90 protein-coding genes, 1 tRNA gene and 1 pseudogene (2 of these 92 running past the window's edge) are annotated in these 115,343 nt (G+C 45.5%); 55 read left to right on the top strand and 37 right to left on the bottom strand.

All coding sequences use genetic code 11. The annotated features are described in order from the left end of the window. Positions 1-594, top strand: the 3' portion of a protein-coding gene (gene tdh, locus ACXAD4_RS10630) for an L-threonine 3-dehydrogenase (protein ID WP_475241219.1). It extends 438 nt beyond the left edge of the window; only the last 594 of its 1,032 coding nucleotides appear in the window; its start codon lies off the left edge, out of view; its stop codon occupies positions 592-594. Positions 595-897: 303 nt separating this feature from the next. Here the strand turns inward: tdh and ACXAD4_RS10625 are convergent, their stop codons facing one another. From ACXAD4_RS10625 to dcuC, 3 genes are all read right to left on the bottom strand, one after another. Next, positions 898-1,323, bottom strand: a complete 426-nt coding sequence (locus ACXAD4_RS10625) for a universal stress protein (protein ID WP_475241217.1) — start codon at positions 1,321-1,323, stop codon at positions 898-900. A 432-nt stretch (positions 1,324-1,755) separates the two neighbouring features. After that, on the bottom strand, positions 1,756-2,751 hold the full coding sequence (locus tag ACXAD4_RS10620) for a phospholipase A (protein WP_475241215.1): 996 nt from the start codon (positions 2,749-2,751) through the stop codon (positions 1,756-1,758). A gap of 132 nt (positions 2,752-2,883) precedes the next feature. After that, the gene (gene dcuC, locus ACXAD4_RS10615; RefSeq protein ID WP_317522246.1) at positions 2,884-4,245 is read right to left on the bottom strand and encodes a C4-dicarboxylate transporter DcuC; all 1,362 of its coding nucleotides are present in this window, start codon (positions 4,243-4,245) and stop codon (positions 2,884-2,886) included. 767 nt (positions 4,246-5,012) lie between these two features. On the opposite strand from dcuC, the gene ACXAD4_RS10610 reads away from it, so the two are divergent. Continuing rightward, positions 5,013-6,608, top strand: coding sequence for an ABC-F family ATPase (locus ACXAD4_RS10610; RefSeq protein WP_317522245.1), 1,596 nt, complete (start codon positions 5,013-5,015; stop codon positions 6,606-6,608). 107 nt (positions 6,609-6,715) lie between these two features. Next, positions 6,716-7,168, top strand: coding sequence for a YaiI/YqxD family protein (locus ACXAD4_RS10605; RefSeq protein ID WP_107298316.1), 453 nt, complete (start codon positions 6,716-6,718; stop codon positions 7,166-7,168). A gap of 29 nt (positions 7,169-7,197) precedes the next feature. On the opposite strand, the gene ACXAD4_RS10600 is transcribed toward ACXAD4_RS10605, so the two are convergent. The 3 genes from ACXAD4_RS10600 to ACXAD4_RS10590 all read right to left on the bottom strand — a co-directional run bounded on the left by ACXAD4_RS10600 (position 7,198) and on the right by ACXAD4_RS10590 (position 9,669). Further along, positions 7,198-8,340 carry a ParB/Srx family N-terminal domain-containing protein gene (locus tag ACXAD4_RS10600; protein WP_475241213.1) on the bottom strand — a complete coding sequence of 381 codons (1,143 nt, stop codon included), beginning with the start codon at positions 8,338-8,340 and terminating at the stop codon, positions 7,198-7,200. Between the two features lie 132 nt (positions 8,341-8,472). Next, positions 8,473-9,150 carry a DUF3334 family protein gene (locus ACXAD4_RS10595; RefSeq protein WP_475241211.1) on the bottom strand — a complete coding sequence of 226 codons (678 nt, stop codon included), beginning with the start codon at positions 9,148-9,150 and terminating at the stop codon, positions 8,473-8,475. Between the two features lie 159 nt (positions 9,151-9,309). After that, a complete protein-coding gene (locus ACXAD4_RS10590; RefSeq protein WP_475241210.1) occupies positions 9,310-9,669 on the bottom strand; it encodes a glutathione S-transferase N-terminal domain-containing protein in 360 nt (119 codons plus the stop codon). A 264-nt stretch (positions 9,670-9,933) separates the two neighbouring features. Between ACXAD4_RS10590 and ACXAD4_RS10585 the strand changes: the two genes are divergently transcribed. The 8 genes from ACXAD4_RS10585 (at position 9,934) to ACXAD4_RS10550 (ending at position 19,571) form a co-directional block, all read left to right on the top strand. Beyond that, positions 9,934-10,935, top strand: coding sequence for a response regulator (locus ACXAD4_RS10585; RefSeq protein ID WP_475241209.1), 1,002 nt, complete (start codon positions 9,934-9,936; stop codon positions 10,933-10,935). After that, positions 10,932-11,924 (top strand): sensor domain-containing diguanylate cyclase, encoded by a 993-nt coding sequence (locus ACXAD4_RS10580; RefSeq protein ID WP_475241207.1) that lies wholly within the window; start codon positions 10,932-10,934, stop codon positions 11,922-11,924. Before ACXAD4_RS10585 ends, ACXAD4_RS10580 begins: the two co-directional genes overlap by 4 nt. A 146-nt stretch (positions 11,925-12,070) precedes the next feature. Beyond that, complete coding sequence (locus ACXAD4_RS10575) at positions 12,071-12,418, top strand: DUF3802 family protein (protein ID WP_187461210.1); 348 nt, start codon at positions 12,071-12,073, stop codon at positions 12,416-12,418. A gap of 283 nt (positions 12,419-12,701) precedes the next feature. Beyond that, positions 12,702-14,741, top strand: coding sequence for a methyl-accepting chemotaxis protein (locus tag ACXAD4_RS10570; protein ID WP_475241205.1), 2,040 nt, complete (start codon positions 12,702-12,704; stop codon positions 14,739-14,741). Positions 14,742-14,814: 73 nt separating this feature from the next. Continuing rightward, a complete protein-coding gene (locus ACXAD4_RS10565; protein ID WP_475241203.1) occupies positions 14,815-15,537 on the top strand; it encodes a tRNA-uridine aminocarboxypropyltransferase in 723 nt (240 codons plus the stop codon). 187 nt (positions 15,538-15,724) lie between these two features. Continuing rightward, positions 15,725-16,633 carry an N-acetylglucosamine kinase gene (nagK, locus tag ACXAD4_RS10560; protein ID WP_475241201.1) on the top strand — a complete coding sequence of 303 codons (909 nt, stop codon included), beginning with the start codon at positions 15,725-15,727 and terminating at the stop codon, positions 16,631-16,633. 125 nt (positions 16,634-16,758) lie between these two features. After that, positions 16,759-18,009, top strand: coding sequence for a DEAD/DEAH box helicase (locus ACXAD4_RS10555; RefSeq protein WP_475241200.1), 1,251 nt, complete (start codon positions 16,759-16,761; stop codon positions 18,007-18,009). A gap of 263 nt (positions 18,010-18,272) precedes the next feature. After that, positions 18,273-19,571 carry a GGDEF domain-containing protein gene (locus tag ACXAD4_RS10550; protein WP_475241198.1) on the top strand — a complete coding sequence of 433 codons (1,299 nt, stop codon included), beginning with the start codon at positions 18,273-18,275 and terminating at the stop codon, positions 19,569-19,571. A gap of 81 nt (positions 19,572-19,652) precedes the next feature. Here the strand turns inward: ACXAD4_RS10550 and ACXAD4_RS10545 are convergent, their stop codons facing one another. After that, positions 19,653-20,723: a beta-ketoacyl-ACP synthase 3 gene (locus tag ACXAD4_RS10545; protein ID WP_475241196.1), complete on the bottom strand. Its 1,071-nt coding sequence runs from the start codon at positions 20,721-20,723 to the stop codon at positions 19,653-19,655. A gap of 153 nt (positions 20,724-20,876) precedes the next feature. Here ACXAD4_RS10545 and ACXAD4_RS10540 point away from each other — a divergent pair, with 153 nt between their 5' ends. Then, complete coding sequence (locus tag ACXAD4_RS10540; protein WP_475241195.1) at positions 20,877-21,857, top strand: Gfo/Idh/MocA family protein; 981 nt, start codon at positions 20,877-20,879, stop codon at positions 21,855-21,857. A 71-nt stretch (positions 21,858-21,928) separates the two neighbouring features. Here ACXAD4_RS10540 and ACXAD4_RS10535 read toward each other — a convergent pair whose 3' ends face one another. The 3 genes from ACXAD4_RS10535 to ACXAD4_RS10525 form a co-directional block, all read right to left on the bottom strand. Beyond that, positions 21,929-23,299, bottom strand: a complete 1,371-nt coding sequence (locus ACXAD4_RS10535; RefSeq protein WP_475241194.1) for an SLC13 family permease — start codon at positions 23,297-23,299, stop codon at positions 21,929-21,931. Positions 23,300-23,881: 582 nt separating this feature from the next. Beyond that, positions 23,882-24,559: a SanA/YdcF family protein gene (locus tag ACXAD4_RS10530; RefSeq protein WP_475241192.1), complete on the bottom strand. Its 678-nt coding sequence runs from the start codon at positions 24,557-24,559 to the stop codon at positions 23,882-23,884. Between the two features lie 265 nt (positions 24,560-24,824). Beyond that, positions 24,825-24,901, bottom strand: a tRNA-Pro gene (locus ACXAD4_RS10525). Between the two features lie 761 nt (positions 24,902-25,662). Here ACXAD4_RS10525 and ACXAD4_RS10520 point away from each other — a divergent pair. The 3 genes from ACXAD4_RS10520 (at position 25,663) to ACXAD4_RS10510 (ending at position 28,021) form a co-directional block, all read left to right on the top strand. Beyond that, positions 25,663-25,989 carry a hypothetical protein gene (locus ACXAD4_RS10520; RefSeq protein ID WP_475241190.1) on the top strand — a complete coding sequence of 109 codons (327 nt, stop codon included), beginning with the start codon at positions 25,663-25,665 and terminating at the stop codon, positions 25,987-25,989. 335 nt (positions 25,990-26,324) lie between these two features. After that, positions 26,325-27,179: an ABC transporter ATP-binding protein gene (locus tag ACXAD4_RS10515; RefSeq protein WP_475241188.1), complete on the top strand. Its 855-nt coding sequence runs from the start codon at positions 26,325-26,327 to the stop codon at positions 27,177-27,179. Next, a complete protein-coding gene (locus tag ACXAD4_RS10510) occupies positions 27,176-28,021 on the top strand; it encodes an ABC transporter (RefSeq protein ID WP_475241187.1) in 846 nt (281 codons plus the stop codon). The genes ACXAD4_RS10515 and ACXAD4_RS10510 overlap by 4 nt, the downstream gene beginning before the upstream one ends. Before the next feature lie 79 nt (positions 28,022-28,100). Here the strand turns inward: ACXAD4_RS10510 and ACXAD4_RS10505 are convergent, their stop codons facing one another. The 4 genes from ACXAD4_RS10505 to ACXAD4_RS10490 all read right to left on the bottom strand — a co-directional run bounded on the left by ACXAD4_RS10505 (position 28,101) and on the right by ACXAD4_RS10490 (position 33,925). Beyond that, entirely contained in the window at positions 28,101-28,304 is a 204-nt protein-coding gene (locus ACXAD4_RS10505; protein ID WP_107298297.1) for a helix-turn-helix domain-containing protein, read from the bottom strand. A 109-nt stretch (positions 28,305-28,413) separates the two neighbouring features. Further along, a complete protein-coding gene (locus ACXAD4_RS10500) occupies positions 28,414-31,248 on the bottom strand; it encodes an Hsp70 family protein (protein WP_475241186.1) in 2,835 nt (944 codons plus the stop codon). 182 nt (positions 31,249-31,430) lie between these two features. Next, positions 31,431-33,266, bottom strand: a complete 1,836-nt coding sequence (locus ACXAD4_RS10495; protein WP_475241184.1) for an Hsp70 family protein — start codon at positions 33,264-33,266, stop codon at positions 31,431-31,433. Next, positions 33,266-33,925 (bottom strand): DUF2760 domain-containing protein, encoded by a 660-nt coding sequence (locus ACXAD4_RS10490; protein ID WP_475241182.1) that lies wholly within the window; start codon positions 33,923-33,925, stop codon positions 33,266-33,268. Before ACXAD4_RS10490 ends, ACXAD4_RS10495 begins: the two co-directional genes overlap by 1 nt. A gap of 346 nt (positions 33,926-34,271) precedes the next feature. On the opposite strand from ACXAD4_RS10490, the gene ACXAD4_RS10485 reads away from it, so the two are divergent. Then, the gene (locus tag ACXAD4_RS10485) at positions 34,272-34,625 is read left to right on the top strand and encodes a YajD family HNH nuclease (protein ID WP_475241181.1); all 354 of its coding nucleotides are present in this window, start codon (positions 34,272-34,274) and stop codon (positions 34,623-34,625) included. 21 nt (positions 34,626-34,646) lie between these two features. Here ACXAD4_RS10485 and ACXAD4_RS10480 read toward each other — a convergent pair whose 3' ends face one another. Next, positions 34,647-34,940 (bottom strand): winged helix-turn-helix domain-containing protein, encoded by a 294-nt coding sequence (locus ACXAD4_RS10480; protein ID WP_475241180.1) that lies wholly within the window; start codon positions 34,938-34,940, stop codon positions 34,647-34,649. Between the two features lie 185 nt (positions 34,941-35,125). Between ACXAD4_RS10480 and ACXAD4_RS10475 the strand changes: the two genes are divergently transcribed. From ACXAD4_RS10475 to ACXAD4_RS10445, 7 genes are all read left to right on the top strand, one after another. Next, the gene (locus ACXAD4_RS10475) at positions 35,126-35,263 is read left to right on the top strand and encodes a periplasmic nitrate reductase, NapE protein (RefSeq protein ID WP_107298293.1); all 138 of its coding nucleotides are present in this window, start codon (positions 35,126-35,128) and stop codon (positions 35,261-35,263) included. 66 nt (positions 35,264-35,329) lie between these two features. After that, positions 35,330-37,822: a nitrate reductase catalytic subunit NapA gene (napA, locus tag ACXAD4_RS10470; protein ID WP_475241178.1), complete on the top strand. Its 2,493-nt coding sequence runs from the start codon at positions 35,330-35,332 to the stop codon at positions 37,820-37,822. A 10-nt stretch (positions 37,823-37,832) separates the two neighbouring features. Further along, positions 37,833-38,291, top strand: coding sequence for a nitrate reductase cytochrome c-type subunit (locus ACXAD4_RS10465; protein ID WP_475241177.1), 459 nt, complete (start codon positions 37,833-37,835; stop codon positions 38,289-38,291). 12 nt (positions 38,292-38,303) lie between these two features. Further along, a complete protein-coding gene (locus ACXAD4_RS10460; RefSeq protein ID WP_475241175.1) occupies positions 38,304-38,885 on the top strand; it encodes a NapC/NirT family cytochrome c in 582 nt (193 codons plus the stop codon). Between the two features lie 308 nt (positions 38,886-39,193). Then, positions 39,194-40,156 (top strand): LpxL/LpxP family Kdo(2)-lipid IV(A) lauroyl/palmitoleoyl acyltransferase, encoded by a 963-nt coding sequence (gene lpxL, locus ACXAD4_RS10455; RefSeq protein WP_475241173.1) that lies wholly within the window; start codon positions 39,194-39,196, stop codon positions 40,154-40,156. A gap of 342 nt (positions 40,157-40,498) precedes the next feature. Then, complete coding sequence (locus ACXAD4_RS10450) at positions 40,499-41,428, top strand: Kdo(2)-lipid IV(A) acyltransferase (protein WP_475241171.1); 930 nt, start codon at positions 40,499-40,501, stop codon at positions 41,426-41,428. A gap of 198 nt (positions 41,429-41,626) precedes the next feature. After that, positions 41,627-43,009: an alanine/glycine:cation symporter family protein gene (locus ACXAD4_RS10445; RefSeq protein WP_475241169.1), complete on the top strand. Its 1,383-nt coding sequence runs from the start codon at positions 41,627-41,629 to the stop codon at positions 43,007-43,009. A 59-nt stretch (positions 43,010-43,068) separates the two neighbouring features. Here ACXAD4_RS10445 and ACXAD4_RS10440 read toward each other — a convergent pair. Further along, positions 43,069-43,907 (bottom strand): annotated as a pseudogene (locus ACXAD4_RS10440) (pirin family protein). A gap of 307 nt (positions 43,908-44,214) precedes the next feature. After that, on the bottom strand, positions 44,215-45,507 hold the full coding sequence (locus ACXAD4_RS10435) for a serine/threonine transporter (protein ID WP_475241167.1): 1,293 nt from the start codon (positions 45,505-45,507) through the stop codon (positions 44,215-44,217). 731 nt (positions 45,508-46,238) lie between these two features. On the opposite strand from ACXAD4_RS10435, the gene ACXAD4_RS10430 reads away from it, so the two are divergent. After that, positions 46,239-46,733 (top strand): type II secretion system protein, encoded by a 495-nt coding sequence (locus ACXAD4_RS10430; protein ID WP_475241165.1) that lies wholly within the window; start codon positions 46,239-46,241, stop codon positions 46,731-46,733. Between the two features lie 48 nt (positions 46,734-46,781). Here the strand turns inward: ACXAD4_RS10430 and ACXAD4_RS10425 are convergent, their stop codons facing one another. Next, entirely contained in the window at positions 46,782-47,264 is a 483-nt protein-coding gene (locus tag ACXAD4_RS10425; protein ID WP_317525325.1) for a YajQ family cyclic di-GMP-binding protein, read from the bottom strand. Positions 47,265-47,336: 72 nt separating this feature from the next. Next, a complete protein-coding gene (locus ACXAD4_RS10420; RefSeq protein WP_475241162.1) occupies positions 47,337-48,392 on the bottom strand; it encodes a 3-deoxy-7-phosphoheptulonate synthase in 1,056 nt (351 codons plus the stop codon). A gap of 449 nt (positions 48,393-48,841) precedes the next feature. Between ACXAD4_RS10420 and ACXAD4_RS10415 the strand changes: the two genes are divergently transcribed. Then, entirely contained in the window at positions 48,842-49,723 is an 882-nt protein-coding gene (locus tag ACXAD4_RS10415; RefSeq protein ID WP_475241161.1) for a putative PEP-binding protein, read from the top strand. 63 nt (positions 49,724-49,786) lie between these two features. Here ACXAD4_RS10415 and ACXAD4_RS10410 read toward each other — a convergent pair whose 3' ends face one another. Further along, complete coding sequence (locus ACXAD4_RS10410; RefSeq protein WP_475241160.1) at positions 49,787-50,809, bottom strand: acyltransferase family protein; 1,023 nt, start codon at positions 50,807-50,809, stop codon at positions 49,787-49,789. Positions 50,810-51,172: 363 nt separating this feature from the next. On the opposite strand from ACXAD4_RS10410, the gene ACXAD4_RS10405 reads away from it, so the two are divergent. The 10 genes from ACXAD4_RS10405 to ACXAD4_RS10360 all read left to right on the top strand — a co-directional run bounded on the left by ACXAD4_RS10405 (position 51,173) and on the right by ACXAD4_RS10360 (position 74,007). Continuing rightward, complete coding sequence (locus ACXAD4_RS10405) at positions 51,173-55,228, top strand: TOMM system kinase/cyclase fusion protein (RefSeq protein WP_475241158.1); 4,056 nt, start codon at positions 51,173-51,175, stop codon at positions 55,226-55,228. A 14-nt stretch (positions 55,229-55,242) separates the two neighbouring features. Next, complete coding sequence (locus ACXAD4_RS10400; RefSeq protein WP_475241157.1) at positions 55,243-56,037, top strand: BMA_0021/BMA_0022 family TOMM bacteriocin; 795 nt, start codon at positions 55,243-55,245, stop codon at positions 56,035-56,037. 29 nt (positions 56,038-56,066) lie between these two features. Next, complete coding sequence (locus tag ACXAD4_RS10395) at positions 56,067-57,221, top strand: amidohydrolase family protein (protein ID WP_475241156.1); 1,155 nt, start codon at positions 56,067-56,069, stop codon at positions 57,219-57,221. Between the two features lie 51 nt (positions 57,222-57,272). Continuing rightward, positions 57,273-59,477 carry a YcaO-like family protein gene (locus ACXAD4_RS10390; protein WP_475241154.1) on the top strand — a complete coding sequence of 735 codons (2,205 nt, stop codon included), beginning with the start codon at positions 57,273-57,275 and terminating at the stop codon, positions 59,475-59,477. A gap of 129 nt (positions 59,478-59,606) precedes the next feature. Next, positions 59,607-60,590: an FHA domain-containing protein gene (locus tag ACXAD4_RS10385; RefSeq protein WP_475241153.1), complete on the top strand. Its 984-nt coding sequence runs from the start codon at positions 59,607-59,609 to the stop codon at positions 60,588-60,590. A gap of 359 nt (positions 60,591-60,949) precedes the next feature. Further along, positions 60,950-61,561: an aspartyl/asparaginyl beta-hydroxylase domain-containing protein gene (locus ACXAD4_RS10380; protein ID WP_475241152.1), complete on the top strand. Its 612-nt coding sequence runs from the start codon at positions 60,950-60,952 to the stop codon at positions 61,559-61,561. Then, the gene (locus ACXAD4_RS10375) at positions 61,558-62,799 is read left to right on the top strand and encodes an SAM-dependent methyltransferase (RefSeq protein WP_475241150.1); all 1,242 of its coding nucleotides are present in this window, start codon (positions 61,558-61,560) and stop codon (positions 62,797-62,799) included. The genes ACXAD4_RS10380 and ACXAD4_RS10375 overlap by 4 nt, the downstream gene beginning before the upstream one ends. 20 nt (positions 62,800-62,819) lie before the next feature. Next, complete coding sequence (locus ACXAD4_RS10370) at positions 62,820-63,758, top strand: methionyl-tRNA formyltransferase (protein ID WP_475241149.1); 939 nt, start codon at positions 62,820-62,822, stop codon at positions 63,756-63,758. 81 nt (positions 63,759-63,839) lie between these two features. Next, positions 63,840-64,451, top strand: coding sequence for a phage tail protein (locus ACXAD4_RS10365; protein WP_475241147.1), 612 nt, complete (start codon positions 63,840-63,842; stop codon positions 64,449-64,451). A gap of 193 nt (positions 64,452-64,644) precedes the next feature. Beyond that, entirely contained in the window at positions 64,645-74,007 is a 9,363-nt protein-coding gene (locus ACXAD4_RS10360) for an Ig-like domain-containing protein (protein ID WP_475241145.1), read from the top strand. Between the two features lie 16 nt (positions 74,008-74,023). On the opposite strand, the gene ACXAD4_RS10355 is transcribed toward ACXAD4_RS10360, so the two are convergent. Continuing rightward, positions 74,024-75,502, bottom strand: coding sequence for a protein adenylyltransferase SelO (locus ACXAD4_RS10355; RefSeq protein WP_475241144.1), 1,479 nt, complete (start codon positions 75,500-75,502; stop codon positions 74,024-74,026). Between the two features lie 73 nt (positions 75,503-75,575). Then, positions 75,576-76,934, bottom strand: coding sequence for a hypothetical protein (locus ACXAD4_RS10350; RefSeq protein WP_475241142.1), 1,359 nt, complete (start codon positions 76,932-76,934; stop codon positions 75,576-75,578). A gap of 300 nt (positions 76,935-77,234) precedes the next feature. Here ACXAD4_RS10350 and ACXAD4_RS10345 point away from each other — a divergent pair, with 300 nt between their 5' ends. Together ACXAD4_RS10345 and ACXAD4_RS10340 are read left to right on the top strand one after the other, a co-directional pair. Further along, entirely contained in the window at positions 77,235-78,074 is an 840-nt protein-coding gene (locus ACXAD4_RS10345) for a CvfB family protein (RefSeq protein WP_475241140.1), read from the top strand. A 152-nt stretch (positions 78,075-78,226) separates the two neighbouring features. Beyond that, complete coding sequence (locus ACXAD4_RS10340) at positions 78,227-79,843, top strand: peptide ABC transporter substrate-binding protein (RefSeq protein ID WP_475241139.1); 1,617 nt, start codon at positions 78,227-78,229, stop codon at positions 79,841-79,843. 81 nt (positions 79,844-79,924) lie between these two features. On the opposite strand, the gene ACXAD4_RS10335 is transcribed toward ACXAD4_RS10340, so the two are convergent. After that, positions 79,925-81,115, bottom strand: a complete 1,191-nt coding sequence (locus ACXAD4_RS10335) for an MFS transporter (RefSeq protein WP_475241137.1) — start codon at positions 81,113-81,115, stop codon at positions 79,925-79,927. A gap of 105 nt (positions 81,116-81,220) precedes the next feature. On the opposite strand from ACXAD4_RS10335, the gene ACXAD4_RS10330 reads away from it, so the two are divergent. Next, the gene (locus tag ACXAD4_RS10330) at positions 81,221-81,988 is read left to right on the top strand and encodes an AraC family transcriptional regulator (RefSeq protein WP_475241136.1); all 768 of its coding nucleotides are present in this window, start codon (positions 81,221-81,223) and stop codon (positions 81,986-81,988) included. 68 nt (positions 81,989-82,056) lie between these two features. Here ACXAD4_RS10330 and ACXAD4_RS10325 read toward each other — a convergent pair whose 3' ends face one another. From ACXAD4_RS10325 to ACXAD4_RS10305, 5 genes are all read right to left on the bottom strand, one after another. Next, a complete protein-coding gene (locus tag ACXAD4_RS10325; protein WP_475241135.1) occupies positions 82,057-82,713 on the bottom strand; it encodes a MarC family protein in 657 nt (218 codons plus the stop codon). 145 nt (positions 82,714-82,858) lie between these two features. Further along, a complete protein-coding gene (locus tag ACXAD4_RS10320; protein WP_475241134.1) occupies positions 82,859-84,055 on the bottom strand; it encodes an exo-beta-N-acetylmuramidase NamZ family protein in 1,197 nt (398 codons plus the stop codon). 82 nt (positions 84,056-84,137) lie between these two features. Then, positions 84,138-86,159 (bottom strand): glycoside hydrolase family 3 protein, encoded by a 2,022-nt coding sequence (locus tag ACXAD4_RS10315; RefSeq protein WP_475241132.1) that lies wholly within the window; start codon positions 86,157-86,159, stop codon positions 84,138-84,140. Positions 86,160-86,694: 535 nt separating this feature from the next. After that, positions 86,695-87,465 carry an SGNH/GDSL hydrolase family protein gene (locus tag ACXAD4_RS10310; protein WP_475241131.1) on the bottom strand — a complete coding sequence of 257 codons (771 nt, stop codon included), beginning with the start codon at positions 87,463-87,465 and terminating at the stop codon, positions 86,695-86,697. 410 nt (positions 87,466-87,875) lie between these two features. After that, the gene (locus ACXAD4_RS10305; RefSeq protein WP_475241130.1) at positions 87,876-88,334 is read right to left on the bottom strand and encodes a CC0125/CC1285 family lipoprotein; all 459 of its coding nucleotides are present in this window, start codon (positions 88,332-88,334) and stop codon (positions 87,876-87,878) included. Between the two features lie 213 nt (positions 88,335-88,547). Here ACXAD4_RS10305 and ACXAD4_RS10300 point away from each other — a divergent pair, with 213 nt between their 5' ends. Then, the gene (locus tag ACXAD4_RS10300) at positions 88,548-88,898 is read left to right on the top strand and encodes a Crp/Fnr family transcriptional regulator (RefSeq protein ID WP_475241128.1); all 351 of its coding nucleotides are present in this window, start codon (positions 88,548-88,550) and stop codon (positions 88,896-88,898) included. Positions 88,899-89,159: 261 nt separating this feature from the next. Next, positions 89,160-89,774: an NAD(P)H-dependent oxidoreductase gene (locus ACXAD4_RS10295; RefSeq protein ID WP_475241127.1), complete on the top strand. Its 615-nt coding sequence runs from the start codon at positions 89,160-89,162 to the stop codon at positions 89,772-89,774. Positions 89,775-89,834: 60 nt separating this feature from the next. On the opposite strand, the gene moeB is transcribed toward ACXAD4_RS10295, so the two are convergent. Further along, complete coding sequence (gene moeB / locus ACXAD4_RS10290; protein WP_475241126.1) at positions 89,835-90,584, bottom strand: molybdopterin-synthase adenylyltransferase MoeB; 750 nt, start codon at positions 90,582-90,584, stop codon at positions 89,835-89,837. 70 nt (positions 90,585-90,654) lie between these two features. After that, complete coding sequence (moeA, locus tag ACXAD4_RS10285; RefSeq protein ID WP_475241124.1) at positions 90,655-91,887, bottom strand: molybdopterin molybdotransferase MoeA; 1,233 nt, start codon at positions 91,885-91,887, stop codon at positions 90,655-90,657. A 223-nt stretch (positions 91,888-92,110) separates the two neighbouring features. Between moeA and folE the strand changes: the two genes are divergently transcribed. Both folE and ACXAD4_RS10275 read left to right on the top strand, forming a co-directional pair. After that, entirely contained in the window at positions 92,111-92,764 is a 654-nt protein-coding gene (gene folE, locus ACXAD4_RS10280) for a GTP cyclohydrolase I FolE (protein ID WP_187460343.1), read from the top strand. A 94-nt stretch (positions 92,765-92,858) separates the two neighbouring features. Next, positions 92,859-93,806, top strand: a complete 948-nt coding sequence (locus ACXAD4_RS10275) for a LysR family transcriptional regulator (protein WP_475241123.1) — start codon at positions 92,859-92,861, stop codon at positions 93,804-93,806. A gap of 2 nt (positions 93,807-93,808) precedes the next feature. On the opposite strand, the gene ACXAD4_RS10270 is transcribed toward ACXAD4_RS10275, so the two are convergent. Together ACXAD4_RS10270 and ACXAD4_RS10265 are read right to left on the bottom strand one after the other, a co-directional pair. Next, positions 93,809-94,678, bottom strand: a complete 870-nt coding sequence (locus ACXAD4_RS10270; RefSeq protein WP_475241121.1) for a YjjW family glycine radical enzyme activase — start codon at positions 94,676-94,678, stop codon at positions 93,809-93,811. Continuing rightward, complete coding sequence (locus ACXAD4_RS10265) at positions 94,644-96,191, bottom strand: YjjI family glycine radical enzyme (RefSeq protein WP_475242755.1); 1,548 nt, start codon at positions 96,189-96,191, stop codon at positions 94,644-94,646. Before ACXAD4_RS10265 ends, ACXAD4_RS10270 begins: the two co-directional genes overlap by 35 nt. A 322-nt stretch (positions 96,192-96,513) precedes the next feature. Between ACXAD4_RS10265 and ACXAD4_RS10260 the strand changes: the two genes are divergently transcribed. The 7 genes from ACXAD4_RS10260 to ACXAD4_RS10230 all read left to right on the top strand — a co-directional run bounded on the left by ACXAD4_RS10260 (position 96,514) and on the right by ACXAD4_RS10230 (position 104,483). Continuing rightward, positions 96,514-98,199: a L,D-transpeptidase family protein gene (locus tag ACXAD4_RS10260; protein ID WP_475241120.1), complete on the top strand. Its 1,686-nt coding sequence runs from the start codon at positions 96,514-96,516 to the stop codon at positions 98,197-98,199. A gap of 43 nt (positions 98,200-98,242) precedes the next feature. Then, positions 98,243-98,506, top strand: coding sequence for a hypothetical protein (locus ACXAD4_RS10255; RefSeq protein ID WP_475241119.1), 264 nt, complete (start codon positions 98,243-98,245; stop codon positions 98,504-98,506). A 151-nt stretch (positions 98,507-98,657) separates the two neighbouring features. After that, positions 98,658-100,190: a phospholipase D family protein gene (locus ACXAD4_RS10250; RefSeq protein ID WP_475241117.1), complete on the top strand. Its 1,533-nt coding sequence runs from the start codon at positions 98,658-98,660 to the stop codon at positions 100,188-100,190. An 80-nt stretch (positions 100,191-100,270) separates the two neighbouring features. Then, complete coding sequence (locus tag ACXAD4_RS10245) at positions 100,271-100,702, top strand: ecotin family protein (RefSeq protein WP_475241116.1); 432 nt, start codon at positions 100,271-100,273, stop codon at positions 100,700-100,702. A gap of 168 nt (positions 100,703-100,870) precedes the next feature. Further along, on the top strand, positions 100,871-101,521 hold the full coding sequence (locus ACXAD4_RS10240; protein ID WP_475241114.1) for a hypothetical protein: 651 nt from the start codon (positions 100,871-100,873) through the stop codon (positions 101,519-101,521). A gap of 148 nt (positions 101,522-101,669) precedes the next feature. Beyond that, positions 101,670-103,151: a pyridoxal phosphate-dependent decarboxylase family protein gene (locus ACXAD4_RS10235; RefSeq protein WP_475241113.1), complete on the top strand. Its 1,482-nt coding sequence runs from the start codon at positions 101,670-101,672 to the stop codon at positions 103,149-103,151. 48 nt (positions 103,152-103,199) lie between these two features. Further along, the gene (locus tag ACXAD4_RS10230) at positions 103,200-104,483 is read left to right on the top strand and encodes a metal-dependent hydrolase family protein (protein ID WP_475241112.1); all 1,284 of its coding nucleotides are present in this window, start codon (positions 103,200-103,202) and stop codon (positions 104,481-104,483) included. A 77-nt stretch (positions 104,484-104,560) separates the two neighbouring features. Here ACXAD4_RS10230 and ACXAD4_RS10225 read toward each other — a convergent pair whose 3' ends face one another. Continuing rightward, on the bottom strand, positions 104,561-105,508 hold the full coding sequence (locus ACXAD4_RS10225; protein ID WP_475241111.1) for a TerC family protein: 948 nt from the start codon (positions 105,506-105,508) through the stop codon (positions 104,561-104,563). Between the two features lie 534 nt (positions 105,509-106,042). Here ACXAD4_RS10225 and ACXAD4_RS10220 point away from each other — a divergent pair. The 4 genes from ACXAD4_RS10220 (at position 106,043) to ACXAD4_RS10205 (ending at position 109,244) form a co-directional block, all read left to right on the top strand. After that, on the top strand, positions 106,043-107,455 hold the full coding sequence (locus ACXAD4_RS10220) for an FAD-dependent oxidoreductase (RefSeq protein ID WP_475241109.1): 1,413 nt from the start codon (positions 106,043-106,045) through the stop codon (positions 107,453-107,455). Positions 107,456-107,632: 177 nt separating this feature from the next. Next, on the top strand, positions 107,633-108,139 hold the full coding sequence (locus ACXAD4_RS10215) for a hypothetical protein (protein ID WP_475241108.1): 507 nt from the start codon (positions 107,633-107,635) through the stop codon (positions 108,137-108,139). A 118-nt stretch (positions 108,140-108,257) separates the two neighbouring features. Next, positions 108,258-108,500 (top strand): hypothetical protein, encoded by a 243-nt coding sequence (locus tag ACXAD4_RS10210; protein WP_317521655.1) that lies wholly within the window; start codon positions 108,258-108,260, stop codon positions 108,498-108,500. Positions 108,501-108,581: 81 nt separating this feature from the next. After that, on the top strand, positions 108,582-109,244 hold the full coding sequence (locus ACXAD4_RS10205) for a DedA family protein (RefSeq protein ID WP_475241106.1): 663 nt from the start codon (positions 108,582-108,584) through the stop codon (positions 109,242-109,244). 116 nt (positions 109,245-109,360) lie between these two features. On the opposite strand, the gene phnR is transcribed toward ACXAD4_RS10205, so the two are convergent. From phnR to ACXAD4_RS10190, 3 genes are all read right to left on the bottom strand, one after another. After that, entirely contained in the window at positions 109,361-110,065 is a 705-nt protein-coding gene (gene phnR, locus ACXAD4_RS10200; protein ID WP_475241105.1) for a phosphonate utilization transcriptional regulator PhnR, read from the bottom strand. Between the two features lie 208 nt (positions 110,066-110,273). Then, positions 110,274-112,013, bottom strand: a complete 1,740-nt coding sequence (locus ACXAD4_RS10195) for a putative 2-aminoethylphosphonate ABC transporter permease subunit (RefSeq protein ID WP_475242754.1) — start codon at positions 112,011-112,013, stop codon at positions 110,274-110,276. Positions 112,014-112,051: 38 nt separating this feature from the next. Continuing rightward, positions 112,052-113,125: a putative 2-aminoethylphosphonate ABC transporter ATP-binding protein gene (locus ACXAD4_RS10190; RefSeq protein WP_475241104.1), complete on the bottom strand. Its 1,074-nt coding sequence runs from the start codon at positions 113,123-113,125 to the stop codon at positions 112,052-112,054. A gap of 280 nt (positions 113,126-113,405) precedes the next feature. On the opposite strand from ACXAD4_RS10190, the gene ACXAD4_RS10185 reads away from it, so the two are divergent. Then, the gene (locus tag ACXAD4_RS10185; protein ID WP_475241103.1) at positions 113,406-113,564 is read left to right on the top strand and encodes a hypothetical protein; all 159 of its coding nucleotides are present in this window, start codon (positions 113,406-113,408) and stop codon (positions 113,562-113,564) included. 121 nt (positions 113,565-113,685) lie between these two features. Here ACXAD4_RS10185 and ACXAD4_RS10180 read toward each other — a convergent pair whose 3' ends face one another. After that, positions 113,686-114,699 carry a putative 2-aminoethylphosphonate ABC transporter substrate-binding protein gene (locus ACXAD4_RS10180; protein WP_475241101.1) on the bottom strand — a complete coding sequence of 338 codons (1,014 nt, stop codon included), beginning with the start codon at positions 114,697-114,699 and terminating at the stop codon, positions 113,686-113,688. A gap of 320 nt (positions 114,700-115,019) precedes the next feature. Between ACXAD4_RS10180 and phnW the strand changes: the two genes are divergently transcribed. Next, positions 115,020-115,343: the start of a 2-aminoethylphosphonate--pyruvate transaminase gene (phnW, locus tag ACXAD4_RS10175; RefSeq protein ID WP_475242753.1), read on the top strand. The gene runs 774 nt beyond the window's last position; the window shows 324 of its 1,098 coding nt (coding positions 1-324); its start codon is at positions 115,020-115,022; its stop codon lies beyond the right edge, outside the window.

Below are 115,343 nucleotides of genomic sequence, written 5' to 3'. Positions count from 1 at the left end.
TCTATCTTTGACCCGTTTGGTAACGCTGTTCACACTGCATTGTCTTTTGATCTTGTGGGTGAAGACGTACTGATCACAGGTGCTGGCCCAATCGGCATCATGGCAGCAGCGGTTGCTAAGCACGTCGGTGCGCGCCACGTGGTGATCACTGATGTTAACGAATACCGTTTGGATCTTGCTCGTCAGATGGGCGTGACCCGTGCTGTAAACGTAGCTGAAGAGAAGCTAGAAGATGTTATGGCAGAGCTTGGCATGACTGAAGGCTTCGATGTTGGCCTTGAGATGTCAGGTGTACCATCTGCATTCAACAGCATGCTTACCAGCATGAACCACGGCGGTAAGATTGCCCTGCTAGGTATTCCACCATCAGACATGGGCATCGACTGGAACCAGGTGATCTTCAAAGGTTTGATCATCAAGGGTATCTACGGTCGTGAAATGTTCGAAACTTGGTATAAGATGGCTAGCTTGATTCAGTCAGGTCTGGATCTATCACCAATCATCACTCACCACTACAAGATTGATGATTTCCAGGAAGGCTTCGACATTATGCGTTCTGGAATGTCAGGCAAGGTTATCCTAGATTGGGAATAATTCCCAAAGCTTGATATTACATAAACTGCCAGAGGGCCTGACGAAAGTCAGGCCCTTTTTTATGGCTTGGTAGCCTAGGGATTTGTTTTAGAGACACTTTGGATGAGTTCTTCTATCAGAGGAAGAATTGCGAAACAGTCGAATAGCGTGCAGGTTTAGCGTACGTTTAGAGATAGGGAGTGACCCTACTAACTTTGGTTCTGGCGATAAGATGTAGAAGAGAATCTTAGAGCATTCGGGCAGTGATCGAATAATCAGAATTATCAAAGGGCAGCTCCCAATAGCATTGGGAGCTGTGATGCTTTAAATTTTTAACAGCATTAAGTCACATGGCATATTGCGTACCAGCGCTGCAGCTTCAGAGAAGAATTGAGTGAGGGCGTTAGTTTTGTGGTGGCCCATGATCAGTAGATCAACATTATGCTCTTTGATACTGTAGCGAATTTCGTTTTCAACGACACCACAGCAAACCAAATATTTATCTACTGCGACTTCCATATTTTGGATATGTTTCTTCATCTCATCGACGGAGGCATGTACTTCGTTTTTTTCGTAATCATCGAGGTTAATATCCAAGACACCAAAGTCGTAGTCTTCAAAATCTAAGTTGACATGAATAATATTTAGTTTGGCATCTGGAAAAGCGGCAGCGACTTCATCCGCTTTTTTTATTACCGCTTCGGTTTTATCGTCAAAATCCAATGCCAACATAATATTTTTATAACTCATAATTCACTCCTTATTTCTGAACGCAGCCCTAGCGAAAGCGAAAAATCAATAGGATATAGCTAGGCGCTTTTCTTCAATTAAACTTCACACCATCAAGGCCAAGACACCTAAAAAAACGGTTAGTAATCCAGTCAACTCTGATGACCATAGATCTTTTAGGTGCTTGAACATATTCATTTCCATCGAAACCTCAAAAAAAGAAAAGCAGTAAAAAGGCAAAAGTTAGGAGGGGAGGAATAAACCGATGAGACGAGCGTGACTGCTCACTTAATCCCAAGCTATCGAGTTCGGATTGAGAAAGATTAAATTCAATTTTTTCGCAGTATTCATCTAGTTCGTACATAACCACCTCCGTTTCTGTAATGAAAGTCTACTGCTGGAGGTGGTTAAATTAAACTCAATTAAAATTAATGGGGGTTCAGATGGCCTTAACTATATCCAATCATAAATTAACAGCCCTAAACTGATCCTGTTGGTGTAATGATCGTAGTCGATAAGGCTTTCGCCGTAGCCGTTGTAATATTGCAGGTATAGCTTAACGGTATCATAAACAGGAAAGGCCCAACTCAACTCGACAGCACCTTTGTTATCGCTAGTGCGGAAGTTATTGCGCAGCAAAACGCTCATTAGATGCCCATTGTTCTTGTAGCTTAAACGGTAGTTACCGTACCCAAGATATTTATCAATATCAGGGTTGTCATCGTCGTCAGCATCTTCTGGCAAGCGGTACCAAGGTTGAATAGATAGTAGGAAATCCCCTTTAGCTAACTCAAAGTTGGCGTAGATACGGTTCCAGCTACGCGATAGCGGTTCAGAGCGCCCATTCGATTGGTGGATCAAGCCAAAGTCCGTAGCAATGAGTTGAAATCCGAACAAGTCATAATCGGAATAATAGCTAACAAACACTTCTGGGCTGTAGTTGGTTTCACGAAAAGGGGCTGACTCGTCTGAGTTATAGAGTTGCCACCATGCTGTCTGTGTGTAGCCGAACCACACATCCAAGTTGTCTTTATAAAGATTATCCCAGAGCTTTATTTTGCCGCTTATCTGAAATTTGACCTCAAGGTTGTCCATTTCTGAGCCGGGTCTAAGTTGTTGCCAGATTTCTTCGTTGGGCTTGTCGTTATAAGACGCTGGCAAAATATAACTGGGCTCATGAGGGGTTAAACGAAACAGCTCTCTTTGGTTGAAGTAGTGGCTAATTCCGCTAATCGACATTTCATCTAGATTGAAATCATCTTTTTGTACATCAGGAGATTGATTTTCATTAGATGGAGGGTCGCTCTCAACAGAACTAGATTGTGCATCGTAGCAAGCCAAGCGATCAGTGTCGTCAGTAATATTTTGGCAATGCTGATTGGCATAGCCGGATATAGGCAGAAAGGTAGCGACCGACAAAAGAGTAAATAGGGGGGATAACTTTAACATCGCTCATCCTTTAGCAAACGTCTTTATCAAACTTAGTTCGAAAAGGAAGGCAATACAAAGCAAAGTAACTGATAAAAATAAAACGGGCTAAAAAGCCCGCTTTATTCGTTAGTAAAGGTGATTTAGGCTGTTTTAGCCAATCATTGCACTCATGGCAACCAGGGTGACCAAGCCACCCATCATTGGAATAGCAGTACGCTTCACCAGCTCAATAGGCGAGATACCTGCAACACCAGCACAGGCGATAACAACACCGGCAACAGGTGAGAATGAGCGGAAAATACCCGAAGACAGCTGCATAGGAAGTGCAAAGGCTGCAGTTGACACACCCAGTGTTGATGCAATTTGCGGTGCTAGGTCAGAGAAGCTGAAGAATGGCGCGTTACCCGAACCTGATAGTAGCGCTGTTGCACCGATGATGGTGACCATAACAATGATCATCGGAAGGTAACCAAGACCGGCAGTCGATGTTGCACCTAGCAACATGCCGATAAAACCAATGGTGCTCAAACCGACAACAAAGGTTTGTGCAGCGATGATAAGTGATACCACGCTGGCAAACGCCTTACCCATGCCATCTAGGAAGATCTTCAGTGAAGCAGCAACTTTCTTGCCGTCACGGTTAACGATGAAATCACACACCATGGCAATGAACAAGCTGGTGAACATCGCAGTAACTACATCAACTTTGATCCAAGAAATCGCAAAGTTACTAAATGTCAGTAGCATCAGTAGCGGTAGGATAGGAAGAATCGCGAACCACTTTGGTGCTTCAACAGTATCTTGCTCAACTTCTTTCAGCTCATAGGTCACGCCGTTTTCAGCGTCTTTCTTATCGAACCAACGTTGGCAGAAGAAGTGAAGCACAGCAATCACAGCCATGATAACAGGGGCTACAACGATCTGATGATTAACAAAGTAAGTAGCGGCATCGATACCGATTACTTCCGCTGCTTTTAGCGAGTTACCAGAGGCTGGGCCAAGATCCAAACAAGCAGTTGTCGCCAATACTGCCGCTGTAGAGGCTGGCGTACAGCCGATGCGGACCAGTACAGGGTACATAGCAACAAGTAGAAGCATTGCTAGACCAACAGCTGATGGGATAAAGATGTTGATGATCTGGCCAAGTACGTAGGTTAGGGCAAGAACGACATATGGGCTTTTTATCAGCGAAAGCGGTTTAGTCGAAACCTGTACCATAGCATTGGCAGCACCAATGTGGTTCATGTAGCTTGAGAAGCCCGCTACACTCATGATAATCAAACCAAGGTTGGCTACCGTGGATGAAGAAAGTGCTTTAATAACAAGGAAAAAGTCAAAAACAATGGCACCGGATGAATTAGTACCAGAAGGCAGGAAGTCGGTATTACCGGAAGCAACGCCAATAAGGATCATTAAAAGACCGGCAGCAAATAGCGCGGCTTGCGTGTTGTATTTCTTAACAATCAGATAACCCGCACCAAATATGATGGGTAGCGATAGCAATGGGATGATCATGTTTATTCTCGCAAAAAATAATAGGTACAGAATGTTGATGGTTGATAATCAAAAATATGTATATGAGCGTTATTAAATAAAAATCACCAACAACCTTGAATCTATTTAACATCCCTGTATCAAGTGTTGCTCCTGCAACTTATAGATCCATGATTTCCTTACGGCATCTGACATCTGGCTTAACTGCAAAAAAGACGATGTGATTGACGCTAGCGTAGCGGAAATAAGCAAACTGATTCCAAAATTAAACTTCAAGATTCGAAATCGATTTAACGAATGCCTGACATAATCTTACTGAAAAGAGGTATTGAAAGAATGAATAGGTCATGGTTGTTGCGACCTAGGTCATATTGATGTCTGTAACAAAACATGTCGTCGAATTAATATAGAAACATCAGTAAATGGAATTGATTAAATTAAAATAGTTTAAAAACAAAAAAATAACTATTAATGATTTTTGCATGTATTTTGTTTTTAAGTTGTTATTTGTCTTTTGCGTGATATGCGGTTTAATTACAAATTGAATTGTGCCAATTATAACCCAAACTAGACGCTGGGATATTCAATTAATTTCTATGCACTGATGTCTGTTTGAAGTATGCCTTTGATTTTGAAGTGACGGGGTAACTGTTATCCTTTTAGCTATTGAAATCAACCCGTGATGAAGTTCACAAAAGCTGTTATACTCCGCGTACATGGTGAGGAAGTCGTCTTTAATGGCGGCTTTTTTATTGCTTGATAGACATCATTATTGGAACAGTACATTGATTTCAACAGCTAATATCACAATGCAGTTTGGCGATAAGCCACTGTTTGAGAATATCTCAGTTAAATTTGGTGGTGGTAACCGCTATGGCCTAATCGGAGCGAACGGCTGTGGTAAGTCTACCTTCATGAAAATCCTTGGCGGCGAACTAGAGCAGTCAGGCGGTACTGTTTCACTCGACCCTAACGAACGTATGGCTAAATTGGGCCAGGATCAGTTCGCTTACGAAGAATACTCTGTTGTTGACACCGTAATCATGGGTCACAAAGAGCTTTGGAAAGTTAAAGAAGAGCGTGACCGCATCTACGCACTACCAGAAATGTCTGACGAAGACGGTATGCGTGTTGGTGACCTTGAAACTGAGTTCGCAGAAATGGATGGTTACTCAGCTGAAGCTCGTGCTGGTGAGCTGCTACTAGGCCTTGGTATTCCAGAAGAACAGCATTTTGGCCTAATGAGCGCCGTTGCCCCTGGCCTTAAAGTACGAGTTCTTCTTGCTCAGGTACTTTTTGCTGACCCAGATATCATGCTTCTTGATGAGCCAACGAACAACTTGGACATCCATACAATTAGCTGGTTGGAAGAAGTTCTTTTGGCGCGTAACTGCACCATGATCATCATCTCGCACGACCGTCACTTCCTAAACAGTGTTTGTACCCACATGGCTGACCTGGATTACGGTGAGCTTCGCTTGTTTGCGGGTAACTACGATGAGTACATGATCGCTGCTGAACAAGCGCGTGAGCGTCTACATGCTGATAATGCAAAGAAAAAAGCACAGATCGCCGAACTACAAACGTTCGTGAGCCGTTTCTCTGCTAACGCATCTAAAGCGAAGCAAGCGACATCACGTCAAAAGCAGCTTGATAAAATTCAGCTAGATGAAGTGAAAGCGTCGAGCCGTCAGTCTCCGTTTATTCGCTTCGATCAAGAAAAAGAGCTGTTCCGTAATGCATTAGAAGTTGAAGGCCTGAAGCAGGGCTACGGTGATAACATCCTGATCAACGGTGTGAAGATGCTTGTTGAGGTTGGTGAGCGTATCGCTATTATCGGTGAGAATGGTATCGGTAAATCGACACTGCTAAATACTCTTGCTGGTGCGATGGAGCCGATGGATGGCATGATCAAGTGGTCAGAAAACAACAATATTGGTTTCTATGCCCAGGATCACAGTGCCGACTTCGAAGAAGATATGACGCTGCTTGAGTGGATGGGCCAGTGGAAGAAAGAAGGCGACGACGAGCAAACTGTTCGTGGCATTCTAGGCCGTATGCTGTTCTCACAAAATGACATCAAGAAGTCTGTGAAAGTTATTTCTGGTGGTGAGCAAGGTCGTATGCTGTTTGGTAAGCTGATTATGCAAAAGCCAAACATCCTGTTAATGGATGAACCGACTAACCACATGGATATGGAATCAATCGAGTCATTGAACTTGGCACTTGAAAACTTCAAGGGCACCTTGATGTTTGTATCTCATGACCGCCAGTTCGTATCTTCTATTGCCACCCGTATCCTTGAAATTACCAAAGACGGTGTAGAAGACTTCCACGGTACTTACGATGAGTACTTGGCGAAGAAAGGCCTAAATGGCTAAAACCTAGTAAAGGTTATCTATTGTGTATAAAAGCCGCCGAATAAAGGCGGCTTTTTGTTATATTGTGATGATGCGCAAGCGGCGCTTCAAATACATAAGGAAAAAGAATGAAGATTTGGGTTGATGCAGATGCTTGTCCGAATGTCGTGAAGGAGATTTTATTCCGCGCAGCGAATCGGGTAGGGGTTGCTGTAACCTTGGTTGCTAACCAGTTTATTCGTGTACCACCATCACCGCATATTAAGTCTATCCAGGTGGAGTCCGGGTTTGATGTGGCTGATAATTATATTGTTCAGCAAGCTGAGCCGGGCGATCTGATCATCACAGCCGATATTCCGTTGGCTGATGAAGTGATCACCAAAGGTGCCCATGCACTGAACCCGCGCGGTGAAATGTACACCAAAGATACCATCAAGCAGCGACTACAAATGCGCGACTTTATGGAAACGATGCGCAGCTCTGGTGTTCAAACTGGCGGCCCTGCGCCATTAAGCCAGGCTGACAGGCAGAATTTTGCCAACAAGCTTGATGCATTTTTGGCGAAGAATCACCGTAAGTAACGGGTTACAAGCATGATTGGGCGGCGTGGTTACTCGCTAGCTTCACCGTCCTTGTCTGATTTTTCTTTGTCGCTCTCGGCTTGTTTGTCTTCAGCTTCTGTATCGCCATCAGCCTTTTCTCCGTTAGCTTTTTTTTCCTGCTCTTGTTTTTCTTGCTCTTCCTTCTCTTTCTGGGCTTCTTGTTCTTCGAGCACGGCTTTAGGTGTCGATTTCTCTTTCTTTTCCACGCGGTAGGCAAGGGCTAACCCGAAGGAAGTGTCCGCGTTGGTAACCAGCTCTTCTAACGCTTTGCTATCGACCTGATCGAACTGGCCCATTTCACTTGCACTACGTTTAGATTTCCCGATCACTTCATCATCGGGAAGATCAACCATAATGGTTGCCGCTTCAGTTAGCGCGGTCGCATACTCTTCCGGATCATTAAGATCGTAATCGGAAATCTTCATATGCTGACGAAGTTCGAGAGCCCAATTCAAAGCGAAGAAAGGGATAGAGGCTGTTTTGTTGTCTTTGCCATCAGGCTTGGGGGCGCTGTAACTGATGCCATTTAGGAAATTCACCAGAGAGAGATATTTGTCATGCTTGAGCTGCTTCATACCTATGTATTCAGGCAGGTCATCGGGCTTTATCTTCTTCCCTTTCTCGTTGACTAACCAAACCTCGTAATCATTGTTCATTTCGGCCCAGAAATCATCACCGGAACCCAATAGGTTGTGGTTGACCTTAACGGTAATAGGGACGCTGGTTCCACCATTGGGCATATCCCAGAACGTTGATAGCAGTGTTAGCCCTTCTGTCAGGTACAAGACCCCCTCTTCTGGGCCAATTACAACGGTGCTAAGCACATCTGTATCTTGTCCAACTTTACCAGTGCATTGATAGGTTTCAGGATCGGTCGGTATTGAATTGTCATCCCATTTCTTTACGCCCTTGGCACCGTTAAACCGGCACAGATCGCTATACATATTTTTTAGATCGTCTTTATAGCGCTGGAGATTGGCAAAGATTTGGTCGTAATCGAGAACAGCCTGGGTTGGCAAGAGCTGATCCAAGGGGATGGTAATCGTATCACCGTTTTCCAGCTCGCTATAGTTGATCTTCTCTGCGTAAGTGAGAAAAGGGGCGCAAAGGGTTGCACCAAGAATAAGAGAGCACCAACGCTGACGATCCATAAACACAGCCTCAAACCATTTTTTAACACAGTCTAGCAAAGCTGAGCGGAAGCAGATGTTTCAACAGTGAGTGGCGTTGCCCCAAGAGAGAAAATGACCTGTTGGGGCAAAGAAAAGTGAATCTGAGGTGAGTTAGATGCCGAGCTCGTCGAGAAGATCCAAGTCAACTTCTGCAGTTGTTGCTGATTTATGTTCAGGCTTACTATGGCTCTGAGCGGCCTCGATAATGCTATCGGGATCGCAATCTTCAGTTTGGTCAAACTCTTCCAGCTGGATGAACTCCGTTTTGTCCATAGCCAGTTCAAGATAGAAGATATTGTTTTTTTCGGTTGTGAAACTGACACGACGCGCCTGTGGTCTGTCAAGGTTGGTATCAACTGAGAGTAATACCTGCTTGTTCAGCGCCAGCATCTTCGGTTGGTTCTGAGTAATTGAAACCTGTAACTCACGGCGAATTTTACTGGTGAAATCACCCACTACCTGATTCATCAGTTCACCAAGAACATCGGCGACTTCGTCTGATGAATGATGGATAGCCAGTTCATCGGCGGACATGCCCATTTTGAGCATGTATTCCTGGTAGAGCTCTAGCGCCGCTTGGTGAGAAAAGTTGGTCACGACCAATCCGGTAAAGCCACCATCAAACAGAACGAAACATCCGATATCGGGTTTTAGGCTGGTTTTGTTTATTTTTTGCACCATTGCAGAGTAACTGACAGGGCTATCCGTCGCCGCTGAAAGCACGCTCGAAAAAGATTGGCAAAGCTTGAGCAAGATATCGTCAGTAGTGATGACTTTGGTTTTTTTCATTAGGTTTGAGTGCTGCTGAGTGAAGGAAGAAAGTGTGACATTAATAGCGTTGAAATGCACAGCCTATGGCTTAGGGGCTTGAGCTGGTTCACTCTTTTCAACCCGTAAGCCAAGGTGTTATACCTCTAGCGTAACTTTTTCTAGAGGCACTTTACTCGGTTATGCAAAACGCTGCTCGAGGTATTGGATGATATCGTTGGATTCATACATCCATGACACATCGCCAGCTTCATCTTCGATACGCAGGCAAGGGACTTTGCGCTTACCGCCACCACTGATGAGTGCCTGCTCATGATCCGGCTGTTTGGCATCGACAGTTTCCAGCGGTAAATTCATCTTTTTTGCCGCTCGACGAACCTTTACACAGAACGGGCAGGATTCAAATTGGTATAGCGACAATGATTCAAGCTCTTTGTTGATACGTTGCTGCTCATCATCACTGCGCTGTTGAGGCTTGGGAGAAAAAACGGCATTGAGCAATAAAATGAGCTTGCCAAGGATAAGACGAATAACTTTCATTGTAATAAAGTCCTTTAGATTTATAGTTTTTTCATCATACCTGTTTATCAAATGTCAAAAAACCATGTTGATAATAAGGCTAATAAGTAAAGTATGTTGAAACTCTAAGTATCTGATTTAATTGTCTGTGAAATAACCACTTTAAGACGGACTCAAAAGGCGATCCATGTCACTCTGTCGATAATTTAATACAGCTAAAAATATAAAATTCGAATAAAGCCGTTATCATAATCAAAGTTAGTAAGCAATCTAGGTCATATCTTGGTGTCATATAACAAAACAGTTTTAATTTGTGATGACTCACGGCTAGTGCATAGGGCTATGCAAAAATTTTTTGGTGATTATGAAGGCGTAACGCTATTCTTCGCCGAAAATGGGCAGCAGGCTTTGGATGTCCTCGCACAGAATAATATTGATGTAATGTTTCTTGATTTGACCATGCCTGTAATAGATGGATTTGGCGTGTTACATCGTTTGCCTGTCAATAATCACCCAACCAAGATCATTGTACTGTCAGCAGACGTGCAGCAACAGGCTATTGAGCGTTGTGTTGATGCCGGTGCTAATTATTTTTTGGCTAAACCTTTTTCCCGGCCGCAAATAGAGGCCACGCTGAAAAAGATAGGGATATCTTTAATCCCCAAAAACAATACACCCGTAGAAGAAAATAAGCCGAAAAGGAATGTTGTTGCACGAGAGAATGATTATTTATATCAATTTAAAGAAGTGGCCAATATTGCTTTAGGAAGAGGAGCGGCAATTATATCTGATCATTGTGGAGAGTTTATTACTATGCCACTGCCAAATGTTGCCATGCTGGGCTGTGGTGAGCTTGAAATGATGATCAGTAATCAGATCCAACGTGCGGACTCTACTGCTATTGCGCAGCGATTTGTTGGTGGTGGGATCCACGGTGAAGCCCTTGTCTGCCTATACGGTCAAGACATTAGTACGTTTGGCAAGCGCTTGGGATTCAGCACCTTTGATGATAAGCAGAGCGAAGTCATTATCGATATCGCCAATTTAATGGTCTCATCGTTTTTGGTATCTCTTACAGAACAGATGAACATCCCTTTCTCTATACGACAGCCAATTTGCTTGGAAGAGTACATGGTAAGGGGGATAACAGAAATTGCCAATGGTGAGCTTTTTACCATCGAGTACAGCTACCAGTCTGAAAAAATGGATATGGCCTGTGATGTTTTACTGATGATGGATCATAACTCTACGCAAGTAATTAGACGATTTATGGAGACATTGCAGTGAATTATCCAGAAAGCTTATCTGATTTTCACCTCACAGCGCAGGTTATCGATAATATAGATGTCGGTGTCGTGATGCTTGATAGAGAATACAGGGTGATGACCTGGAATACCTTCATGCAAGCATACAGCGGTATAAGTGCTGATCAAATTATGGGGCAGAACCTGTTTACGGCAGTTCCTGATTTACCTGAAGCTTGGCTGAAAAGTAAAATCCAATCGGCATTTAAGCTGGGCACCCGCTCATTCAGTTGCTGGGAAGACAGGCCTTTTATTTTTAACTTTACCAATTTCAGCCCTGTGACGGGGGGATTGGCGATCATGTTTCAAAATATGACGTTAACCCCGCTTAAGGCACTGGACGGGGAATATCGCCATATCTGTTTGACGGTGACGGATGTCTCGGATATCGCAAACAGCAAAACCCATTTGCGGGAAAGTAATGCTCAGCTTACCCATTTGAGCATTACAGATAAACTTACCCAACTTTATAATCGCGGCCATTGGGAATCTTGCTTATCGGAGGAGTTTGACCAGTGTCGCCACTTTCAAACCGCTTCAAGTTTGGTCATGTTTGATATAGACCATTTCAAGAAGGTTAATGATACCTTCGGCCATATTGCGGGTGATGCGGTGATTAAATCCATTTCCAGCCTGCTGAAGAAAGCAAAGCGCCAGTCTGATCTCGCAGGAAGATATGGCGGGGAGGAGTTTGGTGTCATCCTGCCAGGCACCAGCTCCGAGTTAGCACAGTATTTTACCGAGCGATTGCGCAAGCGTGTTGAAGAGTCACAAGTGAAAATGGATATTCGCAATATCCATGTGACGATTAGCTTAGGTGTTTGTGAGTGGGCCCCTTGGATGAAGTCTTATGAGCAGTGGTTGGAGTGTGCAGACAGTGCGTTATACGACTCAAAAAGACGTGGCCGTAATCAGTGTACGGTATATCAGGCTACCCCGGAACAATCTGCTGTTATGCCTGATGTGTCATAATGCTCTGAGCTGAAAATATTAATTTTGCCTATTTTATTGGTCTGATTTGTCATAAAATGTCTCCCTATTATGCTTAGGCTAACTAGTTGATTGTAAAGTTCATTGGTTTAGCATGAGTTAGGTTCATTGGAAGAGTAGATTAGATTATGGTTGTTGAATCTGAAGGTTATCATGCGCTCATAGAGTACTTTACTGAGCATCTTTCTCTGTTTGAAAATGCAGAAACAGAAGGCTGTAACGAAACAGTTGAAGACGTGGTGACAGATATGATCGCGACCAATTTGATGACTGTTTTTTCGCAAAATCCCGACCTCGAAGCTGATTTCCGTTTCAAGTTAATGCAAGAAGCCGATGCGGTTATGGAAGACTTGAACGAAGTATTGGCTGGCGCATGGAATCGCTGCCCAACCAATGAACAAGTGCGTTTCCTCGAGGATTATGTCGGCTTGGTTAAAAACCTGTTTGATAGCGCAATAAGTCAAAACGCAAGATAAATGAAAAGCAGCTTAGTGCTGCTTTTTTCCTTTTATAGCCCTTAACTTCTATCCTGCTTGGGTATCCTTTAGCCTATTGTGCAATATAATAGGCCATACCCATTGATATTATTGATGAATTTGATGATTGAAATCTAATTGTCATATTTATTGAGTAAGTTTGCCATCAAGATGTCCAGCCCATAACGCTATGATCTAGCGACATGAAAATAATATGTTTCTGTTTTGTGGGTGACATATAACTCCAAGATACTGGCTGAACTTAATCAGGGATATGATCAGCATGAAAAACCAACCTCGGGGCAAAACACGTCTCTCCATTGTTGCCTCAATTCAAATCGTCTTTGCGTTACTGGTTGCGACCGGTGGTTTACTGTCGTTCTTTGGCAATAATGGGTTAAAAAGTGTTGCACAGGAATTTGAAGTGCTGAGCAATCAGGCGCTTCCTGTGACGATGAACTCAAGTGTTATTGTGAGGGCATCATTGCAATCCGCTCAGAACCTCAGTGAAATGATCAACAGTTCTTCGATTGAAGAGCTGGATGTTGCATATCAGGCTTTTGACAATGAACAGAAAGCAATGGCTGTAGCCCTTAGTGAGATGCAGCGGCTTGCTCAACAGAATCAACTAGGTTGGTTGATGAGCGATATTCGTACATTGAGCGCGCAGGCTGATCAGGTTGCAACGACTGCGGCAACGTTATATCAATCGCAACAAGATATTCTGGTTAATCGAAACAAGATTGAATCTGATAAAGCAATGATGAACTATGCGGTTTCTTCTGTTCGTGCAGAAATGAGTCGGGTAGGTACAGAAGTGTTTGCTACTGATTTGGAAGGTATCAACCATGTGACTAATTTCGTGAATCACTCTCTGGAAATGGCAAGCCATCTGATGGCCTTAATGCTAGAGCGTGACTTAGCGAAAGCCGAAGGATTTGTACGAAGTTTGCAAAGTACAAATTTATCGGGAATGAATTACGCTTGGCGAGAAATGAATCGTCTCGAGCCAAGTATTGCTGATTACACCAGTGTTGTCGTTCCTTTTACTATGGTTAAGGAGTTATACGATGAAAATGGTATTGTTGATTTGCAATTACAAACACTTGCGCTGCAGGAGCAACAAGCGGGTAAAGTGCAGGATGCGCAACAGCAAATTGCTTCAATGGCTTCACAAATAAATACGCTTACCGATGGCGCCAATCGTTTGGTTGAGCAAGGTGAAGCTGGCGTAATGGAAGCAAGTGAAAATGCCATGGCTTTGTTTCTTACCTTTAGTATTGCTGGGTTGGTGGTCGCCATTATTGCCAGCAGCTGGATTAGCCAAACGGTAAAACGTTCACTTCAGAAAATTGATCGAGTTGTGAAGGCGACGAGCCATGGTGATCTAACGGTTAAGGCCACTCAAGATGCACCCAAGGAGTTTGCAGTTTTAGGCGGCTTGTTGAATCAGTCGAACCTAAATAATAGCCAGACACTTAGTAAGCTTGTCGAAAACAGCCACCAATTAAGCACGGCAGCAGAAACCAGCCAAAAAGCGGCTTCACAATCACGTATTGCCATTAAAGATCAAAGTGATGAACTCACAGCCATTGCAACTGCGATTACCCAGCTGGAAGTGTCAATTAAAGAAATTGTTGCCAGCACCTACGAATCTGAGCAAGAAGCAAAACAAGCTAATGATATGGCCCAGCAAGGCGTTGATATTATAGACGAGAGTACATCTCGATTGCGTCAGTTGGATGAGCGCTTTGCGGTAAATGAAACCCGTATGAAAGAACTTGATAACCACGTCGATAAGATCACCGAAGTGGTCGAATTGATCAGTGCGATTGCAGACAACACGAATTTGCTTGCACTGAATGCAGCGATTGAAGCTGCTCGTGCTGGGGAGCAGGGTAGAGGGTTTGCGGTTGTTGCTGATGAAGTTCGTAAGCTGGCCAGTGAAACCAATATGCAGACAGCATCAATACGGACGACTATCAACGAGCTGCATCAGGCCGCCCAGGATGCCAATGAGGCGATGGTGGTGAGCCGCAAGGAAATGACCTCTTCGATTGAACTGAGTAGTGAAGTGCAGGCCTCGATCCACCAGATCAAATCGATGATTGCCAGCATCAATGACAAGGTAATCGCTATTGCTGCTGCTACTCAGCAACAGGAAAATGCCTCCATCGAGGTTGGGCACAGTGTCGAGCAAGTCTCGCTTAAAGCACAAACCAACAGCCGAGAGCTCAAGACGCTGGTGGAGCAAGCCGGTATGGTATCGGATATCGCTCATCAGCAGCAGGACTTGCTGTCAAAGTACCGATTACAGTCATAACAACGAATATTCATTGTAATCACCACAAACGCCAGTAAAATGCTGGCGTTTTTTGTTTTTAGGTAAAGCTGTTATGCGTATCCATGCTGTTCATAAGTTATATGATGAGCGTCTTGCTCGTTCTACTCGTCCATTCCTTGCCCGAGGCGGTAAAGTCGAGCGCTGCTTATTTTGCATGCTACGCAAACATTTGTGTATCTGTTCCAACAAGCCTGAAATTACGTCTAATGCAGCCTTTCTGTTGGTGATGTACGATGATGAAGTTCTCAAGCCAAGCAATACTGGCCGTCTGATCGCTGACTTATTCGAAGATACCTACGCTTATATCTGGTCACGTACCGAACCTAACCCAGAAATGCTGGCGTTGCTTGAAGACCCGCAATGGCAGCCTTATGTGGTTTTCCCGGCTGAGTATGCGGCACCCGAGCGTGTTGCAGAGCAAGTAGAGATGGAATCTGGCAAGCGTCCGCTCTTTATCATGCTTGATGGCAGTTGGGCGGAAGCAAAGAAGATGTTCCGTAAGAGCCCTTACTTGAATCATTTCCCTGTCTTATCTATTAATCCAGAAAAGCCTTCGCGCTACAAAGTACGTGAGGCGTCTAAAGAAAACCAGTTAGGGACCGCTGAGGTGGCTGCTCGCATTATTGATTTATTTGGTGAGCAAAAGAATGCAGATGTTCTGGATCTATGGTTTGATGTTTTCCGCGAAAACTATATGACTGGCAAGTTGAACAGGGTGTTGCCAGATGACAATGCAATCATCCAGTTACGTGAATACATGGTCAGCTACGCTTAAGCCGTTGAGTGGTGCAAGTGATTGTTGCAGCGGTTTAAATTATGCAACATTTTGATGTTTCTTTCAGCAAACGCGATAGATAGCACCACTCAGCCCCGCTAAATCTGCACCTCGTCACAGTCTGTAGGTGTAGATATGTGGATAATTTTTTCAGTTTTGTTTTTTTCTTATTTTTTTGGAGTGCAGGATGTACTACGGCTTTGATGTGGGTGGAACCAAAATTGAGTTTGGTGCGTTTAACGAGAAACTTGAGCGCGTAGCCACTGAACGTGTGCCGACGCCAACCGATAACTACGACCTACTGGTTGAAACTATCGCGGGCTTGGTAAGCAAATACGATGCTGAGTTAGGTTGTGAAGGCACGATCGGCCTTGGACTTCCTGGCATGGAAGATGCTGACGACGGTACGGTATTAACAGTAAACGTGCCTGCCGCTAAAGGTAAGCCTCTTCGCAAAGATCTTGAATCCAAAATTGGTCGCTCAGTAAAAATCGAGAACGACGCTAACTGTTTCGCACTTTCTGAAGCTTGGGATGAAGAGCTACAAGATGAGCCATCAGTGCTTGGTTTGATCCTTGGCACGGGCTTCGGTGGCGGCTTTATCTATGAAGGTAAAGTTTTCTCTGGTCGTAACCACGTTGCTGGTGAAGTAGGCCATACGCGCCTTCCAATCGATGCGTGGTTCCATCTTGGCGATAATGCACCTCTGCTAGGTTGTGGCTGTGAGAAGAAAGGCTGCTTGGATAGCTACCTGTCTGGCCGTGGCTTCGAGCTTATTTACACTCATTACTACGGTGAAGAGAAGAAAGCGATCGAGATCATCAAGGCGCATGCTGAAGGTGAGGCGAAAGCTGTTGAGCACGTAGAGCGTTTCATGGAGCTTCTGGCTATCTGCTTTGCCAACCTGTTCACAGCAACCGATCCGCATGTTGTGGCACTGGGCGGTGGTCTGTCTAACTTCGATCTGATTTACGAAGAAATGCCAAAGCGCATTCCTAAGTACCTGCTATCTGTTGCTAAGTGTCCGAAAATCATCAAGGCAAAACATGGCGATTCTGGCGGTGTGCGCGGCGCTGCATTCTTGAATATTAAGTAATTTCGTATTCTGCTAAACACTATTCGCTAATGTAAAAGCACCGCCATGCGGTGCTTTTTTTATCTCACACTTATCCTGCTTTTTTGTTAGAATCCCGCCTCTTTTGAATATTGTCGGTATTGTGCATGTCTTTCCAATCCCTGGGGCTAAATAGCCAACTCGTTGAAAATGTCTCTTCACTCGGTTTCGAAGTACCCACACCGGTGCAGTCTCAGGCTATCCCAGAAATACTGGTAGGTCATGACGTGTTGGCTGGTGCCCAAACCGGTACCGGAAAAACCGCTGCATTCGGGCTTCCGCTGCTACACCGTCTATTGGAAGAGCAATCGGACGTTGCTGAGGCCAAACAGGTTAAAGCATTGATCCTGACCCCAACCCGAGAGCTTGCCCAGCAAGTGTTCGATAGCTTGAGCCTTTACGCCAAAGAGACTGGGTTGAAAGTTGCTGTTGCCTATGGTGGCACCAGTATGAAGGTACAGGTTAAGGCGCTGGAGTCTGGCGTTGATATTTTGGTTGCGACACCTGGTCGACTGCTTGACCATGCCCATGTCCGTACCGTTGATCTCCGTGAAGTGAAATACCTAGTACTCGATGAAGCAGACCGTATGTTGGATATGGGCTTTATTGATGATATCAAGCGTATTCTCAAGCGAATGCATACCGAGAGACAAACCTCTTTTTTCTCGGCGACATTTGGTAAGCAGGTCAAAAAACTGGCATTTGATATTCTCGATGATCCCAAGCTGATTGAAGTGACACCGAGCAACAGCACGGCAGTTACTGTCGAGCAGATGGTGTATCCGGTCGATAAACACCGTAAAAGTGAATTGCTGGCTTACTTGATTGGCTCTAGAAATTGGCAACAAGTGCTGGTATTTACCAAAACCAAGCAGGGATCGGATGAACTGGCCAAAGAGCTCGGCAAAGACGGCATCAAAGCGGTATCAATCAATGGTGATAAAAGCCAAGGTGCTCGTCAGCGTGCTCTGGACGATTTTAAGTCGGGTAAGGCGAGGGTGTTGGTTGCTACCGATGTCGCAGCTCGTGGTCTAGATATTGAGCAGCTGGAATACGTAGTTAACTATGAGATGCCTTTCAAGGCTGAAGATTATGTTCACCGCATCGGTCGCACTGGTCGCGCAGGTCAAACCGGCCACGCCATTTCCTTGATGAGCCTAGACGAAGAATGGGCGTTGCGTGCCGTTGAGGAATTGTTAGATACACGCCTGCCACAGCAGTGGTTGGAAGGCTATGAGCCGGATCCAACAATTGAGCCACCAGAAAACCGCCGACGTGGACGTTCCAGTGATAAAAGGCGTGCTAAGGCGAAATCGCAAATTCACAAGAACAGAGGTCGTCATCGCCAGCGTAAATAGCCTGTTCGGTGTGATACAAATAATTTTCTCTTGAAATAAAGCATCACTTTGAGTGGTGCTTTTTTGTGTCAATAAAAGGAAAAGACATATTTTAATAGCGAAAAGTTGTGATGATTCATGTAAAATACAGTTCTTATTTTTCTGCGTAAAGTTATAGGCTTGGTGATAAATTCACCATCTGATAATCTTAATTATCTTATTGTTATTAAAATTAAAAATACGCAATATTCAGTTTTACTTCTTGGTTTTATCATAGGTATTCAGTGGATAATTTAAGACGACGTATACGACTAGCGGCTTATTTTCTGCTGACGTTTTCTTCTTTAACTTCGTTGTTTCATATCTTAGGGGGCTTTGAGAAGGAGTTAAAGATTGATACTGGGAATGCAACATATTCCAATATCGATGATAGTTCCCAGGGGGGAGATACCCAGTCAGTTATTGATTTCAATGGAAAATCGGTTGAACTGAATTGTGATATTGGTGAACAGGGCAAATGGCCTTTTTGCGAGATATCTGTTGATCTTAATGAAAACAATGGTGGACTCAATCTTTCTTCTTTTCATTCTATAGGTATAGATGTCGATTATTTCAGCCTTATCGATGGTGAAAGGTTAAGGGTATACCTTCGAAATTTTGACCCCGCATATTCAGTCGAAGGTGATCCGGTCTCTTATAAATTCAATGCTATTGAATATGCACCAGGTATCGGCAACGGAATTAAAGTGATCCCTTTGAAGTCATTTCAGGTGTTGTCATGGTGGATTGCTGATTATGAAGTGCCGATAGAGAATTCTGGCCCTCAATTCGATAACATTGTGCAAATTGAAATTGCGACGGGTAGTCATATCAAGCCGGCGCAATATTCTATCAAACTGAACCGCTTGGTTTTTTATGGCCATTGGTTATCTGAGTCGGCACTGCTTCGGATTAATATTTTATTGTGGATCATGACGGCTATTTATTTCCTGGTCGCCGAGCGTCGGCGGTTGGCTGAACAGGTCAACGAGATGGGAGCCAAAGCCGACTATTTGAAGCAAGTTAACCAGCAGCTCTATCAACAGTCACTGGCTTTTGAACAGATGGCATTTACCGATAATCTGACGGGGACTCAAAACCGTCATGCTGTCGATCGCTGGCTACGAGATATTGTTGATTTTTCCCAGCGAAATTGTCATGCATTGTCTTTGGTGTATATCGATATTGATTATTTTAAGCGTATCAATGACACCCTAGGTCATCACGGTGGTGATGAAGTGCTAAAAGAATTTGGCCGAGTACTTAACTTACGTGCTCGAAAGACTGATGTGGTTGTTCGATGGGGGGGCGAAGAGTTCATTATCTTCTGTCCAGCGACAAACCTTCGGGGTGCCAGAGAGTTTGCAGAGATGGTCCGTGAAATTGTCGAGAGCTATCAGTGGGCCAATGGGCTTCATATAACCTGTAGTATTGGCGTAGCTGAATATCTATCTGGTGAAGAAATAGAGACATTTATTCAACGGGCTGACAGTGCTTTATATAAAGCGAAATCGCAGGGAAGAAACCGTGTAGAAGAAGCGTAGTCTTAAGCAATTTTTCAACCGAGGGTTGAGAATGGTATAAAAATACCAGCGATTAGTCGCTGGTATTTTATTAGGTATAACCTATTTGGTGCAGTGCTTAATGGCATTCTCTAGCAGCTCAGTCGCTGTCTGGTGGCACTCTGGTAGTGAGATATCGGTTTCATGTACAGGGGTGATACGTTGGCCCCACTTAATAACCGAAGCCCCCCAGGTCAGTCCTGCGCCAAAGGCTGCTGATAAGATGGTATCACCAGGTTTAATGCGGCCTTGTTCAACCGCTTCACATAGCGCAATAGGAACGGTAGCTGCAGATGTATTGCCGTATTGGTGGATATTGATGAAGGCCTTTTCTAAGGGAATACCAGCGTGATCGCACAAGGCTTCAATAATGCGTTGGTTTGCCTGGTGGGGGATGACGACATCGATATCTTCTTGGCTTAAATTGGCTCGCTGCAATACCGTATTGGCTGCTGTTCCCATTCCTCGAACGGCACGGCGGAAGATCTCTCGGCCAACGAAATTAAAGGCAAAATGGCCGGCGTCAGGGTTGAAACGATCCATTGCGGTACCAAATTCTGGAATAGCAAGAACATCACGGCCTTCAGGATCACAACCTAGCTGAGCATCTAGCAGCCCCGACATCTGCGTAGAACGGCTTAGCACTGCAGCTCCAGCACCATCACCGAAAAGAACGGCAGTATCGCGCTGGCTCCAGTCTAGGTACCATGAAAGGCGCTCGGCACCAATAACCAGAACATGTTGGTAGTTTCCTGCCTGAATCATCTTGGTGGCTGTTTCCAAGCCATAAAGAAAACCTGTACAAGCCGCGTTCATATCAAAAGCAGCAGCTTTAGTTGCGCCGAGATCTAGCTGAACTTTTGAAGCTATATTAGGAACTAGGGTATCAGGGGAGCAAGTAGCGATAATGATAAGGTCGAGCTCGGAGGCATCGACACCAGCTGCGGCGAGAGCTCTTGCGCCAGCAACTCGAGCCAGTTCAGATGTGTTCACATGGCTAATGCGTCTAGATTCAATTCCAGTACGAGTTCGAATCCATTCATCAGAAGTATCAACAAATTGACTGAGCTCGTCATTGCTTAGCTCAGTAGGTGGGAGGCATTTTCCCCACCCGGTAATTTCCGCGTAGTACATAGCTTCACTCGTATTAATATTCGACCTAATCAAAATAACCATAACTGACTGTTAAAACAAGGTATTGCTTTGCTTACATGTAGATATTGTAGTTATGTCTGATATTAGTATTTGTTACACTGATGGTAGCTAATAACTACAAGGAAATAACCAATGATTCGTTTGGGTGTAATCGGTACAAACTGGATCACGGATCGCTTTATCAGTGCGGCACTATCAACTGGCCAGTATCAATTGACAGCGGTTTACTCAAGAAAGCTGGATAAAGCGACGGAGTTTGCCAGTAAGTATGGTCAAGTTGAATGTTATGACTCGTTGGACGATCTTGCAAACAGTGATGTTATTGATGCTGTGTATATTGCCAGCCCTAATTCACTGCATGCCCCTCAGGCTAAAGTGTTTATCAACGCAGGCAAGCATGTAATTGGTGAAAAACCGCTAGCTTCAAATATTACTGAAGTGCAGGAGTTAATTGAGCTTGCGGTTGAAAAGCAGGTACTTCTGTTTGAAGCGATGGTAGCAACTTATGTTCCTAATTTTGAAGTCATTAAAAAAACGCTACCAAAGCTAGGAAGATTGCGAAAAGTACACTTAACGTATTGCCAGTATTCTTCACGTTACCAGAAATATTTAAACGGAGAGAACCCTAATACGTTTAACCCTGAATTTTCTAACGGCTCACTGATGGATATTGGGGTGTATCCGCTGAGCAGTGCTATTGCTTTGTTTGGCGAACCGAGCAGTATGACTGCACAGGGTACTTTGCTTGATTCTGGTGTTGATGCCCACGGAACTCTAGTTCTGCATTATAAAGACTTTGACGTCACCGTGACCCACTCAAAAGTCAGCGATGGTTTTGTTCCGAGCGAAATACAAGGAGAGCAGGGGACTTTACTTATCGATTTTATCTCTCAGTGTCGTGGGGTAAAACTATGCCGTCGGGATGAACCAGTAGTGGAGTTAACGGTCGAGCAGGATGAAAACGCGATGCGCTATGAGGCGGAAGAGTTTGCCCGTTTGTACCATGCTGGTGCGGTTAACCATGAAGGCCTGCTTAGAACTCAGATAGTCAGTGCTATCACGACTCAAGCCCGCAGCATTATTGGTGTTCGTTATCCTGCAGATGAAATCTAAATTAGTTTCATCAAATTCAAAAGGGTGGTCAATGACCACCCTTTTTTATTGGTTACTAAAGTGACCTTCTATTACCAGAACAGGTATGCTAGTGCCGATAGGGCCGCGATACAAAGGATGTTCAAGTAAATACCGACTTTCATCATGTCAGACTGTTTGATGTGACCAGAGCCAAACACGATTGCATTCGGTGGTGTCGCAACTGGCAGCATGAATGCACAAGAAGCAGCAACGGCAATCAGCGCTGACAGAATAACTGGCGATACACCAAGTGCTTCAGCAACAGTCGCGAATACAGGAACCAATAGTGCTGCACTTGCCGTATTACTCGCAAACTCAGTCAGGAATACTACGAAACCGGCGATAACCAAGATAGTGAAGAACAGGCCTGCTTGCTCAAGGAAACCACTTAAGCTGTGAGCCAGGAACACGCTGGTACCCGTCGCTTTAAGAACGTTGCTCAGGCAGATACCACCACCGAACAGTAGTAAAACACCCCAGTCTGTTGATTTCTCAATATCTTTCCACTGAACTACGCGAGAAGCGCCGAGCATAACGATTGCAGATAGGGCGACTAATGTATCAAAGTTCTTGAACCCACCCAACATGCCATTGATTGGCTTGCTGAAAATCCACAGCATCACGGTAAGAGCGAAGATGACCAATGTGGCTAATTTACTGTTGTTCCACTCTACAGGTTTATGGTCTAGCTCGAAGGTATGATTAAGGTTTGGCTTTAAGATAAAGTAAAGTAGGGCAACGGTAATTGGAAGCAATACAATGGATACAGGTAAACCAAATGCCATCCACTCAGTGAAGCTCAAGCCAACTTCTGCCGCTGCAATTGCGTTAGGTGGGCTACCTACCACTGTAGCAATACCACCAATACTGGCACAGTATGCAATACCTAGAAGAACGAAGACATAAGTACTGCGTTCACTTTTGGCGTTGACTTTATTTAGAACACCAAGCACAAGCGGTAGCATCATTGCCGTGGTCGCTGTATTACTGATCCACATTGATAGTGCCGCTGAAACACCAAAGAGCATAAACACGGCAACTGACATACGGCCCTGCGCAATAAGCAATACTTTATCAGCGATTGCTTTATCCAGCTCTTGTTTGTGCAGTGCTGCTGCTAGCGCAAAGCCACCTAAGAAGAGGAAGATAATAGGGTTGGCAAAATTGCTTAGCGCCGCAGGAGTCGGGAATATATCGAAGCCGACGGCAAGGATGGGTACCAAAATCGCAGTAATACTGACATGCAGTGCTTCTGTTAACCAAAGTACTGCAACGAAAGTAAGAATACTTAGACCAACAACCACTTCTTTTTCAAAAGGTAATGTATTTAAAAGTAGGGTAAAGAGGGCGATGTCTGCCAGCAGAATAATACTGTTCCGGTCAAACAGCCACTTGCGTAGTGTCATAGTCAAGGCTGTCATAGTTGTTTCCTTTCATCTGATTATAGTTATCACATGCAATCTTTTGCACTAAGGTGACTCGAGATGAATGTTACCAACTGTTTTAGGTTTGTTAATGCTTGTGTGTCGAATTGTTGGTCATTTGACGATTTGATTGAATGAAGTGTGAGGTTATAAAGTGGGAATGTGTAGAAAAGTACCCATTTCCGTGGATGATTAGTATACGAATAAGTTTATCTTAACGGCTTACATTTAAGTACGACACACTGTGATATTGATCTCATAGATTGCGCGTTTTCGTTCACGCCTGTTGCCTGCTTTTATGCTAAAGGTATCATAATCGGCAGTGATATAATTTGATAGATTAATCGTTGGCGGATAGCATGAAACAGCAAGGAACGAGAAAGCGGATACGGCAGGATGCACAAGTGCATGTTCGTAATGTGAGAACAAAATTTATTAAGTCGTTTAATAGTTTATCTAAAGGGGAGCAGGCAATCTCAACAGGTAACAAATAGCTGCCGTTAAGCGATAGTTTCAAACACGAAATGAAAGATATACCCAGCATCGCTGGGTATATCTTTTAGAGAAGTCAAAGAAGGCCTAAGTAGGAAGGTTAGGGCCTTCTAGCTCAATCGGTTCTTGTTCAATAGGCTCTTTCGGTCCGGCAAACTTAGGCTTCATATCCAATATATATACATCAATGAGCGCTTTTATTCTGGCGAGTACTTCTCGGGTGCGTATCTTTAATCCAGCCAACCCTTTAGGTTCAGGGACGGCAAGACAAATGGCATCAATTTTATTTCGATCTGCAATGAACAGCGCACGTTCACAGTGAAAACGTTGGGTAATGATGACAAAGTGATTAGCGTCGAACACACTCTTAGCTCTTACGACTGAGTCTAGGGTTCGGAAGCCCGCATAGTCCAATACAATATCTTGCTCAGGTATACCGGATCTGAGCAAGTCACGCTTCATTGTCCAAGGTTCATTGTAGGAGCGATGGGCATTGTCCCCACTAAGCAGCAAGATATTCACTTTACCCTCTTGATACAGCCGTAGGGCGGCATCCATTCTGTACTGATAATAGGGATTCAGTGATTTGGCGATATACTTGCTGGTTCCTAGCACTAAACCAACCGAGCGGGCAGGCGTTGATTCGGTGTTATCAAAAATACGTGAGGCGGCTTGATCGGAGAACCATCTGTCGACCAATAGAATGCATGAGATGAGCAGAATACAGCCAATTGCACTTAAACGTATGATATTCAAAAGCTTCATAACGTTTCATTAAGTGATTTGGCGGCTAATGTGACCAGGGAAAGACTTCTTCCCCAGCTAACAAAAAAGTACATGTGTTTCTTAATTCCCTTATGTCGCTTGTAGCGAAATTACAATGCAATGATGTGTTTCAGTAGTTTAACCTAATCGATTGAGGCCGTTGTGTAAAATCAGCGTCAAATACGCCTTCAGATTCGAATACGTCATTATCATATACGTCAAAGAATTGTGCAGTGGGTCTGTTGGCAGGAAAACAAAAGCCTTTTGGTCGGACATACTGGATTCGAACCAGCGACCCCTACTCCCCCAGAGTAGTGCGCTACCAAACTGCGCTAATGTCCGCCAAAAGGCTTTATATTCATTGCTTTAGCTGAGAATTGATTAAATTTTACAATACAAAGGAAAGAATGCAATAGGCTGGGAATCTAAAATAAAACCTGTCTCTCATTATTCGTGATAAATCTATCTGCCTGATTTAAAAGTAATCAATTCTTTATGATTGCCTTTGATGGCAGTGACCGGCAAATGAACCTGTGGTAAGACCTGATGACACCTTCGCGAAAGGCGAGTTGTCTATGCTTCTATCCTGCGTTGTTATTGTTTCTTGATTTAGAGCCACTAGATCTTCAAAACAATGCCTTGTCTATAAGCTTTTAAATTCTCGCTTAACCTGCATCTTGTAGTAGCTTGGGTATAAAGGGTTTGTTTATAAATCTACGCAAACATGATTACAAAAGGGCGCTGAAATCGTTATAAGGAACTCATTTGCTAAAGTGTTCACTCTAGTCCACAATGACAATATGCAATCAAACCCTTCTGATTGCTGAATATTTGATAATTTCCTTAAATTTATGTTCACAAGGATTCTAACAAGAGGTATTATCAGCGCATCTACCCTTAGTAGTTCCTTAACTATTGCCACTCTTTGCTTCTGACAACTTCTGTGCTGCATTGGATGTGGTTCAATATGACAAGAATTCTCTTGCCTTGATGCAAGGTAAAATATTTAGAATGTTATTTGCATATCATCATGACATCACTCAAAGGCCCAAATAAAAGCTTGTGATCACAATGCATGGTATTCAGTTTAAGAGGTAATATAGATGGATAACTTTGCAGCTGCTGAAAAAGCATTATCAGCAATGCTTAATAGTGTTGAAGCGAAAACCGTTAAAGTTGATACAAAAACGGGTGTTGTAAAAGAAGAGCGTGTTGATTACCGCCAAGTACTTATTGATTTTGCTGATGAAGTACCTGGTCGCCAAAAGGCTGTGATCAAGCGCATGCCACTACACAAAATTAACAACCTTATTGCTGTTCTTCATGAGTTTAAAGAAGAAGCCCGTCAGGTAAGAATGATGGAAATCTTGGCTCTTATGGAAAAAGATGGTGTCGTACCAGAAGACTTGGTTGAACAAGTCGAAGAATAACAATCTCGCTTTAAACTGTTAATAGTAGATATTAGCCAGCATTCGGTAGAGTGTAGTTGAGCTAATTGATGACTCTCTGAACATATCTGAGCTTCAGAATTAATACTCTATTTGACTTAGAGTAAAGCCTTATATACCTCTTAAATGTGTCAATCCAACGATTGGCACATTCCTTTCTATATATCATATGCAAGCTGTTACTTTGTAGTGTGTAATGTCGCACTATGTAATGTCACCAAATACATATACTCGTATCCATATTAACGGTATTAGGGCGAATGTGTTCCTGATAGTATGCTTATGTGAGAAATAACATTAACTGAAAAGGTTAAATAGTGGATACGTTGGTAGAAGCGCAACAGCTTGGCAAAAGTTACGGTAAGTTTCGAGCGTTGATGGGCATTGATCTTACCATTCAACCGGGGCAGGTTTTAGGGATTCTTGGCCATAATGGTGCCGGTAAATCATCGCTAATCAAGTGTTTACTGGGTGCTCATGACTATGATGGAGCATTGAGTGTTTTTGGGCTGGAGCCAAGAAAAGAGCGGGTCAAGATAGTCCGTGACTTGGCTTATCTTTCTGATGTTGCTGTACTCCCGGAATGGATGACAGTAAAGCAGATAGTAAAATATAGTGCAGGTGTTCACCCTAACTTCAATCTTGAGCTAGCGAAAAAGTATTTATCCCAAACCGATATTCATCTATCTACAAAGATAGGGCGACTTTCAAAAGGAATGAAAGTACAGCTCCATTTAGCTTTAGTTATGTCGGCGGATGTTCGTTTATTGATATTGGATGAGCCTACGCTGGGTTTGGATTTAATGTTCAGGGAGCGCTTTTATAACCAGTTGATGGATTGGTTGAAGCAAGGTGAGCGCTCAATGATTATCGCCAGCCACGAAGTCGATGAAGTCGCCCATCTACTTACAGATTTGTTGATTTTGAAGAAAGGGAAAGCGGTAGCGGCAGGTGCTGTTGATGAGATAAAGGGCCGATTTCAGAAAATTTGTGTCAGCGAAGAGAACAAGCGACAAGCTGAAACGGCAAGGCCCCTATATGTTCAACAGGGTGTAAAAGAATCTATGTATATTTATAGCGATGGCAACATTGAGAAGCTATCTAATTTAGGGGAGGTGAGCGAACCTTCTTTGTCTGAAGTGTTTATTGCCCTGCAGCAGGAGGAAGCATGAGAGCTTGGATTACCCTGCTGGAAAAAGAGTTGATTGAGCACCGTATTGTTATTCGCCTTCCTCTTTTATTGCTGGCTTTTGCCATCATTAATTTTGTTTTTGTTATGCAAGGAGACAATGTCTCATTCTCTGTTCAGTCGAGTGGACAAGGGGTTATTGACTGGGGTATTGCTCAGGGCACATTTGCGGGCCTTATCGGCAAGCTCAATGAAGTGGTAGCAGGTATCGTCTACCTAGTCCTGTTTTTTATATACGTACCCAAAACGTTACGCAAAGAGAAGCAAGAGGGTAGTTTGTTGTTTTGGCGCTCCATGCCGGTATCGGATTATCAGGCAATAGCGGTGAAATTGGTGTTTGCTTTGGTGGTTATTCCATTGATTGCTTCTATCTTGATGCTGGCTGCTGATTTTATCGTCTGGCTGCTAGCAACCATTTGGTTACCTCAAGACATGATGGCGAGCTGGGGAATTTCTTTTGCTAATTTAGCCTCCCATTGGTTTGAGTTCCTTGGGCGGTTGGCCTTGATGAGTGTTGCACTTTTTCCTCTTGGTGCTGGTCTTATGGCGCTGTCACAACTGACACGATACCCTCTGCTTGCAGCTATCTTGGTTGTGATCTTGTTTAAAATCGCGATGTTCCAAGCAACTGGTTCAAGTGATGCTGGAAATGTGCTTTCTGAGGTGTATGGTCTGCCGTTCTCTATTTTGACAGGCTCTTCAGCTTTGACGGTGTTTGCAGGTTTCGGTGCCTTTGCTCACTTGGTGATGCTTTGTGTTGGCGCGGGGTTGTATCTGATGAGCTGCTGGTTGAGAGGGCGGGATGATATGTTGCGAATGATGTAGTACTACTTGTACTGATAAGAAATATAAAAAAACGGAGAATGAAATCATTCTCCGTTTTTTATAGGTTCAAGCGGGTTAACTATGCCGCAACGACAGTGTTCAGGTATTCTACTTCACGCTTGTACTTACGTACGTTACGTGAAAGTGTACCTTTAGGCACATCGAAACGCTTCTCAGCTTCATAGCTAGATAGGCCTTCGAAAATTACAGCTTCAACAGCAATACGCTGGTTTTCAGACTTGAAGATGCGCTGTGCAATAATTTTATATTGTGAACGGTTCATGTGTTGTGTACTCGCTAGGCAAAAAACATTCCCAGAGGAAATCTCTAAGGAAGAAAAGTTAGTTCTCATTTATGATTGATGAGATTACCAGCTGAACCCTAACAGAACCTTAATCGATTAAGCGTAATCCTGTTGGTAGTGCGTCACCGAATACGCGCTTAGTTTCACTTTCTGTCAACACCTTGACGGTTGATACCATTTCTATCCAACTTTCTGGCGCTTTGCTCGATTTTAGCTTCGTAATTACGTCATTTCGATTCTTTTCGTTAATGTCCAAAGTACGGTCTCCGGTCATCCGGCACATCATTACCGCGGCGAAAGCGATGTTTGGATCCTTGCGCCAGTCGAAGTCCATAAGCTCCGGTAAGCAGTAGGAGACATGCTGTGGAGTGAGCAAATTATGCGCACTACCATAAAATGGACTACGGGTTGCAATACGGCCAATTGCCCACCAGTGAGCTTGAGAATATTGCGGCTTTTGCAGTCGACCGAAGATCCATTCGATTAGCTGAAGCTTTTTATCAAATGGCAGATTCTCTAGACTTGCTGCTAGGCGAACCATATCTTCATAGCTTCTTTCCTGAAGCTCTTTGGCCAACTTGCTGTTACGGCTAGCGGCTGGGTTGATGTACTTAGCAATATCCTTATAGATAACCAGCTGTTGTTCTTGGCTTAACCCACCTGCAATACGTCGCCAGAATGTCCACCAATCACTCCAGGTTTGTGCACTGGTATTAGACTGAACGCCGTGTTGGTAAAGCTGCCAGACTTGCTCCATACGCCATTCATCCGACGGGTAGCCAAAGCCTGGACGCATGGTAAAGCCAGTCAGTTTCAACCAGTTTCTTTCATGAAGATCGGAGCGGCGTCTTCTTTTCTTACTCTCTAGCAACGCATTGGCTAACTCACGAAGGCAAGGCGTTTCCCAGTTATCCCTTTTGCCGAGGGTTTTCTCTAACTGGCTACGCAGTGTTTTGATGGTTTTCGGATCATTGTTTTTGGTGCTACCACCGTAAGCCTGTTTCACTAGGGCAATTGCGTCATCCATACGGGCTGGGAGTGCTGATTGCGCAAGGGTAGAGTCGTTACCATCACGATGGAGTTTTGCCAAATCTTTGCGGATGGCGAACTCTACTTTCCATCGTTTATTGTCATCATGGATACTGACGCACTCGAGCTGAAGAGTACCGACTTCTGTCAGTTGGCAGGCGAGAGTGACTTCTTCGCGGTCTTTTTGGTTGGCTGCGAGTTCAGCACGATCACGATCACTGTCTAGTGTGGCAATAAACGGTGGCAGCGAGACAAAGCTTTCTTCATCAATTGTGAAGATTTCACCTGCTTGGGTGTGACTGTCATCGGTTGACGAGACAAGGTTAAACCGCACTGGCTCACCGAGTGTCAGTGCAAACTTGCGGTCTTTCAAGCGGATCTCAGTGCTTTCATCAATGCCTTTTGGTAGCAGGCAGAGTCCTTGCTTCTCGCGCTTTTTGTTTTCGAGCACCAAGAAGAATGAGCGGGCAGAACCACCGCCAATCTTAAGTTGGGCACCATGACGCGCTTTGGCATAGGCGACGGCACCATAAGCAACAGCTAAATCAGGGTGAGGGTTGTCTAGTTGGGTGACATTGTCACCTTTCCAATTCGAGAAGGTTTCAAGTACCCGGCTTGATAGAAGCGGGCTGTTGAATACACCACCGTTGAGTAACACCGCCACTGGAATGGCTGGTTGGTCTACCTGTGGGGCTTGTGTACTGTCTTTTAATGACTCACGACAAACTGAGTCATGTAGGGCAATGAACTGGGCCAGGTGTTTGCTGATGGCTGGGTCTGCCGCATATGGCAGGCCGAACTCAATCACCGCAGCCTGACGGTGGCTTGGTTGATCACTGAAATCAGTTTGAGGAAAGAAGCCGTCCAACGCAATCTGGTGGACTTCATCACGGGTCATATCAATGCTCTTAGCGCCGCCAATCAAGCGTGAGCCGCTACCGAGCATGGTGACCTTTGCGGTGTCAGGGGCGTTACCCGACAGTAGCTGTTCTTTAACTTTACGAGTCTGTTGAATGAGTTTGGAAAGGCCTGAAGCGCTTAACTTTTTGTTGCCGCCATGGAGGCGTTGCTCGGCAAGGTGGGCGAGGGCAAGGTCAATGTTATCACCACCTAGCATAAGATGATCACCCACACCGATTCGGTCAAGGGTGAGCTTTTCATCCTTGGTACCGACTTTGATCAAGCTAAGGTCAGTGGTACCACCACCGACATCGCACACCATTAGCAGTGGAATGTCTTTGAGAAGCTCTTCGGCATCGTCTTTGTTTTTGGCGTACCAGTCATAACAAACGGCCTGTGGTTCTTCCAGTAGCAGAATATCGCCAAAGCCAGCCAGTTTCGCAGCTTCTAACGTTAGCGCACGTGCTGCTTCATCAAAAGACGCTGGTACTGTGATCACCACTTCCTGATCTTTGAGTTTGTCACTAGGGTGATGATAATCCCACGCCTGGCGGACATGGTTTAGGTAGCTTGCGCTTGCGATAACCGGAGAGACCTTTTCGACACTGGTATTGGACGACCAAGGTAGGATGGACTCAGTTCTGTCAACGCCGGTATGTGATAACCAGCTTTTGGCGCTGACGACTTGTCGGCCTTCTACTTTTGCGCCCATTTCCCGAGCAAGCTCACCGATAATTGCATACTGGATGTCACCCTCGACAGGTTCAATATCCCAAGGTAATACCATTAAAGTGGGATCAATCTCGCCCTCGGCAGGGTGGTAGCGAAATGAGGGAAGCAGGGGTTTACGTGCAACCTCGCCGGGGGCGATAAGCTGGTCGATTTCAAAAATGTTGATTGGACTAGATTCTAGGTCATCTGAAATCGGGGTATAGGCGACGACGGTGTGCGTTGTGCCAAGGTCAATACCGACAAGGTAGCGAGGAGAAGTCATGCATCACTCCAGACGTGTTGTTTTAATACTTTTTAAGGTTTTCGATAGTATCCCAAAAGGACATTAAGTGCATTAGCGTAGGCAGTATCTTTCTGATCAAATCTTTGATTTCAAAAAAAGATTATTCACTAATAGCTGAAATAAAAACGGCGCCCTGAGGCGCCGTTTTGTATAACAGAATGTTATTTCTCGCGAACGTCGAATTCGACCTGCCACTTCTGGCCGCCATCAGTCGGAATCGCTTCAAGGCAAAGGCTGCCAAGCTCTGTGACACGAGAAGCCAAGCGAACTGGAACGATTTCGCCCGCGGTACGGCCATCAGAAACAGGTAGAGTTACTTGAATAGCAGGTAGCTCTTCCAGCTCTTCCGGCTGCCACCAGTCAAGGTGCGTACCCGCTGGGTCATCACGGCGCACTGTTGAGCCGAAGAACTTAAACTGAACCGGCTGACCGATCACCAGACCGAATTCACGGCTTGGCACATCGGCATGGGTACCTTCTTCCATACCGAATGGGGCTACACACAGTGCTTCCAGTGGTGGCTCCATACCTGGAATAGCCGGCATAGCGCTTTCGATACCGACGTAATAGCTGCTAGCGATACCACCACGGATACGAACGCCTTTACCTTTACGGACAGAGCCGTAGTAAGACGCACCGCTTGCAACGGCAAGATCGAGATCAAGGCCTTCAAGCAGTTTCGCTTCAGGGCTACCTGCTGTTGTCAGCCAGCTGTTGATGATTGAAAGCAGACGCTCAGACAGCAGATCAGATTTCAACACACCGCCGTTGAACAGGATAGCGGTAGGGCGGATAAAGCCTTCATGAAGCTGGTCGTATTTTTCAAACAGCTCATCGACAGCAGAAGACTGACGGCTCAAGAAGCCAGCAACATGGCGTGATACCGCGGCATCTTGTGCGTATGGCAGACCCATCTGGGTCAATGCACCACGCTGCATTTCGACAGGGTGCTGCTCGATAGTGTTGCGAGGGAAGAAACCCTCAACCAGCGTCTGCTGTACTTCTTCTTGAGTCAACTCAGTTTGAAGTGTGCCACCCAATAGCTTAGAACCACGGCTAGGAACAACAATCGGCACTGCTTGAAGCTCTGCATCACTAAGAAGGGCTTCTTTAGCATCACGGCAAGCGTGAGTGATGGCTTGGATCTGCCACGGCTGAAGCTGCTTACCTTCTTGGGCTAGTTTCATCTTCAGGCGGTATGCCAACGCAAGGTCCATGTTATCGCCGCCAAGCAGGATATGATCGCCAACAGCAACACGGTTAAGTGTTAGGTTACCTTCTTCCTCGGTGACAGCGACCAATGAAAGGTCAGTTGTACCACCACCGATATCAACAACTAGGATCACATCACCGACTGATACTTGGTCACGCCATGTATCGTCATTGTTCTTCAACCAGCTATATACAGCCGCTTGTGGCTCTTCCAGAAGGGTCATGTGCTTGAAGCCGACTTCGCGTGCCGCTTCAGCCGTTAGATCACGTGCAGCAGGGTCGAATGATGCAGGAACGGTAATGGTTACGTCCTGATCAAAAAGTGGCGTTTCAGGGTGCTGGTGGTTCCAAGCTTGTGCTAGGTGAGCAAGGTATTGGCGGGTCGCCTCAATTGGCGATGCCTTGGTCACTTCGTCAGGGCTGTTCAATGGCAGAAATGAATCTCGGCGGTTGACACCACCGTGGCATAGCCAGCTCTTTGCACTTGCAATCAAACGAATAGGGGTTTTGCTACCTAGGTTACGGGCCATGGCACCAACGATCGCGTTTGGTTGCGCAGACCATGGTAGAGCTGTGTCACCTTCCGCAAGCTCAGACTCATGGGCTTGATACATGAATGAAGGTAGCTGGCTCTTTTCTTCAACGTTGCCCGGCGTGGTTAGCTGGGCAATTGGCATAACGCTGACGCGGGCGTCTTCGTCTTGCAAATCTACATAAGATAATACGCAGTGGGTGGTACCAAGGTCGATACCAACACTGTAACGGTGTTCTTGAGTTTCTTGCATCACAGTTCTACCTCAGCGGCGGCAACAATTTTCGCATCGTGACCTTCTGCCAGTTTAGGCAGTTTGATGTCAGTCACTTTCCAGCCGCGGTGGATTAGGGTTCCGGTAAATGGCGCTTCGCCAACCACATTACCTGTTAGGCGAACTTCAGAAGCGTTAAAGCCTTTTGGTAATGTAATACGTGTTTCTTCTTCTTCGACACGTACTGGGGCAAAGCTGAAGTATTCAGATAGTACTTTCTGGCCACCTTCGTGAATAACACGGGCAGCAGCACCGATTTCAGCATCGCTGAAACCTTTTAGGTCTTCTTGCATGAAGTCGATAAAACGTGCTTCTTGCTGAAGCAAAGAAAGAAGCTGAAGTGCCGCATCAGGTGTCGAAGTTTTTAGCTTAGGCTCAACTTCAACAATCTTCTCGACTACTTTTTCAACTTCTACAACCTTTTCGACTTCGACGATTTTCTCGACAGGTTTTTCAACTTCTACGATTTTCTCGACTTCTTTCTCAACAACTTTCTCGACTTCGACAGGTTTACCTTTCTTCGAGATATAAAGTACCAGCATGACGAGCAACAAACCGCCCAACCAAGCATGTCCCATATCAATCGTTGTCGGCATTGCCGATAAGTCCACAGTTAATTCAGAAAAATCAAAAGCCATATGTCGTCTTCTCTATAAAGTGAGAGTTTAATTCACAAATTGGGGCGAATATTATCATAATCAAGGTGCATTACATCCAAGGGAGGTATTTTTTTGCCCTCTATTAAGCATTTAGCTACCTTATCGCTTAATTTAACACCAAATAAGGTTTACATTGCTCTGTCATTTGGTCGTTTATAAAATGATACACTGTTTTTGCTGTGCTTTTTGCATAAACATAGCTGCCATTATCACCCTTGAGTGTTTCATTCAGTGAGACTATTCATGAATTTGCTACTGTTTAGCAGCACTGTATGATGAAATCCGATAAACTACCGGCGAAATCAAATCAATCCTAGGTGAGAGAATGTCTTCTGATTTTTATGGCACCAGTGCCGCGTATGCCCGTAAAGAGCAGGGTTACCGAGAGAAAGCGCTAAAACTATACCCTTGGGTATGTGGCCGATGTACTCGCGAGTTCGTTTATTCCAATTTACGCGAGCTAACGGTGCACCATGTGGATCATGACCACACTAACAACCCTGAAGATGGCAGTAACTGGGAACTGCTATGTTTGTTCTGCCATGACCATGAGCACGAAAAGTACACTGAACACGATAATCAGATGGGCAGTGTAGTAAAAGCGGGTGAAGATGATCATCAGGCTGCGACATTCAATCCATTTGCTGATCTCAAAGCAATGATGGAAAAGAAAAAGTAGCCCTTAACTGGCTAGCAGTGTTTACGGGTAATTAAGTACCCGTTTAATTTCTGCAATATTCTCGGCGATCCACGTTTTGTTGATCGCCCCCCAATCTTCTATTTCATATCTCCCACTGCGATTACGTTCGCCTTTGGTTTGTTTGAAGGTACATACGATATCAAGGTCAGCAAGGCTTTTGATGGTATCTTGCGCCGTTCTTCGTGGCATGCCGGTGTATTCCAAAATACCTGGCACCGTTGCTATACCGGTGTCAATTAGGTGCGCGATATAGAGCCGTCGGTAAAAGCTTGACTTGGTTTTGCTGATAGTCATTCCATGACTCCTTTCTAAACAATCTCTTACCTCTCACACTATCATTAAATTCATTGCTGTTGCACTAATTAATCCCATAACAACTAATACGACTCATTCTCAATTAAGGTTTTTGATCTCATCAAGTTATCAATTTCTCTGAAGCTAGCTAGAGTTATAGGTATCCAACAAATTTGGAGAATGAAATGAGTGATGCTAACCAGCACCGTTCTGAGTTAAAGGCTTTTCTGTTTATTACCGTTGTACTGTTTCCCATTCTTGCTGTTGCCGTTGTTGGTGGCTATGGGTTTTTTGTCTGGTTTTTACAGGTAGTGACAGGCTAGAAATAAGAATAATCAACAGCTTGTGTGATTGTCTTTACCGTGAAGCAATAGTTGAGTGAGAAAACAATGAAATGTTCCCGGCGTAAGTTTATCAAAGCACAGGCCGCGGCCAGTGCAGCCGCTGCAGCGGGTATATCTATTCCTGTTGTAGCTAGTAATGTTGTTACGGATGCATCGAAAACCCAGATCACCTGGGAAAAGGCACCTTGCCGATTTTGCGGGGTGGGGTGTTCGGTAAATGTGGGGGTGAAAGATGACAAGGTCGTTGCTACCCATGGTGATATCAAGTCACCGGTTAACCGTGGCTTGAATTGTGTTAAAGGCTATTTTCTATCGAAGATCATGTACGGTGACGATCGCCTGACTCAACCGCTGCTGAGAATGAAGGACGGCAAATACGATAAAGAAGGGGATTTTACCCCGATTAGCTGGGATCAAGCCTTCGACATCATGACCGAAAAATGGAAGGCGGTGTTGAAAGAAAAAGGGCCAGAAGCGATTGGTATGTTTGGCTCCGGTCAGTGGACTATCTATGAAGGTTACGCTGCTGCTAAGCTGATGAAAGCCGGCTTCCGCTCTAACAATATTGACCCGAATGCTCGACACTGTATGGCCTCAGCCGTTGTGGGCTTCATGCGCACCTTTGGTATCGATGAGCCGATGGGCTGTTATGATGATATCGAATCAGCAGATGCTTTCGTTCTCTGGGGTTCAAACATGGCAGAAATGCACCCGATACTTTGGACGAGGGTAACGGACCGCAGACTCTCTAACCCCGATGTGAAAGTGTCAGTTCTCTCTACTTTTGAACACCGCAGTTTTGAGCTGGCCGATATCCCTATTGTATTCGAACCACAAACCGATTTAGCCATCCTCAATTTTATCGCCAATTACATCATTACCAACGACAAAGTGAATAAGGACTTTGTCGACAAGCATGTGAATTTCCGCCGTGGTGCAACCGATATTGGCTATGGGCTACGCCCTGAAAATCCTCTTCAGCAGCAGGCTAAGAACCCAGATAGCGGCGATTCTGACCCAATGACTTTTGAAGAGTTCAAAGAGTTTGTCTCAGAGTACACGGTTGAAAAAGCCAGTGAGATGTCAGGTGTGAAACCTGAGCGACTCATTGAGCTTGCAGAGCTTTATGCTGACCCAGATAAAAGGGTGACTTCGTTTTGGACCATGGGTTTCAACCAGCACACCCGAGGCGTATGGTGTAATAACTTGGTTTATAACATCCACCTTCTTACCGGTAAAATTTCCACCCCGGGCAACAGCCCATTCTCATTGACTGGCCAGCCATCAGCCTGTGGTACAGCTCGAGAGGTCGGCACCTTCTCTCACCGCCTGCCAGCCGATATGGTGGTGAACAACCCTGAGCACCGTAAAGTTGCCGAAAAAATCTGGAAACTGCCTGATGGCACCATTCCTGAGAAAGTCGGGGCACATGCGGTATTGCAAGCTCGAATGTTGAAAGACAGTAAGATCAATGCGTATTGGATCCAGGTCAATAACAACTTGCAAGCTGGCCCAAATATCAACGAGGAAATCCTGCCCGGTTACCGCAACCCGGACAATTTCATCGTTGTTTCTGACGCGTATCCAACAGCAACCGCACAGGCTGCCGATCTTATTTTGCCAACGGCAATGTGGGTAGAAAAAGAAGGGGCATACGGTAACGCAGAGCGTCGCACCCAACTATGGCACAAAATGGTTGATGCACCGGGAGAGGCAATGTCAGATCTGTGGCAACTTGTTGAGTTTTCAAAACGCTTCAAAACTGATGAAGTGTGGCCGAAAGAGCTGCTTGATGCTAATCCAGATTACAAAGACAAAACCTTGTATGACGTGCTATTTGCCAACGGTCAGGTTAACCAGTATCCATTGGAAGACCTTGCAGAAGGGCACAGCAACGACGAGTCAACACAGTACGGCTATTACTTGCAAAAAGGTCTGTTTGAAGAATACGCCCAGTTCGGCCGGGGTCATGCCCATGATTTAGCACCTTTTGAGGTTTACCACGAGGTAAGGGGCTTACGTTGGCCGGTTGTGGATGGTAAGGAAACCTTGTGGCGTTTCAAAGAAGGATCAGACCCTTACGTCAAACCTGGCAGTGGTTACGAGTTTTATGGCAAACCCGATGGTCGGGCGGTTATTTTCGCTTTGCCTTATGAACCGCCAGCAGAAAGTCCGGATGAAGAATATGATTTGTGGCTTTCTACCGGCCGGGTACTAGAGCATTGGCATTCAGGCTCAATGACTCGCCGAGTCCCTGAACTGCATAAGTCATATCCTAATGCTCAGGTGTTTATGCATCCGGATGATGCAAAAGAACGAGGTATGCGGCGAGGAGATGAAGTTAAAGTCGTTTCGCGCCGTGGCGAGATTCTTACTCGTGTTGAGACCCGTGGTAGGAACAAACCGCCTAAAGGCTTGGTTTATGTTCCATGGTTTGATTCTAGCCAGTTGATCAACAAAGTGACGCTGGATGCCACTGACCCTCTTTCCAAACAGACAGACTTCAAAAAATGTGCTGTCAAAGTGGTAAAGGCATAGGAGTTTAGCCATGAATAAAATACTTGCTGTGCTTTTATTATTTTTCTCAACCGGTGTGGTTATCGCGGCGACGGAGGCTATTAAAGGAGATGAGCTTGCGACGACTCGGCAATATGCTCTTGACGGTGAGCCTAAACCGCCAATGATGAATAAAACCATTAACGACGATAGGATCCCTAAGCGTAACTACCCAATGCAGCCGCCGGTGATCCCACATAAGATCGATAATTACCAAGTAGATTTGAATGCGAACAAATGTATGGCTTGCCATGCACGTAGTAGGGTGGAAGAAACCCAGGCGAGAATGATCAGTGTCACTCACTATATGGATAGAGACGGTAACTTCCTTGCAGAGCTGTCGCCACGGCGTTACTTCTGCGAGCAGTGCCATGTAGTACAGACTGATGCTAAACCATTGGTTGGTACTTCATTTACCGATCTCGATACGCTGCTCGATCAAGAGAAGTAAGGGAGGAAGCGTATGTGGCAATGGTTGAAAAAATGGTGGGCCTTAATCCGTTCGCCAGCAAAATATTTTAGTCTTGGTTTTTTAACGCTCGGTGGCTTCATCGCTGGGGTGATTTTTTGGGGGGCGTTCAACACTGGGATGGAGTTTACTAACTCAGAGCCATTCTGTGTTAGTTGCCATGAGGATAATGTCTATCAGGAAATACAAGGAACCATTCATTTTACCAACCGTACTGGGGTAAGGGCTATCTGTTCTGATTGTCATGTACCGCATGACTGGACGGATAAAATGGCCCGTAAGATGCAGGCTTCTAAGGAAGTATGGGCTTGGGTAACAGGGGCGATTTCGACACCTGAGAAATTTGAAGCACGCCGTTTGCATATGGCGGAGCGCGAATGGAAGAGGATGAAGAAAAATGATTCGCTGGAATGCCGAAACTGCCATGAGTTTAGTTATATGGACTTCACGCAGCAGTCTCAACGTGCATCTGTTCAACATTCAAGCTCGTTAGCAGATGGATCAAAAACCTGTATTGACTGTCATAAAGGTATTGCACATCGTCTGCCTGACATGAAAGGTGTTGAAGGTTTCTAAAATATCGTTTTTTGAAATTTGATAGAGCACTGAAGGTATCTCGTTCAAAAACGGCTAAAGTTGACGCATTTTCAGTCTTGTGATGATTTTAGTCGTTTTTTCATTTGTGATGGATGCTATGCATATGCGTTAATTTTCAGTGTTTTAATGATGAATTTTCTGTTTTTTGTGGGCTGTGTTGATAATTGATTTAAAGTGGCTTGATTATGCTGTGAATGTGCGGGGAACAAGGGTAGAATTCAGAGCGATTTACTGCAGTTATAGCGCCCAGTAAATCTTTCAGATTCTATTTATTGTGATGCCTATTTATGAGCAAATTTGCTGCACCTCGTTTCTCTCTCAACTTATTGAGGCCACGTTATTGGCCAACACTTCTCTTAATTCTTGTAATGTATTTATTAAGTTGGCTCCCTTATGTCATACAGCGCCGTTTAGGGCAGGGTATTGGCCGGGTAGCTTTGGGGTTAATGAAGAAGCGTCGTTTTACTATTGAACGAAACCTTGAGCTTTGCTTCCCAGAAATGACAGCGGAAGAAAGAGAACAAATCGTGAAGGCCAATATTGATAATACGGGTCTTGCCTTATTCGAAACCGGGATGGCTTGGTTTTGGTCAGATGCAAGAGTGAAGCGTCATGTTCGCATTGAGGGGATGGAATATATCGAGCAATTGGAGCGCGAAGGAAAAGGGGCGCTATTTATTGCTGTCCATTCACTGAATTTGGAGTTAGCAGCACGAGCGTTTGGTATCCATAAGTCAGGGACGGGTATCTATCGTCCCAATAACAACCCTTGCTTTGATTTTGTTCAGTATCGAGGTCGTGCCCGCTCAAACCGTACGTTGATAGATCGAAAAGATGTAAAAGGGATGTTGAATGCATTAAGCACGGGGCAGCGAGTGTGGTATGCGCCTGATCATGATTACGGCCGTCGTCGTTCTACATTTGCTCCACTGTTTGCGGTTGAACAGGCCTGTACAACCACAGGAACGAGTTTGCTGGTGGACAACAGTGGCTGTGAGGTGATGACATTTAGAATGGTGCGTGAGTCTAATTCTGGCGATTATGTGATTACTATTGAACCTCTTCAAGAGACATTTCCTCGCAATGACCCTGAACGAGCAGCGATTGTTGTCAACAAAGCCGTTGAGAGATCAATCCTTGCGGCACCATGTCAGTATATGTGGCTTCACCGACGTTTTAAAACTCGGCCTGAAGGTGAAATGTCCCTGTATCAGAAAGTAGGGGCTGAGCCGATTTCCCACGCGGCATAATGTCTTAACAACACTGCAAATATTTTCGACGCACACCCGAAGTGGCTTGTAATCAACAAGCCACTTTTTTGTTCCTTATCTCTTCACCCAAATTTCAATCATCAACTTATTCCCGCTCATTGATTGCTTAGTTTTGCGACTATAATCGCCTTATCATTACTCACTGGCTTAATGAATACTGAAAATTAACGGTACAAAACTTCAGCCACTTGCATAGCCTATCTCCACGCAATAGAATGCAGTGTTCGATATAACTTCCGTAAATAGATCTCCCACTAAGGCATGCTTTAATGAGTCATAATGTGAGTGCGGAATAAAAATAATAAAGGGATATCATCGCGTATGAGCAAATTTACAGCGCCAACCTTTACCAAGTCGCTATTACACCCTCGATATTGGCTCACCTTATCTATGGTTGGCCTGATGTACCTTATCAGTTGGTTGCCTTATTTTATCCAATTTCGAATGGGGCAGGGGCTTGGACGCTTGGCTATGCGAATTATAAAAAAGCGCAAGAAGACCATTGCCCGAAATCTAGAGCTTTGTTTTCCTGATATGTCGCAAGAAGAGCGCGATGTGTTGATGAAGAAGAACATTGATAATACTGGCTTAGCTATGTTTGAAACCGGTATGGCTTGGTTCTGGCCTGATATTCGAGTGGAGCGCCATGTGACCTACGAAGGATTGGAGCATATTCATAAGCTTGAAGCTGAAGGTAAAGGTGTTCTGCTAGTGGCCGTGCACTCGTTGAACCTAGAGCTTGGTGCGCGAGCATTTGGCATGAAAACACCGGGCGTAGGTGTTTATCGACCTAATAAAAACCCTTGTTTTGATTTTTTCCAATTTAAAGGTCGTATCCGCTCAAACAAATACATGATTGACCGCAAAGATGTAAAAGGCATGCTACGTGCTCTACGCAAAGGCGAAAGAGTGTGGTACGCCCCTGATCACGACTATGGTAAGCGCCGATCGACGTTTGCGCCTTTGTTTGCAGTTGAGAAGGCATGTACAACCACAGGTACCAGTTTGTTGGTCGACGCTTCACATTGTGCAGTTGTACCATTTTCTATGGTGCGCAATACCGATTCCGGCCGCTACACACTGAAAGTTTTCCCACCATTGGATGCGTTCCCGCATAATGATCCTGATGCTGCGGCAGCCTATGTGAACAAAGCTGTCGAGCGCTCGATTATGGAAGCGCCTGAGCAATATATGTGGTTGCACCGTCGCTTTAAAACCCGCCCTGAAGGTGAACCATCATTGTATGATTAACCGCACAGTTTGATTTGATAGAAAAGCTTCCTTGGGAAGCTTTTTTTATGTCTGAACATAATGCACTTACCTAATTAGGATAGTTTCCTACCACTAATCGATTTTAGTATTTACCCACATTGTTTATATCCATGTTGAAGTTATAGGCAAGGCCGCCTATGTTTTTGGGATAAGTAAATAAAAATAGAGAGGATAAGGATGGATTCAATCGCGAATTTTGTCTCAGCCATAAACGGTTTCGTATGGGGCGTTCCCATGCTGGTACTTATCCTCGGGGTGGGTATATATCTTACTCTTGGCTTAAAGCTAATGCCCATTGCCAAAATTGGAGCGGGTTTTAAGTTGCTATGGACGGGCAGGATCCCAGAGAAAGAAGAGGAAGCAAAAGGGGAAATAAGCCCATTTAATGCTTTGATGACCTCGCTTTCGGCAACTATCGGTACCGGTAATATAGCAGGGGTAGCAACCGCAATATTTTTAGGCGGCCCTGGCGCATTATTTTGGATGTGGTGTACAGCATTGGTTGGGATGGCGACCAAATTTGCCGAAGCGGTTTGTGCCGTTAAATACCGTGAGACGGATGCCAATGGCAACCATGTTGGTGGCCCGATGTATTACATCAAAAATGGCCTGAGCAGTAAGTGGGCATGGCTGGGAACGGCATTTGCTATTTTTGGTGGCTTAGCAGGGTTTGGTATTGGTAATACCGTGCAGTCAAATTCTGTTGCTGCAGCGGTTGAATCAAGCTTTGGTATTTCACCAATGATTTCCGGATTGGTGATGATGATACTGGTCGGGTTGGTACTGATGGGCGGGATCAAGCGTATAGCCGATGTAGCAGGTAAGTTAGTGCCTTTGATGGCAGCGTTTTATATCGCTTCTGGCCTTATTGTTCTGATAATGAATATATCTGAAATACCTGCCGCTTTTAGTTTGATTGTTAGTAGTGCCTTTACCCCAGTAGCCGCGCAGGGTGGTTTTGCCGGTGCAGCGGTATGGGCGGCAATTCGGTTTGGTGTTGCTCGCGGTATTTTCTCGAATGAGGCCGGGCTTGGTAGTGCCCCAATAGCTCACGCTGCAGCGCAAACGAAAAACCCTGTCGCACAAGGCTTGGTGGCTATGCTGGGTACTTTCATTGATACCATAGTAGTTTGTAGCATCACCGGTTTAGCCATTGTTGTGTCAGGGTCTTGGCTTAGTGGTGAAACCGGGGCTGCACTGACTTCAGCTGCCTTTGCTTCAGCACTACCGGGAATAGGTAATTTTGTGGTTGCTATCGCACTGTCTATTTTTGCCTTTACCACCATATTGGGCTGGAGCTTTTATAGTGAAAAATGTATCCAGTATTTATTTGGTGTAAAAGCGATTGTTCCTTTCAGAGTGCTTTGGATCATTGCGGTGCCTATTGGGGCCACCAGCTCTTTGGAGTTTATTTGGCTGCTGGCAGATACTCTGAATGCCATGATGGCTATCCCTAATTTGATTGCGCTATTGTTGCTAAGTCCAGTGGTGTTCAAACTGACCAAAGAATACTTTGAATTACTTGCACAAGAGAAAATGAAGGGCTCAGATCCTGATTAGATATACCAGCATGCCGACAGACCTTTTTTCTTAAGGTGAGTCGGCATGTTTTTTGAGGCTTATACCAATGTGCCTTGTTGGTAATCTTGTATTGCTTGTTCTATCTCATCCATGCTGTTCATCACAAACGGACCGTAATGCACCACGGGCTCGTTAATTGGTTGGCCCGATAATAACAACACGCCAGCCTGTTCGTCTGTTGATATAGTCAAGCCTTCCCCATTGCCAAGTATGGCAAGAGTGCCCGCATTAACTTCTTTCCCTTCAACAGTGATAGAGCCGCTGTACACGTAAAGCATGGCTTGAAAGTCAGGATTCAGACAGCTGTTTAAGCTAGCTGCTTGCTCGGCTTGCCAGTCTGCAATGGTGACTGGAACGCCAGTTTGCTGCAGTGGTCCCGCGAGTGTCGTTCCTTTAATTGTTAGGTCACCGGCAATAACACGGACAAGGCTTCCTTCTTCTTGTCGGTGGTGAGTGATCACATCCGACTGGAAGTCATGATAATCCGCTGGCTGCATTTTCTTGGCTGCAGGCAGGTTGATCCAGATTTGAAAGCCGTGCAGGTCACCATCGGTCATGATTGGCATTTCGCTGTGGATCACTCCGCGGCCAGCGGACATCCACTGTGCGCCACCATCACTGAGTTCGCCCACATTGCCCATATGATCCTTGTGCTGGAAATGGCCTTTTAGCATGTAGGTTAAAGTTTCTATCCCTCTATGCGGGTGGGGGGAAAACCACCAACATAGTCAGCAGAGCTTTCTGATTTTAATTCATCAATCATCAAAAAAGGCGAAAATTGCGTATTGTTAAACCCGTGCACGCGTTGGATACGAACACCGTCACCATCAGAAGAAGGATGGGCGGGAATAAGGGACTGTATTTGTCGAATAGCCATGTTTGCCTCCTGATTTGTTTATGGTTTCAGTGTAAGCAGAGTTTAGCGTGACAAACAGTAGGCACTGACGAACAAGATGTTTTAAAAAATCGAATATACCCACGTTACCTGAAGGCACCCTCCCGAAGGGCGAGTTTTCTAAGCTTTTATACAGCGTTATTGTTTCTTGATTTAGAGCCACTAGATCTTTAAAACAATGCCTTGTCTATAAGCTTATAAATTCTCGCTGAACCTGTATCTTGAAGTAGCTTGGGTATATAAAAAAGGCCATCGAATGATGGCCTTGGAAAGTTTTTGACTTAATGACTTATTGAGCCAGAGAGTAGAAGATTGCCGAGATAGAAATTAGGCCGATAACAACGATAAATACGTTGCTGATTGCACCTGAGTATTTGCGCATCGCCGGTACTTTCTTGATGGCGTACATCGGCATGATGAATAGCAGCATCGCGATGATTGGGCCGCCTAGGCTTTCAATCATACCCAAAATGCTTGGGTTGATAGTGGCTACTGCCCAAGTTGTAATAAGCATGAAGCCAGCTGTGAATGCGTTTAGCGCTTTAGGGCCGATCTCTTTACCACGGCTGCGAGATACTTTAACAACCAAACCGTTCAAGCCTTCGCTAGCACCTAGGTAGTGGCCTAGGAAAGACTTAGTAATTGCGATAATAGCAACGATAGGCGCAGCGTAAGCAATCATTGGCGTTTGAAAGTGGTTTGACAGGTAAGTCAGGATCGACACGTTCTGTGCTTTCGCTTCAGCTAGGTTGGCCGGAGAAAGTGATAGAACACAGCTGAACACGAAGAACATAACGGTTACAACCATCATGATGTGTGCGCGCTGAAGTACACGGCGTGCCTGTGGCTCTGCGTTGTCACCGTGTTCTTTCTGCATTGCTACCGCGAAAGAAGAGATCACTGGTGAGTGGTTAAATGAGAAAACCATTACAGGTAGGATCAACCATACTGCCATGAATACAGATGTCATACCGCCTTCAGCAGGCATAACATGATTGAAGATCTCGCCGTTCCACTCAGGCACTAGGTATAGCGCAAGCGCTAGAAGAACCGCAACGAATGGGAATACCAGCATACTCATTGCTTTTACAATCAGCTCTTCACCCAGGCGAACAATTGCCATTAGGCCGACAATCAGTGCAAGAGCAAGAACCCAGCGAGCAGGAGGAGTGATGCTTAGCTGGTTGATCATAAAGCTTTCTACGGTGTTGGTTAGGGCAACACTGTAAACCAGTAGAATTGGGTAGATAGCAAAGAAGTAAAGTAGGGTGATCACTTTACCCATGCCAGCACCAAAGTGCTCTTCAACCACTTCTGTGATATCTGCGCCAGGGTTGGAGCTTGAAAGCACGAATCGAGTCATGCCGCGGTGTGCGAAGTAGGTCATTGGCAGTGCAAGGACTGTCATTACCAATAATGGGATTAGGCCACCTACACCGGCGTTAATTGGTAGGAAAAGTGTACCTGCACCAACAGCGGTACCGAAAAGGCCAAGTACCCAAAGGGTATCGGCTTTTTTCCAGCCCAGCTTTGCTTTTGTGGTTGATTGAGAATGAACGGTATTGTTTTTCACAGTGCCCATTATGGACATCTCCTTTATAGGTATAGTTTATATAGCCTTCAAAGGGTTCTCTTCTGTGTATCTTCCCTGCTTTACTGATGGAAAGTCAGTAAAGGAGTAAGAGCAGTTTTGCAAACAACTATTTGCAGTTCAGATGAACAAAGTAAGGAGCGAGTTGTGGGAGAGAATCACTTCAAACGGAAAAGTGATCATAGTGACGTCCTGGGTCTAAAAGCGCTAATTCCATGCATGCACAATGCTACTTGGTAATGACTGCTCTAAATCTCTAACTTATTAAAACCTTTAATAATGACAATTGGAACCCTAAATAGGACGCGGGCAAGTATAGGGGATTATCCGTATCACAACTATGGTTTTTCGCTTTTAGGCGTCTGTTTGCACAATATTCATGCGCTTGTTTATAACTATAAAATATCCAGTTATAGGCTTTTATGTCTAATGGTGAAAATGTATTAATTTTTGTTAATGGCAAATGATTGTGGACGTCATTCTGAGTGTCAGTTGTGTGTTATTTGATCAGTTTAAAATGCGGTGAAGCTGTAATTAGCCGATAAGAGCTTGCGTTGTGTTTTTGCCTAGTCAAAAAGGAGTAGTTTGATTGGCACTTAATTTAACATTAGAAATTAAGTGATATTGAAAAGTGAGTGTCATTTTTTTGACAGTAAGATTGATCGATTAAAAGTATTTAGTATAATTCATTGAGATTGTGTATTCGTTAAGTGGAATATGTTTTGAATATTATTCAAGCTGGTAATAAATCTCAGGTAAGGGGATTTACGCTGATAGAAATGGTTGTTGTTATTGCGCTTCTTGGTGTGCTGGCGGTAACCGCTGCCCCGAAGTTTATGAATAGCCAAACAGATGCCAGAATTGCGGTACTAAAGGGATTTGAAGGTGCGTTTCATGCTGCCAATGAAATTGTGATGGCAAAGGCAGAAATGGCTGGAGTATTAGATGGAACCGGTAGCCTCAAAAATATTCCAGGTACAGAGCTTTACGTGCACGATAATTTTATGAGTGTTAAACCCGAGCATTTGCATCAAGCAATGAGTATTGATGGTTTAACTGTAAGTGAATATGACGATTGGACGTATGTGTATTTTGGTGAAGAGCGTTTCGGTGAGGACATTACATCTCATCGATGCTATGTGAAGCTAGAGCACTATCAAGATGGTGGAACAAAAATAGACAAGCTGAAAGTTACCCAAGTAACTTATGGATGTTAATAAAAAACCGCCAACTGGCGGTTTTTTTAATTACTGTTGGTGAGTGGCTTAGTCGCGGAAGTTATCGAACTGGAATGATTGGCCAAGTTCTGCACCGCGTACCAGCGCCATTACTGCTTGTAGATCATCACGTTTCTTGCCAGTCACACGAACTTTGTCGCCCTGGATAGAAGCTTGAACTTTTAGCTTCTCATCTTTGATCATCTTGACGATTTTCTTTGCAACTGCAGTATCAACACCTTGCTTGAATTCAACATTACAAGCGAAAGACTTACCTGTACGAGTTGTCTCTTTCTGATCCATAGATTGCGCATCAACATGGCGCTTAGCTAGGTTACCACGAAGGATAGTAACCAACTGGCTTAGCTGGTAATCAGATTCTGTAGTGATTTTTACAACTTCTTTATCCAGCTTGAAGCTAGCTTCGACACCACGGAAATCAAAACGAGTATCTAGTTCACGAGATGAGTTTTCTACCGCATTTCGGATCTCTACGAAGTCGACTTCAGAAACAATGTCAAAAGATGGCATGTGCGTAATCCCAATTTGTATGTTGATGTAATTGTAATATAAGCGGGGCCGTCTTTGGCCCTGCTATTGATTTTATTGTTGGCTGCCTACTGCTTCAGAAAGCATATCCAGCATGGTAACAGTATCGTCCCAGTTAATGCATGGATCGGTAATAGACTGACCGTAAGTTAGCGCGCATAAATTGTCGGTATCAACTGGCTGGTTGCCTTCAACAATAAAGCTTTCTGCCATTATACCAGCAACAAACTGGCTGCCAGACTTAATTTGTTGGCAAATGTCGGCAGCAACATCAAGTTGACGTTTGTGCTGTTTCTGGCAGTTACCGTGGCTGAAGTCGACAACCAAACGGGTTGGTAAATCGAATGATGCCAACGTATCACAAGACGCTTGGATATCTTCAGCGTGGTAGTTTGGCATTTTACCGCCGCGAAGGATCACGTGACCGTGCGGGTTACCTGATGTGCGGTAGATCGTCATTTCACCGCTTTTCGCTGGAGAGCAGAAAACGTGTGATTCACGAGTAGCACGGATAGCATCAATGGCAATTTTGATGTTGCCGTCGGTTCCGTTCTTAAAACCTACCGGGCAGGACAGGGCCGACGCCATTTCACGGTGGATTTGGGATTCAGTTGTACGCGCACCAATAGCGCCCCAGCTGATAAGATCAGCTAGGTATTGGCCTGTGATCATATCTAAGAATTCTGTCGCTGTAGGCATACCCAGCGCGTTGATATCCACGAGTAATTTACGTGCTGTATGAAGGCCTTTTGCAAGATCCAGGCTACCGTCTAGATTAGGGTCGGATACCAGTCCTTTCCAGCCAACTACCGTGCGTGGTTTTTCGAAGTAGGTACGCATTACAATGAATAACGTATCTTTGTATTTTTCCTGAACGGCATACAGGCGTTTTGCGTAATCGATGGCTGCATCAGGATCGTGGACAGAGCAAGGACCAACGACAACAAGAAGACGGGAGTCCTGGCCCGTTAGAATCGCTTCAACTTGACGACGAGAGTGGGCGACATGCTCCGCAATTTCATCTGTGATTGGGTAAGCAGCTTCTACCGCAGCAGGCGTTGGCATAAGCCCAAGGCTAACGGTGCGGAGTTCATCTGTTTTCATTGGCATAGTGTTGCCTATCTCGGTATTTCAAAAATTATTGACGCGTAAAGATAGCCCAAAAGTCGGCAGGAATAAACCAAACTTGTGATATCACTTAGATTTTTATTCTAGCGCTTTCTGTTTTTCTTCGCCTTTTCGCAAGATAGATCAATGATTGCTGCCATTTTGTCCAGTGGGTAAAAGCAATGCCTTGCTGGTATATACCCAGAGCCGGAAAATGGGGAAGCAGATAAGACAACTAGTTTCATCAATTAATGCCGCAAAACTTTCTGATTACACACTTGCGTCTCGGGGTTTGAGTCAGTATGTTGGGTCTATGTGAATATCTACCCATTCATTGTGGGTAATAATGGAAGTCGATATACAAACGGAATCACAAGCCTCGTTGCTCGGATCTATCCCTATATTTTCTTCCTGATTGATTAAAACCCAAGTTAAAGCAGTTATGGTGGTTTATGACAAATAGCGCTCAGTCAGGTCTACAGTTCTCAGAAATTCTTAAATCTTCTGCCCAGCTCTCCAATTTACAGGCTGATATAGGTTTGGTCTCTGTCGATGATCTCTTGCTAGAAATAGGGACCCACCCTTATGCGGCCGCATACCCAGTGGATTTGCCTGAAGAGGCTCAACAGCAGTTATTGGCGAAGACAGACAATAATCCAGCCGAGTTTTTGGTATCCGCTTTGGCAGAGAGGCTTATCTCAGCTGCCCAGAAAGCGGGAGAAAAGCCACTGAAGGTGCGCTTGGCAGGGGCAGACTCTCATCAAAGGTTGGCGTTACTGGGTTCAGAACTTGAAACCCAAGAAGTTAATCCCCTCATTGGGAAACGGGGCGTTTCTCGTTGGGCCGATAAAGCGGTTCGGAAAGCTTTTGAACTGGAGTGCGAAGCGATCAAACGTGCGCGCATTGCAGAGGGTATGACGAACATCGAATTGGTCATTCCGTTTGTCCGTACATTCAGTGAGTCAGCAACAGCGATTGATCTGCTTGCAGAGCAAGGGCTGTGCCGAGGCGCAAACGGGCTTCGTGTTCATTTGATGGCTGAATTGCCAGCCAATGCCTTGATGGCGGAAAAGTTCCTGCAGTATTTTGATGGGCTGGTGGTCGATATCGATCAACTGGCACAGTTTGCGTTGGGGCTGGATCAGACTCATCCTTCTCTTGAATATCTTCACGATGATCAAAATGAAGCGGTGCTGGCCCTTATCGACCATGCCCTGAAAGCGGCTTCTTCAGCGAAGAAACCCTGTGATTTGGTCAGCCATTACATCAACAAAGCGCCGAATTTACAGTTGTGGTTGCTTGAGCACAATGTGTCTACGGTGATCACGCAGTAATAAACGAAGGGAATACTGCCCTAAAAGAAACCCGGCACTCTGAGCTGAGTGCCGGGTTTCTTGTTATCTCAGGAGCCAATTCCTAAGCGGCGTTTTATCAATAAGTACGACTAAGCCGTAGCTAATGACACAGGTAAGAACAAATCGGAGAATATCATTGGCATAGCCAGAGAAGCCCATCATCGGCAATAGGCGCATGAGGTAGATAATAATCAGCAGGTGAATGAGGTAGATACCCAAAACATGTTTGCTGATATTCAGGCTAACTATCGCCTGGCCAAACTGTGGTCGCTGCTTGAGCATGAAGAAGATGCCCGTTGCCCAAAGCGGCGTACCGGCTAAAAAGTCATGCATATTGAACGGTACATCGAAGCGGATTAAATACGTTGCTTCAGCTAAGTGCAACCCCATTCCCACTAAAGCGAAAAAGAATGCTTTGCCAATACTCAGTTGCCAGCCTTGCTGCCTTATTAAGAAGCCAATGGTCAGCATCAGGGTACTCATGAAAGGCCCGTTACGGGTGAACAGCGGTGATTCGATGCCAGTGAGTGGCGCATAACTGCCAGCGGCTAAACCGAAAAGGTAGAGCGCAATAGCGACAGGCAGGAGCAGGCTGAGCTTCTTGGCATGGCAGCACATGGCAATGATCAACAAGCCACAGATCAAACCTGGAATATACCAAAGGTGGACTAAGCTGCCTTCGAACAGAGTATTGAACGGTTGGGATAGCAAGAACTGCCAATAGCCGCTGCGCTCTGCAAGGTAGCCCGACTCCCATGCTAGCTGCAGGTTGAATGGCACGAGGAATATGATCACACTCCAAACCAACCAAACCTTCAGCAACGGTAAGCTGTATTGTTTGATGGTGTGTGTTGGTGTAGCCAACAGCTTCGGTGCAATGAAGTATCCCGCCATGATAAAGAACAAGGGAACGGCGAAGCGGCTAAGTTGATTGATAAGAAGCCCTAACCAAGGTTGATCATGGATTATAGGGGCTGTCATAAAGAGTTGGCTGTGAATAGCGATGACGCCGAGAAGGGCAGTAAGCCTACCGGCTTCGAAACTGGCAATGCGGTTGTTTGTCATGTGTGTCGAGGGTAGTGAATGTGAATCGTCATATTATCAGTAGCCCTAGGTAGTAGTTAATCATCTATCAATAGAATTGTTGTAGATGCGCTTTGTATCAAATTTATGAGCAAGTAAGTGCTGAGCGTAGTGACTTTATAGAGTGTCGAAGAGGGAGTTAGGCGGCCAATTAAGTGCGCATCAAAGCACATTTTTCACGTTATGCGTGCGGCTTTTATGCTTATGGTTTGATATGGGATAAAAGTGCGTCTATCTTTAGTTGCAGTTGGTGTTGATATTGTTTGGCTCCATTCCATTTTGTGGGGTGATGAGTTGAGGCTATAACTTTGGTTTACACATTATCAAAAGAAACGAGAATTTGTGATGGAAATGGATTTCCAGAGTCAAAGCTCTGTAGAAACGACATTTAGTTCGTCTGATTATGAACTACTAGAAAAAATAGGCGAGGGTGGCTTTGGGGTCGTTTATAAAGCGCTCCAACACAGCACGCAAAAGCTTGTCGCTATAAAGTTTTTAATACTTAGCTCTGAACTCGAACAAGAAAAGAAACGACGCTATATTGAGCGTTTTCATCGTGAGTCTGACTTAATTCGTCGTCTGAGTCATCCCAATATTGTTCACCTTATCGATAAGGGGCAGCAAAGTGACTTACTGATATATGCTGTCTATGAATATATTGATGGATGTACACTTAAAGAGTACTTAGACACGCATGGTGCCCTAACTCCTGTTGATACTGCCGAGATCATGGCATGCGTGTTAGATGCATTATCCCATGCGCATGAAAAAGGAGTGATACATAGGGATATAAAGCCTGCCAATATTATGCTCTATGAAGTTGGGGCCAAGACCCATGTCAAAGTGTTGGATTTTGGAATAGGTACCTTAAAGAATGAGGTACGGCAACTAGACTATAAAAGCATAACTTTAACGCAAGAGACGCTTGGTACTCCAACATATAGCTCTCCAGAACAACTGCGTGGCGAACCGCCTGTTGCTCAAACAGATATCTATGTTTGGGGGTTAGTTTTCCTGGAGTGCCTCACTGGTGTACCGACAATCTCAGGCCGTAGCCTTGCAGCTATTTTCCATCAACAGTTAAGCCCCACTAACATTCCATTGGGTGTGCTAGCTGGGCATAATTCTGCACAGTTATTTCGACGGATATTAAACAAGAAGCCTCATGAGAGGCCGTTAAATACCGCTGAGCTATATCATGAATTTAGGAAGTTAAACTTCTCTAATCTAGATTGTAAACAGCTATCTGATTCGATGAATGAGGTAGCAGATATGAGAAGTAATAGTTTATCTACAAGCCAGCATGATGAAACCTTGATAAATGATGGGCATTTTTCTTACTCAAGGCTCACTGAACGTAAGCAACTGACGGTTTTGTCGGTAATTTTGAGTTCAGAAGCAATCCATCAACAGATGCAGGGCACTTCTTCAATTGAGCAAGATGTGATTGATACTTTTCATAGTGATCAGCTGCAACAGTGCATTGATATTGCAAGCCGTTATGGGGCTGTGCATGTAGGTACACTAGGGGATACGCTGCTTTTTTATTTTGGCTACCCTTCAGTCACTGATAATGACAGTCGACTCTGTAGCCGCGCAGCCTTAGAGATAGCAAGTAATATAAAGAAAAAGAATGCACTGTTACGAGACAGTCATGGCATTGTCAGTCAAATTAAAATGGGCATTCAAATCGGACTGATGCAAAGCTTGGTGGGTAGTATCCCTGAAGGTAAAGTTGCTCATGATGCTATGAACTTCAGCCGATATGCTCAGGAAGGGCAAATTGTCTGTTCTGAAAAAGTTAAACAATTGCTTGATAGCTATCTTAATTTTGAGCGCTTGGTTGGTGCGGGGGAAGAGAGTTCTAGGAATAACTTTTCTGATAAAAGGATGTATTTACTGCGCTCTGAACGTTTATCCGAAGCGTTTGGCTTTTTACGAAGCACAAGAAAGAACCATACTTTTATTGGAAGAGAAACAGAGTTTACAGTTTTAGATAGTTTGCTTTCAAGCGGCGAAGCAAAGAAATTGGCACATATCGAAGGTGAGGCTGGAATTGGCAAATCACGTCTACTCTTTGAATTCAGGGAGCGGAAAACGGATTGGCGACACATAGTTGGTCAATGCCTACCTGAGTACCAAAACAATGCTTTGTTTCCAATTTTGAACATGCTTAAAGCAAAATATGCATTGGCCCCTTTGAATGATGAGCAAAAAGTTGAGCGATTAAAACAGGCCATAAGCTTATTGCCTTTGGCGCAAGAACATAAAAATCAAGGGCTTATTGTTTTAGCTTTTTGGCTGAATTTGACAGTTGAAGAAAGCCGGGAGAGGGCGTACATACTCGGTAATTTGTCCCCCATTCTGCAGAAGCAACGTCTTTTTGAAATACTTGCGCGGCTCTTGTGTCAAATACGCTCAGGCATTGAAAATAATACTCAATATTCGAAACATCATTTATTCATTCTTGAAGACGTACATTGGGCTGATCCAACGAGTATTGAGTTTATTAAATTCATCGCTGAATCTGACGTATTTAATGAGCATAAGCATGCTTGGTTCAATACTTCCCGTGAACCACTTTCGCCACATTTAAACGATAGTTCTTTCGTATCTGTTCATTTAGAGCGATTAAGTGATGATTCAGCGACAACATTCGTGAATAGTCTTTTTGATCAGCAAGTGCTGTCTCCTAGGTTAAAGGCGTTATTGATCGAGCGGGCTGATGGTATTCCACTGTTCATTGAAGAGCTGGCTTCATCGCTACAAGAGCAGAATCTGGTTAGGAAAGTTAATGGGAGTGTTGACTTGGTCAATGACCATAACTTGAACCAAATACCAGCCACCTTGCGAGAATCACTGCATCAGAAGCTAGATAGGCTCAGATATGCAAAATCTACAGCACAGCTGGCTGCAACTATCGGACGTGCTTTTGATTATGATCTCCTGCTCTTAATTACTAGCAAGGATGAAGCAGAGGTCCAAGTAGATTTGGAGGAATTGATTAACGCGGAATTAGTTTATCCTCAACGCCAAGTCGAAGGAGACAAGTATCTATTTAGACATGCATTAGTCAGGGATACCGCCTATGAGAGTATGGATAAGCAAACATCGCAAAATGCACATTTGAGGATTGCAGAAACGTTAGTTAGTCATTTCCCAGATAGAGTAAGTGAACAGCCAGGCGAAGTAGCTGAACACTTTGCCCGAGCTTCGCAATACGAGTCGGCACTTGAGTTTGGTACGTCCTCAGCAAACGCATCACTAGAGAGTTTTGCAATAGAAGAAACCATCGAGCAGAGTCAAAGAGTGTTAGCTTGGACCGATGAAATGCCTCAGCCTGTGGAGGCTATAGACAAGATTGAGATTAATCGAATTTTATTGCAGGCGCTTATGCTGAAACTAGGCTGGGGACACCAGCAAGTTTATGAGCATATTGATAAAACGAAAAGCTTATTTGCTGAGTTAACACCTTCTCAATACAACCGTAGTGTGGTGTGGAGTTTAGTTTCTACCTTTGTTTACTACTTTGTTGTTGGCCAAAAAGATGGAATGGTCAGCCTGCACAAGCATGTTAGCGATATCCTGAAAAATAAAAGTGAGCCTGATATGGCCCTGGCAGCCCATATTATGCAAGGGTTTATACACTTTAATGAAGCCGACTTAGATAAATCAGAAAACTCGTTTTCGCAGGTTGTTGATCTTTATGACGCAAAGGATCATGAGGCACTGATATATCTGTTTGGGCTGGACTTATTTACTTGGGCTCAGTCGATCTTGGGCATTATTTATGCCTATCGGGGACAAAATAATTTAGCTGAAGTGGCTGGCAAACAGGCTGTCAATTGGGCCAGAGACATTGAGCATGTCCCATCACTCTGTATTGCTTTGTTGTATAAAGGGATTGTTGCTCAGTTCAATGCAGATAAAGTGAAAGTGAAGCAATATAGTGATGAAATCATTGCACTGTCAGATAGTTATAGTCTTCCAGCTTATAAAGGTTACGCATCTTTACTAAATCTTTGGGCTCTGGATACGGCAGGTGTGGATATAGAAACCAGTATTGTAAATACCCTTAGAGAAATGAATTGTAATGCCTTCATTCCATATTACGGTTCATTACATGCTGATACGCTGCTAAGGAATAAACAAACAGCAGCGGCTATAAACCTAATTGATGAGTGTTTGGCTTCATGCAGAAAGTTTAACGACTATAGCTATGAAGCAGAGCTTTACAAAAGGCGGGCATGTTATTTATTGCGTGATGAATATCCAGACTACATCGAGGCTGAGGAAAACTTAAAACGAGCGATACATCTGGCTGAGTTTAGAGGGAATAGCCAGACATTACAGCAGTCAAAGTACTACTTGTTACAGTTGAAAGAAGAGCTCAACAATTAATAGAGGGTAATAATATGGGTACAAGCGTCGCGGGCTATAAATCATCATTTAAGTCGATAGTTAATTTTAGAACAGCTTATTTAAAAGCTATCGCAAAGTCCTGGAATGATGAGCAATTTAAAGTGGGTTTATTAGAAGAGAATAATAATATTTTAGAATGGAAAGAGTTTATAGAACTACTGCCGAATAAAAAGCCATTGCCTTGGACGGCCAAAGTTTTTGTTTTTGTACCCAAGCCAATGGAGAATGGCTTTCCATTAAATACACGTTGGATGCCTGGCCCTACTGCTGGTTGGTTTGGAATTAATGATGAGTTTGTGATCAACTTACCCCCGGCTCCCGAAGACCCTGCGGACTATGCAAGTGCCATCGCTGCGTATAATCAGATCTTTCCGACCTTAATGGGAACAACAGACGATAGCGATAGTGAAGGCTTGTCAGAAGACTTTGTCAATTTTAGTTGTGCGCTGCTACAAGGGATCACCCTATGCTGGGCGACGAAAGGGAATGATGGAGGTGCAGGCACTCCGGATTTTGCTGAACAGCTAGAGCTTCATGGCTTAGATGCATTGACAAGTCTTGTTGGTTTTGTGAATCCGTGGGGCTTCAATATTAAGTTTAAAAAAGCGCCTGCGGGTGCTAGGTGGGATAAAGAGAATCAGCAATGGTCAGGCTTATATAATGAAGTCAAATTAAACTATCCAGCACCGCCAGAGTCAGTTGATGGCTTTTCTGATGATGCAGTCAAGGCAATTGCATTGGCGCAATACAATTCTGATGGAATGCAGTACCCGTTCACGTGCCCATAAATACAGGCTCCTCTATAAATGGATGATATATGAAAAGTATAAGGATAATTGATTCAGATAGGCACGTGATGGAGCCACTAGATATGTGGTCCCAATATGTTGATAAAGAGGTTTTTGCCAGATATCCAGTATCGCTTAAGCATGATACAGAAACGGCAATGCGGGAAAGAGTAGAGAGGCTTGGATTTTCCGCTTCGAAAAAACTGCCACCGACATTTATGATCGGGGATAAATCGGTATTGTCCGGTTGGGGAGAGGAGCTTCAATTAGCTTGTTTAGAGGTTGAAAACAGCGAGGCAGAACGATTACTGGCAATGTCCCCGGATACCCAGCTGGCAAGTATGGATGAAACAAATATTGCGGTGGCCAGTATTTTCCCGACCTTTGCAGGCATGATAGTTAATCACAATGATATACCTGCAGAGGTATCGTTAGCTTATGCCGATGGCTACAATAGATGGCTGAGAGATTATTGCGACTATGATGCTAGCCGGTTAAATGCAGTTGGCCTAATCAGTCGCCATGATCCCAACACCATGCTAGCGCAATTGGATCGTATTATAGCCAATGGATGGCGCAGTATTACACTCCGACCAGAAGTGGTAGCAGGGCGTGGGTTAGGCCATGTTGACTATGAAGCGTTTTGGGATGCTTGTGAAATGAACGGAGTGAGCATTGCGATACATGGTGGTACCCATGCAAATTTACCAACTGCTGGTACAGAAAGATTTGAATCTCACTTTGCTATGCATGCGTGCTCCCATTCAATGGAAATACAGATGGCATTCCTATCTTTGCTGGAGTCTGGCGTTTTAGAGCGACATCCAAAACTCAAACTTGCTTTTCTGGAAGCTGGTGCCTCCTGGTTACCTCATTGGTTGTGGCGGCTTGATAATATTTGTTATCCAGAGTTCCCATCTCTGATTAAAGACAACATAACCATGCTGCCATCTGAGTATTTCAAGCGCCAGTGTTGGGTATCCATTGAGCTTGGGGAACCTTGTTTGCGAGAGGTCATCGATATAATTGGGCGTGAGAAGCTGCTGTATGGCACGGACTTCCCACACCCTGATCACCTTCAGTTTACTAGGAAGGATGTCTCAGCGCAGCTCGACAATTTTTCTGAGGGAGAGCTTCATAGCCTTTTAGAGGCTAACGCTAGGGTTTTCTTTTCGATAGATTAAAACCGAAAAAGTTAGCAAGGATGACGTTGTTTAACTGAAGAGAAATAGAATATGGATAGTTCTAGAGCGTTGAAATGGCATCCCCGCTTGAACCATTATATTTTTGATAATGGTGATGTGTTGTTAGTGTCATCCTCAGGTCAATGGCTTCTGCCTGCTTGGCGCTTCCCTCTGATGCAGTGTATCGATGGTTGGAAATCAACAGATGATATTTTACAGGCTGAGGAGGCTATAGAGCCACAACGGGCAGCGCTTTTTTACTATCAGGTAGAAAAATTGATATCACAAGAGTTATTGTTTGATGGTGATGGTGATGGTGATGGGCAATACAAACGGCCAATATTTGAAACTCAGACAAGCTTGGATAAAAGAAGTACAGAAGTTGAAGACCTGATTGAAGGAATAAAAGTCTTCAACCTCTCTGTGTTAACGTTATCTCAGTTATTTGATGGTAGTGATAGCTTTCATTCACTTTTGCATGAAATCAATTTAAACGGGTCTTTCGATAGGGGGAATCCTTTATCTCTCGTGCTTGTTGATGATCTGCTAGACCCAAGAATATCTAACCTGCCAATAGAAGCTGACTTCATTGTCATAAAAGTGGTTGGTGAAAAGGTTTGGGTGACTCCAAAGCTAGATGTTATCAATTCATTTGCTTTTAATCAGTTGCAAGCACAACTGCTAGATAATCAACCTGTTAGGAAGTGGTTGACAAAAAAGTGGCCTGAGCGATGCCATTGTTACCCTTTCAAGGTCAGGAATAGTTTAACGGTAGGGCAATGTAATCAGCTAAAAGGACTACTGCTCAAGCAGTTAAGTGCAAAAACGCCTCATTTAATTGTTTATGACATTGATACGTCTGTGAGTGAATATCACAATGTCGTTCATTGTTGGAAACCGCAAGGCTGTTTGTCCGACCAAGCATGTGTGCCTATTAAGCTCGAAAGCTGCATTGGGGAGTATGCGAAAGATGGTGGCTCGAGAAGTATTAGTGCAGAGCAAACGTTGTCTAAGTTAAAACCGTTCATTAGTCCAATCACTGGAGTGATCACTCATCTTGAGCTTTTTGACTCTGCCTCTGAGATTAAAATTTATCGTACAAGCTTTTTTAAGTTGGTACCGCAACAAACTCCGGAGGCAATTGACCAAAATAGTTTTGTCCAGATATGCCTAGGAAAGGGTGTAAGCCCTACTCAATCTCAGGCCAGTGCGGTATGCGAGGCAATTGAAAGGGCAAATGCTCAGTTTAGAGGTAATGAGCCGTTACTAAAATCACGCCCTGACGACTTATCTCTGCGTTACGTGCCTTTTCAATCATTGACGCCACACAGTGAGAGGCAATACCAGAGGTTTAACGACAGTAATGATCCAGAGTCCAAGCGAACGCAAGCGGTTAGTCCATATAGTAATGAGGAAATCTATTGGTTTAAAACATGGTCGTTAACTAATAAAGAGCATGTCTATATGCCCCTTACATGCTGTTTTACTAATATTGAGATCGATAATGAGCATACGAATCAGCTGGCATTTGCCGATGAAAAGTTTGGTCGATGGCATTCAAATGGTGCATCGGCTGGGAACACCCGTGAAGAAGCTATTCTGCAAGGGCTGTGTGAGTTGGTAGAGCGTGATGCTGTATCTATATGGTGGTATAACCGTGTTATTCGACCGGCTTTTGACTTAGATAAAATACCATCAGAGTTGCTTCGACCACTAACAAACACATTATCTGTGCATTATGAATTTTGGGTACTTGATGTAACCAATGATATAGGTGTACCCGTGATGGTTGCGGTTGGTCAGCATAAAAAACATAAAGGTTTTATTTTTGGGTTCGGGTGTCATTTAAAGCCTGAACTGGCGGCTTTGCGCGCGTTGACTGAGTTGTGTCAATTGATCCCTGTGCGTAATCAAAAAGGGGCTCCGTTTGATTTCGACGCAGTAGAAGACGGGGTTTACTTATACCCTGAGCCTGAGTGTAAAGCTGTTAAGCCATGCTTGTTGCACACTGGTGATATGAAAGATGATATCTTATCCATTGTCGAAAAGTTGCAAAGCTTAAACTACGAAACTTTGGTATTGGATTATAGTCGAGAACCTATTCCCCTATGTACCGTAAAGGTTTTTGTTCCTGGCCTTTGCCATATTTGGCCGCAACTGGCGAATGACCGTTTGTACCAAGTTCCAGTAGCGCTGCGTTGGCAAGAAGAGTTAAAAGATGAAAATAGTATCTGTCAGCAAGGTTTTTATGTATAACTTTGTCAACACATGAGTGGCTTTGCGTGTAATACCGGTGTAATAGGATGTAGGACGCCATCACACTATAGTCTATATATGACAAGTTTTATGCCGGATATAGAATTCCACTAATAACAAGGATTAACTATGGCTTATTTAACATCAGGAAGTTCGCGTTATCCTCTTTATTTGAAAGCATTTCATCAATTCGGCCGACTTGCTACTGCTGTTGATACTTTAATTGATAACCCTGAGATATCTCGTATACATGCGGTTATCGAGTGGATTGATGGCGTCTGGTATATCAGGGATTTGAGTAAAAACGGTGTTCAGGTGAATGGCGATTCCATTTTACCGAATAAGCTTTATAAATTAGCAGTTAAAGATAGAATCTGTTTTGCTAACAAAAAGAATATCACTTTTATTGTTGAGAGTCTTGATGAGCCAAGGGATGTTTTAATCCCGCTTGAATCAGAAAGTAGTTATGACCCACCTGATGCGAAACCTATTCTGCTTGAACATTATCATTTCCTTCCTTCAGAAAACTCTCCTGAAGTCATCATCTTTTATGATGTGGTAGAAAAAAGTTGGTATTGTGAAACTATAAATGATTCAACACCGAGCAAGCTATATGATGGAGAGCTGCTGGAATTCTCAGATTCAATTTGGAAATTAATCAAAGGGGCAGATGCGGCTGAAAAAGAAACCCTTATCTCCGATACTAACGTTAGCAATGACATCTGTTACATTTTTAATATCAGTCAAGATGAAGAATTAACCGAATTGACGCTAAAAAATAGCAAAGAAGATATAGATTGTGAGATCAGGAGTCACCATTACCTCACAGCATTATTAGCGCGATACAAAGGCCAAGACCAAATAGCGAATTTGCCAGAGCATTTACAGGGGTGGCGAACCATCGAACAGCTAACAAAAGATATTGGCCTATCTGAAAATCATGTCAACATCCAAATACACCGTGCCAGAAAGCAGTTAGCGGATAAGCTGCAATCAGAAGGAATATCAGCGCCGCTGTTGATTGAAAGAAAAAGGGGCAGGGTTAGGTTTGCAGCAAATGACTTTAAAGTGTTCAAGGGCCAGGAGTTGGAAGTGGATTCGATGATGGTGTAATTGTGATATCAGGCTGTGTGGAGCTCTCTTCACATGCCTGTTTCAAGACAGCCAGTCATTGGTAGTTAGTGCACTAGAACACAAAATCGACACTATGTGCGCCTAGTTGCATTTTTTGTCTAAGCTTTAATTTGTTAGCAATTTACGCATTATTGTTTCTGATGACTATATGCAGTCGCGAGCTAAATTGGCTATGTAATGTGCTGTAATAGAAAAGTGATAAATCTTTATTAATAATAATGTGCAGGCGAAAAATAACAACTTAGTATCTAGGGGTGATTATTTTCATTAAAACTATTACAAGCAATCGTCTATAAAATTGTAGTGACTAATAATATCTTTGGTTAATAGATAACGATATGGATTTAATTTACTCTCAATTAAAAGTACCTGAAATGTTGGTATTGCCTGTGTCACAGTGGAGTAGCACAACAAAAGTCGATGATTGTCTTTGGGTGGTACATGTAAACAACACCTGCTTTGAAGGGGAGTGGAGCGTTATTCCATTGAGGGGGTTGGCGAAACATATGACAAATTCCCCAATTTTACAGGCTTTTAATTTTGAGGAGTCAGCAAGCCCTGACGATTATCAGAATTACCCTATTCTTCGGGATGAATTTCCTTGCCTTGAGCGGTTTCTACAATTATTCCCTTGCTCTGTTTTGTCTGCGCGTTTAATGCGGCTGGATCCCGGCTCTGAAATAAAGCCGCATCGAGACAGTGGCCTAGATATTTCTAATGGTCAGGCACGTCTTCATTATTGTTTGCGATCCGACCCTGGTGTTGAGTTTATGGTCAGCGACCAGCTACTGAGAATTGCCGAAGGAGAGTTGTGGTACATCAATGCGGCTGCAGAACATGCCGTTTATCACCGAGGTCATACGCCTCGTATTCACCTGGTTTTCGATTGCATTGTCAATGATTGGCTAATGGCACAACTTCAACCAAAGACGGAGCATGAAGAGAGATGAAAGCGCAACTACAGATGGCGAATCACCCCAAAGCCGAGCTCGATTTTGCGGATCCCGCCGTTGATGATCTGCTGAAGTTTTCCATCCGTCAGCAACTGGAGTCCCTGGCGCAGCAACAGTTATCCCAGGCTGAGCGAAAACTGAAACTGCAGCAGAGCTTTACCCAAGCGATGACGGCTGTGCTGACTGACAGTGTGACCGTGCATGAGCAGTTAACTGCACTTTTTACCGATATGTACGATCAGGCCATGTTGTCAATGGCGCAGGCGGCTTTGGGCCAGGATGTTCTTACCCGTCAATATGTCAGTGCAACCGGGCTGATTATGTCGCCGCTGAACAGCAGCACTACCATCAAAGATATTTATCGAATACGTGGTTTTGCTCGTGGGTTAGATAAAGCGATCAGAGCCAAGCTCAGCAACAGGAAGCAAGTGCGTTTGCTCTATCCGGCTTGTGGTCCCTTTGCCCCTTTGTTACTGCCGTTGTTGCAGTATTACCAAGAGGAAGGTGGGGTAGACAGTAGCCAGTTACAGGTCGTACTCGTTGATATACAACCTGGCGCTATCCAGTCATTGCACCAGTTGGTTGGAGATCTGAATGTATCGGACTACATCGAAGCCATCGTCGAGGCGGATGCCACTCAGTACGAGCCGCAGGGGGCGATAGACATTCTGTTGCTTGAGGCGCTGCAACACGGCTTTACCCAAGAGGGACAGCTAAGTATTGCCCGGCACCAGGTTCAGTTCCTTAGCCTTGATGGCATCATGGTGCCGCAGTCCATCTCTGTTCAGGCCATCATGGTTCACGGCGATACAGAATTTAACCAGCAGTGGCAGTCTGCGGCCTATACCCATTCCTCCCACCTTTCTGCCCGTGATCAGCGTATTGAGCTGGGTGAAATAATGCATATATCCAAATCGTCCTTGTTGGCGATGCAGCCCATTACACTGGCCAATGATATTGAGGTCGTTCAGGCGGGCACGCTGGTGCTACCTGATGGTGTAACTGATATGCCTGAGCGAATTCTTGCGATATATGCGCGTATCCATGCCTTTGGCGACGAAGTGGTTGATGAGTATGACTCCGGTATTACTCACCCCTTACCGGACATGACGTTTTACGTCGATGCCAAGCCTTCGGTTCCCGACAACAAGTATTTTGTTGCCCGAGGGGGAGAGAGGGTTGGCTTTTATTATCAATTATCGGGATTGCCTCGGTTCATTCCCGTCAAAGCTTAAGCTAGCAGAAGGATCAGAGCATGGAACGCTTAAACAAGGTCGTCGTTTTTACTACCAGTTGCGTCAGCATCCCCGTTATTCAGTTGCTCGCGAGTCAAAATAGGCTGGCGGGCGTGGTGACGTTATCACAAGGGGATCTCGGTGACAGCCGATTAGTCGGCGATTTGCAACAACTGCGCCAGCAACTGGTACAGGCAAAGATTCCCCAGATTGATCTGAACGATACTCGCTTGTTGGCCCAGTTCGATCACTGGCAAGCCAGCGCGGGGTTAGTCTTCGGATTTTCTCATAAAATCGATGCCCAGGTTTGTGACTACTTCGATGGTGAGATTTTTAATCTCCATGCGTCCGATCTACCTGCTTACCGGGGTAGCAACCCCATCTATTGGCAATTGCGCGATAACCTTACCCAAACCCAACTGACTTTGCACCGCCTAACTCAGCAGATGGATAGTGGTGAGATAGGCTTGCAAGTGCCGCTAGCAATTCATCCTTTTGATAATCATCAGAGCCTGAGCCTACGCGTGATGCAAGCCGCCCCGAAGTTGGTGGCCGATTTTATCACCGGCTACGAAACCGGTGCCATTGATTGGCGGGCTCAACAAGGCGAGGTATCGCTGGCTCCGAGAGTGAATGCCGATAATGCCCAGCTTAGTTGGTCTGAGCATACCGTGGCCGATTTTATCGGAGCGGCACGTGCCGGTAACCCCCACCATGGTGGTGTGGCGGTTCATGTCAATGGTGGCACGTTCAATGTCATGCAAATCACTGCCAGCTCCCAGCCGAGCTATGGTTGCGTTCCGGGTACTGTGCTGGCGGTTGATAAAGAAAAGGGGCTGATTGTGGCCGCTAAAGACGGCGCAGTGAGCCTGGATGTGATCGTCGCCCAATCGGGCTACTACAGTGGCTATCAGTTCGCCGTATTTTACCAGCTAGATGCTGGGATGATTTTGGGGTAGGCGAATCAATACTCACCACCTTGCTGATAGTTCACAGTTATGTAGTAGTGACTATCTCCATTAATTGTAAGGAGAAAGTTCATGGAAACCTATATAGGAAGTATTCATAGCGTTGGGTTCAACTTTGCCCCGAGAGGCAGTTCATTTTGTCAAGGGCAACTGCTGCCAATTAATAACAATGAGGCGGTTTTTGCCTTGCTTGGAACCACGTTTGGTGGGGATGGTAGAACAACATTTGGCTTACCTGATTTACAGGGGCGTTCGCCTGTGGGGGTTGGGCAAGGAAAAGGTTTGTCAACAATAATGTGGGGCCAGAGCTATGGTTCTGAACTTACGACGCTGAGTTTAAACAATCTTCCTCAACATTCACATGTGGCTCAGTTTAACCCATCTGGCGGTGGCGGTAGCATTGAGGTGTCAGTGATGGCCTCAAAAAAAGCGGGCGATACGTCTGCTAAAGACAATGCTGTTTTAGCGAATGCGACCGAAGGGATGGGTTTACAAACAGCTTATGCCGCAAACCCTGCTGATGCTGATCTTGTTTCTCTTGGTGGCGTGCGCGTGCAGGGTAGCGGTGGCGGAACGGTGTCAGTTGGAAACACAGGTTCAAACCAAGCATTTGGAATTCGAAACCCGTATTTGGGGCTGTACCACATCATTTCCTTAGTGGGGGTATTTCCATCACGCAACTAAGTAAGGGGGCCTAGTTCATCATAGATATTTGTCGAGGATCACTATAAAGGGTTGAGCACCACAAGGATGTGGTAACTGGGGAGAAATAGATATGGATGGTTTGTTTAGATTTAGTCCAAATAGCTTGAGAGCTATAATTTTTTATAGTGCAACCTTGGGTTTAATATATTCTGGACAAGTGAACAGTGCGATTGTGGAAAATGACACCAATGGCTGGGCGTTTAATATTTGGTCGTCTAGCCAGTACGGTTCGGAGTGGGGACAGACGTTTGAAGCCCCTGTAACAGGTGTGGTTACCAAAGTAGAACTTGTTTCAAACCAATCATCTACATGTACAATTCAATTTTATGAATTTAGTGGTAGTAAAGGTGCGTCAATAGGTAGTGAACAACAATGGAATTTCACTAATACGTTCATTACCAGTTCAGAGCAGAATGGTTATAGTTTTAGTGAAGTTTCCCTTATAGACTCTGTACCTGTTACTGAAGGGAATACTTATCTTTTTACGCTAATGCCCGCTGATTGTCATAGCATTAACTATTCGGATAATAGCAAGTCAGCTAATTACGGAAACCCACCATTTTATCCTAATGGAAAACTGTATTTAGATGGTGCTGTTTTTCCCGATTATGATCTAACCTTCAGACTGACGGTGACACCTTCGTCAGCAGGTAACACAGCGCCGATCATTTCAGGGGTGCCGGCAACCTCGGTCAACCAGGACGCCAGCTACAGCTTCACGCCGACCGCCAGTGATATCGACAATGATGACTTGACCTTCAGCATCGAGAACCAGCCATCGTGGGCAAGCTTTAATACCGCGAGTGGGTTGCTTTCCGGTACCCCGACTAATGACGATGTGGGTACGACATCGAGCATCACTATCAAGGTCAGTGATGGCACAGAAACCGTCAGTCTTGCAGCCTTCAACTTGGAAGTGGTCAACGTCAATGATGCGCCGCAAATCAGTGGTAGCCCAGCCACCAGTGTGCAGCAAGATGCCAGTTACAGCTTCACGCCAGTAGCGAGCGATATCGACAATGATGATCTGGCCTTCAGCATTGATAACCAGCCGTCGTGGACAAGCTTCAATGCGACTTCGGGTGTATTAAGCGGTACGCCGACCAACGACGATGTCGGTACTACCTCGAACATCGTGATCAAGGTAAGTGATGGCACAGAAACCGTCAGTCTTGCAGCCTTCAACTTGGAAGTGGTCAACGTCAATGATGCGCCGCAAATCAGTGGTAGCCCAGCCACCAGTGTGCAGCAGGATGCCAGTTACAACTTCACGCCAGTAGCTAGCGATATCGACAATGATGACTTGGCCTTCAGCATTGAAAACCAACCATCGTGGGCGAGCTTTAATACGGCTTCGGGTGTATTAAGCGGTACCCCGACCAATGATGATGTGGGTACTACCTCGAATATCTTGATCAAGGTGAGTGATGGTACTGAAATCATCAGCTTGGCGGCGTTTAATCTGGAAGTAGTCAATGTGAATGACGCACCGCAAATCAGCGGTAGTCCAGCCACCAGTGTACAGCAGGATGCCAGCTACAGCTTCACGCCAATCGCCAGCGATATCGACAACGATGACTTGACCTTCAGCATTAATAACCAGCCATCGTGGGCGAGCTTTAATACCGCGAGTGGGTTGCTCAGCGGTACACCGACCAATGACGATGTGGGTACGACCTCGAATATCACTATCAAGGTCAGTGATGGCACTGAAACCGTCAGCTTGGCGGCGTTCAACCTGGAAGTAATCAACGTTAATGATGCGCCGGTGATCTCAGGTAGCCCTGCCACCAGTGTACAGCAGGATGCCAGCTACAGCTTCACGCCAGTGGCCAGCGATATCGACAACGATGATCTGACGTTTAGCATTAATAACCAGCCATCGTGGGCGAGCTTCAATACCGCGAGAGGCATGCTCAGCGGTACACCGACAAATGATGATGTCGGCACTGCGTCGAACATCATTATCAAGGTCAGTGATGGCACGGAAACGGTCAGCTTGGCCGCATTCAACCTGGAAGTGGTGAACATCAACGATGCACCGCAAATCAGTGGTAGCCCGGCGACTAGTGTGCAGCAGGATGCCAGCTACAATTTCACGCCAGTGGCCAGCGATATCGATAACGATGATCTGACGTTCAGCATTAATAACCAGCCGTCGTGGGCAAGTTTCAATACCGCGAGCGGTGTGTTGAGCGGTACCCCGACTAATGACGATATCGGTACCAGCTCAAACATTGTTATTAGTGTCTCGGATGGCACTGAGACCGCTAGTCTTACGGCATTTAACCTCGAAGTGGTGAATGTGAATGACGCGCCTGTTATTTCGGGAACACCAGCGACTTCAGTCAACCAAGATGCCAGTTACAGCTTCACGCCAGTGGCTAGTGATATCGACAATGATGACTTGACCTTCAGTATTGAAAACCATCCATCGTGGGCGAGTTTTAATACCGTGAGTGGAAGGCTCAGCGGTACTCCGACTAACGATGACGTGGGCACGACCTCGAACATCACTATTAAGGTGAGTGATGGCACGGAAATGGTCAGCTTGGCGGCGTTCAGCCTGGAGGTGGTGAACGTCAACGATGCGCCGCAAATTAGTGGTACACCAGCGACTTCAGTCAATCAAGATGCCAGTTACAGCTTCACGCCAGTGGCTAGCGATATCGACAACGATGACTTGACCTTCATCATTGAAAATCGGCCATCGTGGGCAAGCTTCAATGCGACTTCGGGTGTATTAAGCGGTATGCCGACCAATGATGATGTGGGCACGACCTCGAACATCACCATTAAGGTCAGTGATGGCTCGGACACTGTCAGCTTGGCCGCGTTTAATCTGGAGGTGGTGAACGTCAACGATGCGCCACAAATCAGCGGTAGCCCGGCGACTAGTGTGCAGCAGGATGCCAGTTATAGCTTCACGCCAGTAGCGAGCGATATCGACAATGATGACTTGGCCTTCAGCATTGAAAACCAGCCATCGTGGGCGAGCTTTAATACCGCGAGCGGTGTGCTCAGTGGTACCCCGACCAACGACGATGTGGGCACGACATCGAACATCACTATCAAGGTCAGTGATGGTACGGAAACGGCCAGCTTGGCCGCGTTCAATCTGGAAGTGGTCAACGTCAACGATGCGCCGCAAATCAGCGGTAGCCCGGCCACCAGTGTGCAGCAGGATGCCAGTTACAGCTTCACGCCAGTAGCGAGTGATATCGACAACGATGATCTGACCTTCAGCATTGATAACCAGCCATCGTGGGCGAGCTTCAATACCGCGAGTGGTGTGCTCAGCGGTACCCCGACTAATGACGATGTCGGTACCACCTCGAGCATCACTATCGAGGTGAGTGATGGCACAGAAACAGTCAGTCTTGCAGCCTTCAACTTAGAAGTGGTCAACGTCAATGACGCGCCGCAAATCAGCGGTAGCCCGGCCACCAGTGTGCAGCAGGATGCCAGTTACAACTTCATGCCAGTAGCGAGCGATATCGATAACGATGACTTGACGTTCAGCATTGAAAATCAGCCATCGTGGGCAAGTTTTAATACCGCGAGCGGTGTGCTCAGCGGTATACCGACCAACGACGATGTGGGCACGACATCGAACATCACTATCAAGGTGAGTGATGGCATGGAAACCGTCAGCTTGGCGGCGTTTAATCTGGAAGTGGTGAACGTTAATGATGCGCCGACTATCAGTGGTAGCCCGGCCACCAGTGTACAGCAGGATGCCAGTTACAGCTTTACGCCAGTAGCGAGCGATATCGACAATGATGATCTGACCTTCAGCATTGAAAATCAGCCATCGTGGGCGAGTTTTAATACCACGAGTGGGGTGCTCAGCGGTACCCCGACCAACGACGATGTCGGTACCACCTCGAATATCGTTATCAAAGTGAGTGATGGTACGGAAACGGTCAGCTTGGCGGCGTTTAATCTGGAGGTGGTGAACGTCAACGATGCGCCGCAAATCAGTGGTAGCCCGGCGACTAGCGTGCAGCAGGATGTCAGCTACAGCTTCGCGCCTGTGGCCAGCGATATCGATGATGATGACTTGACCTTCAGTATTGAAAACCAGCCATCGTGGGCGAGCTTTAATACCGCGAGTGGGTTGCTTTCCGGTACACCGACCAACGACGATGTGGGCACGACATCGAACATCATTATCAAGGTCAGTGATGGCACAGAAACCGTCAGCCTTGCAGCCTTCAATTTGGAAGTGGTCAACGTCAATGACGCACCGCAAATCAGCGGCAGCCCGGCGACTAGTGTGCAGCAGGATGCCAGCTATAGCTTCACGCCAGTGGCCAGCGATATCGATAACGATGATCTGACGTTCAGTATTAATAACCAGCCGTCGTGGGCAAGTTTCAATACCGCGAGCGGTGTGCTGAGCGGTACCCCGACTAATGACGATGTCGGTACCAGCTCAAACATTGTCATTAGTGTCTCGGATGGCACTGAGACCGCTAGTCTTACGGCATTTAACCTCGAAGTGGTGAATGTGAATGACGCGCCTGTTATTTCGGGAACACCAGCGACTTCAGTCAACCAAGATGCCAGTTACAGCTTCACGCCAGTGGCTAGTGATATCGACAATGATGACTTGACCTTCAGTATTGAAAACCAGCCATCGTGGGCGAGTTTTAATACCGTGAGTGGAGGGCTCAGCGGTACTCCGACTAACGATGACGTGGGCACGACATCGAACATCACTATTAAGGTGAGTGATGGCACGGAATTGGTCAGCTTGGCGGCGTTCAGCCTGGAGGTGGTGAACGTCAACGATGCGCCGCAAATTAGTGGTACACCAGCGACTTCAGTCAATCAAGATGCCAGTTACAGCTTCACGCCGATAACCAGCGATATCGATGATGATGACTTGACCTTCAGTATTGAAAACCTTCCAGCGTGGGCGAGCTTCATTACTGCAAGCGGGCTGCTCAGTGGTACCCCGACTAACGATGACGTGGGGACGACATCGAACATCATTATCAAGGTCAGTGATGGCACGGAAACGGTCAGCTTGGCCGCATTCAACCTGGAAGTGGTGAACATCAACGATGCACCGCAAATCAGTGGTAGCCCGGCGACTAGTGTGCAGCAGGATGCCAGCTACAATTTCACGCCAGTAGCCAGCGATATCGACGATGATGATCTGACGTTCAGCATCGAGAATCTGCCAGCTTGGGCGAGTTTCAATACCGCGAGTGGCCTGCTTAGCGGTACACCGACAAATGATGATGTCGGCACTGCGTCGAACATCATTATCAAGGTCAGTGATGGCACGGAAACGGTCAGCTTGGCGGCGTTTAACCTGGAAGTGGTGAACGTCAACGACGCCCCGGTTTCTATAGATGATATTGCGAAGACAAATGAAGATGAGTCAGTACTGATTGACATTCTAAGCAATGATTACGATATCGATCAGAATTTGGTGGTTTCAAGTGTCAGCATCGAAACACAGCCAGCTCATGGTTCTGTGAAGTTTGATTCAGGTATAGGAAAAGTGACCTATCAGCCAGAACCTGACTTTTATGGCAGTGATAGTTTTACCTATAAGGTAAAAGACAGTGATTTAAGCGAATCAGAGCTAGCAACTGTCAGTGTAACAGTCACGCCTGTTAATGATGTGCCGGTTGCCGCTGCGTTTAATGAAAAAACGGAAGAGGATAATCCAATAGTCTTGGCTGTAAGGATTGCAGCAATTGATCCGGAAGATGGCACACCTGAAGGGAGCATTGAAATAGTTACTCATCCTGAAAATGGTATAGCGACCATTGTAGATAGTGCCAATATTCGTTATTTGCCAAATGAAGATTATTTCGGCCAAGATGTTTTGGAATACCGTATTTTTGATGGAGTGGGGCTAGCATCAGAACCCGCCGAAATAAAAATATTGGTGGGGGCGGTAAACGATAGGCCTGTTGCATTGGATGATGAAGCAACAACGCTTGAAGACGTGCCTGTTGAAATCGCTATTTTATCCAACGACAGTGACATTGAAGATGGAAGTGCAGAAAGCGGGTTTACCGCTCAGCAAATATCCCTCACTAATCAAGCGTCTTTGACTAAAGGCACTGCCACTGTGTTAGCGGATGGGAGGCTGAGGTATGTGCCTATTGAAGATGCTAATGGCACCGAGATAATTACGTATTCCATTACTGATAGTGATGGTTATGAGTCACTAGCGGCAAGGGTCACTATTACCGTCACGCCTGTTAATGATGCTCCAGTTGCTATAAATAACCAAGCTCAATTGGTTGAAGAAGGGACGCTCGAGATTAATATCTTGGGTAATGATTATGATGTCGATGATCAAGTTGATGTTACATCTGTAGAACTTGTCTCGATGCCACAAGGCGGCTCTATTACCGTTACTTCGGCAGGCACCATTCGCTATCAAGCGGCAGAAAATTATTTTGGCGATGATCTCTTTAGCTATCAGGTTAAAGATGTTGCGGGCGCAGTGTCTAATATCGCGATGGTTAGTCTGTCCATTACTCCTGTCAATGATGTACCAATTGTCGCTGACGATATCATCACAGAAACCTATTCAGAGCAAAATCAATTTGAGCTGGATGTATTGAACAATGATGTTGATGTTGATGGCGATACACTCAGTATTGTTGCCGCTCAGGCCAGTGTTGGCACGGTGACTATCGAGAACAACAAGCTTAACTATGTAGCACCGGCAGGATTTGTCGGTAATGTAGAAATCAGTTATTTGGTCAGTGATGAGTACAGCGAACTAGTCAGTGCGGTAGTCACTTTAACCATCGAAGGAGAGGTTCAACTAGGCACTCCGATCATTAATGAGCCTGATGATATTGAACTGAATGCGACAGCGTTATTTACCAAAGCGGATCTGGGGGTAGCGACAGCGTATGATACCTTGGGGAGTCCCTTGAGTGTTGTCTTGGTTGATAACCGACATTACTTCCAGCCGGGTAATCACATTGTTTATTGGCGAACCGAAGATGGGCAAGGCAATAAAGCTGAAGCTAGCCAACATGTAACCGTTCATCCGTTGGTGTCTATTGAAAAAGATGGTGTAACCGCAGAAGGTAAGAGCTATCAGGCCTCAGTGTATATAAATGGTGAGTCACCCACTTACCCAGTAGTTATCCCTTATACCGTTTCAGGCACGACTGATAGCCAAGATCATGATTTGGTCGCAGGCAATGTGGTTATCGAGCAAGGTTTGGAAGGCACCATCACATTTACGCTCTTTGATGATGGGATTAGCGAAGGGGACGAAGACGTCGTTATTACGCTAGATAATAGCGTAAACCTTGGCAGTAAATCTGTGTTCCGCTTGTTGGTAAAAGAAGACAATATTGCACCTAAAGTGACAGTATTGGTAACCCAGTCTTCTGAGTATCGCCAGGTAGTCACAAATAGCTCAGAGTTGGTAACGATTGAAACGAATGTTACTGATGCTAATGTTTCGGATAGCCACCAATATACTTGGCATACTGATGAGGTGAATATCATCAATCAGGGGACCGATAAGGGAGAGTTTGTTTTCTCTCCAGAGCAGCTTACGCCTGGACATTACATGATTAATTTGACGGTCACAGATGATGCTTCTAATCCTGAATCCGTCACCAAAGATATCTATATCGAAGTGGTAGAACAATTAGCTTCTTTGGGGAATTCAGACAGTGACGGTGATCTGCTTCCTGACAGTGAAGAAGGTTTTGCTGATAGTGACGAAGATGGTATTCCTGATTATCTAGATGCGATTGATGAGTGCAATGTCCTGCAGGAACAAGCGCTAGACACCGATGGTTACTTGATAGAAGGGGATCCCGGTGTTTGCTTACGTAAAGGTGTTTCAGTTGCTGCTAATGCCTCAGGGGGAACTCAGCTCTTTGATGATGAAGTTGAGCAGCAATTGGGCAGTGATACAGAAGCAACCAATATCGGTGGGGTATTTGACTTCATTGCTTATGGGTTACCGACTCCGGGGCAAACTTACCAGGTTGTCTTCCCTCAACGTTTACCAATACCAGCGAATGCCGTTTATCGGAAATACTCTGAGCAAAAGGGCTGGTTTGATTTTGTCATAGATAGCAACAACTACTTGTCGTCATCGGCAGGTGAAGCGGGCTATTGCCCACCTCCGGGAAGTGATCTTTGGGCTGTTGGTTTGAAGGAGGGGGATTGGTGTGTTCAGCTTACTATCGAGGATGGAGGTCCGAATGATGATGATGGCATTGTAAACGGCAGCATCATGGACCCCGGTGGTGTTGCGACAAAAGCGAGTGATAATACGCTTCCTGTCGCTGAAGCAGATACCGCGGTAGTTGGTATTAACTCTTCTGTCATCATAAACGTACTAGCCAATGATAGTGATGCCGACGGGGATGAAATTAGCATTGCTAGTGTGTCGGAGAGTTTTGGGATAACAGAGGTTATCAGTAACCAACTGCGCTATACAGCTGAGACGGGGTTCCTTGGCAATGCTGTGATTAGTTACGGTATTACCGATAGTAAGGGTGGAACGGCGTCATCGACTGTTACGGTGAATGTTGTAAACAGCCAGTCTCCTGTTGCTGTTGATGACGAGGCACAAGTCGTCACCCAAGATGTTGTTGAAATAAATGTACTGGAAAATGACTCTGACCCCGATGGTGATACGTTAGTGCTACTTTCGGCGCAAGCTGAGCATGGTGATGTTGTTATCAACAGTGACCAGACCTTGAGTTATCAGTCTGAGGCAGGGTTTGAAGGGGTAGATACGATAACCTATCAAATCAGTGATACCTTCGGTTTGGCAGTGAGTGGACAGGTTAAGGTCACTGTTAGAAATGTCAGCTCAATGTATGTCAGTAACTCTGGAGGGGGGAGTATGGGGTTAACAGGGATCGTGATGTTAATGTTGCTCTGCCTATATAAATGGAGTGCGGCACACTGTAATCGACTATCGCGTAGCATAGTGTTGCTAATGCTAACTATCAGTACGCAAGTACAGGCGAATTGGTACTTAGAGGCAGATGTAGGCCAGAGCAAGGCCCGAGATGATCTTGATACAAGCCAAGCCCAAATCACCGACATCGAAGATCATGACTTTTACTGGACACTGGGTGTTGGTTATTCCATTACTCCTGACTGGGACATCACACTGAGGTATATCGATCAGGGGAAGGCAAAGGCCACCTTGGTTGGAGACGTTAATATGAGTGCCGATGAACACCTGTCGGTATCTCGTATCACGCCGGTGTTGGTACAGGGGGTCGGTATCGACACCCGCTATTCGCTGTGGCGTTATAATCAGGTTTCGCTAGCGGGTGTGCTGGGGGTTATGTACTGGGAAGCCGATATTGATAGTCTGTATCAAGGGCAGAAAATAACTCATAGCGATGATGGCGTTGATCCATATTTAGGTATTGAGCTTAATTATGCCTTAACGCCTGCCTGGCAGATTGGCCTTGCAGTGAACCGATATTTCATTGATGCCAATGACGTTGATTCTATCAGTATCAAGATGAAGTATCGGCTCCCAGCGTTTAGCTTCTAAGCTGGTTTTTTCTTCATCAGGAAGAGCAACTAATTTCTATTTTCTTGCCCCATTCTGGTGGACGCTCAGCAAAGTGAGAGAACTCAGGGTGTTCATCAAAGGGAGTTTGCAGTACCGTCATGAGTTGCTCAATCATAGCGAAATCACCTTTTTCTGCGTGCTCAATAGCTTGCTGGGCGAGGTAATTTCTAAAGATGAACTTAGGGTTGGTGGATCGCATCAGATCAAGTCGATCACCGTCTGAGCAATGCTCTTTCTCAAGTCGCTGCGAATACATTGCAAGCCATGTTTCTAACGGAGCAATATCTTTAACTATGTTTTTAAACAGATGGCCTGAAGCTTGAAGCTCATTATGCGGGACTGACGACAACGTTCTGAAGAAGAGGGTGAAGTCGACGCTCTGGGATTTCAGCATATTAAACATCGCTGAAAAGAGCGGTGTATCTTCTTCGAGTTTCTCCTTGAGGCCGAGTTTAGCGCGCATTTTGGCACTGTATGCCTTTTGCAGGATTGGCTGGTATTGTTCAAGAGCCTGATCAAGCAGCGCTTTATCGAGTAATGGGGTTAGGGCGTAGCCAAGAGCTGAAAGGTTCCACAAGGCAATGCTAGGCTGCTGGTTAAATGCATAACGCCCTGAATAATCGGAATGATTACAGATAAAGCCAGGCTCGTAGTCATCAATAAAGCCGTAAGGGCCATAATCAAAAGTCAGGCCAAGCACCGACATGTTATCGGTATTCATCACTCCGTGGGCAAATCCGACAGCTTGCCAGTCTGCAATCATCTCGGCGGTTAAACTGATGATTTTGTTGAACATCTGGCTGTAGCGGCTCGATTCATCCTGTTGTATGTCGATGTCAGGAAAATGGTGTTTGATGAGGTAATCGGCCAACGTTTTCAGTTCGGTGTGTTGTTGGGTATAGAAGAAATACTCGAAATGGCCGAAACGTAAGTGACTTTCTGCAATACGGATCAGTGTTGCCCCTCGTTCGACGGTTTCCCTATACACGGGGGTATTACTAGAAAGTACTGCCAAAGCGTGGGTGGTTTTGATGCCAAGACCAGCCATTGCGGCACTGGCAAGGTATTCACGGATAGAAGAGCGCAATACCGCCCGGCCATCTCCTTGACGGGAGTAGGGGGTAAGACCGGAGCCTTTTAAGTGTATATCCCACTTTTTACCGGATGAAGTCTGTACTTCCCCCATCAGCAAGCCGCGACCGTCGCCCAAATCAGGATTATATTGGCCGAATTGATGACCGGTGTACTTCATGGCAAGGGGAGACATCGATGGGTGCTCATCATTACCAGTAAATAGATCGATAAAGTACTGGGTCTGAGCTTGAGCGGGATCCAGTTCAAGCATTTCACTGACTTGGGGGTTCACAGTGACGAGAAATGGATCATCAAGCGGTTGGGGCTGGATAAAAGTGCCAAAGCTGTTTGGCAGGGTGCTGTAGGTGTTGTTGAATACGAGCTCGGACAGTTTTTTCATAAAGGGATCATCAAAATGGTTTCCCTTTAAGCGTATCAACTGCCCGAGAGGTTACAACGGAGAGAGTGTAGGGTTATTCCCCGTTGTAGGTCTCAATCGGCTCGATATCGACAATTTTCGAACGGTTCATGATCACTTTCCAGCGCTGGATAGAGATGGTTTTATCATCCACTTTTTCGCGGGTCACCAAGTTGATCAAGTGGCGCTTCTCTACAGACTCTTTGGAAACTTGCCCGTCTTTAAGCTGGTAGATTTTCTGCGAGCCTTTTTCCATCAAGCGGGTGATGGTGCGAAGATCCAGCATGATAGATTCACGAGTTTGCTCATAACCAGTCAGGAACTTGGTCGGAGACATCCGGGTAGTGCTCTTGTAATGCAGTACTGTCTCCTCATGCTGGGACACCTTGTGCTTGCGGATCTTCCTGATCTCTTTATCGAGAGCCTTGAAAGCACAGTACTCCATCCATTCTAGCTGGCGGCCAATTAATTGATTGGAGTTTACATCGAAAAATTGCTTGCGCCACTTGGGCTTGCCTTTACGTACCCAGCGCCAAAGAATGGTTTTCAAGTCATCTTTGAACACTTCACGTGCGGCATAGATAACTGACAGCACCAATATGAAAGATGCGGTAATATCACCCAGTACCCCTCGGGCTTTAATCAGCATTAAGGTGACGAAAATCATCACAAAGCCTGCCGCAAAACCAGTAACGATTTTGCGGGTATTCTGGCCCAACTCGCTGGTCTTCTCCTTCATGGTGACCGGGTATTCAATCAAGCGGCGCAAAAGGCGCATCTTGTTCGACATACGTGTTGGATCTTCCATCGCCTTGGATGAGTTGTAGTTATGCTTGCTGCGGTGTTCCGATTCTTTTTCGCACACCTCAAGCAGCAAGGATTTTATCTCGCTATAGTCACTACTTCTCGGAAGGTGGGCGATAAGTTCAAGTAAGCGTTGCTCAGTAAACCAAGACAGGTAGTTATCAACGTTTTCGTAATACTTGAGCAGCTTTTTGTCTGTAGGGATGTTTCGGCGCAGACGTTTGAGAATTCGCATGGTGAGCTGAGCGATTTCCTCGACTTCATCCAGAGAGCGTTCTTCTTTGTCATCGAGAAGCTGCTGGGTGGTTTTCTCGAGTGCCAACGCATACTGGTAGGCATAGAGGCTCAAGCTCAAGCGGTACTGTTCAGTCGAGAGCTTTCCCCGGCTGGCAAGTCGGCTGTGAACCAGCGGCAAATGGTTCACGTCACTGTAATAGGTCCGCTTGCCCTGGATGGCATTATGGAAGAATTCATCTTCAGCAATGATATTGCTGTTGAGGCCCAGTTCACCAGGGACGAAAATAAAGAGATCCAGTTGACGGTTGGTTGTTTCAGGGATGACGTGGGAGATTTTAAGCTTATGCCCGTCTTTTTTTTCAACTGTGATCACTCTACTACATTACCTCTCAAGGGATGGGGGAACTGGATATGTAACGCTGTAAATCTAGCGTTAACTATTGGAAATAAAATTAATTTTAGATGAATTAGTCAGTTAATAGCAGTGATAATTGGTATTTGTGGCTTTATTAGGGTGAAAAGTAAGCAAAAAATGAAAGATAGGTCAGGCGTATTGGGTTAACATCACGTATAATGCGCCGCCTGATGTTACGAAGAAGGCATGGCGGACCAACGCATGCTGTCGGCTGTGAGATAAACAAGCCGTTTTATTTACCCAGAGAGTGTCGAAAGAATGATTAGAATTGGACAATACAACACGCTAGAGGTCGTCAAGCTGGTAGATTTTGGCGTATTCCTAGATGGTGGTGAAGACTTTGGCAATATCCTGCTGCCTAAAGCGTCTGTTCCTACTGGCACTGAGCTGGGGGATAAGCTGGAAGTTTTTGTTTATTTCGATTCTGAAGATGACATTATTGCCACCACCAAACAGCCTTATGCGGTAGTAGGTGACTTTGCCCTGTTACGTGTTGTCGGTATCTGTGGTGTGGGTGCATTTGTTGATTGGGGCCTAGAGAAAGATCTACTTGTACCTTTCAGTGAACAGCGCCGTCGCCTTGATGAAGGCCAGGATATCATGGTGCGTGTTTATACTGACAAAGCATCAGGTCGTATTGTGGGTTCAACCAAATTCAACCGTTTCCTAGACAAGACACCGGCTAACTATAAAGTGGGTCAAGAAGTACAGGTGCAGATCGCCGAAATTACCGACTTGGGTTACAAGGCAGTGATCGAAGAGCAGCACTGGGGGCTGCTGTTCAAGACTGAATCATTCGGTAAGCTGTTCCCTGGTAAGAAGCTAAAAGCTTACATTAAAGAGATCCGCCCAGACGGTAAGATCAACCTGTCGCTACAGAAAGCAGGCAAGGCCAAGGTTGATGACTTGGCTGATAAAATCCTAACGACGCTTGAGCGCAAGGGCGGTTTCGTGCCTTTGAGTGATAAGTCATCACCAGATGCGATCTTCAAAGAGTTCCGCACCAGTAAAGCGACGTTTAAGAAGACCATCGGTGGCCTTTACAAGAAAGGACTCATTATCATCGAACGTGATGGAATTCGCTTGAACGATAACTAACCAGTAAATGGTTATGATATTGATTCAAAAGCCGGAGTTTATCTCCGGCTTTTTTGTGAGCGGTAGCATATCAACAAAGTGAATATATGTGTATGTTAAGAGCGGTTTAACTCTTTTAAACCCATTTCATACACACATCACAAGGATAGATTATGCAAGGAAGTAAGCTAACAGTGATCGCCGCAGCTGTCGCTCTGTTAACGGCAAGCCCGACTTGGGCTGCAGATGTTCCCGCCAATGTGTCGTTAGCCAAAATGCAGGAGATAGTTCGTGGTAATGGCGATGAAGTTCCGACGTTAGACCCTTCTTATTCTTCAGATACCTCAAGTGCCCGAGTTATTGCCGATATGTTCGAAGGGCTGGTTACCCAAAGCCCTGATGGCGAAATCATTCCTGCGCTGGCCACACATTGGGAGCAATCAGCAGACGGTAAAGTTTTCACCTTCCACCTGCGCGATAACATTAAATGGTCAAATGGTGAGCCGATTGTTGCGAGTGATTTTGAATACAGCTTTAAGCGAGTCGTTGCCCCTAAGACGGGGGCGCCTTATGCGTGGTATTTGAGTACCGCCCATATTCTTAATGCAGATAAAATCAATGAAGGAAAACTCCCGGTTGATGAACTTGGGGTAAAAGCGCTAGATGACAAAACCCTGCAGGTTACCCTTGATAAACCCGTGCCGTATTTCGTGAAAATGATGGTGCATGAGTCAACTTTCCCTGTATATCGCCCAGCAATCGAAGCCCACGGTGATGCATGGACCAAGCCTGAAAATATTGTTACCAGCAGCGCGTATAAGCTCGCGAATTGGACGCTCAACGAGCGTATTGTGTTAGAGCGCAACCCGCAATACTGGAACAACGATAAAACAGTGATTAACAAGGTGACGTATTTGCCAATCGCGGATATGACAGCCGAGTACAACCGCTTTAGAACTGGTGAAATTCATATCACTTCGTCATTCCCGCTTGAGCAATACAATGCGATCAAAAAGCAGCGCCCGGACGAGTTGTTGACCATGCCATCACTCGGCACTTACTACTATTTGTTCAATGTCAGTAAAGCGCCATTTGATGATCCAAGAGTTCGTAAAGCTTTGGCATATGCGATTGATCGTGACGTTGTCACTAAGGTGATTCTTGGTCAGGGTCAGGTACCTGCATATGGGGTCACACCACCTTCGGTTGATGGTTTTGTACCGCCGAAACTGGCTTGGGGACAGCTAAACCAGAAAGAGCGAAACCAGAAAGCCAAAGAGCTGTTGGCAGAAGCCGGCTTTGATAAGTCCAACCCTCTGTCGTTTGAGTTGGTGTACAACACCTCTGAGTCCCACAAGAAGCTGGCGATTGTCATGTCATCAATGTGGAACAAGACCTTGGGCGCCAAGGTTAACTTAGCTAACCAAGAGTGGAAAACCTTCCTGCAGAAACTGGGTCAGAAAGACTTTACGGTTGCCCGTTATGCTTGGGTGGGAGATTACAACGAAGCGTCAACTTTCTTGTCGTATTTCGAAAGTACGGGTATGAACTACTCGCGTTGGTCGAGCGATGCGTATGATGAGGCGATGGCAAAAGCAATTCAGTCACCGAGTAATGATGAGCGCAACAAGTATTACCAACAGGCTGAGCAGGTATTCTCCGAAGAGATGCCAGCCATTCCGCTTTATCACTACACCCGCTCTGTGCTGAAGAATACGAAAGTCGGTGGTTATTCAAAGACTAACGCAGCGGAAGCGCGTTATACCCGTGATCTGTATTTAATGCAGTAAGTCGTTTTGAACTAGAAGTGATTGAACATACAGCCGGACTTATGTCCGGCTTTTTAGTGCTTATTGGTCAGTGCCTAGTGGTTATGAAAAACGGCTCTGTTGTTCAGCTTTACCAATAGAGGTTTTTCCGCTTGGCATCAATGCAACCGCGGCCATTGATAGGCACATTACTCCGGCCAACAGCCAATACAAGGACGAGAAGTGGCTAGCGTTTTCGCCTTGAGTTGAATAGCTATAGGCAATCAGCCAATAGGCAACAGGGCCGGTAGTAAAGCTCAACATATACTTCACGGCGTAGACGGTTGAACGCCATTTATCTGAGGTACTTTTGCCGATAAGCCAATCGTTAATCGGGATTTGTGCATAAGTGCAGAAAACGAGTCCAGTTAAACAAATTACCAGAGTCCACCCAGATGTTACTGAGGCCAATATTAGGAAGGATGCTTGTCCGCTAACTACACAGAATAAAAGTAGTTTTGCTGATAAGCGATCGAGCAACTCGCCAATGATAAGTTGGGCAAAAGCCGCTAGGGTGAAAATGGCTGTTGCAAGAAAGCCAATCTTGCTAAGGGATAGGGTAAAGGTGTCTTGCAGGATCTTCGGTAGTGCAGCCGTGATAGTTTGAAAAACGAGGCCGCCAAATGTGGCTATGATGGCAATCGCCAAGAGCAAACGGAGTAGTTTGTTTTGCTTCGCCGGTGTTTGTTGTTTCCTTTTCGGCTGTTGGTAGGACACATTCTTTGACACGTTGATATAGGCCACACCGGTGAGAACACAAATGATGCCGGGGAAGAGAAAAGCAGCTTGCCAGCTAACCGTTTGGGTCAAATAAGCCGTCACCACAGCAGCGCAAGCAAGCCCGATATTGCCAGCGAGCCCATTGACTGCAATAGCTCGACCTGTTTTTTCGGTGGTGGCGAATACTAAGGCAATGCCAACGGGATGATATATAGAAGCAAACAATCCAATCGCGATGATCCCGAGTGATAGTTGCATTGCGGTTTGCGCGAAAGCGGTAAGTATTGCGGCGGAACCCATGCCGAAGAAAAACAGTAACATCATGGCTCTTTTGCTCCAGCGATCGCCCAGCCAACCGCTAGGTAATGATCCGAGACCGTAGGCCAACATGCCTAAGCTACCCAAGCGAAGTAACTCGTTGTAAGGCATTCCCCAGTCTTGCTGGATCCCCAAAATTGCGGTTGGAAAAATCAGAATGAAGAAGTGGTTCAGTGCATGCCCAAGGTTCATGAGCTGGAAATGGTATTTATGCATTAGTTTGTTTCTAGCTGCTAATCGATAGAAAACAGTTTACAGAGCTAGGTTTTGTCTCATAGTCTGTATCAAGACGACTTATTGCTCATTTGAGACACATTGAGGATGAAACGAGAGATCAATTTTCTACACGCAGATATCCCTGTAGTAGTGGTGCCAAAAACTTACCCCGATGGATATACCATCGATTGGCACAACCATGATTATTTCCAATTAGTCTATGCCTGCAGTGGGGTGATGGTGGTAGAGGCGGAGCAAAACCTATGGGTGATCCCGCCACAAAGGGCTGTCTGGATACCGGCTGGAGTTAGCCATAAGGTGGAAATGCATGGGCTTGCTGAAATGAGGAACGTGTATCTTAAGCGCCAGTATTTAGCTCAACTCTCCAATACCAGTACCGTAGTGAATGTTTCGAGCTTGCTGGGTGAAATCATTGCGTTTATGGCCTCAAGCCGTTTTGCACAAAGTAATACTGGCGAGAAAGAAAGGATGGTAGCCGTGTTGTTGGATCAGCTTAAAATTGCCGATCAAGCCGAACTTAGTTTGCCGCTTGCTAAAGATAAAAGGCTGGGGATTGTGTGTGAGTCTATAATGTCTCACCCTGCAGACAACCAATCGCTCAGTGAATGGGCAGATACCCTGAGTATTAGCAGCCGCACATTAAGCCGCTTATTCCGGCAAGAAATGGGCATGTCCTTTATCGAATACCGAAATCAGATCAGGTTATTTGAGTCTTTGAAGCGCCTTGCGGCAGGACAGCCTGTTACAACTGTCGCGCTTGATGTTGGCTTTGTGAGTTTGAGTGCGTTTAACAGCCTGTTCAAAAGGCATTTCGGTAAAACCCCTGGCCATTATTTCCAGCGCATTGATTAGAGCAAAGCGAGCACAGGGCAAGGTGTTTGGGGAAAAAGCAATTTAGATAAAAGCTATATGGGTAATAACTAATTGGGTACTTGGTTCAGTAATTCACGTGCATCATGTATACCCTGAATACCCATTTGCATGCCGATCACGGTAAGGATCAATCCCATCAGTCGAGTAACAATACTGATGCCATTCTCTCCAAGCAAGCTCACCAGTTTCTGGCCATAAATAAAGCAAACCAAACTGATAAGGCATAACAGTGCAAAGGCTGAAATGGTAACAGCAATACTTAAAAAACCGCCTGCTGCGGAATAGTTCATTGCTGTTGCTATGGTTCCAGGCCCCGCTAGGATAGGGAGAGCAAGCGGTGATATCGCCACGTCCTGACCATCACTTGGAGCTGAATTATTGCTGTCTCCCTCTGATTGTTCACTGTGCATTGAAGAGCTACTGCCTTGCAACATGTGATAACCCACTAAGAACACTAAAATCCCTCCTGAAATTCGCAGTGCAGGTAGGGTGATACCAAAGACTTCGAAAATACCTTTACCAAGCAAACAGAAAGCCGCAACAATGCAAAAGGCGGTAAACAGTGCTTTGAATGCTGTTGCCTTCTGTTGCTGCTGGGTTTGATTGCTGGTTAAGCCGATAAATACAGCGGTGTTAGCGATAGGGTTCATGATGGCAAAGAAACCCATAAAGACGGTTACGCTAACAGTCAGTATGTCGTGCATTGGAATGCCCTCTATGTTTCAGTTTAACTTGTTGTTTTACTTAAGCTTAGTTCGAATGCTGGCGGGGTAAAGAAAGTTGGCAATAAATGAGAGGGGTTTATCATTTCAGAGATAAGCCGGATTTATCGTCCGGCTTCGCTGTTATTTAGTCTGGGTATAAGCGATAGGTATCGCGGAGTTGCTGGAATGCCTCAAGTTCAGGCTGCCAGCTTTGCTCTATCTCTAGATAGGGTGTGCCAAGGCGAATTTGTTCCATCACTGTTTCTGTACCAATGAGCTGGGCAAGCCACTCAGGACGATCCACAATTTCTTCATCGGTGTAGCCTAAATCCCGCATATTCCAATACCAGCGGTAAAAGGGCTCCAGCGTAAACTTGGTGTTAGCAGGAGGCGCAATACGGTAGCTTTCTCCGTAGACATACTGCCCCTGCTGCGGCCAGGCAGAGTCATCATCAGCGATCTGGAATTCATAGTTGATTTTCAGGTTTTCATCGGGATAGCCGATTACTTCAAATGGTGTGTCGGTGCCGCGTCCGACACTGATGGTGGTTGACTCGAAAAGCCCCAATGTTGGGTAATAAGTGATTGACTCATCCGTTTGTAGGTTAGGTGAAGGGGCGACAGGGAGCGAGTAAGGCATGCTATGGTGGTAGTCAGGCACTTCTACAATTTGCAGATCAGCTTCTGCAAGAAAAACACCGTTGCTCAGCCAGCGCTCCCCGTTGATCATCAAAGCGAGTTCGCCGATGGTAAGGCCGTGGACAACTGGGATAGGAGCCATGCCGACGAAAGAAGCGTGCTCATCTTCCATTATTGGACCGGCAATGTAGCTTCCGTTAGGGTTTGGGCGATCAAGAACCATTACCTGGCGGCTATTTTCTGCAGCAGCCTCCATGACTAGTTGCATTGTGCTGATATAGGTATAGAAGCGCACCCCGACATCTTGCATATCGAAGACCATGACATCGATATTTTCCAAATCTTCAGGTGTTGGCTTTTTATGATCGCCATAGAGTGATATTACTGGTAGTCCCGTTTCAGGGTCGATTCCATCCTCGACCTCTTCACCGGCATCTTGTTCTCCCCGTAAACCATGTTCAGGGGCAAAAAGGGTTGTTACGTTGACGCCTTCGGCAAGCATGCTGTCAATAAGGTGCTCACCACTGGCAAGCCGTGATGTTGGGTTAACCACTAAGCCGACTCGCTTTCCTTCGAGGTAGGGGATGTATTGTTCCATTTGGTCTGCGCCGACGGAGCGCTGGTTTACGGTAGTGTCATCATCATCGCATGCGCTGATAAGCAGGGTACCCGCAAGCAACAATACGGACAGTAAGTATTTCATGACAGTTCCTTATCAATAATAAGTCTGGTGTTTTCTCGCTGATAAAAAATGCCCTTGCCAAAGAGGCAAGGGCAATGGAGGGTTAGTAGCTGAGGCCGTGGCCGATGGCGTATTTCAAATCACCCATTGAGCCGTCATCATTTTGCTCGAAAATGTTGACTGGTAATTTCCCTGAAGGGTTTAGATCGCCGAGGATAATACTGGCCACCGAGTCCATCACGTTGGCACCGAGGTCTACCCCTTTTTCATCTGTGCCGTAGTAGTTGTAGGTGGCAATTGCACTGTGGGAAACCTGAGCAAAGTTAACCACATCATAGGGGGCTCTTAGGGTAAGGTGGATAACATTTTTATTGTTATTGTAAGCGTATGCCATCATGTTGAAGGCGAATTGATTGTCGTCGATTTCCTCATATGCACGGGCCTTGAGGCTGGGTTCATCGACATTGAATACCAACGAGCCGTTTATGCTGGAAGCACTCAGTTTATTGATGCGATTTAGGGTGTCACCATTATCCTCAACAGGCGAGGGTTCCGTAGCGGCGGTGCCGATAATGATGGTATCTGCGTTATCAATATTCGATTTCTCAGTGTCTTCATCAGTATCGGCGATCAACACACCTGAGATATCAGTAACGCCCTGTGCTTTCAAAGCTACTTCAAGGGCTTCTGACTTGTTGCCTTCCCCGTAGTCAGGCATGATGATGTGAACCTTGCCGATGGCGTCTATGCCCAATGGTAGTTTGTTGCCTTCATTGGCAATGAGGGTCATTGCTTGGTCGGTGATATCCTTTTCGATGGCTTGGTGCTGATAATTGCCGATCAAGTTCCTAGCATTATCTTGAATTTCCGCAAGGTCTTGTTCGCCGCCTGTGTTGAGTAGGTCACGTTTCAGTTTGGTCGCAATGATCCGCTCAACAGAGCGATCTATCTGATCCTCTGAGAGTTCGCCTTGATGGACGGCCTCAACGATATCGTCGATCAAATTACCCAGTTTGCCTTCGTCACCGGCTGTACGGAATAGAGTTGGCATCAGAGCAATATCGACGCCAGCCTGGAAGGTTTTTATGACGGCGTCAGCTTCCTCAAAGTAATCAGCGATACCTTGCATGTCTAGGGCATCCGTGATGGTCAGTCCTTGATAGTTAAGCTCTTCCCTGAGTAATTCGGTTTGAATTTTGTAGGAAAGGGTGGCCGGAACGATCATCTCTTCGCCGGTTTTGCTACTGGTAATCATGGAGTCGTCCAGTGCCGGATACTGGATGTGTGCTGTCATGATCATATCTGGAGCAATATCTTGCTCAATGGCGGTTTGGTAGGGAGCCAAGTCGATGGCATAGGCTTCTTCTTTCGTTTTGTTAACGACAGGAAGACCGTAATGGGAATCACTTTCTGTATCGCCATGGCCAGGGAAATGCTTGAAGGCACCGATGACATTTTCTGATGCCATACCTTGAGCCGTTTGTCCGCCAAGGATGCCGACGAGCTCAGGATCCTCTCCGTAAGAGCGTACATTGATCACAGGGTTTAGGGGGTTAGACTGAACATCTACAACCGGTGCGAAATTCACATTGAAACCAACAGCATTGATTTCACTGCCGAGTACCTTCCCGGCATCATAGGCAAGTTGTGGATCGTTACTGTTAAGGTATGCTGAGCCCAACGCCATATTGCCTGGCAAATTAGTTGCTTGATCGCGTGGTAGGCGAACCACATTACCGCCTTCTTGGTCTATGGTAACAAACAGACCAACTTCTTGATCATCGGCAACCGCGTCTTGCATGTTCCATATCAACTCGGCAGTTTGGTCTATATCAACGAGGTTGCTGCTAAATAAGATAACGCCACCGACTTTATTTTCTCCAATCACATGGCGGACGCTCTCATTCATTTCAGTGAGACCATCGACACATTCTGGGTCGCTATCATCACACCAATAACGGAAAGACATAATGATTTTCTGGGCAACTTTTTCTTCAAGGGTCATTTGCTCAGTTATTTCTCGCGCTTTATCATTTATCGATTGTGAATTCGATGAATCATTACATCCGCTAAGTGCAGCTAGGCAGCTCAATGCTAATAAAGAGAGTTTCAAGCCCCGGTTCATGGTTTTTCCTTCTACTTTTTCACCAAAGTCGCGTTGGTGTTTTAAGGTTATGAAATATAGAGTTTTTATGTTCAAACTGTGAGTGTATATATGAAATCAACAGTGCGTGTTTTGAGAGGATGCTATCGAGGTGGAACTTATTTTGTTGCGATAAAAATCACAAGTTAAAATATTCCAAATAAGCAGTGAAACAGGAATAATTTATTGCTTAATTTTTTTAAATGTGGAAAAGATGGATGGTTTAAGGCTAGTAGAAACTTTGATAAGTAATAATCCGTCTAAATTTGGAATAATTTATACTCGTTTTATTTAAATTTTATATTTAATACGGGCGTGATTGTGCTATCTAGCACGCTTATTTATTGTTATCTGATAGATAGGTTACTTTTAGGGTTGGATTTTAGTAGTTGTCTTTACGAGAGGTCATTGCCAGCAATAGCACCGGCAATGACATGAATTTAAAAACGTGAAATATGAATTCACTGAGGGGTACTAGTATTCTTTTAACGGCTGCGTTGTAATCAATTTGTATTGGTTAATAGTGATTTTCCCTAAAGTCAGCCACTGTGTCCCAAGCAATTTGCTGTATAACAGCCGCAGTTTCTTGATCCATATCTGTGTCAACCGGTGTTGCACCACCGACTGGGGATTCATTGTAAAGAGTTGCATATAAAGTGGCTGCAGCAAGATACGTCCCCGCGAGCGATGGGTGAGAACCGTCACTGTGGTAGAGGTTGATGTCAGGGTACTGCTCAATCATTGCTTGGAAGGCTAAACCGACTGGTGCAACATAACCTTGGGTATCTTTTGCAACTTTAATATAAGCTTCTGCAAGATCATCAAACTTTTCAGGTTCTGATTGCTTAGCCCATGTCATAAGGTATACGACCTGAGAACCTTTACTTTGAGCGTAGTTAGCCATTTGTTTTGCTGATTTCTCAAAGTAGTTGCGGCTTTGCTCATTGGCTGTGATTGGTTCGCTTGAGTGGCCTTGAAAAATGACAGTATCCCAATCACCTAAGGTATAGTGAAACTTCAAATTATCTTGATGCCACCCTAAGCGGCCACTTGAAATTGTAACGCCACGGTAACTGTATCCCTCAGCACCATTCGGTTTCAAGGATCGTGTTAAATCCCTTAATCGTGTGTTTAAGTGATTGTTGTAATGAGTGTAAGAGTTACCATAAAGTGCGACAACTTTACTCTCATTTTCTAATGGTTGAGATGGGTAGTCAGCTAAAGGTTTCGCATTACTGGTCATTGCAATAGTACATAGTCCTGCGAGAACTATTTTTGATAGCTTCATGCTATTTTCCTTATTTGTTATTTAATAAGGATATTAAATCTGTTCAGTTAGCTATCTGCTATGGGAATACTTTTTTCTTATTCTTTTTTTCAGTATTTATCACAGTGCTCTCAAATTATGTGGGCAGAGTCACGCTAAAAAATCGATTTCGAAATATCGATAAGTTATTGAGTGCTTGTATAGGGTGATAATTTTCTTGAGAATTTGGTTATTTAATTTAATTAAAACAGATAGTTAATGTTTTAATTTGATGTTTTGCACAAAAATGGCAGGGAAAAATAAATTCCCATTTATGCAGCATTAGCTACTGGAGGAAATATCACTGTAATTAAGAGTGTTACTATGGGTAACGCCAAAGAAAATGCTGACTAAGCCAGCGATAGAGCACTGGCTTAGCTGAGGGAAGTAGATTAAGAGTTAACATCTACATTTTTCAAAATGAAGTCTGACTCATAAACAGGAAGGCTACTTTCAGCGGGCTTCTCATTCATGCCGATCACTTCAACCATCACAGTGGTTTCTGAAATAGTGCTGCCGATACCGTAAAGAAAGTCGTTGCTAGAGTAACCGATACCAGAAGAACTACCAGTCTGATCACGGAAGTTCTGCTCGCCACGCAGTGCGAAGTATGGGTAACCGGCGCCTTGGGCTAGCTCGGCTGCTTTGTGAAGAAGGTAGTTTCTGGCCAGAGTACGGTCGGTGTTTTCGTTACCGATGAAGCTGATTTGCCAAGTATCTTGTGCAAGGGGAGTGACTTCAAAGCCTTTGCCGAATGACCAGAAAGAGTCACGATCGGTATCATACGGGGTTGCACAACCTGCAAGTAGCAATGCACTCAAACCACATGCGATTAGTCCCATTTTTTTCATTATATGCGCCCTATAAAACACTGTTCATTATGTTTTTGGGATAGTAGCATTAATTTAATATTATTCATTGCCCTGATCGGCGATCCATACAAAACCATACATTTGGTGAATATAATATGATGGGCTTAGATGTGTTAGCTCAGTCAAAAAGAATATAATATACCCAAGTGACTTCAGTTGCTGGATTCAGAGCAAAACGATGAGTGGCTGATAATGGACAGTATCGAAAATATCTGGCACGAACTGAAACCTTATGCGAAGCGTATCGAGTTAAAGAAAAAAGAAACTGTTATCGAAGAGGGGGCAACAGCAAAATCTATCTATTTCATAGAGCATGGCTGCTTGCGTTCTTGGTTTAACCATGACGGAAAGGATGTTTCTTTCCAATTCTTTATGAATGGTCAATTTGTGTCATCGTTTGAAAGCCTGATGTTCAATGAACCCAGTCCTTATACGGTTGAGTCTATTTTGCCATCAACAGTCTATGAGGTTTCGGTTGAGAACTTGAAGCGACAGCTTGACGTGTCAGGTCCGTTCAAGGGCAATGTTCCAGTTGATGTCTGAACGGCTAAGGCACTATCAAAGGCTTTTTCTTTCCCGAATAAAAGATACGCCTCAGCAAAGATATCAAGAATTGGTCAAGCAACATCCTGATCTGATTCGAAAAGTACCGCAACACTATATAGCGTCTTATTTGGGTATTACCTCAGTCTCTTTAAGTCGGATACGGTGCCGAAAAGAGTAGATTGATAACATATGTTATCGTTGTTATCTCTTTAGCTCTCTTAACATAGCTGCAATTGCTATTGAAGAAGAGAGAGTGCCATGCGTGTTTTAATTGTTTTTAACCATCCTTATGAAGGTAGCTTTTGTAATTCAATTTTGGAATCAGTGAAAAAAGGGGTGTCAAAAGGGCACCACGAAATTGATGTGATTCATCTCGATAAAGATGAGTTTGATCCTGTGATGAGAGCGAAAGATCTACAAGCCTTCACCTTGGCAAGAACCGAATCGGAGAGGGCTTACTGTATGCTTGATCAGCAAGTGTTGGATTACAAACAACGGATAGAGCAGGCAGATCACGTGGTGTTTATTTTCCCGATCTGGTGGGAGCTGATGCCTGCGCTGACTAAAGGATTCATCGATAAACTTATCTTCCCCGGTATTGCTTATGACTATAACGACAAGGGAACACGAATGTTTAGTAAGCTGTCCAAGTTAAATGGCGTTACTATGATCACCACCATGAATACACCGTCTTTGGCTTATCGTCTGTTGTTTGGCAATGCGATTAAAAAGGCGATGTTGTTGGGGACTTTCTGGAAAATAGGTATCAAGAACCGTAAATGGATTAATCTGACCTATGTGAAGTTTACCAATGATACTAAGCGGGCGAAGTGGCTTAGTGATATTGAAGGAAATTTTGCCACGATGAGCTGAGGATAATCGCTCAATAGTGCCAATAATAAAGCCAGCCTGTTAACGGCTGGCTCAAAGAAATTAGTTACCACACACACTGCAACTTGGTTGTATACCCAGCTTCATTTCCCGCCAGCTCATTGTCATGGCATCTAACATAAGGATTTTGCCTGTTAACGGCTGTCCCATATTGGCGGCTACCTTAATGGCTTCCATTGCTTGTACCGCACCAACAATACCGACAACAGGTGACATGATCCCGGCTTCTACACAAGTCAGGGCTTGTTGGCCGAAGAGGGCACTCAGACACTGATAGCAAGGTTCATCGTTTTGATAGGTATAGACACTGATCTGGCCTTCCATACGGATGGCAGCACCCGAAATTAACGGTGTTTTGGTCTTGAAACATAACCGGTTTAACTGGTTGCGGGTATCCACGTTGTCGCAGCAGTCCAGCACCATATCATGTTGCTCAATCAGGGCTTTCAATGCTTCGTCATCAAGGCGCTTGGCTATAGTTTCAATCACTGTATTTGGATTGATTGTCTGCAGTGCCTGTTTGGCAGAGTCGACCTTTAACATGCCGACCGTGCTGTCGTTGTGCAGAACTTGGCGTTGAAGGTTGGATACCTCAACTTTGTCGTCATCAATCAACGTCAGTTTGCCAACACCAGCCGCAGCAAGGTACTGGGTTGACGCACAACCCAATCCACCAGCACCAAGGATAAGCATGGAAGTGGCTTTTAGCGCTTCTTGGCCGTCAAAATCAAATTGTTTAAGAATAATCTGGCGGTTATAGCGCAGCATTTCTGCGTCGGTAAGTTCTACCACTGTGTATTCCTGTAGGGAGTTCTAAATAGGGAGTGTTGTGTCCGCCAAAAATAGCGGACACAATCATTGATTAATACATGGCGTGGTTGAAAAGCTCGATGGTGACGTCTTCACCCGGCATCACACGACCACGATCTTGCTCGAGTACCACAAAGCAGTTGGCTTGGTGCATTGAGCTAAATGCGCCTGAGCCTTGGTTACCCGTTGTCGCGACCTCAACTTGGCCATCGCTGTTGATTTGGTAAATACCACGTTGGTAATCAGCACGGCCAGGACGCTTTTTGAATACCGTTGTTGCTTTGGCCTTCAGGCGCTGCGGTGGCTGGTATTGGCTGTGACCCGACAGTTTGGCGAGCATTGGCTGTACCAATTGGTAAAGCGTTACCATTGCTGAAACTGGGTTGCCTGGAAGGCCACAGAACCAGGTGTTCTTGATAGTACCGAAGGCAAACGGCTTACCCGGTTTCATCGCAATTTTCCAGAAACCGATTTCACCTTGTTCATCTAGGATATCTTTGGTGTAGTCCGCTTCACCCACGCTAACACCACCGGAGGTAACTAGCACATCAGCCGTTGTGGCTTTATCAAATGCCTCGCGTAGCTTTTCAGGGCTGTCTGGAATAATACCCAGATCCATAACGTCACAACCGAATTTTTCCAGTAGTGCACGGATACCATAGCGGTTGCTGTCGTAGATCTGGCCGGCTTCCAATGGCTCGCCAACTGGGCGAAGCTCATCGCCGGTTGAGAAAAATGCAACGACTGGACGGCGGTATACTGGCAAGGTGGCAATACCCAGTGAAGCCAGCAGGGGCATCTCACGAGCTGTAATACGGTTGCCTTTGGCGACAACCACATCTCCTTGGTGGACATCATCACCGATAGGGCGGACGTTTTCACCGTGGGATGCTTTAGCCGTAAAGCGGATGTTGTCGCCGTCGACTTCGGTTTCTTCCTGCATGATAACGGTGTCGGCACCTTCTGGCATTTGGGCACCGGTCATAATGCGGATACATTCGCCTGGTTGGCAAACACCGTCGTAAGGGATACCGGCAAATGACTTACCTGCCATACGCAAGGTATCGGTGTTTGCCAAATCTTCACTACGTAGGGCATAACCGTCCATTGCCGAGTTAGCAAAAGGAGGCACGTTAATTGGCGAACAAATATCTTCAGCAAGTACCAAGCCCATACCCTCGGAAAGAGAAACTGAGGTTACGTCTTTCAGTGGTTCAACTTGGTCAAGAATTTTCGTCAGTGCGGTTTCGACTGGCATTAAGCCCGGAGTGTCACAACATCCCATAATAGGTATCCGTCTATTGTCGTTATAGGTTTTAGTGGGGTAATTATGACAAAAAAAGGTCACTAGCACTAATACCTGACTAGTTTTGTAGTGTAATTTTGATCAATTACGGGTATCCTTCCGTCTCAAAGTTTGCTGGCACTCGTATTTGGGCACGATTTATACATATAAGTAACTAAAGTACTTGATGTTTGCCTTAAGCCCAGCCGGTTGGAGGAAAAGAATGACTGCATTTAGCGAATCTGCATTGAAGGTGCGCCAAGCACTGGTTGAACGTGGCTTAGAAACCCCGATGACTGACAAGGTGGTAAGCCGCGAAGAGAAGAAAGAAAAAATCGAGTATCACATGCGTGAGATCCTCGAGCTTCTTTCACTGGATCTAACCGACGATAGCTTGGTTGAGACTCCCCATCGAATCGCGAAAATGTATGTTGATGAAGTGTTTTCTGGCCTAGATTACGCCAACTTCCCAAAGATCACTGTCATCGAAAACAAGATGAAGTGTGATGAAATGGTTCGTGTGAAAGATATCACCCTGACCAGTACCTGTGAGCACCACTTGGTGACTATCGATGGTACGGCGACCGTTGCCTATATTCCTCGCGGTAAGATCATTGGCTTGTCTAAGATCAACCGTATTGTCCGTTTCTTCGCTCAGCGCCCCCAGGTTCAGGAGCGAATGACACAGCAGATCCTCGTCGCCTTGCAGACATTGCTGGAAAGCGATGATGTGGCAGTGACGATGGACGCTACCCACTACTGTGTGAAAGCTCGCGGTGTAATGGACGCGACCAGCACGACCACGACGACAGCATTGGGCGGCATTTTCAAGCGAAACCCTGCCACCCGTGCCGAATTTCTGAACGGTCTGCGTTAATCTTTATTTGACGCCCTTCCAGAATAATTTATTATGAAACAAGCCAGTAGATAATCTACTGGCTTTTTTGTAGTTCATCTAGATACTAAGGCTTATGGATTTAATCAAACTGTCCCGAATCAGCATGAAGCATCTCATCACACTTCACGTGATGCTAGACACGCTCAGTGTCACTGCCAGTGCTGAGCGGCTGTGCCTTAGCCCTTCTTCTGTCAGTAAGACTTTGACCCAGCTGCGGGAAAGCCTGAACGATGAGCTATTCTACCGCCATGGCAACCAGCTAGTCGCCACGCCTCTCGCACGACGTTTAGGGCCGACCGTGCACCAGATGATCAATGAGATGAACCAGATGCTGACGCAGGAGGCTTTTGATCCTGCGTCTTACCAAGGACGTTTTTCGTTGGCAATGCGTGAGAGTACCTTTGAGCTGTTGGCCGCTAAGCTCAGCGCTAGGGTGTTGGAGCAAGCGCCGGGAATGCGATTGGAGATTTGGTCGCGGGATAACATGGGCTTTGACAGCCTTGCCAAAGGCCAATTGGACTTTATTATCCTGCCGCACGATAAAAGCCAGCCACCGAGCACCCAGAACAATCTGGTATGGGAAACCTTACTGGATGATGAAATGGTGTGTTTGATGAACCCCAATCATCCTTTGGCAGATAAAGCCCTGACTATTGATGATTATTTGAGTTATGGCCATATCGGTATTACCGATAATGACTTGAATGTGCCATTTTTCGAGCTTCAGCTTGCTCAGCAGCATCAAAAAAGGAAAATTGCAGTCAATGTACCTGATTTCGGTGGTGCGGCCTTGATGTGCCATCACAGTGACTTACTGTTTACCTGTTCGCGCCAGTGGGCGGATGTCGCGTTGCAGGCCAAAGATTTGATCATCAAGCCACTGCCTTTTAATTACGGTGAAGTCTCTTACAGCCTTGTTTGGCACCAGCCTAGTATGAACGATCCCGCCCAGCGGTGGCTATATGAGCAGATCGTTGCGGTATCGCATGAGTCTGGGTCAATAGGCCCGGTCATCAATTAATATTATCCAATGGGTTCTCGATAAAGGGTTTCTATTCCTCTTTGGCGAAGACCATTTGCTAATGATTCAATCTGTTCTTGGTTACATGTCTTCCATGTCAACGCCTCACCGACCACACCATGATGCTGAAACGCATTGAGCCTAATAGTTGTTCGTTCAGGCAACGAGCCCAAGAAATGGGCTAGGGCGTCAATTTCCTGCTCGAAGTCGGTAAAACCCGGAATATGCAGTAAACGGACTTCTTCCAGTTTATCGTGCAGTGCGAGCTTATCTATAGTACACATAACCCTGTGATGGCTGCGCCCTGTCAGCCACTGATGAGTCTCTTTCTGCCAGGCTTTCAAATCCACCATGGCACCGTCCAATACCGGCAGTAGTTTCTCCCATCCGGTTTGGCTCAGGCTACCATTGGTATCAACCATGCAAGTCAGATGGTGTAGTGCTGGATCGGCCTTGATGGCGCTGAACAACTCAACAATGAAAGGCAGCTGAAGCGTTGCCTCGCCACCGCTAACAGTGACTCCAGATAAAAACAGCTGATGCTTGCGGACAAGTTGCAGTACATCATCAACACCCATTTGCTGGGTCTTGGGGTTGGATTGGTTCGGGCAAACTTCCAAGCAGCGATCACAATGGGTACAAAGCTCGACATTCCACCGAATCTTGCTTTCGCTTATCGATAGTGCATTTGCTGGGCAAGGGGCTACGCAATCCCCGCAATGGTTGCAGTTACCGATGGTGTGCGGGTTATGGCAATTCTTGCACTGGTAGTTACACCCCTGCAGAAAGATGACGAGCCTGTTGCCAGGCCCGTCAACACACGAGAAGTTGAGGATCTTACTGACTGTCGCAGTAGCGCGGCGCTTGCTCATGGCTCACAACTCGTGGTTTACGATTAAGGATCCCCGTGTTCGCTGCAGCTTCTGCACCCAGACCAGTGGTGTTGGTCCGAGAGCCTTGCTCTTTGAATTTGGCAATATCAGACAGTTTGATCATATAACCAGTCACGCGCACTAAATCGTTGGAGTGCACGTTCGCAGTAAATTCGCGGAAGCCAATAGCCAGCGCACCTTTACACAATTGGTACATAGCTTCAGGGTTTGATTTGACGGTTTCATCAATAGTCAAAATATCGCTGATGCCCGATGTGTAGTACTGGTGATGTTCTGCTAGCGCTTGGATATGGCTAACCGGATCCGGTTCTGTGCCATATGGGATACGCACACCTGGTGTAACACCGTCATCAAGGCTGATACCACCTTGGGCATGTAGTAGGGCACGACCATGGTAGCCATATTTCACTGGTGTAGATGTGACAATGTCACTTAAGGTTTTGGAAATACGGTGTCCTAGCTCATTCGCGGCTTGTTGGTGGCCGTATTGACCGTCAAGACCCTCTTTAGCAACCAAGATATTAACGGCTTCTGCCATGCCATAGATGCCGAACATTGGCGCGAAACGCTCTTCAGCAATCAGACCTTCCTGAACTAAGAAACTGTTAAAGAAACCAGACTCTTCATGTAGGTAAGCAGAGCGAGCTTCAATTAGCTCGTACATGGTTTGGCAGTAGTTCGGCAAGACTGTGCGAAAAAAGTCATCGCTAGAAGAGGCTTTACTGGCGACTTCTTTAAGGTTCATGCGAACCAAGGTATTTGCACCGCCCGCTAAAGGCAGAGAGTTGTAGCAACTCACGATACCAAAGCCACTGTTGTCATAAGCTTGAGCGTGGATAGGATAGTTCGCAATATGCGGTTTACTGCACTCGCAAATATTGTGGCTGGCCTGGCGAAGTAGATCGTCTGGGGTGATCTCAGGATCATACATAAAGGTCAGGTTTGGAGCGACCTGCTTGAGTTCGGCATCTACGCGCAAGATTGTCCGGCAGATGACATTATCGGTCGGGCCGATATTCACGTGCATAAAAGCATCTGGCAGGGTGCGATCAAGCATGATCCAGAATAAGCGCAATTTACGGTAAATCGTTTCTGCGTCTAATCCCTCTGTGTAAGGCAGCAGCACATCATCGAGTTGGCCAAGATAAACCGGAATATTGGTGACCGATGGCACATGATGGTAAATGATCGAGAGATGGTTAAGTGCTTCGTCAAAATTCTGTGCAGGTGGCAGTTCAAGATATTCAGAGCCTTGTTTTAGAAACTTGGCGTAATCGGGTAGCACGTAGCGAGGCTTGAACGGGGCATTGCCTTCAAACATATCACACAAGATGTTGTCTTCTATGGCGGTTTTAACCGACTCCGAAATTTCTAGGTAGGGCAGGCTGGCATCTGCTTCCAATGCTAAGTATTGGCTTTTCTGCTTGGGTGAAAGAGTCGGATCTGTGATGATCTGTTTGAATTTATCTTGAATGCTCATGTTATTAACCATGTTTGTATTATGGTTAATAACATAAATCGGCATGACTGTTTCTTGAAGTGAAAAGAACTCAAACTTCAATTTCCAAAAAGGAAATCTCGCGGATTTGATCACGAATTTTTTGTTAGTCCTTGTAAGAAAAATAAAGTATGTAATTTGAAGTGCTTAAATAAAAATAAGTCATTTTTTTGTGAAATTAAGCGGTCAAAAAGTTGCTGGTTTGTCAATTTTTTGACTAAAACTTGATATAACAAGGATGAAGCAAAACGAATTTGTTTGATGCTGCAATGCAGGAAGCGACAGCAGCTTGGGTTTATCTGATCGGGAATTCGTGATGTTTTGCGCTAATAAAAGAAAAAAAATACCATCAGTAAACATTGCCTTCTTATTAGGCGGTTATTTTTATGTTAATGCCATCAGTGCACAGCCTGTTAACACGGACGTGAGGCTGGATTATTCTTTAATTGACCCTAATGCTATCTATAGCTCTCAGCAGATTTGTCCGGACTTGGCCGGTTCAGTGTGCTTTTCCGAATTGACCGAAAAAGTCTATGTAAACAACGGATTCTTACCGGTTTGGGATGATAGCTCGCTGCGTCAAGGTTTATATTCTAAACTCTCTGCTTTGCATCTTTCTGGCTTGTTTTCAGGTGCAAACCAACGCTTGTCAGAGTTAAAAGGGTTAGAAGCCCGTAAGGATAAGCGTGGGTTTGATATTCTTGCCACAGACAGTTATTTCATTCTTAAAGTCATTGAGCAGAGTATTGAAAACAAGCCAACCATATTATTCCGGCATCAAAATGTACAACCATTGAATCAGAGTGAAATATCTATTTTCACCTCTAGCTATGGCTATTTTGACTTAGAGCAAACGCGATTTTTAAATCAGCTCTATGCCGACCTTTTGTTGCCCTCATCAACCAAGACAGCAATTCATCTTGCTGGTTCGTTTAATGACTTGGCGCCTCACGGCTATCAACCACTGAAACGAGGTTTAATCAAGCAAGGACAAGCGATACCAAATGGTCACGCTTTACTTGATGTGTTAAATACTTACGGTGATATTAATATCGATGATTACTTGATTGCTAGGGAGCAACATACGATTTCAAATAGCGGTGTTGTTAACCAAGCTATCCGCCGGTTTCAGTTAAGGAATGGACTGGAGGATGATGGTATCCTTGGCCCCTCTACCTCTAGGCAAATTGCTTTGCCTTATCAAGAGGTCGCTCGTTTAATCGCCTTGAATCATTATCGCAGCCAACTGGGTGCAACCGGTGATGAACGTCCAAGTATCCGGGTTAATATTCCCGACTATCGATTGCAGATCACCCATAACCAGCAAGTCGTTTTTGAGTCAAAAGTCATTGTCGGGCAGACAACACGCCCAACGAACCTGTTCTCTTCTTCAATGAATATCATGGTGGTCAACCCCCGCTGGAACGTACCAGAGACCATTAAGAAAAAAGATGTGATCCCCGGTATGAAGGCATCGCCAGATTATTTGCAGCAGAAGAACTTAACCATGATCCGTAGCTGGCGGGATCGCACTGAGATCTCGCCAGATATGGTGGAGTGGAGCAACGTCAACCCTCATACATTCCCCTATGAGTTTATGCAAAGGCCAGGCAGTGGCAATGCACTTGGTAACGTGAAATTCCTGATGCCCAATGACTACTCGGTTTATCTGCATGACACACCGACGCGTAGTTTATTTAACAAAGCCAAGCGCAACCTAAGTTCAGGATGTGTACGGGTAGAAAAGGCTGCAGAACTGGCAGAATATGTGTTGGATTACCAGCAGCGCCCAAGCTGGCGTAACTATCAGCAACTTGTTAGTGATGGTTCGACCGATACTATTACGTTACCGCGTAAGCTAGATGTGGATGTAACTTATGTAACCGCGTGGGTTGATGAGAATAATCAACTACAATTGCGAGAAGATATTTATGGTTACGATAGGCCAATCAGGCGTCCGGTTAAGCTGAAATACTCTACAGTCAAAAATTACCGGCAATAGAGCCATATCCAAGTAATCTCTTTGCATGGGGTTGGACTGGACGATGCTGAGCAACAAAGTTGATGAATTAGTTGAACGAGCCTTAATGGAAGGAGACATTAAGGCAAAAGTTGCGATAGAAAAAATTAACCAGAAAGCCACGCTAGAAGTTGAGGCTCCCCCCTTGGTCCCTCTTTCGCCATCGGAAGAAAAGATGCTGTTGGATATCGAAATGCAATCAGAGCGGCTCAAAGAGAATGCAATAAAAGCCGCACGAGTTGTTGCAAGCCTTCCTTTCATTTTGTGTGTGTTCAGTTTTGTTGGTTAGAGAATAAGCGAAACTTCCTGCTTATCTCGGACTAGTTGTTTTTACTCATCTTTTATTTCCCTTCTTGGTATACAATTTCTTATGGATTAAGACCCATGTCGCACTAATAAAGCCGTCATGGGATACTCGTAATAAAAAGGAACTCTAATACATGCCACTGCTGCAACGCATAAGCTTTACCATTGTTTTAATCACTTTTCTGCATGGTTGCGCATCCTTGTCTGATGAAGTTAATCACTCTTCAGAGCCACCTGCGGTTCAGCAGGAAACGACTTTATCAACGCTGGCTATCGCCAATCAGCTTGATGATGGTGAGCAGGCGCCTAGCGGTGTTGTGATACAAGATACCGGTTGGGACGCATTGGCACAGCGTTTAGCCCTTATCGAAACTGCTGAGCAAAGCATTGATATTCAGTACTATATTTGGAATTCAGACCGCTCAGGGAGGTACCTAGCATCACGTTTGATTGCCGCAGCAAATCGTGGGGTAAAAGTACGTATCATGCTTGATGATATCAACCTCAATGAACGAGAAGATATGCTGTCAGCGCTCGATGCTCACCCTTTTATTGAAATACGCGTATTTAACCCCATTCCTACCCGGAGAGGCGTGGCAAAGTGGCTCAATGTACTGGGGGATTTCTCCCGTTTGAACCGCCGTATGCACAACAAGTCCTTCACCGCTGATGGTGCGATGTCTGTTGTTGGCGGGCGTAATATCGGTGATGAATATTTTGATCTTTCCGATGACATTAATTTCCGTGACCGTGATGTGTTGGTTTCGGGGGCGGTGGTCAATGATATTCAATTGAGTTTTGTTGAATACTGGGACAGTCGATGGTCTTATCCTGTTAGTATGCTTGGTGGAGAGGCCTCTATCGAATTGGCGGATTTAGATCGGATTTATCCGCCGCGTTATAAACACTACCCGGCATTGCCCGAAGGGAAAGAAGCTGCTCAGCGTTTTCTCGAGGAGTTGATGAGTGAGTTCACTTGGGTCAAAGCCCGTTATGTTGCCGACCAACCTGTTCCAGATGATGTGGCAAATACCGACACCCCCAAGAAGACGGCAAGGGTGTTGGCGGATTTAGCCCTGCAATCAAAACAAGAAATTGTTGTGGAATCGGCATATCTAGTTTTCGATGATGGCCATTTGGATAGTCTTCAAGACCTAACGAATGATGGTGTTAAGGTAAGTGCATTGACCAACTCTATGGTCTCGAATGACCTTATTACTAATCACTCGGGTTATGCGGGGCGGCGTCAAGGTATGCTAGAACATGGTATGCAGTTGTTTGAACTAAAACCAGAAACCAGGTTATGTGAGCAATCTACAAAAGATGCTGTTAAATGTGCACCGATAACACCTTATGGCCTGCATTCAAAGTCCGTTGTGTTTGATCGGCAAATCGCTGCGGTCGGGTCATTCAACTTTAATTTGCGTTCAACTTATCTCAATACCGAATCTATTCTGGTGATTGAAAATGAAAGTATTGCTGATTCACTGGCTGACGATATTGAGGTGGCGATGGAAGACGAAAACAGTTGGCGATTGAGTTTAGACGATGGCAATGTCAGGTGGTATTCCGGTACACAAAGCTGGGACAGCGAGCCCGATACAAGCCAGTGGGATCGAGTAAAGTCGCGATTTTTACAGCTTTTCCCGATAGAAAAATACCTGTGAGTTAAACGGAACAGCATGGGTTCAGGATATAATGGTAACTTCGGTATAAAAGTAGAGAATCCAAAATAATAGGAATAACCATGAAAAAGACACTTCTGACTGCTGTGCTATTGATTTCAGCCCCACACGTTTTCGCAAGCGATAACGCTGAAATGTTCCCTGAAATGCCTGGCTTTACTAAGCACGTCATTCAGCTTGATGCGGTTGAGAATGAAAATCTAGACCGCCGCGTACAACTTGTCGCTAACAGTGTCATGAAGGTGGATTGCAACATCAAAGCGCTGCCGATGGATATCGAGCGACGTTCGCTGGAAGGATGGGGTTATTCCTACTACGTACTGGAAAAACAAACTAGTTATGCCAGCACTATGATGGCTTGTGAGAAAGAAGCTGCAGATACAGAGTTGCAGTTCCACAGTGATCTGCTGCGCTACAACTCAAAGCTTCCTTTGGTTGTTTATGCCCAGGAAGATGTAGAGGTTGATTACAAAGTCTGGGCACCAGTAGAGTAATTACCTTTAGAATCATTAGACGCCAATACCTAGCGGTATTGGCGTTGCTTATTACATAAAAAGTCGCTCATATTTAACCCCGCCTCATATCCAAGATCGCCCCACATTCAATACAACCTTAACTCTGGCTGCTCTCTATCCTCATAACTGGTGCTAGAGGAGGCTGCTATGGCTGACCGTTTGTTTGATCTGCCTGTTCAACTTACTGACTTTGATCTTGATATTGCTGCTCTGTTCCTGTTGGCGCTGAGAAACTACAATGGCAGTGCAGGAACCGTTGAGTTTGGCGAATTTGCTCGTTGCCTGAGTCCAGATGTCAGCATGGATCACAAGCGGCAGCGGTTTGATGTTGCGCTTGATCGTATTACAAGCCAAATACTTGCTGATAAAATTAACCGTTATCACCAAGCGGTTTTTGCTGCCCTTTCGGTGGACATGTTCATCTCTTCTGCTTTGGGGTTAGATAGTAAGGCCACCATCACTTTCAACGAACACATCGTAAATGATATTGAAGAGCAAGTTCGAAGGCTGCCAAGTTTACTGTCATTAATTGAAACGAATAGCGTTGGTTGTATCGCCCTATATTGCGAGCTCGTCAGTCGCCCTGACAATACTGATATAAAAACCATTAAAAGACTTAGGCTCGAGCAATTATTGGCAGTCAACAGCGAGACATATTTCAGCAGTATCAAACAGGAATACCTGATACCTGCACTTAGCTCGATTTTGTCGGTAACCGGGCAGCAGTTTGAAATAGTGAGTGAAGTAAAAACGAACGACACTACTCAAGCAGTGGTGTTTAAGGAAGTACGCATATAATTTATTAGAACTGTTATTAACTGATTTAAATAGGGATATATTTTGTCGCTTTAGCTGGCTTTAAATTTTTTTGGCGCGAATTGATAAATAACAGAGTGATAGTAGAAGTAACGTAGTGGCATAGCCGAAAACGAAGAGGAGCTGTGCTATGTCTCATCAGTTTAACCAATACCGTCAATTACTTAACCAATCATTTGATCACGCTGTGGCTTACCTAGAGTCATTACCTGAGCGTCCGGTTGATAAGCATGTGACATCCGATACATTGCGCCAGTCCATCGGCGGCGAGTTACCTCTCACTTCGACTTGTCCCGATACCGTGCTCAACCAGCTCGCCCTTAATGTTGAGCAAGGGTTGATTGGCTCAGGGGGCTCACGATTTTTTGGCTACGCCATTGGCAGTTCTTTCCCGGTTTCCATGGCAGCCGATTGGTTGGTCAGCGCATGGGATCAGAATGTCCCTTATTATGTTTCCAGCCCTTCAATGGCAATTGTTGAAGAGACGGCTGCAGAGTGGGTATTGGAGTTGCTTGGCCTTTCAAAAAATGCGGGGCTAGGTTTTACCTCAGGGGCACAGGAAGCCATCTATACCGCATTGATCACAGCTCGTAATACTTTGCTGCAGCGTGCCGGTTGGGACGTCGCAAAACAAGGACTTTATGGTGCTCCGCGTATTCAAGTTGTGGTGAGCGATCAGATCCATTCTACGATCAAGCGAGCCCTGTCGATGATCGGGGTTGGCCTTGAAGATATCCATACTATTCCGACTGACAAAAACTTGAGGATCATCGCCGATCATATCCCGGAGGTATTGTCTCGTTGCGACGGGCCAACGCTGGTTTGTGCGCAAGCCGGCTGTATCGACTCAGGTGCCTTCGACCCGTTTGATGCACTGGCAGATGCTGTTGAAAGCCATCCGAATGCGTGGCTGCACGTAGATGGAGCGATTGGACTTTGGGCGGCTGCAAGTGACAAGCAAAAGCACCTTGTTAAAGGGATCGAGCGGGTGGATTCCATCGATACCGACGGTCACAAGTGGTTCAACATGCCTTATGACTGTGGACTGGTCATTGTAAAAGATGCGTCGGCACTGGCATGTGCCATGGGCGGCAGCAACATGGGTGACTACCTCAATGATGCTATGGCCAAGCCGGATCGTAACGCGATTAACTTTGGTATTTCGGCATCACGACGTGCCCGTGGGGTGCCGGTTTATGCGGCAATTAAAGCTTTGGGTAAGTCCGGTATTGCCCAGCACCTTGATAACTGTTGTGAGCTTGCCCAGCGCATGGCCGATAAGTTACGGGCAGTAGAGGGGATCACCATCCTCAATGATGTGGTGTCTAACCGCTTCTCAGCGCAATTCGGCACTGGCAACGAGGAACAACGCAACCTGCTCACTGAGCGTGTGGTGCACCGCTTGCAGCAGGAAGGCTTCTGCTATCCATCTACTTCTGGTTACAAAGGGTTAAAAACCATGCTGTTCTCGGTGTTGAGCTGCCATACCGACCAGCAGGATATCGACAGCTCTGCTGAGCGGATCATCGCGGCATTTGAAATTGAGCGTGGGCTTTTCAACCAGGAGGACCAGCAGGCACAAACCAAGGCGGTTGAGCATGCTGAATGTTGAATATCACTTGTAAGTTGTGGGTGTTAATTGTCTGAGATAGGAAAAGAGATGAAAGTATTAGTCAAAAATGCCGCCTTGTTTGACGGTGAGAACGAAGCGTTGCGCCATGATTGCAGCTTGCTGGTGGAAGATGGTGTAGTCACTAAAATTTATCAGTTTGAAGCCGTGCTCGAAGAGGTTGATCAAACCATTGATGCCGCCGGCTACACGGTGATTCCTGGGCTTATTGATGCCCATACGCATATCGCGCTGTCTGACAGTTTCGACAAGATAGATTTGATGAGCTCGGAAGAGGTCGCTATCCGCTCGACCGTGATTGCAAAAGAGATGCTTGAGCGCGGTTTTACTGCGGTGCGCGATGTCGGCAGCAACTGTTATGGCCTAAAGCAAAGTATTGATAATGGTTTTGTTCCGGGGCCGAGGATCTATCCTAGCTATGCGGGGATCTCCCAAACTTGTGGTCATGCGGATTATCGTCAGAACCGGGTACAGCGCTCGAACTTCAACCAGGGGATTGAAGATTCCAGCTTTATGCGCCAGCAGCACCTGATCTTGGCTGATGGGGTGCCAGAATGCCTGAAGCGTACCCGTGATCAGATCTTCAAAGGTGCGTCGCAGATCAAAGTCTTCGGCGGAGGTGGCGCTTCATCTTTGTTTGACCCGCTAGATACGATCCAATATACCCGCGATGAGCTACGAGCCATCATTGAGACGGTAACCAATTATGGATCGTATGTTTGCAGCCATATCCATGCTCAACCAGCAATGAAAATTGCTGTCGAGGAAGGGGTGAAGTCACTTGAGCATGCCACTTTCATGGATGACGAAGTCGCCAGCATGTGTCTCGATAAGGATGTATGGGTAGTGCCGCAATACGCGACTGCAGAGCTGATTGCCAATCGCAAGATCCCTTTGGGGAGCGAAATCTTATACCAGAAGACGGAACGTGTCGGTAAAGGCTTGCTCAAGCAGGCTGAGCTGGTGGACAAATACGGCCTGAAATGTGCTTTTGGCACCGACTTGGTGGGGACGCCGGAAGTTCATGCCAAGCAGAATATGGAGTTCTCGGCACGCAAGAAGTATTTCGGCTCATATAGGGGGATCAAGCAGGCTACATCAGACACTGGTGAGTTGCTGAAAATGTCTGGTTTGCTAGACCCATACCCAGAGGCCAAGCTAGGGGTTCTGTGCCAAGGCGCATTTGCAGATATGCTATTCGTCGAGGGTAACCCAGTGGCTGACCTCGATATTCTGGCTAACGCCGATAACATCAAAGTGGTGATCAAAGGTGGGGTGGTATACAAAGACATTAGGGATCATGAATTGAACTGATCAATGTCGATCCTCTAAGCCGATAAAAAACCGCTCACTAAATAGTGAGCGGTTTAGGTTTAGCAATATCTAAATCGTTATGACACTTTCAGCTCGCGTGTTTTCCACAGTGAGCCGACAATCGCTGCGCTGATGGTCAGTACGATCACACCCAAGGAAACCGGTGTTGGGATCGCGTAGCTGGTTTCCATCAACAGCATCTTGATACCAATGAAGCTCAAGATGAACGCCAATGCTGGGCGTAGGTAACAGAAACGGGTCAGCATACCTTCCAGTACAAAGTACAGCGAACGCAAACCAAGTAGTGCGAACACGTTAGCAGTCATCACCAGGAACGGCTCTTTGGTAACGGCGAAGATCGCCGGGATAGAATCCAGTGCGAACATCACATCGGTCAGCGCGATCACTGCGATCACAATCAACAGTGGCGTCGCGATCCAGCCCTTGCTGTCTTTGACGAAGAACTTATGGCCCTTGTATTCATCAGATACCCGGAAGCACTTTTTCACCAAGCGCACAGGCAGTGACTGGGAAAAGTCCTCTTGTTCTTCTTCGTCTTCACGCCATAGTTTGTAACCGGTGTACAGCAGGAATGCTGCGAACACATACAAGATCCAGTGGAACTGGGTTAGTAGCTCTGCACCTACAGCAATCATGATTGCACGCAAGATCAACGCACCCACAACACCCAGCATCAGCACCCGAGGGCGAATCGATTCAGGCACGGCAAATTGGCTGAAAATCAAAGCAAAGACAAACAAGTTGTCGACACTCAAAGATTTCTCGAGCAAATAGCCGGTAAGGAAAGCCGTTGCTGCTTCACTGTTGGTATAGCTGCTCTCTGGCGCCATCAGCGGCCAGTATAGGTAAATCACCACATTGAAGGCTAAAGCCAACACAACCCAAAACACACTCCAAAGAGCGGCTTTTTTTATGGTGACCTTGCCACCGCGGGTTTGGTATAAGTCCAACGCCAACATAAAGATGGTTAGAACAGCGAACCCTTCATAGCTCAAAAGGCTCATAGATTTCTCCTTTCACGATCGAGTGCGCGAAAGGGACAGGATCAGGGGAAGCCAGACCTTTCGCGCATTAATGTCACGGGCTATCTCTTTGCGTTTAGGCAAATAAAGATGACCCTGCACGGATGTGCATGATTAATGGCGTTGGTCTCGTCAGGATGGTGTAGAGCGAGTGCTACAAATCCACCCTCGGCTGCCGGAAGCATAAGGCTTCGAGATGACGACAGACGAACAGTTGGTGACTACTCCCCAAAGCAGGCGCATTCTAAAAGCAAATTTCACAATGCGCTAGTGATAATTTACACCGAAAACATAAAAAATAAATTCATTATGCATAACTTAATTCAAGGTGTTGATTTAAAAAATTTAATTAGGTTGTGAAAAGAGATGGAATAAGGCTGGAATAGCGTTGAAATCGGTACAATACCTGGCTAGAAATCAAAAATTGTCAGATTAGAGTTTTTGTCATAAAGCCTTCACAGATGGACGCTAATTTATCGTTATAACTTTGGTCTATACCAAATTAGGTGGTGAATAATGCTTAAGGACAATGATAACTTCCAGCCATATTGGTTTGCTCAGGCTATGGGAGTTGAAGTATCAACTCAACCCAATGTGCTACAAAATGATATCCAAACCGATGTCTGTATCGTCGGTGGCGGGTATACCGGTCTGTGGACTGCCATTAATCTCAAGCAACAGCAGCCAGAGTTGGATGTCGTTGTGATCGACAAAGGGCTGTGTGGCTGCGGGGCTTCTGGCCGTAACGGTGGCTGCATGCTTACCTGGTCGACAAAATACCTATCGATGAAAAAGCTCTATGGTGAAGAGAAAGCCGCCAAGTTGGTTTCTGCCTCAGAGCAAGCCATCAATGAAATAGAAGCGTTCTGTAAAGAGCACGACATCGATGCCCAGCTTCGTCGCCATGGTACGTTATATACAGCCACTAACAGCGCCCAAGAAGGTTCGATGGAAGGTGTCCTTGCTGCATTGGATAAGCAGGATATCAATAGCTGGCAAGCGTGGGAAAAAGACAAGGTCCAGCTTGATGCGGGCTCCTCTGTCCATAGTGAAGGCTATTTTTCACCAGCAGCGGGCAGCGTTCAGCCAGCGATGCTTGCTCGAGGCCTAAAGCGTGTTGCCGAACATTTAGGGGTAAAGGTTTATGAAAATACCCCGATGGAAAATATCAATACCGAAATCCCCATTACTATTACCACCCCGCAAGCGGATATCTTTGCCAAGAAAGTGGTGCTGGCTCTTAATGCGTGGATGCTAGAGCAGTTTCCTGAGTTCAAGCGCAGCGTGGTATTAGTTTCTTCTGATATGGCGATCACCAAGCCAGTGCCAGAAAAGCTAGACGCGATGGGACTGAAAGACGGCAAGACTGTCGTGGATTCGCGTACCTTTGTCCATTATTACCGTTCAACACCTGATGGTAGACTGATGCTGGGCAAAGGAGGCAACCATTTCTCATTTGCCAACCGTATCAGTAAGGTGTTTGATCAGCCTAGCCGCTACCAGCCATTACTACGGCGCTCATTTGACCGGTTCTTCCCATCGTTGGCGGATCAATCATTTTCCACCACATGGACCGGGGCGTCGGATCGCTCGGTAACCGGAATGCCGTTTTTCGGTCAGCTTAAGCAGAATAAAGACATTGTCTACGGCTTGGGTTATTCCGGTAACGGCGTCGCGCAGACCTGGATTGGCGGTAAAATTTTATCGTCAATGGTGCTAGAGCAGCAAAACGAATGGACCGAGTGCGGTCTGGTATCTGGCCCGAAAGGGTACTTCCCGCCAGAGCCTATTCGCTGGACTGGTGCAATGATGGTGCGCAATGCCATTCGTCGTAAAGAAGCTGCGGAAGATGCTGGCCTAAAGCCTTCATGGCTGGATAAGCAATTGGCTAAATTTGCCGATGCGGCTGGTAAAGCCGACAAAGGGTAAGGCGGCTTGCTCTTTCTCACCTGGTGAAAATAGGTAAAGAGCCTAAGGGCTCTTTATTTGATCATAGCCAAGTAACTTGTTTAAAAAGACATAACTTGTAACACAACCTGCTATTTAACGCTTCCCAGTTTACAGTCGCAGATTATAATGTTCTGGGTGTCCATATTGGTAAGTTGTATGTTGATTAGGCGTCTCTACACAATTTGTCTGCTTGTTTTATTGTGGTGTGTAAACACTGCGATAGCGCAGCCTATTGAGCCGTTTAATGACAAGGTGACAAGCCCGTTTGTTGCTACTGATTACTTAGGCCACTCAACCCAGCTAAGCCAGTTAAGCCATTTAAGTGAGCCAATCGGGGCTCCATGGCAGTGGCCTGTTCAAACCACAAATGTGGTAACCATTACCCAGGACGACGATCGCTCTGCCTTTGATGAAGGCCATGAGGCCTACTTCTTTAATGCGCTAAGGCGGATAAAAAGCGTTGATCACTATGCGGGGATGGGCGTCAAACCAGCCTTTTCCCTTGTATTTGAATTTCATCCCCCTTCATATTTATCCGATGCCTTGATGCCTACGGTATTGCCACCCCTGCAATCCCATTGGATTGGGCACATACCTCACAACCATACCCGTCTTTCCGGCTGGAAAGAGGGGAATCTGCTCTATAGTCACCGTTTCGGCTAAGTCGTTAGTTCATATCTACTTTTAGTTATTTGAGTTTATCAGTAGCTGAGCTTCCTTGATCGCTACTGCGTGTTACAGGCTCTTTGAGATAAGAGCTTTAGAAAATAAAGGTATGACAATGGAACGTACTTGGGCTTTTCAGCAGGTAAAAAGTGCATTGTTGAACTGGAGAGTGATTGCCCTGATAGCGATCGCTTCTGTATTGATTTTACACAGTTGGCCGAGTTCACCCTTCAGCCATACATCGGTATTAGTCAATGACTACATCGAAAATACCTTGGCTGAAATGCGGCTCAACCAAGATGGGAATCTAGCCTCCCGAATGCTAGTGGATTTGATCTTTGGAAACGCTCGCCATTAAACCTGCAAGCTTGATTAGGCTTGTTAGTTCATAGGCAGCACTCAGGCCGGGAAAGCCGGTAGTTACATGTTGGAGTAGTATATGCATGAGATGTTATTGGCTATATGGCATCATGATTTTGAAACCCTACAGCAAGTGAGTTCATTGAAATGGTTCTTGTTGTTGCTGACGTTAATCTTGCTATTGGAATCGAGTTTTGTATTTTTGCCGCTGCCCGGCGACGGCTTGGTGCTGTTTGCCGGAGGTATGATTGGGCTTGGTATCTTAGATTTCCCTACGACTGTCGCGGCCCTGTGCTTTGCTGCCTCCTTTGGTGGATTTATGGGCTACTTGCAGGGAAGAGTCTTACACCGGACCCGATTTGTAGATTGGCTAGAGCGTATGCTTCCTGATGATGCGCTGCCTAAAGCAAGACGGTTACTCAATAAATACGGCTTTCTCTCACTGTTCATTTCGCGCTTTGTGCCCTTTGTCAGGGTGCTAACGCCAATGCTGATGGGGATTGCCAAGCTGAGTGCCTGGCGTATGGTGGTGATCAGTGCAATGAGCTCATTGATTTGGTGTTTGATCTTATTGCTGGTAGGCAAGTGGGTAATGCTTAGCCCGATGTTGAGTGAATATCAGCAAATCCTCACCAAAGGCTTGGTGATGCTGAGTTTTACGCTGATGATTTCGGCCATTGGTGGGTTGGTGTATCGTTATGCTAAGGCCAAAGTGGTACCTAAACAGACTTCGAAGGTTTAGTTTTTGTCACTGTAAGACACCTCACTAAAACTCAAAAGCCTGAATATCCGGATAAGCAAGAGCTGCAATATCATCGGTTATTCAGGCTTTTTTGTTTTGATTCTTAACTCAAGAAATTATTTTGATAGTTCGGCAACTGATTCAATACAAATTGCATCGTGACGCCAATATTCCAAATCACAGTCGATCACGTTGTCGTGCTGATCGTAGTTGAGGCGCTCGACCAACATGGCTGGACTGCCTGCGGTTGCCCTCAGGTGCTGCGCAGTTTCACCGAGTAGGGACGTGGTACTGACCCGGTAACGGGTTTTCGAATAGATCACACCGTACTCTTCACGGTACAGGGTGGTTAATGACGAGGTGAAAGACTTTTCCAGTAAGTTTGGAAAATACTTCGGCAAGATGAAGTTGGTAACCACCACAACAGGGCGTTCATCTAGAAAACGCAGGCGATCGACACGGTATACTTCCGATAAAGGCGGTACTTTGAGCAGCGAGGCAGCCCGTCGGCTGGCTGGCATTAGCTTGGCATCGATAAGTTCGGTACGAGCCAATCGGCCTTGCTCCTTAGCCATTTGTGGGAAGTTGGTGGTGTAGGTAGGGTCGTAGCTTAGCGGCGTCGGTGATACAAACCAACCCCGTCGATCTTCTCGGTATAGTTTTCCTTCCGCTTCCAGCAGCGCTAAAGATTCACGCAAGGTAACCCGTGTGGTATTAAATGAATCCGCGAGTTTACGCTCTGCCGGTAATTTGTTGCCTGCAGCAAGAAGGCCTGCATCAATCTGTTCGTTGATGGCTTCCATGATTTTTAAATATTGCACAATTGACCCTATGTAAATGCAAATTCGATTAATCCCTAGTTTTACGTAGCTGGTGTTAGGGTGCTAATCGGATTGACATTATATCCTTTGAACAGGTGTTAGCTGTAGCTGTATCACTAGCAGCTTAACGATAAATCTATAACTGATTGTATAAAAAGAACAAACGGTAATAGACGTTATAATACTTCTATTACCGTTTGGGTAAACCTTAGCGTTTGCGCCAGGCTTGAGTGTAACGCTCGATAATTTGAATCGTACTAACGTGGGTCAGCTTAATCAGTGCTGCGGTGAGCAAAATCATCACGGCCATGGCGGCTGCAGGGCCGGTTTGGCCCGCATCATCCATATTCAGTACCGACACCGATGCTGGCATAGTGTTGGTTGCGTACAGGAAGACAATCGCAGAAGTGGTCGTCATGGCATTGACGAACATGTAGACCGCAATTTCGAGTACCGCTGGTAAGCAAACCGGCAGGGTCACTTTGAAGAACACCTTGTACTGAGGCATCTTGATTGAGGCAGAAATCGCCTCAACTTCAGCAGGTAACTGCTTGAGCGCTGTCAGTGCAGTCATATGGCCGACAGTGTAGTAGTGGATCACGGTGTTGATCACCAAGATAGCCATGGTGCCATATAACACCGACATTGGGTTTGCCTGGTTGTTGAAAAAGAAGATATACCCCAAACCCAACACCATACCCGGTACAGCCATTGGAATGATGGCTATCATTTGCAACAAGTTACGAATAGGGGCGAAGGCACGGCCTTTTTCTACACAGTATGCACCGATGAAAATCACAATGGTACCGAACACCGCGACATAGCTGGCAAGCTTGATAGAGTTGAAGTACGGTGCCCAGCCATAAGTGCTGAATTGGGCAAAGTTATAATTGTTCAGGCTAAGTGTTAGGTTCCAAGGCCAGAAGGTGACCAGCGAGCCGTAGATAGCCATACCGATCACTGCCAAGATACACAACGAAATCAGGCTACAGAACAGGAAACACAGGCCATCACGTAACTTGTTTGGCTCAGGGGTGTATGCAACAGAACGTGAGTCAAACAGCCCTTGTTGTTTCTTCTTCACCCAGCGGTCTACTGTGAATGCAAGGATGGCTGGGACAAGCAGGATCACACTGGTGACCGCACCCATGGAGAAGTTCTGCTGGCCGACAACTTGCTTGAAGATATCGGTCGCCAATACGTTGTAGCTGCCGCCGATGACTTTAGGTACACCAAAGTCACAGACCACCAGGGTGAACACTACAATTAGCGCACTAATTAAGCCGTACTTCGCTGCTGGAAGTGTGACAATGAAAAAGGTCTTGAACGGTGAGGTATTGAGCGCCTTGGCGGCTTCGTAAAGCCGTGCATCGGATGTTTTCAGCGAAGTGGTCAGGATCATCACCGCGTGCGGGAAGGTCCAGAAGATCAAGCCGATCGCAATACCTATTGGGCCGTATATCGAGTTCCCCATCAGCATATCCTTTGCAATACCTTGGTTACCGAACAGGTAGATAAGGCTAATAGCTGGAAGGAGCGATGGCGCCAAAATTGGGGCTGCACCAAGTACGTTGAACAGGCCTTTAAATGGCATGCAGCTGCGGGTGAGGGCATAGGCATAGCCAAATGAGAGGAAGCCAACAAAGAAGGTTACGACCAAGCCAATATTGATAGTGTTCTTCAAAGACTGCCATAGGGCCGGTGACGAGAAATAGTTGGCAAAGTTTTGCAAGCCAACGAACTCTCCTTGGTTGTCCATCACACTTTTTTGCAGCATGGCAAACATCGGACCGAGCACAAAGATCCCCATGATGATCAGTAGCATCAGCAGGATAACACCGAGTGTGATGTTGTCTCGGCTCAGCGAGTTCTTGAAAACAGCTAGGCGCTGCGACAGGCTTGATGGACGTGGTGCTACCGTGCGCTCGTTAGTCGTCACATTCGACATGGCATTCGTATTTGCATTCATCGCGGTTTCCATGCTCTCTATTGCGCTTGAAAGATATGGGTGTGTTTCTTGGACATGTTCACGTAATGGAAGTGACCACGTTCGAGCTGCAGTTCGCGCAACTCGCGGATAGGCACATCAACTTTTAGCATGTTGCCTTGATACGCACCTTGGAGTTTGCACTCGGCACGGACAAAGGTGCCCTGGAATTCCAACTCTTCAATTTGAACAGGGAAGCTAGAATCGCTTTTCTTGCCGATGTCTAAGAAGTGGAGATCTTCTGGGCGCAGCCCCAACTCCACTTGTTGACCACGCTTGAGTTCATCGCAAGGCTTAGGCAGTAATGATTCACCTATGCGGATCTGGTTATCGCTCACTACAGAAGCTGGAATAAAGTTCATGTTGCCGACAAAGTCTGCCACGAAACGAGAAGCTGGGTTTTCGTAAATATCTTGCGGCGTCCCCACTTGTTCGATAACACCATGGTTCATCACCACTATTCTGTCTGCCATCGCCAGGGCTTCGTCCTGATCGTGGGTTACCATAATGGTGGTAATGCCCAGTTGACGTTGCAGGCGGCGGATCTCTTCACGTAGGTGAGATCGCACTTTTGCATCCAAAGCGGACAAAGGTTCATCAAGCAGTAACAAACCTGGTGATAATGATAGGGCGCGGGCTAGGGCAACACGCTGCTGTTGGCCGCCGGATAGCTGATTAGGGTATTTGACGCCGGAGTCCGGCAAGCCGATTACCTTCAGCCAATGGTTGACGGTATCGCTAACGGTTTTGTTGTCTTTTCCTTGGTTGCGTAGGCCAAGGCTGATGTTTTCAGCAACGGTTAGGTTAGGGAACAGGGCATAAGATTGGAACACGATGCCAAAGTCACGCTTTTCCGGGGCAAGGTAAGTCGTTTCTTTATCGCCTTGGGTAATTTTGCCTGAAGACGCCAGATCCAATCCGGCAATGGCACGCAGCAAGGTCGTTTTACCGCAGCCAGATGGGCCTAGGAAGCAAACAAATTCACCTTTTTGAATATCGAGGGAAATGTCGTTTAGCGCAGTAAACTGTCCATATTGCTTGCTGACATTTTCAATCTTCAGATACGTTTCCATGATTCTAACTCACTTTAATTGGTATATACCAAACATAGTTGCAGTCAGTTACAGTTAAATGACATGGACTTTACGAAAAAAAGAAATTACAGGGATAGCAAATTTCTGGAAAAAAAATTCCGCTGGTTCATACTTAACCAATACTGAATATCGCATTCTTTTGCCATGCTAAAAAAGAATTTGATTAGGGTGCCACGTTTTCATCTTGTCAAATCGATATTCTAAATAGGTCTAGACCTTTTATTCTATTCTTGTATTTTTTTGATTGAGGCAAAGCATCATGGAAAGAAAAATGTTGATCCGTAATATTTCTTATATGGAACGTGAGCTGTCGGAAATGAAAAAAGAACTGGCGAAGCTGGATGCTCAAAACGAGCAGCAAGAAGGGCTGGAAAGCCAAGAGGGAATGACATCTCGTCAACCTTACTTCCAGCTTTAATACCTGTTATTTGAATATTGACATATTACATATTTAATAAGGTATAAAACAAAAATAGCGTGACAGCATTACCGTCACGCTTAGCGAATTGTCAATTACTATGAGTTTGTTTTCGCGTTAATTATGAACGTGGCTCAGATTTCGCATCAAACTTGTCAGACCAAGTTTTCAATACATCCTCACGGCTCACTGCCATTTTGCCGAAGTCCATTTCAACCATCGCGTTTTCCACATCTGGATAGTTCTTCACTTCAGCGTTGATAGATGTATGACCGACAACCGGGTAGAACTCGTTGTAAAGCTTGTTCGCTTCTTCAGAGATAGACCAGTCAACAAGACGCTTGGCGGCATCAGATTCAGTGTTTACAAGGCCAACGGCTTCAGCTTCCCAGCCCACGCCACCTTTTGGCATGATGATATCGATAGGCGCGCCTTGAGTCTTCAATGTTGCACCGCGGATAGCCATTGAAATACCGATTGCGACTTCACCCATTCCCGCCTGAACACATGGCTTAGAGCCTGAGTGGGTGTAGTGGGCAATGTTGTTATCCAGCTTTTCCATGTACTGCCAAGCCGCATCGTCGCCCATTGATTGGATCCACGCTGAGACCTGCATGTAACCCGTACCGGAAGAGGCTGGGTTAGGCATTGCAATGTGGCCTTTGTATTCTGGCTTTAGTAAGTCATCCCAGCTTTCTGGCTTGGATAGACCTTTTTGCTCGGCAACAATCTCGTTGAAACAGACGGCATTGAAGAAAGCATCGTTACCGAACCAGGCCTTGTTGTCTTGTGGGTCAACAAGGTTGGTACGGATTTGGTCAAGACCTTCTGGCGTATATGGTTTCAGTACACCTTCTTCTTTAAGTAGTGCCATTGAAGACCCCGCTAGGCCCCATACTACGTCTGCGTGAGGGTTACCTTTTTCTGCCAACAGTTTGGCTGTCATGATTCCAGTTGAGTCACGAACCCAATTAATTTTGATATCTGGGTTAGCTTGCTCAAAACCATTCTTGAATTTAGCCAGCATGTCAGTTTCGAAAGCGGTATATACCGTTAGTTCCTCAGCGGCAAATGCAGAAGAAGCGGTAAGTGCAGCAATTGCAGTAAGAGGGGCAATCATCCAACGGTTTTTCATTTTGTCATCTCCATGAATATTTGGGTCACCAAGCATGAGTATTAATTGGAATGCTTGGTCTGTACCAGAATGTTTCGACACGGAAGATGCTAGGCATGAAATATGACACTTGGATGATTGCGATATTTCAGTTTGCTAACAGTTTTATTGGTTCTTTTTGACAGTGAAAACTCAGAAGTAAATAAAGGAGAGAAGCGAAAATCAACAGAATATGAAGCTTTTGTTAATTCGAAGGAAAGGGGATTTACAGCATTCTGCTAACATCGTTATAGTTTATCGCATCTGGTATAGTCCAATTCGGAAATAAGACAATGGAAAACTTGGATAATCAATATCTGCTACTGACCCCTGGCCCACTATCTACGAGCCGTACTGTTCGTGAAGCTATGCTAAAAGACTGGTGTACTTGGGATGACGAATACAACAAAGACATTGTAGAAGTGATCCGCGCACAGTTAGTGGAACTGGCTACAGACGTTGAAGGTTATACAAGTGTATTGATGCAAGGCAGCGGTACGGCATCGGTGGAAGCAACTATCGGTACTGCTATCCCACAAGACGGCAAGTTGTTGGTGGTCAACAATGGTGCATACGGTGAGCGTATTGGTCAGATTGCACAGTACCTAAACATTGAACACACCATT

It is taken from the genome of Photobacterium sp. AWH4_225 (assembly GCF_056158405.1).
Note: the sequence above shows the minus strand (reverse complement) of the source record. Positions and strands in the feature narration are given on the sequence as shown.

Excerpts from the sequence above, each read along its gene's own strand:
- ACXAD4_RS10555 (WP_475241200.1), top strand. The coding sequence starts at position 16,759 with ATGTCTTTCCAATCCCTGGGGCTAAATAGCCAACTCGTTGAAAATGTC.
- ACXAD4_RS10490 (WP_475241182.1), bottom strand. The coding sequence starts at position 33,925 with ATGGCTTTTGATTTTTCTGAATTAACTGTGGACTTATCGGCAATGCCG.
- ACXAD4_RS10570 (WP_475241205.1), top strand. The coding sequence starts at position 12,702 with ATGAAAAACCAACCTCGGGGCAAAACACGTCTCTCCATTGTTGCCTCA.
- ACXAD4_RS10575 (WP_187461210.1), top strand. The coding sequence starts at position 12,071 with ATGGTTGTTGAATCTGAAGGTTATCATGCGCTCATAGAGTACTTTACT.
- ACXAD4_RS10305 (WP_475241130.1), bottom strand. The coding sequence starts at position 88,334 with ATGAAAAAAATGGGACTAATCGCATGTGGTTTGAGTGCATTGCTACTT.
- ACXAD4_RS10255 (WP_475241119.1), top strand. The coding sequence starts at position 98,243 with ATGCTGAGCAACAAAGTTGATGAATTAGTTGAACGAGCCTTAATGGAA.
- ACXAD4_RS10465 (WP_475241177.1), top strand. The coding sequence starts at position 37,833 with ATGAATAAAATACTTGCTGTGCTTTTATTATTTTTCTCAACCGGTGTG.
- lpxL (WP_475241173.1), top strand. The coding sequence starts at position 39,194 with ATGAGCAAATTTGCTGCACCTCGTTTCTCTCTCAACTTATTGAGGCCA.
- ACXAD4_RS10505 (WP_107298297.1), bottom strand. The coding sequence starts at position 28,304 with ATGAACCGTTCACAATATAAAATTATTGCACAGCGCATCTTCAAGTCT.
- ACXAD4_RS10500 (WP_475241186.1), bottom strand. The coding sequence starts at position 31,248 with ATGACTTCTCCTCGCTACCTTGTCGGTATTGACCTTGGCACAACGCAC.
- ACXAD4_RS10380 (WP_475241152.1), top strand. The coding sequence starts at position 60,950 with ATGGATTTAATTTACTCTCAATTAAAAGTACCTGAAATGTTGGTATTG.
- ACXAD4_RS10230 (WP_475241112.1), top strand. The coding sequence starts at position 103,200 with ATGAAAGTATTAGTCAAAAATGCCGCCTTGTTTGACGGTGAGAACGAA.
- ACXAD4_RS10275 (WP_475241123.1), top strand. The coding sequence starts at position 92,859 with ATGGATTTAATCAAACTGTCCCGAATCAGCATGAAGCATCTCATCACA.
- ACXAD4_RS10330 (WP_475241136.1), top strand. The coding sequence starts at position 81,221 with ATGAAACGAGAGATCAATTTTCTACACGCAGATATCCCTGTAGTAGTG.
- ACXAD4_RS10485 (WP_475241181.1), top strand. The coding sequence starts at position 34,272 with ATGTCTTCTGATTTTTATGGCACCAGTGCCGCGTATGCCCGTAAAGAG.
- ACXAD4_RS10345 (WP_475241140.1), top strand. The coding sequence starts at position 77,235 with ATGATTAGAATTGGACAATACAACACGCTAGAGGTCGTCAAGCTGGTA.
- ACXAD4_RS10590 (WP_475241210.1), bottom strand. The coding sequence starts at position 9,669 with ATGAAAGTTATTCGTCTTATCCTTGGCAAGCTCATTTTATTGCTCAAT.
- ACXAD4_RS10355 (WP_475241144.1), bottom strand. The coding sequence starts at position 75,502 with ATGAAAAAACTGTCCGAGCTCGTATTCAACAACACCTACAGCACCCTG.
- folE (WP_187460343.1), top strand. The coding sequence starts at position 92,111 with ATGACTGCATTTAGCGAATCTGCATTGAAGGTGCGCCAAGCACTGGTT.
- ACXAD4_RS10520 (WP_475241190.1), top strand. The coding sequence starts at position 25,663 with ATGGATAACTTTGCAGCTGCTGAAAAAGCATTATCAGCAATGCTTAAT.
- napA (WP_475241178.1), top strand. The coding sequence starts at position 35,330 with ATGAAATGTTCCCGGCGTAAGTTTATCAAAGCACAGGCCGCGGCCAGT.
- moeA (WP_475241124.1), bottom strand. The coding sequence starts at position 91,887 with ATGGGATGTTGTGACACTCCGGGCTTAATGCCAGTCGAAACCGCACTG.
- ACXAD4_RS10335 (WP_475241137.1), bottom strand. The coding sequence starts at position 81,115 with ATGCATAAATACCATTTCCAGCTCATGAACCTTGGGCATGCACTGAAC.
- ACXAD4_RS10620 (WP_475241215.1), bottom strand. The coding sequence starts at position 2,751 with ATGTTAAAGTTATCCCCCCTATTTACTCTTTTGTCGGTCGCTACCTTT.
- ACXAD4_RS10545 (WP_475241196.1), bottom strand. The coding sequence starts at position 20,723 with ATGTACTACGCGGAAATTACCGGGTGGGGAAAATGCCTCCCACCTACT.
- ACXAD4_RS10400 (WP_475241157.1), top strand. The coding sequence starts at position 55,243 with ATGGGTACAAGCGTCGCGGGCTATAAATCATCATTTAAGTCGATAGTT.
- ACXAD4_RS10270 (WP_475241121.1), bottom strand. The coding sequence starts at position 94,678 with ATGAGCAAGCGCCGCGCTACTGCGACAGTCAGTAAGATCCTCAACTTC.
- ACXAD4_RS10450 (WP_475241171.1), top strand. The coding sequence starts at position 40,499 with ATGAGCAAATTTACAGCGCCAACCTTTACCAAGTCGCTATTACACCCT.
- ACXAD4_RS10625 (WP_475241217.1), bottom strand. The coding sequence starts at position 1,323 with ATGAGTTATAAAAATATTATGTTGGCATTGGATTTTGACGATAAAACC.
- ACXAD4_RS10605 (WP_107298316.1), top strand. The coding sequence starts at position 6,716 with ATGAAGATTTGGGTTGATGCAGATGCTTGTCCGAATGTCGTGAAGGAG.
- ACXAD4_RS10260 (WP_475241120.1), top strand. The coding sequence starts at position 96,514 with ATGTTTTGCGCTAATAAAAGAAAAAAAATACCATCAGTAAACATTGCC.
- ACXAD4_RS10445 (WP_475241169.1), top strand. The coding sequence starts at position 41,627 with ATGGATTCAATCGCGAATTTTGTCTCAGCCATAAACGGTTTCGTATGG.
- ACXAD4_RS10295 (WP_475241127.1), top strand. The coding sequence starts at position 89,160 with ATGCGTGTTTTAATTGTTTTTAACCATCCTTATGAAGGTAGCTTTTGT.
- ACXAD4_RS10370 (WP_475241149.1), top strand. The coding sequence starts at position 62,820 with ATGGAACGCTTAAACAAGGTCGTCGTTTTTACTACCAGTTGCGTCAGC.
- ACXAD4_RS10415 (WP_475241161.1), top strand. The coding sequence starts at position 48,842 with ATGACAAATAGCGCTCAGTCAGGTCTACAGTTCTCAGAAATTCTTAAA.
- ACXAD4_RS10190 (WP_475241104.1), bottom strand. The coding sequence starts at position 113,125 with ATGGAAACGTATCTGAAGATTGAAAATGTCAGCAAGCAATATGGACAG.
- ACXAD4_RS10475 (WP_107298293.1), top strand. The coding sequence starts at position 35,126 with ATGAGTGATGCTAACCAGCACCGTTCTGAGTTAAAGGCTTTTCTGTTT.
- ACXAD4_RS10250 (WP_475241117.1), top strand. The coding sequence starts at position 98,658 with ATGCCACTGCTGCAACGCATAAGCTTTACCATTGTTTTAATCACTTTT.
- ACXAD4_RS10325 (WP_475241135.1), bottom strand. The coding sequence starts at position 82,713 with ATGCACGACATACTGACTGTTAGCGTAACCGTCTTTATGGGTTTCTTT.
- ACXAD4_RS10340 (WP_475241139.1), top strand. The coding sequence starts at position 78,227 with ATGCAAGGAAGTAAGCTAACAGTGATCGCCGCAGCTGTCGCTCTGTTA.
- ACXAD4_RS10300 (WP_475241128.1), top strand. The coding sequence starts at position 88,548 with ATGGACAGTATCGAAAATATCTGGCACGAACTGAAACCTTATGCGAAG.
- ACXAD4_RS10320 (WP_475241134.1), bottom strand. The coding sequence starts at position 84,055 with ATGAAATACTTACTGTCCGTATTGTTGCTTGCGGGTACCCTGCTTATC.
- ACXAD4_RS10435 (WP_475241167.1), bottom strand. The coding sequence starts at position 45,507 with ATGGGCACTGTGAAAAACAATACCGTTCATTCTCAATCAACCACAAAA.
- ACXAD4_RS10535 (WP_475241194.1), bottom strand. The coding sequence starts at position 23,299 with ATGACAGCCTTGACTATGACACTACGCAAGTGGCTGTTTGACCGGAAC.
- ACXAD4_RS10235 (WP_475241113.1), top strand. The coding sequence starts at position 101,670 with ATGTCTCATCAGTTTAACCAATACCGTCAATTACTTAACCAATCATTT.
- ACXAD4_RS10195 (WP_475242754.1), bottom strand. The coding sequence starts at position 112,013 with ATGTCGAATGTGACGACTAACGAGCGCACGGTAGCACCACGTCCATCA.
- ACXAD4_RS10375 (WP_475241150.1), top strand. The coding sequence starts at position 61,558 with ATGAAAGCGCAACTACAGATGGCGAATCACCCCAAAGCCGAGCTCGAT.
- nagK (WP_475241201.1), top strand. The coding sequence starts at position 15,725 with ATGTACTACGGCTTTGATGTGGGTGGAACCAAAATTGAGTTTGGTGCG.
- ACXAD4_RS10460 (WP_475241175.1), top strand. The coding sequence starts at position 38,304 with ATGTGGCAATGGTTGAAAAAATGGTGGGCCTTAATCCGTTCGCCAGCA.
- ACXAD4_RS10410 (WP_475241160.1), bottom strand. The coding sequence starts at position 50,809 with ATGACAAACAACCGCATTGCCAGTTTCGAAGCCGGTAGGCTTACTGCC.
- ACXAD4_RS10390 (WP_475241154.1), top strand. The coding sequence starts at position 57,273 with ATGGATAGTTCTAGAGCGTTGAAATGGCATCCCCGCTTGAACCATTAT.
- ACXAD4_RS10185 (WP_475241103.1), top strand. The coding sequence starts at position 113,406 with ATGGAAAGAAAAATGTTGATCCGTAATATTTCTTATATGGAACGTGAG.
- ACXAD4_RS10495 (WP_475241184.1), bottom strand. The coding sequence starts at position 33,266 with ATGCAAGAAACTCAAGAACACCGTTACAGTGTTGGTATCGACCTTGGT.
- ACXAD4_RS10510 (WP_475241187.1), top strand. The coding sequence starts at position 27,176 with ATGAGAGCTTGGATTACCCTGCTGGAAAAAGAGTTGATTGAGCACCGT.
- ACXAD4_RS10600 (WP_475241213.1), bottom strand. The coding sequence starts at position 8,340 with ATGGATCGTCAGCGTTGGTGCTCTCTTATTCTTGGTGCAACCCTTTGC.
- ACXAD4_RS10240 (WP_475241114.1), top strand. The coding sequence starts at position 100,871 with ATGGCTGACCGTTTGTTTGATCTGCCTGTTCAACTTACTGACTTTGAT.
- ACXAD4_RS10405 (WP_475241158.1), top strand. The coding sequence starts at position 51,173 with ATGGAAATGGATTTCCAGAGTCAAAGCTCTGTAGAAACGACATTTAGT.
- ACXAD4_RS10265 (WP_475242755.1), bottom strand. The coding sequence starts at position 96,191 with ATGGTTAATAACATGAGCATTCAAGATAAATTCAAACAGATCATCACA.
- ACXAD4_RS10310 (WP_475241131.1), bottom strand. The coding sequence starts at position 87,465 with ATGAAGCTATCAAAAATAGTTCTCGCAGGACTATGTACTATTGCAATG.
- ACXAD4_RS10210 (WP_317521655.1), top strand. The coding sequence starts at position 108,258 with ATGGAACGTACTTGGGCTTTTCAGCAGGTAAAAAGTGCATTGTTGAAC.
- ACXAD4_RS10215 (WP_475241108.1), top strand. The coding sequence starts at position 107,633 with ATGTTGATTAGGCGTCTCTACACAATTTGTCTGCTTGTTTTATTGTGG.
- ACXAD4_RS10315 (WP_475241132.1), bottom strand. The coding sequence starts at position 86,159 with ATGAACCGGGGCTTGAAACTCTCTTTATTAGCATTGAGCTGCCTAGCT.
- ACXAD4_RS10385 (WP_475241153.1), top strand. The coding sequence starts at position 59,607 with ATGGCTTATTTAACATCAGGAAGTTCGCGTTATCCTCTTTATTTGAAA.
- ACXAD4_RS10595 (WP_475241211.1), bottom strand. The coding sequence starts at position 9,150 with ATGAAAAAAACCAAAGTCATCACTACTGACGATATCTTGCTCAAGCTT.
- ACXAD4_RS10395 (WP_475241156.1), top strand. The coding sequence starts at position 56,067 with ATGAAAAGTATAAGGATAATTGATTCAGATAGGCACGTGATGGAGCCA.
- ACXAD4_RS10480 (WP_475241180.1), bottom strand. The coding sequence starts at position 34,940 with ATGACTATCAGCAAAACCAAGTCAAGCTTTTACCGACGGCTCTATATC.
- ACXAD4_RS10245 (WP_475241116.1), top strand. The coding sequence starts at position 100,271 with ATGAAAAAGACACTTCTGACTGCTGTGCTATTGATTTCAGCCCCACAC.
- ACXAD4_RS10420 (WP_475241162.1), bottom strand. The coding sequence starts at position 48,392 with ATGCCAATGAAAACAGATGAACTCCGCACCGTTAGCCTTGGGCTTATG.
- ACXAD4_RS10540 (WP_475241195.1), top strand. The coding sequence starts at position 20,877 with ATGATTCGTTTGGGTGTAATCGGTACAAACTGGATCACGGATCGCTTT.
- ACXAD4_RS10365 (WP_475241147.1), top strand. The coding sequence starts at position 63,840 with ATGGAAACCTATATAGGAAGTATTCATAGCGTTGGGTTCAACTTTGCC.
- ACXAD4_RS10225 (WP_475241111.1), bottom strand. The coding sequence starts at position 105,508 with ATGAGCCTTTTGAGCTATGAAGGGTTCGCTGTTCTAACCATCTTTATG.
- ACXAD4_RS10530 (WP_475241192.1), bottom strand. The coding sequence starts at position 24,559 with ATGAAGCTTTTGAATATCATACGTTTAAGTGCAATTGGCTGTATTCTG.
- ACXAD4_RS10205 (WP_475241106.1), top strand. The coding sequence starts at position 108,582 with ATGCATGAGATGTTATTGGCTATATGGCATCATGATTTTGAAACCCTA.
- ACXAD4_RS10220 (WP_475241109.1), top strand. The coding sequence starts at position 106,043 with ATGCTTAAGGACAATGATAACTTCCAGCCATATTGGTTTGCTCAGGCT.
- ACXAD4_RS10180 (WP_475241101.1), bottom strand. The coding sequence starts at position 114,699 with ATGAAAAACCGTTGGATGATTGCCCCTCTTACTGCAATTGCTGCACTT.
- ACXAD4_RS10565 (WP_475241203.1), top strand. The coding sequence starts at position 14,815 with ATGCGTATCCATGCTGTTCATAAGTTATATGATGAGCGTCTTGCTCGT.
- ACXAD4_RS10425 (WP_317525325.1), bottom strand. The coding sequence starts at position 47,264 with ATGCCATCTTTTGACATTGTTTCTGAAGTCGACTTCGTAGAGATCCGA.